A 112,930-nucleotide genomic window follows, 5' to 3' on the forward strand; every position below is an offset into this window, starting at 1 on the left:
CGGCGGCGGGCCAGCGCTCGGGGTCGGCACGGAGCTCGGCGAGCTGCCCGGGGTGCCGCAGCAGGGTGAGCGTGCCGAGCATGATCATGTTCGAGGTCGTCTCGTGCGCGGCGATCAGCAGCTGCAGGACCATGCCGACGGCCGCCGCATGGGTGATTTCGCCCGTCGCGACCCGTTGGGCGACCAGCCGGCCGATGAGGTTGTCCCCGGGCTCTTGCTCGGCACGGGTGATCGCGGCGTCGGTGTAGGCGCGCAGCTCCCGGACCGGGGCCAGCATGTCCTCGGACGCCTCGATCTTGCGGGTTCGCACCCGGGACTGGAAGAACTTGTGGTCCTCGTAGGGAACGCCGAGAAGTTGGCAGATGCCGAGCGAAGCGACCGGCAGCGCGAACGCCTCGGCCAGGTCGGCCGGGGGACCGCTCGCGAGCATGGCGTCCACCAGCTCGTCGATCATGTCCTGGATGCCCGCCCGCAGTGCCTTGATGCGCTTGAAGCTGAACTCGGGGATAAGCATTCGCCGGTAGAAGTCGTGCTCGGGGGAGTCCATATTGAAGAACTCGCCCTCGAACAGCTGATAGCGCTCCGCATCCGGGTCCGAGGTCAGCTCGGGAAACCCGGGGCGAGTGATATCGGTACTGATGTACGGATGAGCCAGCACCTGCTGCACTTCGGCGTATCGTGTCACCACCCACGCCGGCCGGCCATTGGGTAGCCGGACACGGGCGAGCGGTCCCGCGTCGCGCAGCTCGGCGTATTCCGCCGCCGGCGCGAATGGGCATTGACGTCGCATTGGAAAGCTGCGCACCGCAGCCGGATTTTCGTCGAAAGTCGTCACTGTGCTGTCTCTTGAAACTCTGCAACCGGTGTCGCCATGCTCGCAGTATTGCGCACGACGACAACGCATTTGAAGTGAACCTTCGTACATCAAACCTTCGTGCGATGCACGAAGGTTCACTTTACTTCGGGGCGTCGGCACATTTAGAAATAATTCGTTCATGCCCAGGAGCGACGGGAGAATCGGCGTGACCCAGACGAGTAACCAGACGCGATCGGACGCGGTTGACCAGCGCTATGTCACGCAGTTCAGGGAGGACGGCTTCACACACATCCCGAATGTGCTCACCGCGGAGGAAGTGGCGCATTACCGGGAGGCGGCGCTGGCGGAGATCGAGCGCACCGGTGTGGTGGCCGGCATGGGAATGAAGGTCGGGGTGACGGCGGTCCGGATTACCAAGGATGCCTTCCGCAACAACGAGGTGCTGCGAAGTCTCGCCCGCCATCCCCGGATCGGCGCGATCGCCGAGCAGTTGTCCGGTCTTTCGTTGCGCGTATGGGGTGGCGAGACGCTCGTCAAGTCGCCCGGCGATGCGATGCCGACCACGTGGCACGACGATCTGACGCTGGCGCCACTGGAGGGCCGTCTGCTGCTGAACGCGTGGATCGCGTTGGTCGATGTTCCGGTCGAACGTGGTTGTATGACTTTCATTCCCGGCTCGCACCGGCGCCCGGAACCGTTCCGCGCTCCGCTGACCGCCGCGCAGGAGAACCCCGAGTCCTACCTCTTCGATACCTACCCGGGGCTCACCTGGGATCGACGGGTCACTGTCCCGCTGCGCGCCGGAGACGCCACTTTCCATCAGTGGCGGACCGGACATACCGCGGGTGGCAACACTTCTCAGGCCGACCGCGTCGCCTTCATCACCACCTACACCGATGTGGAGGCGACCTACCGGCCGCATCCGGGCCACCAGTGGGCGGATCTGGAGGCCGGGCAGCTGCCCCCCGATGAGATCTATCCGCGGGTCGCCGATTTCGCGTGAGCACAACGATTTTCGAGGGAGCGCTGTGAAGCACGCGGTCGTGACAGGTGCGACCAATGGGATCGGCGAGGCGATCGCGAGTCGCCTCGCCGGACCTGACCGGACGGTAACGCTGGTGGGCCGCAGTGATTCTCGGCTACAGGCGGCTCGGGAACGGATTGCGGCGGCCGTGCCCGGCGCGGATCTGGTCCTGGTGCGAACCGATCTGGCGGAACTCGATCAGGTACGCGATCTCGCCGACCTGCTGTCGAGCGGGCCGCCGCCGGATGTTGTCGTCAGTAACGCCGCAGTGGTGGCGCCGGTGGATCGAATGACACCCGATGGCCTGCCACGGATGCTGACCATCAACTATCTGGCACCGTATTTGCTGCTGCGGATCCTGTCCGAGACCTTGGATCGAGCCAGGTTGATAGCCATCGGCTCCGACCCGGTCCTGCTCGCGCACGAGCCGGTCGACCTGGATGACATCACGTGGTCGGATCCCGAAAGCCTGGGCTCGCACGCCGGTCTGTGGCCGTACTACGGCTATGCGCGCAGCAAGAACATGACCACGATGTTTGTTCACACTCTCGCCCGGCGCTCGGCGGGGACCGGCTTAACCGTCAACGTCTGCCATCCCGGCACGATCGCGGGAACGGGGCTGGGCGGGGAGGCACCCGGTCTCGGCCCGATTATCGTGCAGGCCCATCGCGACGGGATTCTGCCTCAGCCCGGCCCGCAGCCTGGCGTCGGGCGGTGGGAGCACGGCCGGTCCGATCCGGCGAACCTGCCCGGCCCTGACGTCGGTGCGCAGACTCCAGTGTGGTTGGCCACTTCACCGGAGGTGGAGGGCGTTTCCGGCCGCTTCTATGTGGACCGCGCCCCCGTCGACTCCCCGTCCCACGTCACCGACCCCGAACGTTGCGAACGATTGTGGCGGGCGAGCGCTGATCTGGTCGGCCTTGCTCCGTGAAGCGAGCTCCTGTGCCAGGAGCATTGCGGCAGAGCGCCACTACGACGCTCGGCTCCGACCGCGATGAGCTCATCGCCACCCTTGGACGGGGCGGATGTGGATCGCGTCGAGCATTCGATCGGCTTCGAGACCCGGCGAAGTAGTGCGCACCCGAACGGGGCGGGCAGATGCAGGGTGAACTTGCCATAGCAGGCGGCGCGGGCCGTTATCGGCTGGAGGATGCGTCCTCCGAACTCCCGTCCGCCGCCCCGCTCGACAGACCGTAGGAATCCGCACTGCGGCAACGTATCCGAAGGATCGTCGCGCATGGGTCGGCGTCGTCATCGAACGCGGAACCGCCCCGATACTCGAACCTGTGCTCGCCGATACGCCTTCCGCGATGCATGGTCCCGCATTGCTGCACCTGCCGATCTGAAGGTCGCCGGTTCGAATCCGGCCACCGCCGCGATGGTCGGTCGACCCTGGCCGGGGTCGGTCCAGTGGCGTCGGTATCTCAGCGGGCACGCGTTCCCGCTGAGATACCGACTATCCGAGATGCCGTCCGGGTAGTTGCAGGACCAACCCGTGGGGCGACTGCGAGCCGATGCGAAGGGGGTGCTCGGCTCGCGCCGAGTCGGCCCCAGGGACCCCGCAGCAGTCCTGGGGTCGACTGGCGAACGCCGACAATACCGGCGGTGACGGTGGGTTCCTATGCGATGAAAATCGATTAGGGGGTGATGTGTGTTACTTCAAATAACACTCCTGATCGGGGGATCTCCCGGCGGCGCCGCTCTCGGCTCCGCTAGGGGATTCGGCGGACCACATGATCGTTCAAAGCGTTGAAAACAGACTGGGCAACTGTTCAGCATCCGGGCGCGGGCCGTCGGCGATGCGGCGACGCCCGATGTTGAGGCTGCAACCAGGGTGAATGCGAGGGCCTTTGTGACTACCGCATACAATCTCCGGCATGCGCATGTTCCTGGATATCCTCCTGATCATCACCAGCGTGCTGCTGGTGCTGCTGGTGCTGCTGCACCGCGCGAAGGGTGGAGGTCTGTCCAGCCTTTTCGGTGGCGGCGTGCAGTCCAGCCTGTCGGGTTCCACCGTCGTCGAGAAGAACCTCGACCGCATCACCATCTTCATCGGTGTGATCTGGTTGATCTCGATTCTCGGCATCGGGCTCGAGATCAAGTTCTCCTGACGCGCTGAGCACAGACTTTGCACCGGGCGCCGCATGATTGCGGCGCCCGGTTGACGTGTGCCGGGGCTACGTTCGCTGTCGAACAGGCGGGGGCGGGTTCGTAGCGCGGTGGTTGTGTGCCCGGTTTGTGTGGGTTCTGTGTGGATCCGCGCTGCGGGCGGATAACCGGGGGCGGATCGGCCCGCGGTGTGGGCATGATGATCGGCATGGACTTGGTGGATGCGGTTGCGCGGAGCCTCTCGGGGGTCTCGGGCCGCAACTTCTTCTGGTTGGCGTGGAACACGATGCTGGCGTGGATTCCGGTGGCGTTGGCGCTGCTGGTCTTCCGGCTGGGCACCGCGAGAGCCGGGCGGTTGCCGGTGTCGCCGGTGTGGTGGGCCGGGGTCGTGTTGATCGTGCTGTTCCTGCCGAATGCGCCGTACGTGGTGACCGATCTCGTGCATCTGCGCGATGACGTGCGGGCGGTGGGGGACGGGCCGGTGGTGAGCACGGTGCTGCCGGTGTACGGGGCGTTCATCGCCTCCGGATTCCTGGCCTACTACCTGGTGCTCAGAGAGATGGGCCGGTTCCTGGACCGCTCGGGGCTGTCGTCGTGGCGGACGCCGGTGACGATCGCGGTCCATTTCCTGTGCGCGATAGGCGTTTTCCTGGGCCGCTGGGTGCGGCTCAACAGCTGGGAGCCGGTGGTGGAGCCGCGCGGCACCTTCGAGCGCATGATGCTGGCGCTGACGTGGGAGTACGCGCCGATTCTCATCGCCGTCATGTTTATCGTGACGGCAGTGGGGCACTTCGTGACTCGTGCGGTGGTGGAGACCGGAGCAGCCAGTGCCCGCCGGGGCGTCGAACTGATACGCACCGTGCGGGCGGCTCCACCTCGCGCCGAGCAGGCGTGATCGAGCGTTGTTGGGGCGCTCGATCACGCCTTGCTGATCAGGCGATGCCCAGGCGTTCCTGAGCGATCACGCGGACGGCCTTCTTATCGGGCTTGCCCAGGCCGGTGAGCGGCAGCTCGTCGATGACGAGGACGTGCTTGGGCACCTGCACGGAACCCTTGCGCTGCTTGACGGCCTGTTGGATCTCGGCGGTCACCGTCGCCACCGCGTCCGGATCGGCGGCGGTGTCCGGATCGAGCACCAGCACGGCGGTGACGGCCTCACCCCAGTGCGCGTCGGGCACGCCGACGACGGCCACATTGTGCACCTTGGGATGTTCGGAGACAACGTCTTCCACCTCGCGGGGGAAGACGTTGAAGCCGCCGGTCACGACCATGTCCTTGCTGCGGCCGACAATGAAGAGGAAGCCGTCCTCATCCTGCCGGGCCAGGTCGCCGGTGCGCAGCCAGCCGTTCTTGAAGGTGTCCGCGGTGATCTCGGGCAGATTCAGGTAGCCCGCGGCGAGCAGCGGTCCGGACACGCAGATCTCACCGACCTCGCCGGGGGCGACGGGATTGTCCTTGTCGTCCAGTAGCGCCACCCGGATGGCGGTGGAGGGCCGGCCGCAGGAGGTCAGCCGTTCCTTGTCGTGCTCGTCCTTGGCCAGATAGCTGATGGCCATGGGCGCCTCGGACTGCCCGAAGTACTGCGCGAAGATCGGCCCGAAGCGATCGATGGCCTCCTGCAGGCGATTCGGATCGATGGCCGAAGCCCCGTAGTAGACCGTCTCCAGCGACGACAGGTCCCGGGTCTTCGAATCCGGGTGATCCAGCAGCGCGTACAGCATGGACGGCACCAGCATGGTGGCCGAGATCTTGTGTTCCTCGATGGCGCGCAATACTTCTCCGGCATCGAAGCGCGGCAGCACCACGCATTGGCCGCCGAGCAGCACGACCGGCAGGAAGAAGGCCGCGCCCGCATGCGAAAGCGGCGTGCAGATCAGGAATTTCGGATGCTTGGGCCATTCCCATTCCGACAGCTGGATCTGCGTCATGGCGGACATGCACTGCGATGTGCCGATGACGCCCTTCGGCTTGCCCGTGGTGCCGCCGGTGTAGCTGATGGAAATGACATCATCCGGCCGCAGTTCGGCGGCCTCGACCGGCTGCGGCGCGTAGCTGTCGGCCGCGGCCAGCAGATCGATGCCCACATCGGCGAGCGCCTCCGGCACCGGCCCCAGCACCAGCACCTTGTTGAGTCCGGGGACCAGGTCGACCAGTTCCCGGGCGCGCTGCACGAAGGCGGGCACCGGATCCAGGATGAGCGTCGAGATCCCGGCGTCGGCGAGCACATACGCGTGATCGTCCAGACCGCCGATGGGGTGCAGCGCGGTCCGCCGCGAACCCACGATCTGCCCCGCGCCAATGGTGAACAGGACTTCCGGGCGGTTCAGCGCGAGCACGCCCACCGGCGTCCCGGTCCCCACCCCGTGCTCGGCGAACGCGGCGATGTAGCGGCTGATGGCATCGAGCACCTCACCGCCGGTGAGGATGGCGTCGCCCAGGGTGAGCACCGGCCGATTGCGATGCCGCCGCAGTCCGGCGACCAGCGCGTGGCCATTGTGCACGGGCATCCGCAGCCGGGTCTCGGGATCGATTGTGGTCATTGCGTTTCCATTCCCTGCGAATAGTGCTGTCAGAGCGTGCCGGCGGCGTAGAGGGTGACGACCACCGCCCCGCCGAGTCCGAGATTGTGCGCGAGGGCGGTGCGCGCGCCCGCCACCTGCCGCTCGCCCGCGAGTCCGCGCAGCTGCCAGGACAATTCGGTGGCCTGCGCCAGCCCGGTGGCGCCGAGCGGATGCCCCTTGGAGATGAGCCCGCCGGACGGATTCACCACCCAGGCGCCGCCGTAGGTGGTGGCGCCGGATTCCACGAGCGCACCGGATTCGCCTTCCCCGCACAGGCCCAGCGCCTCGTAGGTGATGAGCTCGTTGATGCTGAAGCAGTCGTGCAACTCGATCACATCGACGTCATTGATGCCGATTCCCGCGGTGGCGAACACCTTTCCGGCCGCCGCGCGGGTCATGGGCGCGCCGACCACATCGATCATGGATCCGGTGGAGAAGGAGGTCGCGTCGTCGGTGGCGAGCTCCTGGGCCAGGATTTCGATGGCCTGTCCCTCCAGTCCGTGTGCGCGCACGAACTCCTCGCTGACCACCACGGCCGCCGCCGCACCGTCGGACATGGGGGAGCACTGCGAGCGCGTCAGCGGCCCGTGCACCGGCTTGTCGGTCAGCACCTGCTCGAGGGTGTACGCATCCTGGAACTGCGCCAGCGGGTTTCGCGTGGAGTGCTCGTGATTCTTCACCGCGACCGCCGCCAGCTGCTCGGGCGTGGTGCCGTAGCGCTTCATGTGCTCGATGGCGGCATTGCCGAAGAACTGCGTGGTGATCGGCGCCTGGCTGAAGTCGTACTGCTCGCGCATGACCTTCAGATGCGGGTCCACGGTGGTGGCCTTCGGCTTGGTCGCTGGCCCGGCCATGGACTCCTTGGTCATCTGCTCGAAGCCCACCGCCAGCGCCACATCCACGATTCCGCTGCCGACCCATTCCCGGGCGAGCATGAGCGCGGTCGACCCGGTGGCGCAGTTGTTGTTCACATTGACCACCGGAATCCCGGTCAGCCCAATGTCGTACAGGGCCCGCTGTCCCGCGGCCGAGGGCTGGAAGACGTAGCCGACGGCGGCGCGCTGCACCGTGTCGTAGCCGACGCCCGCATCGCCGAGCGCCCCGCGCACGGCCTCGCCGACCATCTCCGTATAGGTCCAGTCGCGGGAGGCGATCTTCACGAACGGCGTCATGTGCACGCCCACGACGAAAACGCGTCGCATCACTATCTTGTACTCCTGTTCTCCGGGAACGTCTTTGGTCGTCAGTCGGCGCGGGGGACGCGGCCGTCGATGTCGGTGAAGCCGTAGCTCTCGGCGAGATCGGCCACCTTCCAGGCCGCGCCGCTGCGTTTGCGCCGGTCCGGGTCGGCGGCCAGGGCCACCACCGCGCGCCCCGGGAACCGCGGGGATTCCGCGTCGGCCAGGTCATAGGTGCCCTCGCCGGGCAGGGTGACCAGGCGGCGGCCCTGTTCGTCGGCCGGAACCATTTGCAGCAGTTCGGTATCCACGATGCCGGGCCACAGCGACACCGCCGTGACGCCGGTATCGGCGAGATCGTGGGCGAAATCGGCGGTCAGGCGATCGACCGCGGTCTTGCCCACGCCGTAGACCGCATTGTGCATATACCGTTGCGCCCCGGGCGAAGACACGTTCACGATGAGCCCGCCGGAGCCGATCAGCAGCGGGGCGGCGAAAACGCTTGCCACATAATGCGATCGCACCCCGATGTCGAAGGTCTCGTCCCATGCCTTGGGCGGCACCTCCCAGAATTTGCGCCCGAGCCAGCGCGCCGCGGCGGGGGAGTTGTACACGTTGTTGACCAGCACATCGAGCTGTCCGCACTCGTACTTCACCCGATCGAACAACGTCTCCACCGCCGCGTCGTCGCGGTGATCGCACACCACCGCGACCCCGGTCCCGCCCAACTCGTCGATCTCGGCGGCCGTGGCGTGCACCGTGCCCGGCAGGTGCCCGGGCGTGGTCGTGCGCCCGGTGACGAAGACGGTCGCGCCCGCCGCGCCGAGCTCCAGGGCAATGCCCTTGCCGATGCCGCGGCTGGCCCCGGTCACCACCGCGACCCGCCCGGCGAGAATCTTGGGTATTTCGCTCACGACCTCTGGACACTACCTTGAAATAGGAACGTGTTCTAGAAAACGGAGGCAGCAGTGGAGCTGACGCACAGGATCCTCGACACCGGGGCTGTTCACATGCACGTCGCGGAGCAAGGCGAGGGCTTCCCGGTCGTCTTCTGCCACGGGTTCCCGCACACCTGGTTCATGTGGCACCGCCAGCTGTCCGCGGTCGCCGCCGCCGGTTTCCGCGGCCTCGCCCCCGATCTGCGCGGCTACGGCCGCACCGACGCCCCCGTCGCCGTGGCGGCCTACACCAACGAGGCCGTCATCGGCGACCTCCTCGCCCTCCTCGACGACATCGGCGCGGACCGAGCCGTCTTCGTGGGCCTGGATTTCGGCGCCCAGCTGGTCTGGGAGCTGTCCCTGCGCAATCCCGAGCGCGTAGCCGGCGTCGTAGTTCTGAACAACCCGTTCGCTCCCCGCCCCCCGCGTCCCCCGTCAGCGTTCTGGACCAAGGCCGCCGAACGCCACTTCCTCCATCTGTCCTACTTCCAGACCCCCGGCATCGCCGACGCCGAACTGGCCGCCGATCCCCGCGACTTCCTGGCCCGCGTCTACTACTCCCTCAGCGCCGACTACCACTACCTCGACACCTGGAAGAACCCCCCGGGCCTCGGCTACCTCGACGTCCTCCCGCAAGCCCCCGCCCTCCCCTGGCCGTGGCTCTCCGAGGCCGAATTCGACACCCTCGTCGAGGATTTCCAGCGCACCGGCTTCACCGGCGGCCTCAACTGGTACCGCAACCTCGACCGCAACTGGGACCTCACCGCCGCCTACGCCGACGCCAAGATCGAAGTCCCCACCTACTTCCTCTACGGCGAAAACGACCCCGACATGGAAGGTTTCAGCGGCCGCGACCCCCTCGCCACCCTCCGCGCCAATGTCACCGACCTCCGCCGAGTCCAGGAGGTCCCCGGCGCCGGCCACCTGGTCCAACTCGAACGCACCGACGCCGTCAACGATTTCCTGATGGCCGCGCTCACCGATGTCGTCAGCCGAGGAGGCACGCCAGTTCCGCGGTGACGAACTCGGGGCGGACGATCGAGACAACCCCAGCGGGCGGTATCGGCGGGGAACTGGGCGGCGCACTGGAAGGCAACGGCCGCGCCACCCCTCACCACCCCCGCCTCCGAATCGCCGGATCAAGCTTCCGTCGTGAATCTGCCTCACTCGCAGGCAATCCCGTCACGATCACGATCCAAGTCGTAAATATCGCTGCCGATCACGCTGATCGGACCATCCACATACGCCGGGCCATTGCCACTCCCACCGGCACAATCGACATCCGAGGCGATCGGGACGCATCCGCTGTAGTTCGGGTCGCACTCCGGCCGTGGCGCAGGAACTGCCGCCTGCGGCGCGGCAGGCTGTTCGACAGCCGATGGCAGAAGCGGAGCGGATCGTTCGATCGTCGGTGGTGGGGCGGGTTGTCCGATGGGAGGCAGCGTTGGGACGAACGTCGTCGTCACATGTGGCGAAGCCGTCGTCACCATCGCTGTGCTGCTGACCGGCCGATCGGCAACCCTCGTCGTGCTTCCCGGCACCGTCGGCGAGCGGCCGGGCTCCTCGTCCCGGTCCGCAATGCTGCCGAGAAAGAGTGCCGCCGCCACGGTCCCACCCGCGATCCACGCCTTCCGATGCTTGGTGAACCTCCCCGCCGGCACAGATCCGGACGCCGGCAATCCGGTGAACCCGACCCTGTTCGACGGGCCCCGCTCCTTCATGCCCTTTGCATCGGACGCGGCCAGGACCCGTTACGACGCTCGCTCGGCGGCGATTTCGTGCTCTCTGACCGTGCACCCGTCGAGCTGGGGCCCGCGAGCGTGTCGCCCTCAGCTCGATTGAAACGTCGCCGACCGGGAACTGGTGGTGGGGGCTTCTCGGGGTTTGCCGCCACCAGTTCCCGGTCGAGGTGGTTTCAGATTCTGTTGGGTTGCTTGGGGACTCGGGGGTGGGGGGTTTGGGTGGTGGGGGTGAGGGTGGACAGGAGGTGGAGGGCGTCTGCGGTGGGGCTGGCGGGGGGTGCGGAGAGGATGATGAGTTCCATGCCGGATTCGTCGGGGAGGGCGAAGTTTTCCTGGTGGAGTTCGAGGAGGCCGACCAGGGGGTGGTGGTAGGTCTTGGGGCCGTGGGTGCGGGCGCGGACGTCGGCGCGGGCCCAGAGGCGGCGGAAGCGGTCGCTGCCCATGGCCAGTTCGCCGATGAGGGAGGCGAGGCGGGGGTCGTCGGGGTATTTGCCGGCGGCCAGGCGGAGGTGGCCGACCACGTCCAGGGTGCATTTCTCCCACTCGCCGTAGAGGCCGCGTTCGGTTTCTTCCAGGAAGATGTGGCGGGCGGTGTTGAGGCCGGGGAGGGGGCGGCCGTAGAGAAGGGCGGCCAGGCGGTTTCCGGCGATCACGTCGAGGCGGTGATCCATGATGAGGGCGGGGGCGTGGGTGACCAGGTCCAGGACGCGGAGGAGTTCCGGGCGTGGCCGTCCGGCCGGTGTCTTGGCGGGGCGGCGGCGCTGGCGGGCCAGGCGGTAGAGGTGGCCGCGTTCGGTGTCGTCCAGGCCGAGGACGCGGGCGAGGGCGTCGAGGACCTGTTCGGAAGGTTGGGTGGCGCGGCCTTGTTCGAGGCGGACGTAGTAGTCGACGCTGACGCCGGACAGGTGTGCGACCTCTTCGCGGCGCAGGCCTTCGACTCGGCGGTGCCTGTCGGTGGGGATGCCGACGGCCGCCGGGTCGACGCGGGAACGCCGGGTGCGGAGGAAGCCCGCAAGATCGTCCATACCCCCAGTATCGCCGCGGTGGCGCCGGCGAAGGTGGTCCTGTCGTTACCAGGAAGCCCTGTCCGATGGAAGCAGCGCCCCTGAACGGCGGACGTCGCGGCGCCCAGGATCGAAAGCACCCGATCCCAAGGAGTTCTCATGAAGACGCTGATCGTCCACGCCCATCCGGAGCCGAAGTCGCTCAACAGCTCGCTGAAGGACCTCGCGGTGTCCACCCTGGAATCCGCCGGGCACGAGGTGCGGGTGAGCGATCTGTACGCCATGAATTGGAAGCCGGTCGTGGATGCCGCGGACTACGGCCCCGAGGCGTCGAGCCCGCTGAAGGTCGCGCTGGACTCGGGCCGGGCCTTCGAAACCGGGAATCTCACCCCGGATGTCCGCGCCGAACAGGAGAAGCTGCTGTGGGCCGACACGATCATCTTCCAGTTCCCGCTGTGGTGGTACACGATGCCCGCGATCCTCAAGGGCTGGGTGGACCGGGTGTTCACCTACCGTTTCGCTTACGGCGTCGGCGAACACAATGAAACCAAGTACGGCGAGCGCTACGGCGAAGGCACGCTCGCGGGTAGGAAGGCGCTGCTGTCGGTGACCATCGGCGGCCCGGAATCGCATTACGCCGCGCGCGGAATCAACGGCCCCATCGAGGATCTGCTGTTCCCGATCCACCACGGCATCCTCTACTACCCGGGCATCGAAGCGCTGCCGCCGTTCGTGCTGTACCGGGTCGACCGGATAACCGAGGCGGACTTCCCGGATATCGCCGAGGCCTGGGTCGAACGCCTGCTCACCCTGGAGTCGACCGAGCCGATTCCCTTCCGGCGCCAGAACTTCGGCGATTACGAGATCCCCGCGCTGCAACTGAAGGAGGGGCTGGAGCTCGCGGGCCGCACGGGCTTCGGACTGCACCTGCGCGCCTGAATCGAGGTCACCGAACCCGGCTACGCGGGGCCGATCGGCGTGCCATGCCGGGCGCGGGATCCGATGAGGGAGTCGCCGTGCAGAATCCACCGTCGGCAGCCGAACTACCGGAGGCGCTGGCCGAACTGCTTCGGACACATCGACCGTCACCACCGCCGGTACCGAATCGCCGAGGGCGCGGAGGAAATCCAGATGCGCCGGGTCGCCGGGTACCTGTTCGGCTTCATGGATCGCACCGCCGTCAAGGGCGTGTGAGACCGGGTTCACCGGCGCCGCACACGCGAAAATGCCTTGCCTCGCGCTGCTACCGTCAGTGACATGGCCGTCGTCATGCGTGTGCGTCGATTTACCGGCCCCCGAGCCCTCGAAGGGCGCCGCCGGGGTCGGATGTCGCCACGTTCACCGCGCTGAGCCGACAGATCTTGGTCAGCGGTCGAGCCCGGGGCTTCGGGGGTCTCCGAATTCACCCGTCGTTCTCGGCCAGGAGCCTGTCATGCCCGCGCATCTCTCCAGTGACCAACTCGCCCACGATCTGTCCATTCGCGATCTCACCGATCCCGAAGCCGGTCCGCACGCTCTGCAACTCGTCCTCCGCGCCGCGGTCGATTCCTTGGCGCGGCAATGGGAATGCGACGTCCGATGGTGGCGTGGCGAACGCATCGTCACCGTCACCGACAACTACGACAACCTCGGCTATCGCACCGACGATGTCACTCGCGACGCCCGCTATACCCGCTATGTCGACGACCACCGGATGCTGCGCAGCCATTCGACCGCGCTGATCCCCGGCGCACTGCGCGCCCTGGCCGAGGACCCGGCCGACGACGTGCTGCTGGTCTGTCCCGGGATCGTCTACCGCCGCGACAGCATCGACCGCCTGCACACCGGCACGCCCCACCAACTCGACCTCTGGCGCATCACTCGCCGTCCGGTCCCCATGGTCCCGGCGGACCTCGACGACATGGTCACCGCCCTCATGGACGCGGTGCTGCCCGGCGCGCAGCACCGGTACGAGGACCGCGTGCACCCCTACACGGTGCACGGCCGTCAGGTCGATGTGGCCCGCGCCGGCGAATGGGTCGAGATAGCCGAGTGCGGCCTGGCCGACCCGCGCGTACTGCGCCGCGCGGGCCTGGACCACGCCTACAGCGGACTCGCCCTCGGCATGGGCCTGGATCGAACCCTGATGCTGCGCAAGGGCATCACCGATATCCGCCTACTGCGCTCGACCAATCCCGCGGTGGCCGCCCAGCTGACCGACCTCGCCCCTTACCGCCCCGTATCCGCCATGCCCGCCATCCGCCGCGACCTTTCCGTCGCGGTCGACCACGATGACCGAGCCGAAGACCTCGGCGACCGCGTGCGCGACGCCCTCGGCCCCGACGCGGATTATGTCGAGTCCGTCGAGATCCTCACCCAGACAGCCTGTTCGCAACTCCCACCGCAGGCTCTCGAGCGACTCGGAGCCCGCCCGGACCAGAAGAACGTGCTCCTCGCCGTGGTTCTGCGCGACCTGACCAGAACCCTCACCGACCACGAGGCCAACGAGTTGCGCGACCGCATCTACGCCGCCGTCCATCGAGGCGCCACTCACCACTGGGCGACAACCAGTTGATCAGGCCCGGACCGGGTCGTGGGCGTCGGTGAAGCTCAGGAAGCGGGGAATGACCTGATCCGGATTCGCCCAGAGCAAGTCATGCCCGATCCCCGGATAGATCTCGACCTCGGCCGACGGCATGTGCGCGCGAGCGCGAGCCGCCGCGAGTCCGGGATCGCCGACGACCGTTTCCGCACCGAAGAGCACCAGACTCGGCGCGGCCATGGCCGCCAGCTGCTCATCGGTGAACGGTCGATCCCAGGGCATCGCCATCCGGAACTTCAAGGCCCCCATGGCCACAGCGAATTCCTCATCGGTGAGTTCGAAGCCGGGCATCAGCCACTTGTTGAACTTCCGCATCCGTTCCGGCGTGGGCCGAATGCCCGCCTTGAGGAATTTGAGCAGCATGCTCAAACGCGGTTTGGCGAACGTGGCCGCGCTGGGCTCGATCATGGTCAGGCTCGCCAGCCGCTCGGTGCGATACACCGCGACAGCTCCGGCCAGCCAGGCGCCCAGAGAGTTTCCGGCCAGATGGACGCGCTCGGCGCCGAGCCCATCGAACACCTCCGCCATCCAGGTCGCGACGTCCTCCGCATCGCGCACGGGCGCGGTCTGCACGCACCGTCCGGCCCATCCGATGACATCCGGCGTGTACACGACGTGGTCCCGGGCCAGTTCCTCGATGACCCGGTGCCAGATCTGGCCATTGCCCCCGATCCCCGGCAGCAGCACCAGCGGTGCACCGTCCCCGCTTCCGGACTTCCGCACTCGTGTTGTCCCAAAGGATGTTTCAACATCGAGGTTGGTCGATGGCACCGGCCACTTCGCGGCCGCAGCGTCGTAGTCGCGCAAGAACGCCGCCTTCGCCGCCTCGCTGGTGAATCGCCCGATCCTCGCCATGATCTCCCCTTCCGATTTGATGGTACGAGCGTACCATGCGAAATGGTATGGGCATACCAGCACGGTCGGAATCGAACTCCGGCAAGCTGTTTGAAGCGCTGACTGCGGGGAAGGATGGAGATGGCCGTTCGTATGCATGGGCGGCCGATTGGAGATCAGAGAGAAAGAAGTCGTGATGTCTCTGCCCGTTCCACGCTCCCACTATCCGCAATCCACCCCGGCGCGCTGGGATCCGTTCCGGGACTTCGACGATCTGTTCGGCCGCATGAGCCGCTTCATGGACGAGATGTTCGGCCCGCGCGCCGAAATGCCCGGCCGCTGGGCGCCCTTGGCCGATCTTTCCGAGACCGACAACGCCTACGTGGTCGAAGTGGACCTCCCCGGCATCGACAGAAGGGACATCAATATCGAGGTCTCCGGCCTCGAACTCCGCGTGCACGGTGAGCTGAAAGAGACCGAACGCGAGGGCGTCTTCCGCCATCGGACCCGCCGCACCGGCGCCTTCGACTATCGGGTGACCCTCCCGCAGAACGTCGACCCCGACCGCATCGAAGCAACCCTGCGCGAAGGCGTCCTCACCCTGCGCGCCCCGAAGTCCGACGCCGCCAAACCGCGCCGCATAGAAATCAACGGCGCGTAATCACCCGGGCTGCGGCGAGCCGCTCAGATCGGCAGCCCCTTCGCCGACACCGGCTCCCCGACAAGGAATTCCGACTCGGCGATGAGCACCGCGAAAACCGGCCCCGCCGCAGCCATCACCTCGCTGTCCCGGGGCATCCACCGCCGAACCCAGGCTACCGCCGCACCGGGATCGTGTCGGCGCGTCGGCTGTGGCGAACCGGTGGTAGCGACCGAGGGGTCTCCCGTATAGTGCGGCGCGGCGGGAGGAGAGATCGCGGTGGTTTTCGTTTGGGTTGGGCTGCTTTCGGTGGCGGCGCTCGGACTCATTGGGGCGCTGTATGCCGGAATACGTCTGAAGGGGCGGGGAGCCAGAGGGGTTTGGGCCTGCGTTGCCGGAGGGCTGGTGGCGCTGCTGGTGGGCGGGGTGGCCATTGCGGGGATGGTGAACTCGCTGGGGGACAAGGATGATCCGCGGCCCTATATCGAGAAGACGTACAAGCGGGCGGCCGAGCTGGACGACAAGCTCGGGGGGAAGGTGTACACCGCGACGCATGCGCCGGCCCGGGTCGAGAAGGATATCTCGAAGAAGGCGAATCCCACTGCGGTGTATCGGGACAAGGACCTGACGTTCCTGCGGTATCCCGCCTGGCTGGTGGTGCTGGGTGCGCACGCGGGGGGAACGAAGATCGACGTGGACGGCTACGACAACGGCTACAAGAGGTACCGGGATCGGCTGGCCGGGTCGAACTGGCCGTCGACGTCGAGTGCGGCCAGCGGTAACGGCGGAAACAACTCGGGCAAGTAGCCCAACACTTTCTAGGAGATGGACATGCTTGCCGATCTGGCTCGCGACGGGGGAGCGGCACTGGCCTACAGCGTCGTCGGGATCGTCTTGATGGCGTTGGGCTTCGTGCTGGTCGATATGATCACGCCCGGGAATCTGCGGCATCAGATCTGGATCGACCGGAACCCGAATGCCGCGCTGCTGACCGCGTCCAACATGCTGGGCGTGGGAATCATTGTGGCGACCGCCATCTGGACCTCCGAGGGCAGTATCGGGCGGGCGCTGGCCGCCAGCGCCGTGTACGCCGTCATCGGATTGATCGCCATGGGCGTGGCTTTCGTGCTGCTGGATCTGCTCACGCCCGGGGAACTGGGGGAGATGCTGGTCGATGCCAATGGGCGCAATCCCGCGGTGTGGGTGTCGGCGGCGGTGCACATCGCGGTGGCGCTGGTCGTCTCCGCGGGCCTGACGTAGTGCCGGAAGCGATTCCGCTACGGCGGCGGGCGGCTCGCCTCGGACTGCTGCTGACCGTCTTCGTGTGCGCGGCCTGCGGTCTGGTGTACGAGCTGGCGCTGGTCACCCTCGGCAGCTTCCTCATCGGCGATACCGCCGTGCAGGCGTCGATCGTGCTCAGCGTCATGATCTTCGCCATGGGCGTGGGCGCGCTGGCCGCGAAACCCTTGCAGCGCTGGGCGGCAGCGGCTTTCGCGGCCGTGGAGCTGCTGCTGGCCTGCCTCGGGGGATTCTCGGTCATCGTGCTCTACGCCGCGTTCGCCTGGTTGAAGATCTACACCGGCGCGCTGATCTTGGTCGCGCTCATTATCGGCGGCCTCGTGGGCGCGGAGATTCCGCTGCTCATGGTGCTGCTGCAGCGGATTCGGCAACAAGCCGCGAGCTCCGCGGTCGCCGACCTGTTCGCGGCCGACTACATCGGGGCGCTGCTGGGCGGCCTGGCCTTTCCCTTCCTGTTGCTCCCCGCGTTCGGTCAGATTCGCGGCGCGCTGGTCGTCGGAGCCGTGAACGCCCTTGCGGGACTTGTCCTGGTATTCACCGTATTCCGGCACGACCTGCGCCCCGTGGCCCGCGGCCTGCTGGGCGCGGCCGCCGTCACCGTCGCCGCCGCCCTGGGCGCGAGCTACCTCTACGCCGACAAGTTCGAGGCCACCGCCGAGCAGGCCCTGTTCGCGAATCCCATCGTGCACAGCGAGCAATCGCCGTATCAGCGCATTGTCCTCACCGAGGCGGCCTCCCCGTTCCGCACCAAGGACACCCGCCTCTACCTCAATGGCGACCTGCAGTTCTCCTCCGTCGACGAGTATCGCTACCACGAGGCCCTGGTGCACCCCGCGCTGGCGCGGCAACGTCGGAACGTGCTGGTGCTCGGCGGCGGTGACGGCTTGGCGGTGCGCGAGATCCTCACCTACCCGGATGTCGAAACCGTCACCCTGGTCGAACTCGACCCCGCCATGACCCGCCTGGCCCGCACCTTCGACACCCTCACCGAACTCAACCGCAATGCCTTCGCCGATCCCCGCGTCACCGTCGTCCACGCCGACGCCTTCAGCTGGCTGCGCGACTGCGCCTGCCGCTTCGACGCCGCCATCGTCGACTTCCCGGACCCGGACCAGACCTCCATCGCCAAGCTGTACTCCAAGGAGTTCTACGGCCTGCTCGCCCGCGCCCTGGAACCCGGCGGCGCGGCCGTCATCCAATCCGGGTCGCCGTTCTACGCCCCCAAATCCTTCTGGTGCATCGCGGCGACCGTGCGCGCCGCCGGGCTCGACACCACGCCCTACCATCTCAATGTCCCCAGCTTCGGTGACTGGGGTTTCATCCTCGCCACCCGCGACGCGCCCGCTCGCCTGGAGCTCGCCCCGACCGCGCGGCCGCGCTCGCTCGACAATGCCGTGCTGACCGCCGCTACCGTCTTCCCGCCCGATCGCCGCGCCGGCAGCGCCGATGTCTCGACCCTGCTGCACCCGGTCATCCTCGACCACCTCCGCCAGGAGTGGTCCACCCGCTGACCGGCCCGCCTCGATTCGATCTGAAAATCCCATGAGAAACGGACCGGCGTGGCACTTTCGAGTACGTCACGCACGTTGGTATGGGTAAGACCGACGGCGCAGCCACTGTGAAGGAGTCGCCATGAGTCTCATCGGAGACCTGCTCGGATTAATACTCGGTATCTTCCTTCTCCTGCTGATCGCGCGGCTGATCCTGGACTGGATCGTGACCCTGTCCACCGGCACCCCCGCCCCGTGGGCGCTCAAGGCCCGCGATTTCACCCACCGCTGCACCGAACCCGTCATCGCACCGGTGCGCGGCGTGCTCAAACCGATCCGGCTGGGCGATATCCAGATCGACCTGGCGTTCACGGTGGTGTTCATCGTGGTGCTGGTGCTGCGCGCCTTCGTCTCCAGCTGGTAGCGCGGGACCGGGATCCAGGGTCTCCCGCAAGGACTTTCGCCCCTGCTGTGCGTCCGTGAGCGGGCGCACAGTGAAGGGAAACGCTACGTCGGCCGTCCGGCCGCACGTATCGATCGCGAAAGTAGAAGGCCATGGGTTCGCGTGAATCCCATATGACGCAATCGGACCTGTTCACCTGGAGCATGGAACAGGATCCGGCCTTGCGCTCGACCATTGTCTCCGTCCTCGTACTGGATCGGTCACCGGACTGGAATCGCCTGGTGCGCATGATCGACCGGGGCACCCGCGCCGTGCCGCGATTCCGGCACCGGCTGACCGCCGTGCCGTTCGGGCTGGCGCCGCCGCGCTGGATCCCCGATCGCGAATTCGATGTGCGATGGCACCTGCGCCGCATCGCACTGCCGCCGCCGGGCGAGTTCGCCGCCGTGCTGGAATTCGCGCGCGTCGAGGCGATGACCGCCTTCGACCCGGCCCGGCCGCTGTGGCAGTTCACCCTGCTCGAGGGCCTGGCCCAGGGGCGGACCGCACTGGTCTTCAAGGTGCACCACAGCCTGACCGACGGCATCGGCGGCATCCGGATCGCCGGGGAGATGCTCGATCTCGTTCGCGCCGGCACCGAACGCGAACCGGTCCCGGAACCGGAAGCCGATGGCGCGGGAGTGCTCGGCGACATCGTGTCCTGGAACTCGGCGCTGGCGGTCGATCTCATGCGCGGCGGGGTCGCCGCGGCGCTGCCCGTTCTCGGCCGGGTCGCCACCGATCCCGCGCGAGCGGTGCGCGACGGCCTCGCCCTGGGCGGTTCGCTGCTGCGCCTGGTGCGGCCCATCACCCGCACGCTGTCCCCGCTGATGACCGGGCGCGGTCTCGGGCGGGCCATGGCGGTGCTCGAGGTGCCGCTCGACGACTTGCGAACGGGTGCGCACCGAGCCGGATGCACCACGAACGACGCCTTTCTCGCCGCGGTGTTGCTCGGCATCCGCGCCTACCATGATCGGCACGGGGCGCACCTGCCCGGGCTGCGCGTGGCCATGCCCATCAGCCTGCGCAAGGACGGGGATCCGCTCGGCGGCAACCGCATCACGCTGGCCCGCTTCGAAGTGCCGCTCGGCGACACCGGCCCGGTCGCGCTCGAACGCGAACTCGACGCCATAGTCCGCATGTGGCGGCAGGAACCTGCCATCCCGCTGTCGAATGCCGTCGCCGCCGCCTTCAACCGGCTGCCGATCGGCCTCCTCACCGACATGTTCAAACACGTCGATCTGGTCGCCTCCGATGTGCCCGGATCCCCGGTCCCGCTCTATGTGGCGGGCGCCGAGATCGAACGCATCTACGCTTTCGGCCCCACCACGGGCACATCGCTGAACGTGACGCTGGTATCGCACGCGGGCATGTGCTGCGTCGGAATCAATGCCGATACAGCGGCGGTGCCGGACCTCGGTGCGCTCGCCGACTGCATTGCCGCCGGATTCCGGACGATCGTGGGCCCCGGGGACGCCGTGCCCGAACGGCCCGGCGCGAGCGTCCGGCCGGGCGAGCCGGTCGCTACCCCCTGAGCGGCGTCGAGCCCCGCGGGCCGGTGCGCATCTCGCTCACGACGGCCATGGAGCCGACAGCCGGCCCGGCGGCGGAATCGTCTGCGAGCACGAGGAATACCCCCACGGCGAGCAGGATGGCGATCATCAGGCCGATGCACAGACCCACGATCACGCCGGTGCCGGATGGCCGGGGAGATCCGGGTGGGACGCGGTGGCCGGGCAATGGTCCGGCGGGTGGAAAGGGTCCGGGCCGGGGCGGCGGCGGGGAACCGGCGTGCCCGCTCGGGCTCTGCCGACTCGCGCCGTAGCCCGCCCGCGCATCCACCGCGGCGTCCGGAACCGACGTCGTCGGCGAGTCGTTCCCGGTTGCGGCTGTCAGCGCCCGCTTTGCGGCGCGGGCGAATTCGGTGCACGATCCGTAGCGTTCCGCGGGCCGTTTCGCCAGGGCTCGGTGCAGGACGGTATCGAGGGCGGAGGGCACTTCCGGCCGCCATCGGCGCACCGAGGGCGGCGTTTCCTGGAGATGCCCGCGAATCACCTCCGTGGGTTGCGGTGAGCTGTAAGGGGTTCGGCCGGTCAGCAACCAGAACAGTGTGCAGGCCAGGGCGTATTGATCGGACCGCCCGTCCAGCGGCTGGCCGGTGAGCTGCTCCGGGGATGCGAATTCCAGGGTGGCAGTGAATGTCCCGGTCCGGGTCAGTTGCGCGCTGTCCTCCCGCAGTCGCGCAATGCCGAAGTCGGTCAGGAAGACCCGCTCTTCGCCGCCCTTCGAGCGAGCCAGGAGAATATTGGCCGGCTTCACATCACGGTGCAGGACACCGGCTCCGCTCGCGTAGTCCAGCGCCGCGGCCGTTGCCGTCACGATCTGCATCGCCCGCTTCGGATGCAGGGTGAGCGGATCCACCGTCGCCGCGTCCACTCCGTCCACGTACTGCATGGAGATCCACGGCCGATCCCCCTCGACGCCCCGGTCGTATACCGCCACCACATTCGGGTGATCCAGCCGCGCAACCAGATCCGCTTCCCGCTCGAATCGCGCCCGCACCTCGGCATCGCCGAACATATCCGGGTTCAGCAGCTTCAACGCCGTCTTGCGCGGCAGTCGCGGATGCTGAGCCAGATACACCGACCCCATCCCGCCCCGGCCCAGTCTCCGTTCGATGGTGTATCCGGCGAAGACCTCACCCGTCTCGAGCACGCCCGATCTCTCCTATGCCCCACCCGCACCCGGCCCGCCGAGGTGCGATCCGCTCGGTTGCCGAACATTAGTCCATCCGAGTGGCCTGCTGTCCAACGACTTTCGTGCGCGGGGAAATCGGCCGTGATCGAGTGGGGCCGGACCGCCCTGGCGGACCGGCCCCGACCGGATCAGGAGATGTTCTTCAGGAACGACACCGCATTGGCGGCCCCCGCGACCACGATGTCGAGCTTGCCGTCGCGATCGAAATCGGCGATCACCGGCGTCTGCGGCTGCGAAGTCACCGCGTGATCACCGGTCTTGGCGACGGTGCCGTCACCATTGCCGGTGAAGATGACCATCTTCGAGTCGAGCACCGCGGACATGGCCGCATCGAGCGTGCCGTCACGGTTGAAGTCCCCGACCGCGATGCTGGTGGGGCCCAGGCCGGAGAGGGTGATGCGGTGGGTGTCGCGGAAGTCGCCCGCTCCGTCGGAGATCAGCACCGTGGTGCTGAAGGAGAACGAGTCGGCGGTGATCACATCGTCGATGCCGTCGCCGTCGAAATCGCCGGCGCGGACATCCTCGGTGATCAGCCCGCTGGTGCTGCCGCCGGTGCGCGTGAAACTGCCGTCGCCATTACCGGTGAACACCTCCACCTGCTGCAGCAGATCATTGTTGATCGCGATGTCGATGCTGTTGTCGGCATTGAACTTCCCGACCGTGAACGCCGCCGCCGGCCCGGCGATGATGGCCGTCGCGCCGCCGTTGAGCGTGCCGTCGCCCTTGCCGAGCCAGGTCTTCACCCCGGTCGGGACCAGGCTCAGCACATCGGCCTTACCGTCCCCATTGGCATCGGCCACGATCACCTCCTGCTGCGCGCCCTCCAGCGTCGTGTACTTCTGCCCGGCCTTGAACGTCCCGTCGCCATTGTTGAGGAACACCGCGATCGAGGTCCACGCCTGCGCCACCACATCGGTGCGCCCGTCGCCATTGAGATCCCCGACCCCCACCGCGCCGTACCCATTGCCGGCCGACCCCACCCGCGTCCCGGTCGCGAAGGTTCCGTCCCCCTTGCCCGCCATCATGATCGGCCCGTCCCCGCCGAAATCGGCCGCGACCACATCGGTGATCCCATCCCCGGTGAAGTCCGCCCCCACCGTCCCGATCGGCGAGGGCCCCGGTCCCCACGACGGAAACGAGCCCCCCGAAGGCGAATCCACCTTCGGCGCGAAATCGATGTTCCCCGCTGCCGAAGCCGTCCCCGGCAGTGCGAGCACGACCGCCGAGGCGGCAGCGGTGAGGGTGAAAAAGGTGCGGAAAACGCGACTTTGCATAGGTGTTCCTGAGTCCGAGTAACTCCACCATCCGGTGGTGGCCACGGACTCTAGGGCACCGGTATTCGGGATTGGATCGCGTTCAACGCAATTCGGCCGATTGCCGGACCAGACACCCTTCCGCTCGTGCACTGTGCACCGAGACGGCCTCAGAAGTTGGCATTGAGATAGTCGGCCGCATGGGTCGTCCACAGCACCCCGGTGCCCGGCATGTGGTGCCCGGAGTACCGCACGTGCTGCCCATCGGGCCACGGGGTGAGGTACCCGAGCAGCCCGCGTAATGCGGCGGCATAGCGATCGATATTGGCGATCGGGTCCTTGAGCAGGAATTCCAGCAGTTCGGCATGGAGCACCTGGGTGAGATCGCCGATCCGGGCGCCCTCCACCAGGGAGAACGGCGAGATGCCCGCATCCAGGATGCGCAGCGGCGAATTGGCGGGGGAGGAGGTGATGATGTCATCCGGATTCGCGTACTCGCGAACCTCCACCTCCAACGGCCACGCGCCGCGAATACCGTGCAGGCCGAACGTGTTCGTGGGACAGAGATCCCCCACGGATTCGCCCGGGCGCCGCATGGGATTGGCGATATTCACCACGAACGCGATCTCCAGCGGCGAGCCATCGATATTGGTGAATTCCCCCGTGACCACCCCTTCGAGAATCTTGCTCGCGACAATCCCGCCCAGCGAATAACTCAGCAGCCCACACACATTGGGTGAATCCTGAATGGCCTGCACCCCCGCCGCGACGCCCAGTCGCACCGAAGTCTCCAGCGACGGCCCCCACACATCCGGAGTCGGCCCGATCGAGGCGGGCCAATCCGGTTCGAAACAGCTGAACTTCTCGGTATCCAGCAGCTTGGTGATATCGGCGAGCATCCCCGCCGGCGTCCCGTTGGCATTGCGCGATTCCCCGGTTCCCCGCAGCGTAATGACATCGATCATGATCTTTCCCCTCCCGCGCCGGACTCTTCGGCACGCGAGGGCCAGCGTAGAACTCCGCCGGGCGCAATGCGTGAGTAGCGCACTACTCGGCCCGCCGGCCATGAGCCGGACCGGCAGCAAAAGATCCGCCCCGGTGCAGGGAGCACCGGGGCGGAGGATCGCGGCGAAATCAGCCGGGCACGGCCGGCGCCTAGCGGGGCAGGTCGGCGGCGGCGGCCTCGTCGAGCAGCCAGGTGGTGGACTCGCTGCCGATGGCGCCCGCGGCCGGGATGTCCAGCGGGGACGCCCCGTTGAGCGCCGCCGCGACCGCCGCGGCCTTGGCCTCGCCGGAGACGATGAGCAGCACGTGGCGGGACCGGCGGATGGCCGGGAGCGTCAGCGTGATGCGCACCGCCGGCGGCTTGGGCGAATGCGTCTCGGCCACCACGAGTTCGTGCGCCTCGCGAGTCGCATCGGTGTGCGGGAACAGCGAATTGACGTGTCCCTCACCGCCCATGCCGAGCAGGTGCAGGTCGAAGGCGCCGTACTCGTTGAGGTGGGCGTGCACGGCCGCCGAGTACTCGCCGGCGGCCTCCAGCGGGTCCGGGTAGTCGCCGCTGGAGGTTTCGGTGGGGTGCACGCGGGCCGGGTCGACCGGGACGTGGTCGAGCAGGGCCGCGCGGGCCTGGACCTCATTGCGTTCCGGGTCGCCGACCGGCAGGAAACGCTCGTCGCCCCAGAAGATGTCGAGCGTGGACCAGTCGATATCGCCGGGCGCCTCGCGGACCCACTCCAGCAGCTTGATGCCGGTGCCGCCGCCGGTGAGCACGACCGAGGCCGAGCCCCGCAGGCGCTGCGCCTCCACCACCTCGGCGACGAAGCGGGCCGCGGCGGCGCGCACCAGTTCGTCCGTGGTGGCGAAGGTTTCGACGGCGGGCTTACTCATAGGTCACCCTTTCGATTCCGGTGAGGGCCTCGGCGTAGATGTCGTCGGCGTCGAGGTGGCGCAGCTCCTCGGCAAGGCAGTCCCTGGTCTCGCGGCGGGCCAGCGCGAAACGCTGGTCGGGTTCGCCGGTGCGGGTCAGGGTCGCGGTGCGGCCGTGCTGCGGACGGGCGATGGAGATGCTGACCGACGGGCGGCGCAACTCCACCTTCAGCTCACCGGTGCGGCGGATCACGGGGCAGGACAGGCGGGCGGCCAGCCAGCCGGCCAGCATGTCCAGGGCCGGCTCCTCGCGCAGACCCGAGACCGTCACGGACTCGACGGCTTCGAAGGGCGCCTCGTCCAGCGCGGAGGCCAGCAGCGCCCGCCAGTAGGTGACGCGGCTCCACGCGAGATCGGTATCGCCGGGCGCGTACGAGGCGCGGCGCTTCTTGATGGTCTCCTGCGGATCCGGCGCGAAGGTGGCGTCGGTAATGCGGCGAGTCGCCAAGCGCCCCACCGAATCCTTGGACGGGAACTCCGGGGCGCCCCGCGGCCACCACGCCACCACGGGGGTGTCGGGCAGCAGGAACGGAATGACCACGCTGCTCTCGTGGCTCACCAGATCGCCTTGCAGCCGGAGCACTATCACCTCGGCCGCGCCCGCATCCCCGCCCACGCGGATCTGGGCGTCCAGGCGGGTGTCGGCCTTGCGATCGCCACGCGCCAGCACTATCACCCGGCAGGGATGCTCCCGGCTCGCGTCATTGGCGGCGTCGATGGCGTCCTCGGCCTCGGAGCTGTCCAGGGTGCACACCACCAGGGTCAGCACCCGGCCCATGGTGATCACGCCATTGGCCTCACGCAGCTGCACCAGCCGCTTCGATACCTCGCGGGTATCGGTATCGGGCATATCGATGATCACGGCCGCCGCCATTCCCGCCCGCTGCGCGCGAGCATCTTGTCGGCGGATTCCGGGCCCCAGGTGCCCGCCTCGTACGCCTCCGGCCGGCCGTTGGCCGCCCAGTGCTCGAGGACGGGATCGAGGATGCGCCAGGACAATTCGACCTCCTCGTTGACCGGGAACAGCGACGGCACGCCCAGCAGCACATCCAGGATGAGCCGCTCGTAGGCCTCGGGGGAGTCCTCGGTGAAGGCCTCGCCGTAGCTGAAATCCATATTGACGTCGCGCACTTCCATGCTGGACCCGGGCACCTTGGATCCGAATCGCATGGTGATGCCCTCATCCGGCTGCACCCGGATGACCAGGGCGTTCTGCCCGAGCTCCTCGGTCATGGTCTGGTCGAACGGCAGATGCGGGGCGCGCTTGAACACGACCGCGATCTCGGTGACCCGGCGGCCCAAGCGTTTTCCGGTGCGCAGATAGAACGGCACGCCCGCCCAGCGCCGCGTCTCCACCGCGAGGGTGATGGCGGCGTAGGTCTCGGTCTTGGAGTTCGGGTCGAACCCGTCCTCCTGCAACAGCCCGACCACCGGCTCGCTGCCCTGCCAGCCGGAGGTGTACTGCCCGCGCGCGGTCGTCTCATCAAGGGGCGCGACCAGTTTGGTGGCCGAGAGCACCTTGATCTTCTCGATCTGCAACTGCTTGGGCTGGAAGCTGACCGGCTCCTCCATGGCCGTCAGCGCCAGCAGCTGCAGCAGATGGTTCTGGATCACATCGCGGGCCGCGCCGATGCCGTCGTAATAGCCTGCGCGCCCGCCCAATCCGATGTCCTCGGCCATGGTGATCTGCACATGGTCGACATAGTTGGCATTCCAGATCGGATCGAACAACTGGTTCGCGAAGCGCAGCGCCAGGATGTTCTGCACCGTCTCCTTGCCCAGATAGTGGTCGATGCGGAACACCGACTGCTCCGGGAACACCCCGTTCACCAGAGCATTCAGCTGGATCGCACTCTCCAGGTCGTGACCGAACGGCTTCTCGATCACCACCCGCCGCCACGGCAGCGGATGCCCCGGCGCGGACGCCGCCGCCGAGGCCAGCCCGTTCTTGGACAGCTGCTCCAGCACCACCGGGAACTCGTCCGGCGGAATCGACAGGTAGAAGGCGTAATTCCCGCCCGTCCCGCGATCGCGATCCAGATCCTTGAGGGTCGTGGCCAGCCTGTGGAAGGCCGCGTCGTTCTCGAAAGTGCCCTGAACGAACCGCAATCCCTCCTTCAGCTGCTGCCACACCTCCTCCCGGAAGGGGGTGCGCGCCGAAGCGCTGATCGATTCGTGGACGAGTTGCGCGAACTCGTCCTCGCTCATATCGCGGCGCGCGAACCCGACCAGGGCGAAACCGGGCGGCAGCAGCCCCCGGTTCGCCAGGTCGTAGATGGCCGGCAGCAGTTTGCGCCGCGACAGGTCACCGGTCACCCCGAATATCACCATGCTGCACGGTCCAGCGATATGGGGAACCCGGCTGTCGCGCCCATCGCGGAGCGGATTCCCCATCGTGACCGTCGTCGCCGCGCCGGAAGCCACCGTCAGTTGCTCCCCGCCGCCTGCAGCTGCTCGGTAGTGGCGACGAGCAGTTCCTCCCAGGACTTCACGAACTTGTCGACGCCCTCGGTCTCCAGCACGCCGAACACATCGTCGAGATCGATGCCGACCGCGGTCAGCGCGTCGAAGACCTGCTGCGCCTCGGCGGCGGTGCCGGAAACGGTGTCACCGGTGATCTCGGCGTGGTCGGCGACGGCCTCGAGGGTCTTCTCCGGCAACGTGTTCACCGTATTGGGCGCCACCAGCTCGGTGACGTACATGACGTCGGAGTACTCCGGATTCTTCACACCGGTGGAAGCCCACAGCGGACGCTGTTTGTTCCCGCCCGCGGAGGACAGCCGCGCGTACACATTGGTGTGCTTGCCGCCGTCGAACACATCCTGGTAGGCGGCATAGGCCAAGCGCGCGTTGGCGATTCCGGCCTTGCCGCGCAGCGCCAGCGCCTCCGGGGTGCCGATGGCCTCCAGCCGCTTGTCGATCTCGGTGTCCACGCGGGAGACGAAGAACGAAGCGACGGAATGGATCTTGGCCAGATCGTGCCCGGCGGTCTTGGCGTTGGTGAGCCCGTCCAGGTACGCGCCCATGACCGCGATGTAGCGCTGCACCGAGAAGATCAGCGTCACGTTCACGCTGATGCCCTCGGAGATGACCCGCGTGATGGCCGGCAGACCGGCCTCGGTGGCGGGAATCTTGATGAACAGATTGGGCCGGTCCACGATCTTCCACAGCTCGACCGCCTGGGCGACCGTGCCGTCCTCGTCGAAGGCCAGGCGCGGATCCACCTCGATGGACACGCGGCCGTCCACCCCGCCGGTCTCGGTGAAGACCTCCGCGAGCACATCGCAGGCGGCGCGCACGTCGTCGGTGGTGATGGTGCGCACGGCCGAATCCACATCGGCGCCACGGGCGGCGAGCTCACGCACCTGCTCGTCGTAGTCGTGGCCATTGGCGAGCGCGCCCTGGAAAATGGTCGGGTTGGTGGTGACGCCGACGACATTGCGGGTGTCGATCAGGCCCTGCAGATTGCCGGACTTGATGCGACCGCGCGACAGATCGTCGAGCCACACCGAGACACCGGCGGCCGACAGCGCCGCGGTATTGGTGTTCTGAGTCATTGGTTTGCTTATCCCTTCACCTTGGCGAGAGAGCGGGTAGCAGCGTCCACAACGGCCTCGGCGGTAATGCCGAACTCGCGGAACAGGGTCTTGTAGTCCGCCGAGGCGCCGAAGTGCTCGATGGACACGTTCTCGCCGTTGTCACCGGTGAACCGGTGCCACGGCATGGCGATTCCGGCCTCGACCGTGACGCGCGCCTTGACCGACGGCGGCAGCACCTGGTCGCGGTAGGCCTGGTCCTGCGCGTCGAACCACTCCACACACGGCATGGACACCACGCGGGCTCCGATGCCCTGTGCCTCGAGGGTAGCGCGGGCCTCGACCGCGAGGTGCAGCTCCGAACCGGTGCCGATGAGGATCACCTGCGGTGTGGCGGTGGAGGATTCGGCCAGGATGTAGCCGCCCTTGCGGACGCCCTCGTAGGAGGTGCCCGCGAGGACCGGAATGTCCTGACGGGTCAGCGCCAGCGCGGACGGGCCGTCCTGATGCGGCGGCTCGGAGACCAGGAAGTGCGAATGCCGCTCGGCGGAATCGCGTTCCAGGATGGTGCGCCAGGCGTAGGTGACCTCGTTGGCGTCGCCCGGGCGGACCACGTTCAGGCCCGGGATGGCGCGCAGGGCGGCCAGGTGCTCGATCGGCTGGTGGGTCGGGCCGTCCTCGCCGAGGCCGATGGAGTCGTGGGTCCACACGTAGACGACCGGGGTGCGCATGAGCGCGCCCAGGCGCACGGCGGGCCGCATGTAGTCGGAGAACACCAGGAAGGTGCCGCCGTACGGACGGGTCGGTCCGTGCAGCGCGATACCGTTCAGGATGGAGCCCATGGCGTGCTCACGCACACCGAAGTGCAGGGTGCGGCCGTACGGGTTGGCCTTCCACATGCCGGTCGAGATCGACTCCGGGCCGAAGGACGGCACGTTCGGCATGGTGGTGTTGTTGGACTCCGCGAGGTCGGCCGAACCGCCCCACAGCTCCGGCAGCACCGGGGCCAGGGCGGCCAGGACCTTGCCGGACGCCTTGCGGGTGGAGGTGCCCTTGGCGTCGACCTCGTGAGTGGGCAGCGCGTCGGCCCAGCCCGCGGGCAGGGCGCGCTCCTGCAGGCGATCGAACAGCGCCTTGTTCTCCGGGTTGGCCGCGGCCCACGCGTCGAATTGGTCCTGCCAGGCGGCGCGCGCGGCCTTGCCGCGATCGGCGGCCAGATTGCGCGAGTGCGTGATGACCGCGTCCTCGACGGCGAAGCTCTGCTCCGGATCGAAGCCCAGGATCTTCTTGGTGGCGGCGACCTCGTCCCCGCCCAGGGCCGCGCCGTGCGCCGCGCCGGTGTTCATCTTGTTCGGGGCCGGGTAGCCGATGATGGTGCGCAGCACGATGATCGACGGCTTGTCGGTCACGGCCTGGGCCTCCGCGATGGCCTTCTCGATGCCGACGATGTTCTCGCCGCCCTCGACGACCTGCACGTGCCAGCCGTAGGCGCGGTAGCGCTCGGCGGTGTCCTCGGTGAGGGCGATGGTGGTGTCGTCCTCGATGGAGATCTTGTTGTCGTCGTAGAAGACGATCAGATTGCCCAGCTGCTGGGTGCCCGCCAGCGAGGACGCTTCGGAGGTGACGCCCTCTTCGATATCGCCGTCGGAGGCGATGACGTAGATGAAGTGGTCGAACGCGCTCTGCCCCTGCGCCGCTTCCGGATCGAACAGGCCGCGCTCCCGCCGCGACGCCATCGACATGCCGACCGCCGAGGCCAGGCCCTGGCCCAGCGGTCCGGTGGTGATCTCGACGCCCGCGGTGTGCCGGTACTCCGGGTGACCCGGGGTCAGCGAACCCCACTTGCGCAGATTGACCAGATCGTCGAGCTCGAGGCCCATGCCCGACAGGTACAGCTGCACGTACAGGGTCAGGCTGGAGTGACCGCAGGACAGCACGAACCGGTCGCGGCCCACCCACTCCGGATCGGCCGGATCGAAGCGCATGACGCGGTGAAACAGCGTGTACGCCAACGGCGCCAGGCTCATGGCGGTGCCAGGATGGCCGTTGCCCGCGTTCTGCACCGCGTCGGCGGCGAGGACACGGGCCGTGTCGACGGCTCTGGTGTCCAATTCGGTCCAGTCGGTGGGATGGTTCGGCTGAGTGAGCGCGCGGATGTCGTCTGTGACTGACACGACCGAGGTTCTCCTGACCTTCTCGTCAACGATGCGGTTGTGGGCGGCGGGTGTTCGCTGCGGGGTGATGGCCGGTACGACGCCGATCGAACTGAAACGACGACGACGCACCGATGTACCCACCACCCTAGAGGTGGGCGATTCTCGGCCGTACAAGAACCCGCTTTCACCGGCCGCCGTGTCGTATGTTCGTGTCCGCGCGCGGACCTGTCCGTGACCCGGAACGAGCGGATCGCGACGGTGTGTCCCGGCTCTCCCGAAGCCGATTCGCCGCTGCCGTGCAACGGACGCGCGGGCACGCAAGGGGTGGACCTGGACGAGAGCACGGTCAGCGGGGGTCTACCATTCTCTGTAGTAGTAGCCGCGCCGCATCGGGCCGAGTCCAGCGCGCTGCTAGTTCGGACCGGATCAAAGATGCACGGCGTGCGAGGAGAAACAGTGCGGATTGGGCAACAGCCGGGTGGCGCTCACGGCTCCTCCGGGACGGTGCTGGCCGACCGCGTCACGGGCAGCGGACCGCTGTCGGTGGCGACCCGCCGAGTCCTCGCCTACATCGCGCTCACCAAGCCGCGCGTCATCGAGCTGCTGCTGGTGGCGACGATTCCCACCATGCTGCTGGCCGACCGCGGCACTGTGGACATCCGCCTCATCCTCGCCACCTTGTTCGGCGGCTGGATGGGCGCGGCGAGCGCCAATACCTTGAACTGTGTCGCCGACGCGGACATCGACAAGGTCATGAAGCGCACCTCCAAGCGCCCGCTGGCCCGCGAGGCCGTCCCCACCCGCAATGCCGCCGTCTTCGGCATCACCCTCGGCCTGGCCTCCTTCGCCTGGCTGTGGTGGCAGGCCAACCTGCTCAGCGGCGTGCTGGTGGTGGCGACCATCCTGTTCTACGTCTTCGTCTACACCCTCGGCCTCAAGCGCCGCACCTCCCAGAACGTGGTCTGGGGCGGCGCCGCGGGCTGTATGCCCGCCCTGGTCGGCTGGTCCGCCGCCACCGGTTCCATCGGCTGGCCCGCCCTCGTGCTGTTCCTGGTCATCTTCTTCTGGACACCGCCGCACACCTGGGCGCTGGCCATGCGCTACAAGGAGGACTACAAGGCGGCGGGCGTGCCCATGCTGCCCGTGGTCGCCACCGAGCAGACGGTCACCAAGCAGATCGTCATCTACACCTGGCTGACCGTGCTGGCCACCTTCGCCCTGGTTCCCGCCTCCGGCGTCATCTACGCCGCAACGGCTCTGGTGGCCGGCGCCTGGTTCCTGCTGATGGCCCACCAGCTGTATTCCGGTGTGCGCCGCGGTGAATCGGTCAAGCCGCTGCGACTGTTCCTGCAGTCCAACAACTATCTCGCCGTCGTCTTCTGCGGGCTGGCCGTCGATTCGGTGCTGGGCTGGAACACCATCGGCAACACCCTCTTCGGCTGGGCCTGACCCCGAATCCGCTCACCCCGCTGCACCGGGAGCGGATTCCGGCTCGAGCAGCTGCTCGATCAATGTGGCGGCCGGCCGATGCGCCGCCTCGACATCCCCGCAGTTCGAGGACTCGACACTGGCAGCAGCCACCGAAATCGCCACCCTCGCCCGGGCAGCCCGCGCATTCCTCGGTCTCCCGCCCGATCAGCCCTCCGGATCGGACCCGGGCTCAGCAGCGGTTCGCTGTCAGCAGCCCGGCTGGAGAGGGAAGCAGGGTGGGGCGATGGTGGTGCTGGGGATGGTGGGATCGGTGGTGGTGGTTGGGGTTTGGCGGATCGAGGTGGTGGGACGGGGGTCGCGGTCGTCTTCGTTGCCGGAGCCGCGGCTGGCGCACATGGCGGTGATCAGGAGGATGAGGAAGAGGAGGATGAGGCCGCCGACTATGGGGAGGTCGCGGCGGCGGCGGGTGGTGGGGACCTGGGCGCTGTGGGGGCGGTCGGTCCAGACGGGGAAGCCGGGGGCGGCCGGCTGGTTGGTGGAATGGGTTGCGCGGGGGTCGGATTGGTGGAGGTTGGGTGGGAGGGGCTGTTCGGTGCGGCGGCCGCGGAGGCGGTCGACGAGGGAGCGGCGGGGTGGGCGAGTAGGGCGGGGGAAGGACGGCGGAGTGCCCGGGTAGGCGGGGGGTTGCTGTGGCGCGGGATCGGAACGGTGCGGTTCGGAGGTGCCGGAGACGGCGCGGTAGGCGGCGGCTGCCGCGCCGGCGGCGGCTACGCCCGCGGCGGCCGCGGCGGCCGGGTGGGGGCGGGAGGACTTGGACTTGGACTCGGGGGCGGGTGGGACCTGTTGGGCGGCGGCAGATTCGGGGCGGGGAGCCGCCTCGGGGCGAGAAGCCGCGGGTTGGTCGGGTTCGGCGCTTCGAGCAGCGGGCTCGGGGGTGTCCGGGCGTCGTGATTCAGCGGACCGGGTGGGAGGTGCGGGGGCGGCAGGCGTCGGCGGCGGGGTGCGGGATTCGACCGGGACCGAGGGGACTCGGACGGTGGGGGCGGCCGAAATCGGCAGGGGAGCGCCGGCGGCGGAGGCGGGTTGGGGGAAGCCTTCGGAGATGAGGTCGGAGTAGCCGGCGGCGGCGGCGAAGCCGAGGGCGCCGAGGGCCTGGCCCACTTGGGCGGAGTCCCAGGCGGGTTCGGCGCCTTCGGCGAGTTTGGTGAAGTAGGCGCGCAGGGAGGAGGGGCCGTCGCCGATGAGGACGTCGATGCCGGGTGGGAGGGCGCCCTTGTCGAGTTTGACGCGGCTGCCGAGTTGGGGGACCAGCAGGACCAGGCCGCTGACGGGGACGTGTTCGCGGCCGGGGGCGGAGCGGAGCTGGCCGGCGAGGGAGACGGTTTGGCGGCGGACGCGTTCGAGGGGGTCGGCATCGCCGTCGATGGGGGCGGGTTTGCCGTCGACTGTCCAGGGCTGGTCCCGGGCGCAGGACAGGGTGCCGGTGACGCGTTCGGTGAAACCGTGCACGCCGACCACCACGCAGGTCTGCGGGGTCCACACCACCACATCGGCGTCCTGGCACTGGACGATCGCGATACCGGGCACGGCGTGCGGCCCGCTCCACGACTTCAGCCAGTTCACGACGGTGCGCTCGGTGCTCGACAGCCGCGACGGGTCATCGTTTCGGACCTTCACCAACATCCAGACCACCCTCTGACCGATGCCATCATCTGCGGCCGCCCGACCTCCTCGCCGCGACCACCTTACGGCGTCGCCCTGCATGGTTGCAGCGAATCGTCTTGCGCGGCAGCAAGATCATTCTGCACGTTTCGGCCCGAAGTCGCCCCCGGGCGGTATTACCCACGGGTTGCTGAGCGAAACGGTCGCGATCATGCACTGGTGCAGGTGAATTCGGACAATGGCCTGCACCGGTGCAATGACGAGGTCAGGGACGGGTGAGCAGGGCCAGGTAGCCGTCGGGGCGGACCAGGGCGCGGGTGCCGGGGGTGGCGGAATACGCCCGGTGAGCGTGACCGCCCGTATCGACCAGGACGCCCTCGGCCGGTTCGGCATCGGGGCCGGCGATCGAGACGACCCGGATCTGCGTCGCGGGCAACTTCGCGGAACGGCCGGGATCGGACGAACCGGTCTGGTCCGGTGTATCGCCGAAAACGAGCAGGGTCGCGTGCGGACCGCGGAAAAGCTCGAACAGGCTGACCGTTTCACCCGTGGAGGTTGTCAGGGGCGCATCCGGAGCGCGGTCCCCGGCCTGGAGTATGCCGTCGTCGGCAGAACTGTGCGACACCAGATTCCGATAGCTGATATCGAGTTGATGGGTGCCCTCGCGCGACATGGCATCCGCATCGCCATTGACCGTCTTGTCCAGAATCTCCGAACTCAACCCGAGCACCTTCGCCGCCACCGCGCGCCGCTCGGTCGCATAGGTGTCGAGCAGCGCATCGGTCTCGTCACCGGGATTCCGCAGCGCCGCCGCGAGTTTCCAGCCCAGGTTGTAGGCATCCTGCACCCCGGTGTTCAACCCCTGCCCGCCGGTCGGCGGATGCGCGTGCGCGGCATCGCCGGCCAGGAACACCCGCCCGACCCGGAAACGTTCGGCCAGCCGGATATTCGGCCGCCACACCGTGGACCAGGTGAGATCGCTGAGCACGATGTCCGTGCGCCGCGACAACCGGTCGACATAGCCCTGCAGCACCGCCAAGCCGGTCCCGGAATCACCCGACAACGGCGCGGCGAACTGAAACTTCCGCCCGCCGGGCAACGGCGTCATGGCGATTCCCGCCATGGGCGCATCCGGTTCGGCGAACCAGTACCCGTAGGAGTGATCGAGCGCATCGGCCCGCACATCGCCGAGCAGCATGCGTATCGATTCGTCGGTGCTGCCCTCGAACGCGATCCCGAGCGCCTTGCGCACGGTGCTGCGCCCGCCGTCCGCGCCCACGAGGTACTCCACCCGCACCGTCTCGGTGCTGCTGTCCTCGTGCGTGAGCGTCGCGGTGACGCCGTGGTCGTCCGCGCTGAAATCACTCAGCGCCACACCCGATTCGACCTTCACCCCGAACTCGGCCAGCCGCCCCCGCAGCACGCCCTCGGTATCGGACTGCCCCAGCACCCACGGATTGGGAAACGGGACATCCGGTGTCGGCTCCCGCCATGCGGTCATCCGCCGCTCGGCCACGAACTCCCCGCCCAAATACGCCCGCAGCGGCGCCTGCGCAGACCCCGCGGCGAGCACCGCGTCCAGCACCCCGAGATCGTGGAACGCCTCGAGCGTGCGCGGCTGAATCCCGTCACCCCGCGACCCGTCGAAGAACGTCGCGGCCGCATCCACGATCCGCACCGCGACCCCGCGACGCGCCAGATCGATGCCGAGTGTGAGTCCGGTGGGCCCGGCGCCCGCAATGAGAACCTGCGCTGACATGCCAACTCCAAACGCTGAATTTAGATTCACTGAAGATAGATTCAGTATTATGGGTGGTAGTTTCCGCTGTCAAGGAGGTGATGCCGGAATGGCGGGACGACGCCGGGAGAAGTCGGCCGAGACCGAGCAGGCGCTCAAGGACGCCGCACGGCGATTGTTCGCCGAGCGCGGCTATCTGAATACGAAGATCACCGACATCACCGCGGCCGCCGGACGCGCCGCCGGATCGTTCTACAACCACTTCGCGAGCAAGGAAGAACTCCTGCAAGCCTTGCTGAAAGACCTTGCCGACGCGGGCGATTCACGCGCGGCCGATCCGGACCACAACCCGGACTTCACCGACCCGGAAGCGGTCCGCTACCACATCCACGGCTACTGGACCGCCGCCCGCGAGAACTGGCCGGTCTTCCGCGCCATGGAACAGGCCGCCCTCGTCAACGAGGACTTCGCCCGCATGATGGCCGGCTTCACCGCCGACCAACGCGCCGATGTCGCCGACCACCTCGACGCCTTCGACGCCGCGGGCCTGCGACTCCCCAGCACCCCCGACGCCAGCCTCGCCATGATGTTCCTGCTCACCACCGGCCTGTTGCAGGCCGTCGACGACGGCACGGTCGACCTCACCGACCAGCAGGCCATCGACGGCCTCACCAGATTCGTCTACCGCGGCCTCACCGGCCGAGACTACTGATCACCGCGCCGAAACCGGACCCGCCAGGGCCTCGTCGGCTGCCCGGAGACTTCGTTGCCCCTCGGGACGGCGCGCGGTGTCCCGCCACCTCGCCCGGCGATACCGCGACGGATGGTCGGCGGCGGCGGTGGATTATGCTGGCGCGCCGGGCAATTGCCGCTCGGACCAAGGTTGGGGGCTGAGCGGCAATCCGGGTGTTCACGGGAGCAGGACGACCGAACCGGTCGTCTTGCGTCCTTCCAGATCGCGGTGCGCCTGCTCGGCCTGGGACAGGGGGTAGGTCGCGCCGATTCGGATGGTCAGTGTCCCGTCGGCGAGGGCGTTGAGGATATCGCCTGCCCGCCACAGCAATTCGGCGCGATCGCGGGTGTAGTGGGCGAGGGTCGGCCGGGTCACGAACAGGGAGCCGGCGGCGGCGAGGCGCTGGAGGTCAAACGGGGGGACCGGGCCGCTGGCCCCGCCGAACAGCGCGAGGGTGCCGCGTACCCGCAGGGAGGCGAGGCTGGCTTCGAAGGTGTCCTTGCCGACGCCGTCGTAGGCCGCCGCGACGCCCACGCCGTCGGTGAGTTCCCGTACGCGGGTGGCGATCTCGTCGTCGTAGCGCAACACCTCGGCGGCGCCCGCCTCCCGGGAGAGCTTCTCCTTGTCATCGGTGGACACCGTCGTGATCACCCGGATGCCGCGCGCGGCGAGGAGCTGGGTGAGGATCAGGCCCACACCGCCCGCCCCGGCGTGCACCAGCACGGTCTCGCCCGGCTCCGGCTTGTAGATCGATTCGATCAGGTAGTGCGCCGTCATGCCCTGCAGCAGTATGGAAGCCGCGACCGGCGCCTCCACCCCGGCCGGCACCGGAATCGCCACGGCCGCGTTCACGGCCACCTTCTCGGCGTAACTGCCCGGAGCCGCCGCCCAGCACACCCGATCGCCGACCTTGAATTCGGTGACATCGGGCGCGATCGCCACCACGACGCCGGTGCCCTCGCCGCCCGGAATGTAGGGCACGGCCTGCGGATACCGCCCGGTGCGAATGTAGGTGTCGATGAAGTTGATCCCGATGGCCTCGGTCTCCACGAGCAACTGCCCGGGACCGATCTCCGGATCCGGAACCTCGACCGACCGCAGGACTTCGGGACCACCGTGCTCGGAAACCTGAATGGCGCGCATCATCCGTTTGTACACCCCGCCACGGTGTGAGGTTCGCGGTGGCTCATGGACTCTGCTTTACCGATGGGTAAACTCCCTCACATGAGCGCTACCACCGCACCGGCACCAGTGAAGTTGTCGCCGTCCATCGTCGATTCCATCAAGGGGTTCATCGCCGAGCACGGCGGTTCCGCGACCGCGGTGCTGCAGCCCATCGGGCGCATCGGCGTGCGGGTCACGCTGGTCGGCAAGGACGGCATCCTCGGTGATCGCGTGGTCGCCGATCTCGCCACCGCCAAGGCGCTGGTCGAGGCCATCGACGGGCTCACCGAGGCCGACGAGTGGGACCGCGAGCTGACCTCCATCGTCACCCCCGAGAAGAGCCACTGGGCCAGGATGGCCGGCTGGGTCGCCCGCCAGAAGCGATTCCCCAAGGCGCGCAACGAGAAGTAGGCCTCGATGAGCCCGCGGCGAGCGGGGGAAACGGAAAACCTGAGGATGACGTGGCGGGACGCGTAACCAAGCAGGCGCAGCTGCGATCGGCGCTGACGACCCTGTGCGCGAAGCTGCGTCCGGGCGAGATGCTGCCCAGCGAACGTCAGCTCTGCGACGACTACCGGGTCAGCCGCATGACGGTGCGCGAGGTGCTGGGGCAGCTGGAGTCCGAGGGCGTCATCACCCGCATTCCGGGCAAGGGCACCTTCGTGGCCGAGCGGGTGGCGCGCTCCCGGCTGCACATGGCGTCCTTCAGCGAGGATATGCGCCGGCTCGGACGGACGCCGAGTACCGTTGTGCTGCATACCGATTACGCCGTGCCGCCGCCGGCGTCGACCACCGCGCTGAGCCTCAACGCCAATGAGAAGGCATTCCACCTGGTGCGGTTGCGGCTGGCCGACGGGCTGCCGATCTCCATCGACGACGGCTGGTACCGGGCCGATCTGCTGCCCGGACTGCTCGATCGCGATCTCACCCAATCGCTGTACTCGCTGATGGCCAACGAATACGACTGCCCCGTCGATCGCGCCGATCAGACGGTGCGCGCGGTGGCCGCCGACGAGCGGCACGCGGGCTGGCTGGGCACCGATACCGGATCCCCGCTGCTGGCCTTCGATCGCATGTCCTACTCGCGGGACCGCTGCGTGGAACACGCGCATTCCTGGTACCGGGCCGACCGGTACCAGGTCTACATGACGGTGTCGGCCGGGGACAACGCCCAGCCGCAGCATGATCTCAGCTCCAAACCCATTGAACTGCACAATGGTTGAGGCCACGCACGACCGATAGTCGGCGTGACTCGGCGCGGCCGAGCATCGGCGCGACCAACCCCCGATATGACTGAGCCGCAGCCCGATTCGGCTGCGGCTGACGTCGTCTGCTGGTGGGCGCCTAGATCGAGAACAGCACCGCGCCGGTGCTGACCGGTCCGGTGACCGCGTCCTGCGCGGAACCGGGGGCGGTATCCATCACCACCACCGGCACCGCGGCGCTCAGACCGAGCCGGCGAATGGCATTGGGGGAGAAGATGACCAGCGGGTCGCCGGCCTGCACGCGATCGCCCTCGGCGGCCTTCACCTCGAAGATGTCGGGCTTGCCGACGGTATCGATGCCGACGTGCAGCAGCACACCCCGCCCGGCATCGTCCACGATGACCGCGGCGTGCGGGTGCAGCTTCACGATCGCACCCGCGATCGGGGCGACCACGGTGATGTACTCATCGGTGTCCGGCGGTTCGATGGCCACGCCGGATCCGACCATCTCCGCGGAGAACACCGGATCGGGAACTTCGGACAACGGCATGGCGCGCCCGTCCAGGGGCGCGAGGATCTGAGTGTTCACGACGGGTCAGAGGAGATCGTTGATGTCGTCGGCGAGGGCGTCCGCGGTCGGGCCGACCACGACCTGCACGGCGTTACCGGCCTTGACGACACCGTGGGCGCCGGCGGCCTTGAGGTCAGCGTCCTTGACGAGACCGGAGTCCTTCACCTCGACGCGAAGGCGCGTGATGCAGCCTTCGACCTCGACGATGTTATCTACGCCACCAAGGCCGGCGACGATCTGATCGACTTTGGACATCATTCCTCCGAGCGTGTCGAGTGGACAAAACTGGTTATAACCAGTATATCTCTGGTTATAACCAGTCACCATACATGTGCGTGACCCTATTCACAGATCCTGAGGACCCGCCATGGCCGATACCGCTGCTGCACCTAGCACGCGCAAGAAAATCGACCTGTCCGGACTGCAGAAGCTCGGCCGCAGCCTCATGCTGCCCATCGCCACGCTACCTGCTGCCGGTTTGCTGCTACGACTAGGACAGGACGACATGCTCGGCCGCTGGTCGGCCCTGAAGACCGTCGCCGACGTCTTGGCGGGCGCGGGCGGCGCGCTGCTCGACAATTTGCCACTGCTGTTCGCGGTCGGCATCGCCATCGGCTGGGCCAAGAAGGCCGACGGCTCCACCGCCCTGGCCGCGGTCGTGGGCTACCTGGCCTTCAACGGCGTCACCAAGGCCATGGCGCCGATCGTGCTGGAGGGCAAGACCGATTCCAAGGGTGCGCAAGCCCTGGTCAACTTTGGTGTCCTCGGCGGCATCGTGATGGGTCTGACCGCCGCCATCCTCTGGCAGCGCTATCACCGCACGCAGTTGCCCGACTATCTCGGGTTCTTCTCGGGACGTCGCCTGGTGCCGATCCTGACCGCCTGCGCGGCCGTGGTGATCGGTGTCGTGGCCTCGTTCATCTACCCCGCCTTCAACTCCGGCCTGACCTGGCTCGGCGAATCCGTCGCCGACAACTCCGTCGTGGGCGGCGGCGTCTTCGGATTTGCCAACCGAATGCTGATTCCGCTCGGGCTGCACCACATCATCAACTCCGTGGTGTGGTTCACCCTCGGCGACTACAACGGCGTGCACGGTGACATCCCGCGCTTCCTGAGCGGCGACCCGACCGCCGGAACCTTCATGACCGGCTTCTTCCCGATCATGATGTTCGGCCTGCCCGCCGCGGCCCTGGCCATCTACCGCACCGCCAAGCCGGAAAACCGCAAGATGATCGGCGGCATCATGCTGTCGACCGGTCTGACCGCCTTCGTCACCGGCATTACCGAGCCACTGGAATTCGCCTTCATCTTCGTGGCGTGGCCGCTGCTGTTCATCCACGCCATCTTCACCGGTTCGGCGCTGGCGCTGACCAATGCGCTGGGTATCCACGACGGCTTCACCTTCTCGGCGGGCGGCATCGACTACCTGCTGAACTTCGGCATCGCCACCAAACCGCTGTGGCTCATCCCGATCGGTCTCGGCTACGCGGCGCTGTACTACTTCACCTTCAGCTTCATTATTCGACGCTGGAACTTGCAGACCCCCGGCCGCGAAGCGGACGAGGCGGAAATCGAGAAGGAGAACGTCAAAGAATGATCACTCGCACCGCTGTTGTTGCGTCGAAGACCGGTCTGCACGCCCGTCCGGCAGCGCTTTTCGCCAAGGCCGCTGCCGCTTCCCCTGTCCCCGTGACGATTTCGATCGACGGCAAGGACCCGGTCGCCGCCGGAAGCCTGCTGCAGGTGATGACCCTCGGCGTGAAGCAGGGCGACAAGGTCACCCTGCACGCCGAGGACGGGGCCGACGCGGCCCTGGACGAGCTCGTGACGCTGCTGGAGACCGATCTTGACGCGTGAGGTGCGCGGTGTCGCGGCCGCTCCCGGAGTGGCGCTCGGACCGGTGAAGTGGCTGGCGTCCGCGCCCGTCACCTCGCCGGACGACGCTCCCGGGAGCGACGTGGACGCCGAGATCTCCCGGGCCGAAACCGCTTTCGAGACCGTCGCCGCGCGCTACAGCGCGCAGGCGCTGGACGCGCAGGGGCCGGCCGCGGACATTCTGTTCATGACCTCGGCGCTGGCCGCCGATCCGGCGTTGCTGGATCAGGTGCGCGCGGGCATCCGGGCCGGTCGGCCCACCGCGCACTCGGTCACCGAGGCCGTGGCGCACTTCGCCGAACAGCTCGCCGCGCTCGGCGGCATGATGGCCGAGCGCGCCTCCGATCTGCGGGACGTGGGCCAGCGGGTGGTGGCCGAGCTGCTGGGCGTGGATCCGCCCGGAATCCCGGACAGCACCGTGCCTTTCGTGCTCGCCGCCCAGGATCTCGCGCCCGCCGATACCGCGACGCTGAATCCCGAGATCGTGGTCGGGCTGCTGACCGTCGCCGGCGGGCCGACCTCGCACACCGCGATTCTGGCCAAGGCGCTGGGCATTCCGGCTGTCGTGGCCTGTCCGGGCGCCGTTGCTATCGCCGAGGACACCGAAGTGGTTCTCGACGGCACCGGTGGCACCGTGGACATCGCGCCGAGTGCCGAGCGGCGCGCGGAAGTCGAGGCGGTTCGGGCGCGGCAGGCGGATGCCCCGACCGGACCGGGCCGCACCGCCGACGGGCACGCGGTGCCGCTGCTCGCGAACGTGGGCAGCGCGGTCGACGCGCGGCTCGCCGTCGAGCTCGGTGCGGAGGGCGTCGGCCTGTTCCGCACGGAATTCCTTTTCCTGGACCGCAAGTCCTCGCCCACCGTGGACGAGCAGACGGCCCAATACACCGAGATCTTCCGGATCATGGGGGAGCGGCCGGTCACCGTCCGCACCCTCGATGCCGGATCCGACAAGCCGCTGCCGTTCCTGAACCTGCCGGAGGAGGAGAATCCGGCGCTGGGTGTGCGCGGCCTGCGGTTGAGCAGCGTCGATGAGGGGGCGCTGCTCGACCAGCTCACCGCGATCGAGACCGCCGCCAAGGCCACCGGCACCCCGGTCAAGGTCATGGCGCCGATGGTCGCCACCGTCGAGGAGGCGAACTATTTCGCCACCCGCGCCCGCGCGACCGGGATCGACACGCGCGGCATCATGGTCGAGATTCCGGCGGCGGCCATCCGCGCCGGGCAGCTCGGCGCGGAGGTGGATTTCTTCTCCATCGGTACGAACGACCTGTCGCAGTACCTGTTCGGCGCGGATCGCATGTCGTCTGCGCTGGCGGCGCTGCACACTCCGTGGCAGCCGGCGCTGGCCGCGACCATCGCGCTGGTGGTCGACGGGGCGAGCGCGCACGGGGTCACGGTGGGTGTGTGCGGCGAATCCGCGTCCAATCCGGAATTCGCCTGTGTGCTGGTGGGTCTCGGCGTCGAGACGCTGTCCATGGCCCCGCGCTCACTGGCGGGTGTGCGGGCGGCGCTGGCCGAGGTCACCCTCGAACAGTGCAAGGCCGCCGCCGCGGGCGTGCTCGCGGCCCGGACCGCCGACGACGCCCTGGCGGCGGCGCGGAGAGCGCTGGGGCGAGCCAGCTGATGCCGATCCTGCGCGGGCGGGTCGTCACCCTCACCGAGGTGGGCGAACTCGCCGACGGAGTCGTGTCCTTCGACGGCCCGATGATCGACTATGTCGGCCCGGCAACGGAATTCGATGGCGAACTGCCGGATCTTCCGGAGGAACCGCCGATCATTCTGCCCGGGCTCATCGACGTGCACTGCCACGGCGGCGGTGGATACGGCTTCCCCGAAACCGATGCCGAGGGCATCGCCGCGGCCGCGAACTTCCATCGCGACCGCGGCACCACCACCCTGGTGGCCTCCCTGGTCTCGGCGACCGAAGACGAACTGCGCGAACGCATCGGCCTGCTCGGTGCGGCGGTGGACACCGGGCTGCTGGCGGGCATCCACCTGGAGGGCCCGTTCATCAGCGAACACCGCCGGGGCGCCCACGATCCCGAGCGGATCGTGCCCGGCGATCCCGACATGCTGGCCCGGCTGGTGGAATTCGCGGGCGGGCGCATCGTGGCGGTGACCATCGCCCCGGAGACCGAGAACTTCGACAAGCTCGCCGATGTGCTCGCCGACGCGAATATCGTGCTGTCGCTGGGGCATACCGTCGCCGACTACGAGCATTCGGTGCACGCCATGAAACGCGGGTGGCGGGTGTCCATCACCCACCTGTTCAATGCCATGCCCGAACTCGCCCATCGCGACGCCAATTTCCTCACCGCCGCCATGGCGGCGGCCGGGCGCGGCGATGTGGTGGCCGAGGTCATCGCCGACGGCGTGCACCTGGCCGACGGCACCGTGCGCATGGTGTTCGACACCATCGGCGCGGACAATCTCGCCCTCATCACCGATGCCATGGCGGCCGCGGGCATGCCCGACGGGCGCTATCACCTCGGTGTGCTCGACGTCGTCGTGCAGGACGGGGTATCGCGGCTGTACGACCCGGACGGGGAGGGCGCGATCGCGGGCGGCACCGCCACCGCGGCGGATGTGCTGCGGCGCACGGTCTTCCACGCCGGAGTCGAGCTGACCTCGGCCGCGACCGCGGCGGCGGCCACTCCGGCCCGGCTGCTCGGGCTCGCCGACCGCGTAGGTTCGCTGCGCGCGGGTATGAACGCCGATGTGCTCCTCGCCGACCACCACCTGACCCCACTGACCGTGTACAAGGACGGACTCGCATGGAACTCGTGATCACCGACAACGCGGCCGAAGCCGGTGTGCTGGCCGGCCGCATCATGGCCGACCATGTGCGCCGCGGCGCCCGCGCCATCGGCCTGGCCACCGGCTCCTCGCCCCTGGGCGCCTACCGGGAGATGATCCGGCAGTACGAGGCCGGGGAACTGAGTTTCCAAGGCGTGCAGGCCTTCCTGCTCGACGAATACATCGGCCTGCCGCCCGGGCACCCGCAGTCCTACGCCCAGTTCATTCGCGACGAGTTCACCTCGCACGTGGACTTCGACGACGCCGACGTGCACAGCCCCGACGGGCAGGCCGCCGACATTCCGGCCGCCGCCGCCGCTTACGAGCGCGCCATCGCCGGCACCGGGCGGATCTCGGTGCAGATCCTGGGCATCGGCGCCAACGGGCACATCGGTTTCAACGAACCCGGCTCGTCGCTGCGCTCGCGCACCCGCGTGAAGACGCTGACCCCGAAGACGCGGGAGGACAATGCCCGCTTCTTCGACGACGACCTGAGCCAGGTGCCGACCCACGTCCTCACCCAGGGTCTCGGAACCATCAGCGACGCCGACCATCTCGTCATGATCGCCACCGGTCCGGGCAAGGCCGAAGCCGTGGCCGCCGCCGTCGAAGGTCCGGTCTCGGCCTTCTGCCCGGCCTCCATCCTCCAGATGCACCCGCACGTCACCGTGATCGTGGATCCGGATGCGGCGGCCAACCTGAAGGCGATCGACTACTACCGCTTCGCGGTGGCGAACAAGCCGGAGTGGCAGAACTTCTGATCACGCGGCTGCGGGTAACCAGGCGTTCCGTCCCCCTTCGGTACTCTCGAACGAGAACCGAAGGGGGACGAGCCATTTACCGCAGCAATCGATTGATCAGAGTTGCTCGAATCGGTGTGGTCGGTGTGCTGCTCGCCGCCTTCCTGGCGGGCTGCGGGAACAGCGCCGACACCCCGGCCTTCCCCGCCGATGCGGCGGCCACCATCGACCGCATCGTCGAATCGGGAATGACGGCGGCGCTCATCCCGGGCGCGATGGTGGCGGTGGTCGATCCGGACCGGGGCGCCTACGTGAGGGCATACGGCACCTCCGACCTCACGACCGGCCGCCCCGCCGGCGTCCACGATTCGGTACGAATCGCCAGCGTCACAAAGACTTTCACCGCCACCGCCATCCTGCGCCTGGCCGACGAAGGCACGCTGTCCCTCGACGACCGCCTGAACCGCTACGTCGACGGCATCCCCTACGGCGACGCCATCACCCTGCGGGATCTGCTCGGCATGCGCGGCGGCGTCTACGATCTCGACCACGAGGCCGCGTATCAGGAACAGCTGGACGCGAAATCGCCGACCCTCGGCTGGCAGGAGGGCGACCGGCTGCGCGCGATCACCGGCAATCCGCAGTACGCGACACCGCCGAACACCCGCACCGCGTACTCCAATTCCGAGTACTACCTGCTGGGCCTCGTCCTCGAAAAGGTCACCGGCAAACCGGTGCACGAGGTCATCAACGATCTGGTCGCCGACTACGGCCTCACCGAAACCGCTTACCCCGTCGACGCGGCCATGCCGGCCCCGGAAAGCCGCGGCTACGCCTACTTCGACGAGACACCGTCCGACGTCACCGGCCGTGCCGCCCCGGTCCTGTACGGTGCGGGCGGCAGCATGGTGTCCACCATCTCCGACCTGGCCGAATACACCGGCATGCTGGGCCGCGGCACCCTCCTGAAGCCCGAAACCCAGCACGCCCGAACCCAATCCACCCAGGCTCGCGGCGGCCTGTCCTACGGCCTCGGCGTCATGGTCTCCGGCCGGTGGTTCGGCCACAGCGGCACCACAGCCGGCTACACCACCTACATCGCCTACCTCCCCGACCGCGACGTCTCCATCGCCGTCGTCGTCAACCAGTTCACCCGCCTGCTCTGGCTGCGCGCCGACGACATCTGGAAGGAAATCGTCACCGAGCTCTACCCCGGCACTCTCGGCGAGGCGGCGGCCCCGGAAGATCCACCGCCCCCAGTACCGACGGCAAGCGAACTCGACGCCCAACTCCGCCAGGCCTTCGACCCCGCCATCCCCGCCTCCGAAAAGTCCCTCCGCGTCGCCGACGACGACAAGGACCCGGACCTGATCACCCGCCTGGCCACCGTCCTCGCCCAGTACGACACCAACTTCGAGGTATCCCGAGCCACGGCGGTGAACCGATCCCTCATGGCCCTCGGCCTCGCAGCCACCCCACAGGGCAAGTCCCCCATGGTCGTCCCCTTCGTCGCGATCGACGGCGCCTGGCGCATCAGTTCGGCCTGGGCCTGCAATATCCTCACCGCCGGCGCCGTCCCGTCACCCGCCTGCACCTGACCGGCTACTGCGGCGGGCAGGTGCGCACCCGCACGCCGGTGGCGATCAGCCGCGTCGCGGAGAGCCCGAATGTGGTCCGGAACCGATCCGCGAGATGCGAAGGGCTGGCGAACCCGGCCTCGGCCGCCACCGTCGTGAGGTTGTGGCCTGCGGCCGACAGCGTCGCCGCATGCATGAGCCGAACCCACAGCCGGTAGCGGCGCAAGCTCGTGCCGAGTTCCTGCCGGAACAGATGCAGGAACCGCGATTCCGACAATCCCGCACGGGTTGCCAGCTCGCGCGCGGGAATGGCCCCCGCCGGATCGTCCCGGAGCGCCCGCGCGGCCGCGGCGATGCGTTCGTCGACGACATGGGGAGTGATGGGCGCCGCCAGCTCGAGCAACTCGGCCGCGCGCTCATCGGCGGGCTGTGTGGAGTCGTGGCCGAGCGCCGCACCGAGAACCGCCAAACGATGCTCCTCCGCGTGCCGCGCACCGATCATGTCCTGCCAGTGCGCCATTCGCTCGCGACAGGAACGCGCGCGGTCCGATGCGGGATCCAGATAGCAGAACACCATCCGCCCGCCCTCGGCGATGAGCTGATGGGTGGTGCGCGGCGGAATCAGGGCACTGCGCACCGCCAGCGGGCGACTGTCCCCGACCCGCACGGTGAACGGCCGATCGATACCGATCGCGAGGCACCACACCGATCCGGAATGCGGCGAAAGATCCAGCGCCGCACCGACATAGAGCGCTTGCCCGGCCCACAGCCACACCCTGGGCCCGGCACGCGGCTCACCCTCGCTCCTCGCCGCAGCGGCCACCGCCAACCTCCTGATCGAACCGAGCAGAAGGCTACCGCCCGCCGTCCGTGCCCTCCGCCGTTGCCGCAACGATTTCTGCTCCGGCCTTCGCCCGTCGAGACCCGCCGCCCGAACCTTCGGCCTGCGTCCATTGTTCGCCGTCCACGGCCCGTCCCCGCGCGCGATGCGGCGGCCGTGGCCGTCCGTCGCTCTGTCGCGAACTCGTCCCCGGGATCGGCGACCCGAGGTGGGCGGGCGCGCCGCCGATACCGGGCAGGTCGCGGTGCCGATTCGGTCGCCTGCGCGGGAGGAGTCGTCGATAGCAGGTTTGTGGAAGCGGCCGATGCGGTCCGGCTTGCATGCTGACTCGGAATCGTATTCGGAGTGGAGGTTGTCGTGGCTGTCGTCATCGCTGTGATTGTGGCCGTGTTGTTCTTGGCCATGGGTGGGTATGCGCTGGTGGCCCCGGGGGCGACGGTGCGGCCGTTCGGGCTGCGGACCGACGATGTCCGGGCGCGCTACGAGGTGCGGGCCGTGTACGGCGGGTTCGGGGTGGCGATGGCGGCGATTCTGATTGTGGCGGCGGTGAATCCGGGATCGCTGCGGGAAGGGATCATGGTGGCGGTCGCGGCGGCGCTGGGCGGGATGGCGCTGGGGCGGGTGGTGTCGGCGGTGCTCGATGCGCGGACGGCGTTCTATCCGATTTGGTTCTTCGCCATTGTGGAGGCGGTCGCGGCGGGGGCCTTGCTGGCGGGGGCCGGGCAATGATGTGCCGGTCCGGCATCGTGATCTGCCAGGCTCGTGCGGTCGCGGATGGCCGGACGGCGGTCGGCCGGTTCACCGATCCGGTTTCCATACGGATGTTGCGGGCTCCGGAACGGGCCGCCGTGGAACGGATCCGGAGCGCCGCCGAACCACAGCGGACCATGGCGTGGCTGCGCTACCGGATGCTCGCCGAACTGGCGGACATCCTGGCCGCGCGCACGGTCGTGATCGATGACGCGGTGCGGGCGGCCGCCAATCCGCAGCTCGTGGTGCTCGGGGCCGGGCTCGACGCGCGGGCCTGGCGCATGGCCGAACTCGCCTGGACCGTCGTCTTCGAGGTCGACCATCCCGCGGCACAGGCCGACAAACGCGACCGTATCGGGGATGCGGATCCGGCCGCGGCGTCGGTGCGCTTCGTGCCGGTGGAATCCGGCAGTGCCGCACTGGCATCCGCGCTCGAGGCGGCCGGGCAGCTGGCGGCGGAGCCGACGACGTGGATCTGGGAGGGCGGACTGCGGTATCTGCGGAAGCCGCACGTGGAACGCGCACTCCGAGCCATCGTCGCCCGCTCCGCACCGGGCAGTCGCGTGATCGCCGGCTATACGACGCCCACTCTGCATACGGTGCTGTTGCAGCCGTGGGGAGTCCGGCTCTGGATGGCCGTGGCCGGCACCGCCGGGGCGAAACGGGAGGAACGTATTCGGTCGCTGTGGACGCCTGCGCAGATGGCCGCCCTGTGCACGGCTCACGGCCTGGAAATCGACACCGACGAGGATTTGCTGAGCATTGCTCGCGCGCTGGAGATCCCGTATGAGGCGCCCGAGTGGCTCGCCAACAGTCGGGTGGTCGTGGCCGACCTGCCCTGACGGCGACGGAATGTCGCATCCGCCGCGATACCGGGCGGGTGCGGCAGCATAATTGCTCGTTATGGCAGGTAACGAAGCGAGCCGGACCGCTGTGCTGGTCTGTCAGGCGCGGGCGATCGGCGACGGGCGGATCGCGGTGGGGAGATTCGCCGATCCGGTGGCGGCGCGATTGTTGCGCGAGGGGGAGCTGACGGAGGTGGAACAGGCTCGCGGGGAGGTCGAGCCGCGCCGGATGGGGGAGCGGATCAGGTACGAAACGCTCAGGGCGACAATGGAGATCCTCGTCCCCCGCACGGTGGCGATCGACGAGGCGGTCGTGGAGGCGGGCAACCCGCAGCTCGTGGTGCTGGGGGCGGGATTGGACGCACGGGCGTGGCGGATGCCCGGGTTGGCTGCGACCGCGGTGTTCGAGGTCGATCAACCCGCCTCGCAGGCGGACAAGCAGGCGCGGCTCGGCGGTCTGGAGCCGATCGCGAAATCGGTTGCCTTCGTACCGGTGGACTTCGGGCGCGACGCGCTGGGGGATGCGCTCGAAGCCTCCGGGCATCAGCCGGATCTGTCGACCACCTGGATCTGGGAGGGCGTCATGCCCTATCTCACCCAATCGGAGGTCGAGCGCACGCTCGACATCATCGACCGGCGTTCCGCGCCCGGCAGCCGCCTCATCGCCACCTACCCGACCCCGGCGTCGGGGTCGGCGCTGCTGAAGCGCTGGGGGCTGCGGATGTTCCTCGCCGCGGGCGGTCGATCGGGATCGAAAGCGCAGGAACGCCTGCGGTCGGCGTGGACGCCGGAACAGATCCACGCCCTGTTCGCCGTCCACGGCTTGGACATCGTCACCGATCAGGACCTGCTGGTCGTGGCCCGCGCCCTCGAGGTTCCGGTACGCCGGTCGCGGGTGCTCGCGACCGGCCGTGTCGCCGTAGCCGATCGGCGGTAGCCGCTGACGCCCGACAGCCGAACGTCAACGAGCGGCGGGCCGTCCAGCGGTGCAGCAACGAGCGGCGGGCCGTCAGGCGGTGACCGGTTCGCGCTTCTCGGCGGGCACCGATTCGCGGGTACGCATGGACGCCCACAGCGCCGCGGTGGCCGCCGTGCAGGCCGCCGCACCGCCGACGTGAATCGCGACCAGGGCGGCCGGGACGTCGGTGAAGTACTGCACCACGCCCACCAGCGCCTGGCTGCACACCAGCGCCAGCAGCACGAACAACCGGACCCGGATCGCGCGATTCATGCCGACGGCGGCGAGGCCGAAGGCCAGGCCGACCAGCAGGGCGAGGTAGGCGACGAGCAGTTCGGCGTGCAGGTGGACCAGGGTGACGATCTCGACCTGCAGGCGCTCGACCTGGCGTTCGATGCTCTTGTCACCGGCGTGCGGGCCGGCGCCGGTCACCAGGGTGCCGGCGATCAAGGTCGCGGCGAGCAGGACGCCGCTCAGCACGGTCAGCAGCCGCAAAGGCTTCGGCACCTGCACGGTCTGCACGCCGTCGTCGGGCTCGCAGATCTTGGCGTAGAGCAGTACGGCCAGCCACACCATGACCATGGAGGCCAGCAGGTGCACCGCGACCGTCCACCACAGCAGTCCGGTGCGCACGGTGATACCGCCGATGATCGCCTGCACCACGGTGCCGCCGGGCATGAGCCACGCGTAGATCCGCACCTCGCGCCGCCGCTTGGCGCGCGTCACCGCGATCACCACCGCGGCCGCGAACAGCGTCACCACGAAAGTCAGCATGCGATTGCCGAATTCGACGGCTTGATGCAGCACCGGCACCTCGGCCACCGCCATCGGCGTGAAGCTGCCGGGGAAGCACTGCGGCCAGGTCGGGCAGCCGAGACCCGAGGCGGTGACGCGGACGATGGCTCCGGTCACCGAGATTCCGGCCTGGGTGAGGATCACCGCGAAGGCGATCAAGCGCTGCGCCCGAAGCGAGGGCATCGGGAACAGATCGGCGAATCGCTGGAATGCGCGAGCAAGCACGCACCGATGGTAGCGGGACGCGATCAGCCCCCCGCACCCGGCCTACTACAACGCGTAAGAGTCAGTACAACTCTCGAAACTCTCAGGGGCTTCGCCCCCGAACCCCCAGGAGCCTCTCGGGGGCTTCGCCCCCCAACCCGCACTGGTGTCGTGGCCGTTGCCCCGAACCCCCACTGGTGTCGTGGCCGTTGCCCCGAGCCCCCAACTGGTATCGCGGCCGCTGCCCCGAACCCCGACTAGTGTCGTGGTCGCTGCCGTGTGACCCGACCAGTGCGAATGGCGCTCAGTCGAATCGGAAGAAGCGGGTCGCGAGCCAGCCGCTCATGCCGCCCCAAGCGGCCAGAACCGCGACGCCGTACCAATCGATGCTGTTGCGCAGCGCCTGTTCGAGGCAGTGCGACAGGGCGCCCGAGGGGACCGCGCGGGCGAGCAGGCTCACAGCGCTGGGGAGGTCGTCCGACATGAGGACGAGGCTGGCGATGCCGAGCATGACGAACCAGAGGATATTCGCCAGGGCGAGAACGATTTCGGCCTTGAGCGTCCCGCCCAGGAGCAGGCCGAGGGCGGCGAAGGTGGCGGTGCCGAGGGCGATGACGACCGCGCCGAGGAGCAGGCCGGAGATCGACGGCCGCCAGCCCAGCGCGAAACCGATGGCGCCCAGCAGAATTGATTGCAGGACCACCACGATCAGCACGGCCGCGCACTTGCCCGCCACGATGCCCCAGCGGGGGAGGGGAGTGGCGCCCAGGCGTTTCAGGGCCCCGTAGCGGCGGTCGAAGCCGACGGCGATGGCCTGGCCGGTGAAGGCGGTGGACATGACGGCCACCATCATCACCGCGGGCACCACGCGTTCGACCCGGTGGTCGCCGAGGCCGTTGAGCGGCAGCAGCGTCAGGCCGATCAGCAGGGTGATCGGGATGAACATGGTGAGCAGCAGCTGTTCGCCGTTGCGCAGCAACAGGATCAGTTCCAGGCGCGTCTGGGCGGCCAGCATCTTCGCCCGCGTGGTGGGTCGCGGGTCGGGGGCGAAGGTGCCGGGTGCGAACCGGTTGGCGGTGTCGATCACCCGCGTAGCTCCCGTCCGGTGAGTTCGAGGAACACATCTTCCAGGCGGTGCTGGTCGATGCGAATATCGGTGGGCAGCACATTGATTCGCGCGCACCATGCCGTGAGCGTGGCCAGCACCTGCGGGGTGATGTCGCCCTGCAGCAGGTAGTAGCCCGCGCTGATCTCCTTGGGCGCGAACCCTTCCGGCAGCGCCGCTTCGAGCAGGCTCAGATCGAGTTTCGGCGGCGCGTGGAACGCGAGCCGGCCCTCGGCCCCTTGCGAGGTGACCTCACTGGGCGTGCCCTGCGCCACGATCTGCCCGTGATCGATGATGACCAGCTGGTCGGCCAGCTGCTCGGCCTCGTCCATCATGTGCGTGGTCATGAGCACGCTCACCCCGTCGCGCCGCAGCGCGTCGATGAGCTCCCACACCAGATGCCGTGCCTGCGCGTCCAATCCCGCCGTCGGCTCGTCGAGGAACACGATCTCGGGCCGCCCGACCAGCGCGCACGCCAGGGCGAGCCGCTGCTGCTGCCCGCCCGAGAGCCGCCGATACGGCGTCCGCCGCGCATCCTTCAGCCCGAGCGTGTCCAGCAGCCAGTCCGGATCCAGCGGATCGGCCGAATACGAGGCCACCAGGTCGAGCATCTCCCCGGCCCGCGATCCCGGATACGCCCCGCCGCCCTGCAGCATCACCCCGATGCGCGGCCGCAGCGTGTCCGAATCGGCGATCGGATCCAGCCCGAGCACCCGCACGGTTCCCGCATCCGGGCGGACGAACCCCTCGCACATTTCGGTGGTGGTGGTCTTGCCCGCCCCATTGGGCCCGAGCAGCGCGAGCACCTGCGCCCGTTCGAGTTCGAAGCTGATCCCGTCCACCGCGGTGGTCTCGCCGTAGCGTTTCACGACGCCGTCGATGCGCACGGCGGGTCCGGAGGCTGCGGTCACGAGGAGACACCGTAGGCCGTGGGCTCCTGTGACGGAGCCGACACCCCCGGCTGATTGCGCCACGGCAGCGCATTTCGCGTGATGAAGATGAACAGCAGCCCCACGATCACGGTCGCGATGGCCGACTGCACGATCTGGAAGACATAGAAGTCCGCGCCGCGCGGCATGACGAGCACGCTCACGATGACCGACAGCGCGACCGCGGGAACCCGGAAGGCGGGCCGGTTCGCCCACGCCGCCAGCGGCACGATCGCCCACAGCAGATACCACGGCTGCACCACCGGGAACAGCAGCACGAGCACGCCGAGCGACACCCCGAGCGCACCCACCGGATGCAACCGCCCGGTCCAGGTCGCCACCAGCATGCGCACGATCACGAACGCGGCCACCGCACTCGCGATCGGCCGGGTGATGCTCAGCAGCGCGGTGGTGTGATCGCCCAATCCCAGCAGTACCCCGCCGAATCCGGTCGCTATCCCGATGGCGGTGGGCAGCGACAGATAGCTGCGCACGGCATTGGCGGTGTTCAGCGTGAAGATCCAGCCGAACCCGAGACCGCTTGCGGTGACGACGAACAACGTGACCCCGACCGCGATCACGCCGAGCCCGGCCCCCACCGTGATCACCCGTTTGAATCCGCCGCCGAGCCGCCGGGCCAGCGCCATCCCCACGAATCCCAGCGCGATCAATGACGTGATCTTGATGGTCGACGACAGCGTGATGACGACCGCCCCGAACAACACCAGCAGCCACGCCCGCCGATCCGACAATCGCAGATCGTCGATCCCTCGCAGGCAGAACTCCAGCCCGGCCAGCATGAGCCCGAGCATGAGCGCGTCATTGTGCACGCCGCCGACCAGGTGGAAGAGCACCAGCGGGTTCGCCGCCCCTAGCCACAGGGCGCTCACCGGCGCGACCCCGCACCGCCGCGACAGCCGCGGCAGCGCCCACACCATGAGCGCCACCGCCGCCAGCACCAGCAGCCGGTGCAGCCACACGCCGGCGATGATGTTGTCCCCGGTCACCAGTGCGATGCCCTTGCCCATCCACAGGAACAGCGGCCCGTACGGCGCCGGCGTCTCCCGCCAGATGTTGGGCACATTGTTGGTCAGCACGTTGTAGAGCCCGAGTCCATCGGCAGGCCCCACCTTGTACGGATCCAGCCCCCGCGCCGCGATCTCGCTCTGCGCCAGGTAGGAGTACACGTCATTGCTGAACAGCGGCGGCGCCACGCTGAGCGGAATGATCCACAGCAGCAAGGTCCGATCCATCTGCGACCGGCTCAGCCGATGCCGCGGATTCCCGCCCCACCCGCCCACGGCGAACCGCCCCAGCAGCAGCCAGGCCATGATCACCGCGACCGTGCCGATCATGCACATGGCCAGCGTCGAGGTGTGCGCTCGCGCGAAGAACCCCAGCACCCGCAGCCCCGAGGTCGGATTCTGGTGCACCGGCTGCGCGCCCACCCCCAGGGCGGAAATGGCCATGATCACCGCGCCGGTGGCCCCCAGCAGGCGGATCCGCATCAACTGCAGCGTTTCTCGCCGGTCCAGGCCGGGGACCTCGGTTTCGACGCTGTGCAGTACGGCGACGGTGTGATCGTCAGCGGGGACGTCCAGGCCCAGGGCCCGGCGTCCTACGTCGATGACTTTGCGCCGCGCGCCCTCCACTACCGCCACGTCCGCAAAGCCTAGTAGGAGCTTTTCGATCCGCGGTCGGTCGGTGCTCCTGTGTCGCCGCGTCACGGGAGACCTCGCTCCCGGCGCGCGCAGCGCAAACCAGGAAGCGGCGGCAACCCGAGCTTGTGCTCTTCGGATCTCGGGCCCTGAACGTAACCACGGCCATCCAGCCGGGCCGGTACGACCGGCTTCTCGCGGCCCACGCTCACCGATGTACCGGCCGCCCGTGGATCGAAACCCGCCTGGCATGCGAATGTGCAGCCGGTGCAAGCAGATTGAGTCTCGCAACTCAACCGACTGGCCGATTCGCCCGATCTATGTCGGTCCGCCCTCCTACCCTGGATAAATGGTTTCCGAGTCGAAACGCCGAATCGAGGTGGCCGCGGCCGGGCTGCTAGCCCGCCACGGCTATCACGGCTTCGGTCTGAAGAAGCTGAGCGAGGCGGCCTCGCTGCCGTATGGCTCGATCTACCACCATTTTCCGGGCGGCAAGGAGGAGATCGCGGTCTCCGCCATCACCGGAACCGGGGTGCTGGTGGGCCGGATGATCCAGCAGGCTCCCGCGGATGTGTTCGGCACGGCGGCAACATTGTTCGACTTCATGGCCGCGAGACTCGAAGCGTCGGACTGGACCGCGGGCTGCCCGGTGGGCACCCCCGCTCTCGACGGCGGCAGCGATGTCGAATCCGTGCGCACCGCATGCGTTTCCGCATTCGATGCCATGGCGCACGGGTTCGCGGAATTGCTCGCCGATCTGGGGCTGCCGGCGGGGGAGGCGCGCGAACTGGCCACCACCGTGGTGGCCGCCTACGAGGGGGCGACGATTCTCGCGCGGGTGCGCCGCTCGGATGAACCGCTGCACACCGTTTCGGCGGCCATGGCCCGGCTGATCCGGTTGAGTCTCGCCGAAGCCGCGGCCAACGGTGCGGGGTTCGCGCCCGCGGGTCCGGAAGTCGCTGCCGCCGAGTGATTCTCACCCCTAGGGTGGGTTGTCTAGAAAGAACGTTCTAGCGATGATCGGTCGATGAAGCGATTAATGCTGGACGGTCCCGGAGCACTGCACTGGGAGGACTGCCCCGAACCCGTCCTCGCCGCCCCCGATCAGGCGCTGGTCCGCCCCATCGCCGTGGCGACCTGCGATATCGACCCCGCCGTCCTGCGCGGAAGTTTCCCCCTCGAGGGTCCCTACCCCTTCGGCCACGAGTGCGTCGCCGAAGTCGTCGCCGTCGGCGACGAGGTGCGCACCGTCGCACCCGGCGACCGCGTGGTGGTCCCCTTCCAAATCTCCTGCGGCGCATGCCCGTCCTGCCTGCGCGGCAACACCGGCAACTGCACCGCCCACCCGTTCATGTCCACCTTCGGCCTCGGCCCGCTGGGCGGCGTGAACTGGGGCGGCCTCTGGGCCGACCGCACCCTCGTCCCGCACGCCGACAGCATGCTCGTTCCGCTCCCCGCCGGTGTCGACCCCGTCGCGGTCGCCAGCGCCAGCGACAACATCCCCGACGCCTACCGCGCCGTGGCGCCGCAGCTGGCGGCCGACCCGCACGCAGAGGTGCTCGTCCTCGGTGGTCGCGCGGCCCCGTCGATCGGCCTTTACGCCGCCGGTCTGGCCGTAGCCCTCGGCGCACCGCGCACCGTCTACCTGGATACCGACCCGGAAAGACTGTCCATCGCAGCCGAATTGGGCGCCGAGCCCATCGAAGGCAGACCCGACGAACGAGTAGGCCGCTTCTCCGTCACCGTCGAAGCCGCCGGCGGCGCCACCGCCCTCCGGGCCGCCGTCAACGCCACCGCCAACGACGGCTGGTGCACCAGCGTCAGCGTGCAACTCGAGGACGTCCCCATGCCGGTCTTCGAAATGTATTCGCGCTGCTGCACCTTCCACACCGGCCGCGCCCACGCCCGCCCCGCCATCCCGCCCATCCTCGACCTCGTCGCCGCCGGCCGCTTCGACCCGTCCGCGGTCACCACCCGCACCGTGGCCTGGAACGACTCCCTCGACGCCCTCCTGGAAACCCCCTTGAAACTGATCGCCGTGCGCTAGTCGCCCACGCCGCTCCACGGTCCAGCGCATGATCATTCCCGGCGTTGGCGGTGGCGCCCACGGTGGTGGCCACCGATCTGCGCGGAAAAGCCGTGCGCGGCGTTCACTTTCTGCCCGAGGAGAATCCCGACGTCGTCGCGCGGGAACTGCTGGACTTCTTGGCCGCCCGACCCTTATTATGACTGAATAGTCAGTCATAATAAGGGGTGTGGATGTCACCGAAGAAGGTCGACAAGACGGCGAGACGGCAGGAGATCCTGGCGGCGGCGGTCCGGGTTTTCGCGCGAAAAGGCTTCGCCGCCTCGCGAATCGACGATGTGGCCGCCGAGGCCGGGATCGCCAAGGGCAGTGTGTACCTGTACTTCGACAGCCGGGATGCGTTGCTGGATGCGGCATTCGATCAGTACAGCGGCGATTCGCAAGAGATGGTCCGGCACATCCTCGAGGGTGGCGCACCGCCGCTGGCCCGGTTCGAGGAGTTGGTGCGCGGGATTCTCGAACTGATCTCGAGCCGGCCCGAGCACGCCCGGATCCTGCTGGACCTGTGGGCCACCGACTACATGAAGACCGTCTACCGCGAGCACCGGCAGGCGATCGGCTTGCTGCTGAAGGAGATTCGTCCCGACCTGGGGGAGGCGCACGCGACGGTGATCGTCGGCGTCATCGAAGGCGTGCTGCTGCAATGGCTCGTCGACCCCGAGGTCCCCATCGACCGGCTGGCCCAGCCGATTCTGGATATCTGCCTCGACGGACTGCGGGAGCGCGCATGAACACCCGGACCCTCGGCGACCATCTCATCGCCCCCGACGCCACCCGCGGCGAACAACTGCTCTGCTACGGCACCGCCCTGCTGGGCTCGGCCGGCGCCGTCGCGCTCGCGCTGCGCGCGGAACTGTCCGTCCTGGCCGTCGCCGTGATCGCCGTCGTCGCCTTCGACCTGTGCGGCGGCGCGGTCGTCAATGCCACCGCCTCGGCCACGCGGCATTTCCACCGCCCCGGCCGCGCCGGGCGGCACCACCTGACCTTCGTTGCCATCCATGTGCAGCCGTTCTTGCTCGCGCTCGTCGTCCCCGATTTCGGCTGGCTCAGCGCGGCCGCGCTCTACGCTCTCGCCCTGCTCGGCGCGGTATTCGTTCTTGTGGTCCCGGCGCAACTGCGGCTCCCGGCGGGGTTCGCCTTCGTGACGCTGGCGCTCTTGATTCCCCTCGGCCTCCCCGCCGTGCTCGCCTGGGTGGCTCCGGTTCTGCTCATCAAGCTCCTGCTGGCCCATCTGCAACCTGCCGGATCGCCCGCCTGACCGGCGCGAACCCGGTGTGGAATGTTTCACACCGGGAATACGCGTCAAGTAAGGTGACCCTTCCTGGAACCGGGGAAGGAATTCCGTCACACTGATGTTGTGAAAACCGTGGGTTTGCGGAACGCGGAGACAGGCACCGGGCGCCGAAAGGGCGCCCGGACTGTTGTCGTGCCCGCGCCGGCGGGCGAGGGACACACCCGCGAGGCCGTCATCAAGCTGCTGCTGGAGGAAGGCCCGATCACCGCGACCGCCATCGGCGAGCGGCTGGCACTGACTCCGGCGGGGGTGCGCAGGCATCTGGACGCGCTCATCGAATCGGGCGAGGCCCGCGCCACCCGGTCGGCGGCGTGGCAGCAGAAGGGCCGCGGTCGTCCCGCCAAGCAGTACCAGTTGACGGCCACCGGCAGGGGCCGGTTGGGTCACGCCTACGATGACCTCGCCGGTGCCGCCATGCGTCAGCTCCGCGAGATCGGCGGCGACAAGGCCATCGTCGAGTTCGCGCGCAAGCGCGTCGGCGTCATCGTCGCCGGTATCGACCGTCTCGGAAGGCATACGCCGGAGGAGACGGCGGCCAAGGCCGACGAGATCGCGGAGGCCTTCACCGACGCCGGTTTCGCCGCGTCCACCCGGAAAGTCGGTGCGGGAGTGCAGATCTGCCAGCACCACTGCCCGGTGTCGCACGTCGCCGAGGAATTCCCGGAGCTGTGCGCCGCCGAGCTGGAGGCCTTCCGGGAGCTGCTCGGCACGCACGTGCAGCGCCTGGCCACCATCGCCAACGGCGATTGCGCCTGCACCACGCATGTGCCGCTGACGCTCATGCCCACACATACCTCGAATACCGCAGAAACCCCCGTTGCACAGCCCGCAACGACTTCTACACACGACTCCGGAAGGAGTGCCGAATGACGACGACCACCGACCAGGTGCAGCCGCTGACCCAGGAAGAGACCATTGCGTCCCTGGGCAACTACGGGTACGGCTGGGCCGACAAGGATGTCGCCGGTGCCAGTGCCAAGCGCGGCCTGTCCGAGGAGGTCGTGCGCGACATCTCGGCGAAGAAGAGCGAGCCGGAATGGATGCTCGACTTCCGTCTGAAGGCGCTGCGCATCTTCGACAAGAAGCCCATGCCGAACTGGGGCTCCAACCTCGAGGGCATCGACTTCGACAACATCAAGTACTTCGTGCGCTCCTCGGAGAAGCAGGCCGCCACCTGGGAGGACCTGCCCGAGGACATCAAGAACACCTACGACAAGCTGGGCATCCCGGAGGCGGAGAAGCAGCGCCTCGTGGCCGGTGTCGCCGCACAGTACGAGTCCGAGGTCGTCTACCACTCCATCCGCGAGGACCTGGAGAAGCAGGGCGTCATCTTCCTCGACACCGACACCGGTCTCAAGGAGCACCCGGAGCTGTTCCAGAAGTACTTCGGCTCGGTCATTCCCTCGGGCGACAACAAGTTCTCCGCGCTGAACTCGGCCGTGTGGTCGGGCGGCTCGTTCATCTACGTGCCGCCGGGCGTGCACGTGGACATCCCGCTGCAGGCCTACTTCCGGATCAACACCGAGAACATGGGCCAGTTCGAGCGCACGCTGATCATCGTCGACGAGGACGCCTACGTGCACTACGTCGAGGGCTGCACCGCGCCGATCTACTCCTCGGACTCGCTGCACTCGGCGGTCGTGGAGATCATCGTGAAGAAGGGCGGCCGCTGCCGCTACACCACCATCCAGAACTGGTCGAACAACGTCTACAACCTGGTCACCAAGCGGGCCAAGGCCGAGGCGGGCGCGACCATGGAATGGGTCGACGGCAATATCGGCTCCAAGGTCACCATGAAGTACCCGGCCGTGTGGATGACCGGTGAGCACGCCAAGGGCGAGGTGCTCTCCATCGCCTTCGCCGGCGCGGGCCAGCACCAGGACACCGGCGCGAAGATGCTGCACCTGGCGCCGCACACCTCCTCGAACATCATCTCCAAGTCGGTGGCGCGCGGCGGCGGCCGCGCCTCCTACCGCGGGCTGGTGCAGGTGAACAAGGGCGCGCACGGGTCCAAGTCGACCGTGAAGTGCGATGCGCTGCTGGTGGACAACGTGTCCCGCTCCGACACCTACCCCTACGTCGACATCCGCGAGGACGACGTGACCATGGGCCACGAGGCGACCGTCTCGAAGGTGTCCGAGGATCAGCTGTTCTACCTCATGTCGCGCGGTCTCACCGAGGACGAGGCCATGGCCATGGTGGTGCGCGGCTTCGTGGAGCCCATCGCCAAGGAGCTCCCGATGGAATACGCGCTGGAGCTGAACCGCCTGATCGAACTGCAGATGGAAGGAGCCGTCGGCTGATGGCCGTCGAGAACGTTGCCGAGGCCGCTGAGGCTCGCACCCCCGCCGTGAACAAGGGCGAGGTGTTCGCCTCGTTCGATGTGAACGCCTTCGAGGTGCCCTCGGGCCGTGACGAGGCGTGGCGCTTCACGCCGATGCGCCGCCTCAACGGCCTGCACGACGGCACCGCCGTGCGCGACGGCCGGGCCGCCGTCGAGGTGACCGAGGTCGCCGGCGTCGCCGTGGAGACCGTAGAGCGCGGCGACGCTCGCCTCGGCCAGGGCGGCGTGCCCACCGATCGTATTGCCGCGCAGGCGTACTCGGGCTTCGAACAGGCCACCATCGTGTCGGTCGGCGCGGAAACCGAAGTGGCCGAGCCGGTCACCGTGACCATCACCGGTCCGGGTGCAGGCAAGGTCGCCTACGGGCACCTGCAGATCCGGCTGGGCAATTTCGCCCGCGCCACCGTGGTCGTCGACCAGCGCGGCAGCGGAACCTACGCGGAGAACGTGGAATTCGTGCTCGGCGACAGCGCCGCGCTGAATGTCGTCATCGTGCAGGACTGGGCCGACGACGCCGTGCACGTCACCGCGCACCACGCCCGGCTGGGCCGCGACGCCACGCTGCGGCACACCAATGTCACCCTCGGCGGCGATGTGGTGCGCCTGACCGGCAATGTGCGCTACGACGGTCCGGGCGGCGACGCCGAACTGCTCGGCCTGTACTTCGCCGATGACGGCCAGTTCTTCGAGCAGCGCCTGCTGGTCGATCACTCGCAGCCCAACTGCAAGTCGAATGTGCAGTACAAGGGTGCGCTGCAGGGCGATCCGTCCTCGTCGAAGCCGGACGCGCACACCGTGTGGGTGGGCGATGTGCTCATTCGCGCCGCCGCCGAGGGCACCGACACCTACGAGGTGAACCGCAACCTGGTGCTCACCGACGGCGCGCGCGCCGACTCGGTGCCGAACCTGGAGATCGAGACCGGCGAGATCGTCGGCGCCGGACATGCCGCGGCCACCGGGCGTTTCGACGACGAGCAGCTGTTCTACCTGCGCTCGCGCGGTATTCCGGAGGAGGCGGCGCGACGGCTGGTCGTGCGCGGCTTCTTCCACGAGATCATCCTGAAGATCGCCGTCCCCGAGGTCCGGGAGCGGCTCGAGGCGGCCATCGAGGCCGAGCTCGCCGCTGTCGGAGTTTGAGCGGCTCGCCGCTGTCGGCGTCTGACACCAACTTTCCCTCCCCGCAAAGGAATTCGAATTCGATGACCACCCTGGAAATCAAGGACCTGCACGTCGAGGTCGCCAACCCCGACGAAAACGGCGAGCCCATCAAGATCCTCAAGGGCGTCAACCTGACCGTGCGCTCGGGCGAGACGCACGCGATCATGGGCCCCAACGGTTCCGGTAAGTCGACCCTGTCCTACGCCATCGCCGGGCATCCGAAGTACACCGTGACCTCGGGCTCCATCACCCTCGACGGTGAGGACGTGCTGGAGATGTCGGTCGACGAGCGCGCGCGTGCCGGTCTGTTCCTGGCCATGCAGTACCCGGTCGAGGTTCCCGGCGTCTCGGTTTCCAACTTCCTGCGCACCGCCGCCACCGCCGTCCGCGGCGAGGCGCCCAAGCTGCGCACCTGGGTGAAGGAAGTCAAGGAGAACATGGCCGAGCTGGAGATCGATCCGGCCTTCGGCGAGCGCTCGGTGAACGAGGGCTTCTCGGGCGGTGAGAAGAAGCGCCAGGAGATCCTGCAGCTGGGCCTGCTCAAGCCGAGGATCGCCATCCTCGACGAGACCGACTCCGGTCTGGACGTCGACGCGCTGCGCATCGTGTCGCAGGGCGTGAACAACTACAAGGAGCGGGAGAACGGCGGCGTGCTGCTGATCACCCACTACACCCGCATCCTGCGCTACATCCAGCCCGACTTCGTGCACGTGTTCGTCAACGGCCGCATCGTGGCCGAGGGCGGGCCGGAGCTGGCCGAAGAACTCGATGCGAATGGCTACGTGCGTTTCACCTCTGCTGCTGTAGGAGCGTAGATATGACCACTACGGTGCCCGCCTTGGATGTCGCCCGGATCCGGGCCGACTTCCCGATCCTGAGCCGCACTGTGCGCGACGGCAAACCCCTGGTCTATCTCGACTCGGGCGCCACCGCGCAGCGGCCCATGGAGGTGCTGGATGCTGAACGCAATTTCCTGATCCAGCGCAATGCGGCGGTGCACCGTGGTGCTCACCAGCTGGCCGAAGAGGCCACCGACGCCTACGAGGGCGCACGCGCCGATATCGCCCGCTTCGTGGGCGTGCACGCGAACGAGATCGTCTTCACCAAGAACGCGACCGAATCGCTGAACCTGGTGACCTACGCCTTCGCCGACGACCGGTTCCCGTACCACGTGGGCCCGGGCGACGAGATCATCATCACCGAGCTCGAGCATCACGCGAATCTGGTGCCGTGGCAGGAGCTCGCGCGCCGCACGGGTGCGACGCTGAAGTGGTACGGGGTCACCGAGGACGGGCGCATCGATCTGGATTCGCTGGAACTGTCGCCCGCCACCAAGGTCGTCGCGTTCACCCACCAGTCCAATGTGACCGGCGCGGTCGCGCCGGTGGCCGAATTGGTGCGCCGCGCACAGGAAGTCGGCGCGCTCACGGTGCTCGACGCCTGCCAGTCGGTGCCGCACATGCCGGTGGACTTCCGGGAGCTGGGCGTGGACTTCGCCGCCTTCTCCGGCCACAAGATGCTCGGCCCGTCCGGTGTCGGCGTGCTCTTCGGCCGCTACTCGCTGCTGGAGCAGACCCCGCCGTTCATCACCGGCGGTTCCATGATCGAGACCGTCTTCATGGACCACAGCACCTACGCCGCCCCGCCGCAGCGCTTCGAGGCCGGCGTGCCGATGACCTCGCAGGTGGTCGGATTGGGCGCGGCCGTGCGGTATCTGGAAGAGATCGGCATGGATGCCGTTGCGGCGCACGAGCATTCGCTGGTCAGCGCGGCCCTGGACGGGCTGGGCAAGATCGACGGCGTGCGCATCATCGGACCGACGGACACTGTGAACCGCGGCGGCGCGGTCGCTTTCGTGGTCGACGGCATCCACGCCCACGATGTGGGCCAGATCCTCGACGACGAGGGCGTCGCCATCCGGGTGGGCCACCACTGCGCCTGGCCGCTGCACCGCCGCTTCGGCGTCGCCGCCACGGCCCGCGCCTCCTTCGCCGTCTACAACACCCTCGACGAGGTGGACGCGCTGATCGCGGCGGTGCGGAAGGCTCAGAGCTTCTTCGGAGTTGCATAAACCATGCGCATGGAGCAGATGTATCAGGAAGTGATCCTGGACCACTACAAGCACCCGCACCACCGCGGCTTGCGAGAGCCGTTCGGCGCCGAGGTGCACCACGTCAACCCGACGTGCGGCGACGAGGTGACCCTGCGCGTCCAGCTCGACGACAACGGTGACGTCGCCGACGTCTCCTACGACGGCCAGGGCTGTTCGATCAGCCAGGCCTCCACCTCGATCCTCACCGATCAGGTCATCGGCCTGCCGTTGCAGCAGGCGCTGAAGGTGGTCGAGGCCTTCGACGAGATGGTCACCAGCCGCGGCACCATCGAGGGCGACGAGGACGTGATCGGCGACGGCATCGCCCTCGCCGGCGTCGCCAAGTACCCGGCGCGCGTCAAATGCGCATTGCTGGGCTGGATGGCGTTCAAGGACGCCGTCGTGCGGATAACCTCCGCAGCGGAGACCACACTGCCGATGGCCAATGGGGAGAAGAAGTCCGATGAGTGACACCGAGCCGACCACCGAAACCACCACCGAGGTCGAGCTGTCCGCCGAGGAGATCCAGTTCCTCGAGGACCTGGAGGAGGCGATGCGCGACGTCGTCGATCCGGAACTCGGCATCAATGTCGTCGACCTCGGCCTCGTCTACGGCCTCAAGGTCGAGGACGGCATCGCCAAACTGGACATGACCCTCACGTCCCCGGCCTGCCCCCTGACCGACGTCATCGAAGACCAGTCCCGCAACGCCCTGGTCCGCAGCGGCCTGGTCGAAGACCTCCAGATCAACTGGGTCTGGATGCCCCCGTGGGGCCCCGACAAGATCACCGACGACGGCCGCGAACAACTCCGCGCCTTGGGATTCACCGTCTAGCCCGAATCCGAACTCGGGCATATCGCAATAGCGTGGGCCGGCGCCGAAAGGTGTCGGCCCACGCTGTTTTCACGCTGTAGCGAGCGGCGTGGTGTCGAGCGGGTAGCGGTCGTCGAGGGCGGAGCGGTCGTTGTAGCAGAAGTTGAGGACGAGATCGTCCGCTACGCGGAACAACTCGTCGCGGCCCTCGAGTGGGGCGATCCACTCCATCGGGAGGGCGGCGACGCCGTGGACCGCGCCGATGAGGTTTCCTGCTACGGCACCGGTGGAGTCGGAGTCGCCGGAATGGTTGACGGCCAGCAGGAGGCCACCGCGCACGTCACCGGTGCGGTAGGCGTACAGCGCGGAATAGACGGCGATGGCGAGGCATTCCTCGGCCACCCAGCCCGCGCCGACCTGTTCGACCCGCTCCGGCGTGGGCGGACCGAGTTGCGTGACCGTCAGCGCGGCGGTGAGGGCGGTAATGGTTTCCGCCGCGGCGGGCATGGTAGTGAGGCGAGCGATGGTGTCCTGCAGGGCGATCGGTAGTTCGGCGCCGGAGAGAACACTGTCGATCAGGATGGCGAACGCGCCCGCTGCGAGGTAGGCGGTGGGGTGGCCGTGGGTGAGCTGGGCGCAGCGCATGGCGGCGTGGAAGGCACGGTCCGGGCCGAGGCCGGCCAGGCCGAACGGGGCGGAGCGCATCACCGTGCCACAGCCCTTGGACGACGGGTTCACGGGGCCGGGTTCGCCGAATTCCAGAGCGGGAAGGTAGCCCTCGGCTTGTCGGCGCAGACCGTTCATGCAGGCTCGGCCCGGAGCCCGCATCGCATAGAGGAATTGCTGTCGCGCGAGCCATCCGTCGGCATCCGGCGCGGGCTTGTCCTGCTGCTGGGTGTCCCGCCAGCGCAGGTAGGCGTTGCGCAGCACAGGTGCGGGGTCCGCGCCCGCGGGACAGCGCAGCAGTCCTTCCGCGGTGAACAGCGTCATCTGTGTGTCATCGGTGATCGCCTGCGGTGCACCCGGCACCGGACCGGGCGAATAACCCGTCACCCCGGAGGCCCCATACCGATCCCGGATCTGCGCCAGGGACAGGAATTCGATGGGCCACCCCAGCGCGTCGCCGATCGCCCCGCCCAGCAGTGCTCCGCGCACCCGGTCGAACAACTTCTCGTGATCCTGCACGACGGCCAGCCTATTCAAGGTGGCGATACCGCTGTATTCGCGTGTGCGCCATTAGGATGCCCCGGTGACCGGATACGACGACTTCGATGGGTTCGAGCATCTCGATACCTCCACGCTGCCGGAGCGGCAGCAGCGGATTCTCTGCACGATTCGCGATTGGGTACAGCGGCACGGGTATTCGCCGAGTAGCCGGGAGATCGGGGATGCGGTGGGGTTGAAGTCGACGTCTTCGGTGTCGAAGCATTTGAAGGAGTTGGAGGAGCGGGGGTTCCTCAAGCGCAGTGAGTCGGTGACGCGGCCCATGGACGTGCGGTTGTTTCTGAAGGCGGCGCCGCAGCAGGCGGCCTCGGCGGGGGATTCGGTGCCGGTGCCGGTGGTCGGCGATATCGCGGCGGGCACTCCGATCCTGGCCGAGGAGCACACCGACGATGTGCTGTCGCTGCCGCGGGAGTTGGTGGGGCGGGGGACGGTGTTCGGGCTGCGGGTGCGCGGGGACTCGATGGTCGACGCGGCCATTTGCGATGGCGACATCGTGGTGGTGCGCCAGGAGCGGGAAGCGCATTCCGGGGAGATCGTGGCGGCCATGATCGATGGGGAGGCGACGGTGAAGGTGTACCGTCGCCGGAACGGGCACGTGTATCTGGAACCGCGCAATCCGGCTTATCCGATCATCGATGGTGATGAGGCGGTTGTGCTGGGGAAAGTCGTATCCGTTATGCGCCGGGTCTAAACCTCGAAGTTGGATTGGACAATCAGGGTGGGCTCGGACATGATTCGTCCCGTTATTACAAACCAGCACGGGGAGTATCGAATGTCGTTGCTGCGCAAGGCCGGTATGGGCCTCGCTGTCACGTCGATGGCCGCCATGGGTGCGGTGGCCGCCGGACCCGCCCATGCGGCGGCCGAAGGCGAGCCGGGCTTCACCGCAACCGCCGGCGATCTGTACGGCGCTCTGGCGCTCTCGCGGAGCACCGGAAATGTCGCTTATGCGGTGAATTACACGAGCTGGGGGAGTGCGGACAGCGCTGCCATCAGCAAGTGCGGCGGCGGCGACTGTGAGGTCGTCGTGCACTTCGCCAATGCCTGCGGTGCGGTCGCCCAGGGCGCCGACACCCGCTTCGGCTGGGCGTGGGCGCCGAACAAGTCCGAGGCCGAGACCAAGGCGATCGAGGTGCTCGGCACCAGTGCCCCGGCGTTCCCGGACACCGGTTCCGCCTCGCCGCGTCAGGGCAAGGTCATCCTGTCGGCTTGCACCGAAAACGCGAGCTGATCGCATCAAACCCGTGCGCCGCGCCGAATCCTTCGGCGCGGCGCACTTTTCTATGACCGGACGCGATTTCACGACAACACGCCCGGCGTCCCGGCGATGATTTTCCTGTGGACGACATCACCTACGAAGACACCCGGTTCGCGTTGCACGCGGCGGCGGAACTGCTGATCGCGGGCCCGCAGTACCGGCGGTTCGGCAGCATCCGCATGCGAATCGTCCTGGGTGGATTTACCGGCGTCAAATGGCCGGTGTCGGTGACCGGCACCGATCTGGTCTGGCCCGAGGGCCGGCTGCGCCTGCACGGCACCTACCGCGATCTGGCGACGGCCGCCGGCTTCGAGGCCGACGGACCACCGAACGGACTCTATTCCGACGGCACCAATATGGATGCCGACGAGCCCTTCACCATCGATACCGACGCGGCGGCGACGGTGCACGACTGGTTCGCGGTGGGGGATACCGCGCTGCGAAGATTCGCGGCCGAGGCGCCGGTGCTGTGGCCGGAGCACTTCGATCTGTCGGTGGCGGTCGACGAGGTGAACTACGGTGTCTCCCCGGGCGATTGGGAGCACCCGCAGCCCTATGCGTATGTGGGTCCGTGGACCCGCCGCACGGGCGAGTTCTGGAATGCGCCCTTCGGCGCCATGCGCCCGCGTTCGGAGGCGGGCACCGTCCAGAGCCTGATCGATTTCTTCCGGGAGGGAAAGGAGCGCGCGTTGGCCGAGGCCCGGCGGGCCTAACGGCCGCCGATCAGGAGGACCGACCGGGCTCCCCGGCCGGTTTGGTGGCCGCCAGTCCGTACAGCAACGGCAGGATGGGGTCCGCGGGCGGCAGCCGGAACCAGTCGTTGTCCGTGCGGACCATGCGCGACCAGCGTGGCCACGGCAGGGTGTCGGTCTCGGTGAGGTCGGTGATGCGCAGTCCCGCGCGGACCAGCGCGGTCACTACCTCGCCGAGTCCGTGGCGCCATTCGTAGGCGGTGGTGTCGGCGGTCAGCGGCGGGCCGTCGGTGTAGGTGTGCGAACTGTCGCGGCGTTGCGCGCCCCGCCCTTCGAGATAGTCCTCGTGCAGGACGAGCGCGTCCGGATCGACTCCGGCCGGCGGTGTGGGCGCCAGCGCATGCAGCAAGGGGTGGAACTCGACGATGTAGACCAATCCGCCGGGTCGCAGCAGTTCGGCGAGAATGCCCGCCCACCGCGGCAGATCGGGCAGGTAGCACAGTGCGCCCTTGCCGGTGTAGACGATGTCGAATTGCCTGTGCCCCAGCGCATTCAGCGCGTCGTACACATCCGCGCACACGTACTCGACCGCGTCACCGGAGAGCTCGCGGGCGCACCGGACCGTCTCCGGGGAGAAGTCGAGGCCGACCGCTCTGGCCCCCCGCTCGGCGAATTCGATTGTCTCGGTTCCGAGATGGCATTGCAGGTGCAGCACGTCGCGGTCGCGCACATCCCCGAGCACATCCCACTCGAAGGGCGCGAACCAGTAGGACGAGTCATGATCGCGATAGAACCGGCTGGCCGCGTGAATCGGTGCGCGGGCGTCCCAGTTCTCCCGGTTGACCCGCAGCGGGTCGAGCCCCTCGCCGATGTCGCCCTCGTCGGTGTCCACCGCCCCATCGTATTTCGTCTCGGCCGCCACCGCGGTTCAGTGCGTGGGCAGCCGCTCGGTGGATCCTTCCGCCAGTGCCGCTTCGACATTCCCGATCCCGGCCAGCACGCCCCGGCCGTAACCGTCGTCGTCGAGGGCGTCCACCCGGCTGCGGGCGGCGTCGAGATGCCTGCGGGCGGTGTCGAACGCGCCCAGCCGGCGGTAGCAGTCGGCCAGGTTGAGGTGCAGGGACGGGTAGAAGCCCCGCACGCTCAGCGAGGCGTGATGCTGCCGGGCGCGCTCATCGGTGAGCGAGTCCACGGCGTCGAGCGCGCGGAGGTCCCAGGTGAGGGCGTCGGCGGCGTGATCCTGGAGATCGGCCATGAAGTGCGCGAGCGTGACGCGGTGCAGCGGATCGCCATCGGGGCCCATCGTCTCCCACAGCTCGCTGAGCTGTTCCCGGGCTTGTGCGGTATTGCCTTGGCGGCCAAGGGTTACCGCATCGTTGATGGCGATCATCACGTCGTCGATGACAGTCATGCGCCCACCGTAGCGGCGGGGTCCGACAAGTTCGCCCGCGCGCCGCGGTCAGTTCTTCGGCCGCCCGTGTCGTCCGTCGCCGGTAATGCGGCCGCGCCGAATGAGATCGCGCTTGGTGCCCGGGCCCAGGGTGATCTGCTCGTCGTTCTCCGACAGGGCCTCGTCGGGATTGTTGCGCACGAACAGCGTGACGGTCGTGCCCTCGGTGAAGCCGTTCTTGCGCATCATGCCCGCCGACGCGGAGTTGTGCAGCTCCACATCGGTGACGATGCGCCGCGCGCCGTGCTTGAACAGGGTGTCGCAGCAGGCGGTCATGAGCTTGCCGGCCACGCCGCGCCCCTGCATATCGGGCGAGACCGCGATCCACTCCAGATAGGCCCAGTCGTCGCGCAGCTCGAACTCCATGGACGCCAGCACGAACCCGACCACCCGATCCGAGTCCACCGCCACCCAGCAGGAGCGGCCCGCACTGTCCAGGTGCTCGGCGACCGAGGTCAGCGACCACGAGGTGTAGGGCTTGGCGGAGGTATCGAACACCTCGTACCCCAGGTCGATGACCTGACGCAGATGTCCGAGACCCATCGGAACGATGGCTATGTCGGATTCCATGCCCGGCATTTTGCCAGTTGTGTGCCGGAACGTCGCGAACCGCTCCGGCCCGCGACCGGCGGCGGGCATGTGCTATCAGGCGCCCTTGCGGGTCTGTTTGGCCGGGGCCTTCTTCGCCGCGGCCTTCTTGGCGGGCTTCTTCTCCGCGGTGGCCTTGGTCGCCTGCTTCGCCGGTGCGGCCGTCTTCTTCGCCGGGGCCCGCTTGCCGGAGGCCTCCAGGCTGCGCTGCAGGGCCGCGACCAGGTCCACGACCTCGGCGTCCATTTCCGGGGCGGCGGCCTCGGGGGCGCGGGTGACCTTGCTGCTGCCGCTGGCAATGGCCTCGTCGAGCAGTTTCTTCAATTCGATCTGGTATTCGTCGACGTAGAGGCCGGGATCGAAGTCGTCGGAGAGGGTGTCGACGAGGGTTTCGGCCATCTGCAATTCCTGTTTGCGCGGCTCGGGTACGTCGTCCAATTTGTCGAAGGCGACCGAGCGCACCTCATCGGGCCACAGCAGCGTTTGGAGCACCAGCACGCCGTCACGCACGCGTAAAGCGCCCAGCCGGGTCTTCTGCCGCAGCGTGAAATGCACCAGGGCCACCCGGTCCACCGCTTCGAGCGTCTTGGCGAGCAGCACATATGCCTTCGGTGTACTGGAATCGGGCTCCAGGTAATAGCTCTTCTCGTACAGCATCGGATCGATCTGGTCCGACGGCACGAACTGCAGCACCGGAATCTCGTGCTTCTCGGCGGCGGGCAGTTTGGAGAAATCCTCGTCGGTCAGAATCACCCGATCGCCGTCGGGTGATTCGTAGGCCTTGTCGATATCGGAATACTGCACCGGCTGCCCGTCGATGGTGCAGATCCGCTCGTAGCGAATCCGCCCGCCGTCGGCGGCGTGCACCTGGTGGAACTTGATGTCATGGTCCTCCGTGGCGGTGTAAACCTTCACGGGGACATTCACCAGTCCGAACGCGATGGAGCCCTTCCAAATGGACCGCATAGCCCCACTCTACGAGAGGCGACTCAGACATTCAGCCCGAATCGCCACCGACCTGCGGATTCCGCTGACGCCTCAATCGGCCGAGACACCCAGCGCGGGCGCGAGAGTCTGCCAGGCCGGGCCCAGCTGGGCGGCGAAATCCGGCCAGGCGTGCAGGCCCGTCGGCGCGTAGTGCAGGGTGGCCGGAATCCCCAGCTCGGCGAGCCGGTGGGCGAAGCGTTCGGTGCATTCGCGGGCCCCGGCCTCCAGCGCGATGCCGCCGCCCGCCTCGGCCAGCGCCTCACCGATATTCGGGGCCTGCGCGAGGGCGAGGAGATTCGGGGCGCCGGGCATTCCGCTGGCCACGGACAGGTGGATGGTCGTATCGCGCAGCGCTTCGGCCCCGAGCAGGCTGTCGTGGGCGATCCAGTCCGGCGAGCTCGGCGGACCCCAGAGATTGAACACGTTGCCACCGCGCGAGGCGACGATGATCTGGGTGATGGCGCGGCCGAGATCGTCTGCGGTGGAATAGCATCCGCTCATCCCGGCCACGGCGGCATACTGCCCCGGATGGCGCTGCGCCAGCATCATGGCGCCCTGCGCACCCATGGAAACCCCCGCGATCGCCCGCCGCCCGGCCGAGTCCAGATACTTCTCCACGATCGGCGGCAATTCCTCGGTCAGAAAGGTCTCCCACCGATTGAGCCCGAGTTTCGCGTCGTAATGCTGCCAATCGGCGTACATGCTGCCTACGCCGCCACTGGTGAGAACCACATCCACCGGCTTCCCCGCGAAGAACTCCCGCACCCCGCCCTCGGTGATCCAATCGGAGGTGGGCTCCGCTTCGACCCCGTCGAGCAGATACACCGTCGGCCGCGGCCCCGCACCCCCGCCGTGCAACACATCCACCGGCACCACCCGCCGCATGGATTCCGACACGATATGCAACCGCTCCCACCCCGCCCCGCGAATCTCGGTGCGCACCAATTCGGTTCGCAGCACCGTCGGATCGGCGACCGGCCCCGGCGGCGCCCACATCCCCGGAGCCGTCCCCAGCGCGGCAGTGGCCAGAGCGCCGGCGAACGCCAAATGCATTGCAGCGGAACCGATACGGCGATAGAAGATCATATGTAGCTTCTCGTCGGCAGCAATTCGTGCCACCATACGCCCGGTCACAGAGGCCCCGCAAACACTTCCGGCGTTGCGCCGCCTGATTCGCGTGGTCAATTCCCGAATGTCACCTATGTGACATCCCGCGCGATAGTGCCGTGCCGCTTCCTCATTTCGGTGCGAAAAGCTGTGCGCCTACGGCGGGGGAATTACCGTCGAGTCGGTTCGACGGTGCGAGGAGGCGGTCATGACGGGTCGGTCGTGGTGGGGGTGGGGGAATACCGCCGAGGCGGGCCGGTGGGCACTACGCGACGGTGTACACCCATATCGATGACATGGTCGAGTCCATGTGGGTGGTGACGCCGGCCGGGGTCAGTGCGTCGCGGCGGTTGCCCGCCTCGGGGGCGGGGCCCTCGCCGGATCGGATGTTTCTCGGTTCGGAGGGCATTCTGGGGGTGATCACCGAGGCATGGATGCGGGTGCGGCGGCGGCCGCGCTGGCGGGCCGGAGCGTCGGTGGTGTTCGGCGATTACGGCCGGGCGGTCGCGGCCACTCGCGAGATCGCGCAGGCGGGCCTGTATCCGGCCAACTGCCGGCTGCTCGACCCTGTCGAGGCGTTCATCAATGCTGGAACCGCTTCTGCCGGTGGGGTTCTGGTCTTGGGTTTCGAATCCAGTGATCATCCGGTGGACACGTCGATGGAGTTCGCCCTGACGATCTGCCGCGAGTACGGGGGAGAGGCTCCCGACGGGGTTCGCCTGACCGACAGCGCCGCCGATTCCGATTCGGCGCGCACGGGTGCGGCCGAAAGCTGGCGGTCGTCGTTCCTGCGCATGCCGTATCAGCGTGATGCGCTGGCCGCACAGTCGATGATCGTCGAGACCTTCGAAACCGCGTGCACCTGGGACCGTTTCGACGCCCTGCGGGCCGCGGTACCGGCCGCTGCGGAGTCGGCCTTCCGATCCGCCGGGGTCACCGGAGTGGTGACCTGCCGATTCACCCATGTGTATCCGGACGGCCCGGCCCCGTACTTCGGGATCTATGCCGCGGGTATCTGGGGACGCACCGTCGAACAGTGGGATGAGATCAAAGCCGCTGTGTCGGAAGCGATCGAGACCTGCGGCGCCACCATCACCCATCATCACGCCGTCGGCCGCGATCATCGCCCGTGGTACGACCGGCAGCGCCCCGAACCCTTCGCCGTCGCCCTGCGGGCGGCGAAGTCCGCCCTCGATCCCGCCGGAATTCTCAACCCGGGCGTGCTGATCGACCCGCACCCCGGTGCGTGATCCCGCTCACAAGGTGTCAGGAATTCCTGTCCCGCGGTGTCAAGTTCGCGAACACCTCGAGCGAAGGAGACACCATGAGCGGCAACATCGACGTCGTCGTGATCGGCGGCGGATACGCGGGCGTCATGGCGGCCAACCGCCTGATGCGGCGCGACGACGTCACGGTGACCCTGATCAATCCGCGCCCGCAGTTCGTCGAGCGGCTGCGGCTGCACCAGATGGCGGCCGGAAACTATGACGCCGCGGTCGATTACCGCGAGGTGCTGGCCGACCGCGTGCGGGTCGTGGTCGACAGCGTGACCCGCATCGACGCGGGCGATCGCAGCGTGCGCCTGGCCGGCGGCGGCACCATCGGCTACGACTACCTCATCTATGCGGTGGGCAGCGAGAGCGCGCACCCGCACGTGCCGGGAGCGGCCGAATTCGCCTACCCGATAGCGAGTCTGGAGCAGGCGCAGCAGCTGCGGCCGGTGCTCGACGCCACACCCGCCACCGCCGATGTGACGGTGATCGGCGGCGGTCCCAGCGGTATCGAGGTCGCCGCCGAGCTGGCCGAACAGGACCGCAGGGTCACCCTGGTCTGCGGCGGGGTGCTCGGCCCGTACCTGCACGCCCGCAGCCGCCGGTCGGCGGTCAAGCGACTGACCAAGCTCGGGGTGACCGTGCTGGACGGCCCCGATTCGAAGGTGACCGCGGTGACCCGGACCGTGGTGCGGCTCAGCGGCGGTCGCCTGGTGCCGAGCGCGGTGACCATCTGGACCGCCGGATTCGGCGTACCCGATCTGGCGGCCCGCAGCGGATTGCGCACCGATGCCGCGGGACGCCTGCTCACCGACGAGACATTGACCAGCGTGGCCGATGACCGCATTCTCGCGGCGGGGGATTCGGCGGCCCCGTCGGACCTGCCGTTCCGGATGAGCGCCTACGCCGCGGGCTGCCTCGGTGCGCAGGCCGCCGACACGGTCCTCAGCCGCCTCGCCGGCGAGCGCCCGGCAGACGTGCACCTGCGCTTCAATGCCATGTGCATCAGCCTGGGCCGCGGCGCGGGCATCTTCCAGTTCGCCGGCAAGGACGACACCGCCAACCGGTTCGCCATTCGCGGCGGTCTGGGCGCGAAGGTCAAGGAATTCGCGTGCAAGAGCTCGATCAAGCACCTGATCGAGGAAGCGCACAAGCCCGGCTCGCACTCCTGGGTCACCGATGACCAGCACCGGCAGCGGCTGCTGGCCGCGCGCTCGGGCGCATCGGCCACGGCCTGACCGCGCGCATTCTTTTCACCCACCGCCGGATCCGTTGACGGTCAACGGATCCGGCAACGATCCAGGAGAAGTCATGGCCACACAGGCCCCACCGGCATCCGGCACCGCACCGTCTCCCTGGCCGAGGGTCGCCGCCGCGGTCGCCGCGCTCACCGCGATCATCAGCGTGCTGCTCATCGCCTTCGCCTGGCCGTCGGTGCGATCGTCGGTCCACGATGTCCCGATCGCCCTCGCCGGTCCGTCCGCCGCGGTCGAGCGGATCGCCGCCGCATTCGACCAGCGCCAGCCGAACGCGTTCGACATCACGGTCGTCGCCGACACCGCCGCCGCCGAGCGCTTGATCCGCGACCGCGAGGTATACGGCGCGATCGACGTCAGTTCCGGTGCGCCACAGGTCATTATCGCTTCGGCGGCCAGCACCGCGGTGGCCCAGACCCTGACCGGCGTGGCAGCCGGTCTCGGGCAGGCGCAGTCGCAGGGCGGCGCACCGGCGGTCGCCGTCCGCGACCTCGTCGCGCTGCCCGCCGACGATCCCCGCGGCGCGGGCCTGTCCGCCGCCGCCCTGCCGCTGGTCATGGGCGGCCTGCTCACCGCCGTGCTGTTGAGCAGGCTGGTGCGCGGCACCGTCCGCCGGGTGGCGGGATCGCTCGCCTTCGCGGCGACCGGCGGCCCGGCCGTGGCGGCGATCCTGCAGTTCTGGTTCGGCTCGCTCAGCGGCTCCTATCCGGCCAATGCCGCCGCCATCGCCCTGACCATCGCCGCCACCGCGATGACCATCCTGGGACTGGAGGCGGTGCTGGGTGTCACGGGCCTGGGCCTCGGCGCGGTCACGATGATGCTGATCGGGAATCCGCTCTCCGGCACCGCGACCGCGCCCGAGATGCTGCCCGGCTGGTCCGGCGCACTCGGCCAGTTGCTGCCGCCGGGAGCCGGCGGCCGAGTGCTGCGGTCCACCGCCTTCTTCGACGGCCACGGTGCCGCGCAATCCGTGACGGTTCTGCTGGCCTGGCTCGCGCTCGGTGTGATCCTGTGTGCGGCAAGCGGTCTGCGCGCGCACAGGTCCACAGCCGCGGTGGTGCCCGCGACGGCGTGAGGCGGCCTAACGCAGGGCGAGGGCGAGGAAGAAGTCGACGCGGTCCTCGAGCCGGGACAGATCGCGTTCGGTGAGTTCCTCGATGCGCTGCACGCGGTAGCGCAGGGTGTTGACGTGGACGTGGAGCAGGTCGGCGCATTTGGACCAGGACCCGGAGACCTGGAGGAAGGTCTCCAGGGTGTGCACCAGGTCGGCTCGATTGTCGCGGTCATAGGTGGTGAGCGGGTCCAGCAGCCGCAGGCGGAACATGCGGCGGACCTCGTCGGGGACGCTGGCCAGCAGCAGCATGTGGGTGGCCAGCTCGTCGTGGCGGACGATCGAGGTGGGCTGGCGGCGCTCGGCGGCCATGCGGCGCGCGTAGCGGGCTTCCTCGACGGCGCCGCGCAGGCCCTCGCCGTCCACCGCGCCGGAGATGCCCACCGATAGTCGGCTGCCCTGCAGGCCGGGTTCGAGGGCTTCGACCGCGCGATGGATGCGGTCGTCGAGATTGTCATCGCCGCCCAGGGGTACCAGGGCGATGGCTTCGCCGTCGACGACGCCGGCGGCAGGCGTTCTGCCGGAAAGGATTTCGCGCAGAATGGCGCGCAGCTCGCCGGGCCGGACGGCGCCGTTGTCGGCGGTGGCGGCGACGGCCAGATACCGGTCGGACAGCGCCAGGCCGGTGAGCTCGAGGCGGGAGATGATGTCGGCCGGTTTGGCGTCGGACACGATCAGCTCGATCAGCTCCTGCGCCAGGCGGCCCTCGGCGCTCTGCCGGTCGTCCTGACGGGCCCGCTCGAGCGACACCACGGCGGCGAGTTCACCGGTCAGCGCGCGCCGCTCCTCGGGCCAATCCTTGTAGTCGCTCTGGAAGATCAGGAACCAGTCCGCGATGCGGGACGTGCTGTCGGGATCCACCCCGAACAGCGAGAAACGGGTCCCCTCGCTGGTGATGACGTGGGGTAATCGGGGCGCGCTCAGCGTGGCGGCCCGCACCTCGTCGGGCGGCGAGTCGGTCGGCCCGGCGACCACGCGACCGGTGGAGGACACCACCCAGCAGGGTGTGCCGAGATTGCGATGCAGCAGGTCGAGCACCGAATCCAGGCCGCCGCCGGAGACCAGCTGCCGGTGCCGGTCCAGGATCGCGGCCAGATCCGCCGCGCGACCGGTCGAAAGATTGCGATTGATTTGCTCGGTGACCGTCGCGAAGGCGATGTGCTCGGGCACCCGGAACAGCGGCATGCGATGGCGGCGACAGGCCTCGACCAGGTCCTCCGGGGGTTCGCCGTAGAGCGCGTCACCGGCCGCGAGCCCGGCGACCTTGGCGCGGGCCAGGGTGGCGACGAAGGTGTCGCTGTCGGAAGGGTCACGCCGCCAGGCCATTCCGGTCAGCACGAGCTCACCGCCGGACAGGTACCGGCTCGGGTCCAGCATGTCGGTGGTGACGACCCAGCGGACGAACCGCTCCAGCTCGTCCTCACCGGTGACAAGCTGCAGGTCAACCTCTGTCATGGCAAGCAGGGAACGCAACCGCATGATTGCCGAGGCTAACAGCCGATGACCTGAGGGTTACCGATTTGGATGTATATACGAAACCCCTGCTGTGAACTAGGCCACTTGTTCGGACATATCGTCGTGGCCGCCGACCATCCCCGAGGGCTGTACTGATCGGGCAACAAGCCAAACGGATGGAGGTCGGATGTCGAGTCGCCTGGAATGGCTCGGGTCACTGTCCCTGGAAGAGGCCGAGGCGCAGCTGCTGACCTGCTGTGCGTCGCGGCGCTGGGCAGTCAAGCTGGTGGCGAATCGGCCGTATGCCGACGAGTCGAGCCTGATCGAGGCCGCGGTCGCGGGCATCGGCGAGCTGGAGTGGGCCGATATCGAGGAGGCCCTGGCGGCCCACCCGCGAATCGGTGAGCGGGCGCAGGCGCACGCGCGGGGTGTGGATTCCTCCAAGGGGGTGGCGCCCGATGCCGAGGCCGCCGCCCGCGAGGCGCAGTGGTCGCGCGACGAGCAGTCCGGCGCCGATCACGCCGATGCCGCCGTCAAGGCGGAGATCGCCGAGCGGAATGTGGCCTACGAGAACCGTTTCGGTCACGTCTTCCTGATCCGCGCCACCGGCCGGTCCGCCGAGGAGATGCTGCACGCGCTGCACACCCGGCTGCACAACTCGGTCGACGACGAAAGGGCCGTGGTGCGCAGCGAACTCGCCGACATCACCCGGCTGCGAATCCGGAAACTGCTGGGGCTGATATGAGTTTGTCGACACACGTCCTCAATGCGGCCACCGGCCGCCCGGCCGCCGGTCTCGCGGTGCGCCTGGAACGCGCCGACGGCACCGTGCTGGCCCAGGGCCACACCGATGACGACGGCCGCATCAAGGATCTGCCCGCCCCCGCGGCGGGAACCCACCGGCTGATCTTCGACACCGGATACATCAGCCCGTTCTATCCCGAGGTGACCATCGCTTTCACGGTCACCGATCCGGCGGAGCACTATCACGTGCCCCTGCTGCTGAGTCCCTATTCCTTCTCCACCTACCGAGGTAGCTGAACCATGACGATCAAGCTGGGCCCCAACCGTTACGGAAAGGCGGAGACCCGCGTCGTCCGCGTGACCAAGAACGGCTCGAAGCATGAGATCCGGGACCTGAACGTCAGTTCGGCGCTGTCGGGCGATATGGAATCGGTCCACTACACCGGTGACAACTCCGCGTGCCTGCCGACCGACACCCAGAAGAACACGGTCTACGCTTTCGCCAAGCAGTACGGCATCTCCTCCCCGGAGGACTTCGGCCTGAAGCTGGCGCGCCACTTCGTGGATTCGCAGCCCACCATCCACCACTCCCGGGTGGAGCTCGAGGAGTACACCTGGGAGCGCAATGTGGTGGGGCTCAACGCCCACCCGCATTCGTTCGTGCGCTCGGGCCGCGAAACCCGCACGGCGCTGGTGCATTACGACGGCAACAAGGCGTGGGTGGTCAGCGGACTGAAGGATCTGGTGGTGCTGAACTCCACCAACTCGGAGTTCCACGGCTTCATCAAGGACCGCTACACCACGCTGCGCGAGACCAAGGACCGCGTGCTGGCCACCGAGGTCACCGCCCAGTGGCGGCATTCCACCGACGATGTGGAGTGGGACAAGTCCTACGAGACCGTGAAGCGTTGCCTGCTGGGCGCTTTCGCCGACACCTACAGCCTGTCGCTGCAACAGACCCTCTACGAGATGGGTGAGCGCGTCCTCGAGACCTGCCCGCACATCGTGGAGGTCAAGCTGGCGCTGCCGAACAAGCACCACTTCGAGGTGGACCTGTCGCCGTTCGGCATGGTCAACGACAACGAGGTGTTCTTCGCCGCCGATCGGCCCTACGGTCTCATCGAGGGCACCGTGATCCGCGATGTCCCGGCCGCCGGACCGGCCTGGGACTGAATGCTCGTGGACAGGGTGACCATGTTCATCGCGTTCATCGCACTGTATCTCTCGATGGTCGCCCTGTTCGTTCCCGTCTGGTGGCGGCCGTCGCGCAAGCGCGACCTGATCCAAGGAAAGGCGGCCGCCCCATGACGACCGACAACACCAAGCTCGTCATCGAGAACGCCTACATCGCACCGGTGGCAGGCGCGGAGATCGAGCACGGCTACCTCGTGGTCGAGGATGGCCGCATCACCGACCTCGGCGCCGGACCGGCGCCGGCGGTGGTGGGAGCCGACCGTCTCTCCGGCGCCGGCTGCCTGGTGACCCCGGGCCTGGTGAACACCCACCACCATCTCTACCAATGGGCCACCCAGGGCCTGTTCCAGGACGCCACCCTGTTCGAATGGCTGACCGGGCTGTACCGCCTGTGGGCCACCATGGACGCCGAGATCGTCTACGGCGCCGCCTCGGCCGGTCTCGGCTGGCTGGCGCTGACCGGCACCACCACCTCCACCGATCACCACTACATCTTCCCCAGCGGCCGTGGTGATCTGTTCGAGGCCGAGGTGCGCGCGGCCAGCGAGATCGGCCTGCGCTTCCACCCGTGCCGCGGCTCCATGGACCGCGGGCAGTCGCAGGGCGGCCTGCCGCCGGACGAGGTGGTCGAACAGCGCGAGGCGATCCTCCTCGACACCGAGGAGACCATCCGCAAGTATCACGACCCGGCCTTCGATTCCATGCTGCGCGTGGCCGTCGCGCCCTGCTCGCCGTTCTCGGTGAGCGAGGGCCTGATGGTCGATTCCGCCGCGCTGGCAAGGCAATACGGCGTGCGCCTGCACACCCACCTCGCCGAGACCCTCGACGAGGAAGAGCACTGCCTCGCGCAGATGGGCTGCACCCCGGTCGAATACATGGAGCGGCTGGGCTGGCTCGGCGACGACGTGTGGTTCGCGCACGCGGTGCACCTGCACGACAAGGACATTCGCCGCTTCGCCGACACCGGCACCGGGTCGGCGCACTGCCCGACCTCCAATGCGCGCCTGGGCGCGGGCATCGCCCGCGTCCAGGACCTGCTCGCCGCCGGCGCCCCCGTCGGCCTGGGCGTGGACGGCGCGGCCTCCGCTGAGCTCACCTCCATGGCCGGGGAGATGCGCCAGGCGCTGCTGTTGCAGCGCGCGGTGCACGGCCCGACCGCCATGACCGCCCGCCAGGCCCTCGAGGTCGCCACCCTCGGCGGTGCGCGAAACCTGGGCCGCCAGCACGAGATCGGCTCCCTGGAGCCGGGCAAGCTGGCCGATATCGCCATCTGGCGGGTGGACGGCTTCCGGGCCGCGCTCACCGATCCGGTGTGCGCGCTGGTGTTCGGCCCGCAGCCGCCGCTGGCGCGCCTGCTGGTCGGCGGGCGGACCGTGGTGGAGAACGACGAGTTGAAGACCATCGCCCACGACCAGGTCGGCCGCAACGGCGTCGCCGCCCGCGAGCGCATCATGCGGCAGGGCGCGCGATGACCGCCGCCGTCGTGGCCGTCCGCCCCGCCCGCTTCCCGCACGCGCTGGTGGCCATCGCCTACTCCGGGGGCCCCGACGACTTCGCCACCGCCCAGGTGCGGTTGGCGGTCGTCGACGGTGAACCCGTCGCGGTGCACGAGGTCTCGGCCGCCCGGTGCCCGGTCACCGTCGCCGCGCAGATCGCGCGCACGGAATTGGGCATCGAGCAGGTGGTGGTGCGGCCCGCCGACAGCGGTGTGCGCGACCTCGCCGCGAGCGTGGACGGGCGGCAGACGTTCATGACCGGCGGCGCCGTCACCGGAGCCTGCGAGGCGGTGCGCCGGCGCGTGCTGGCCATGACCGCGAGCAGGCACGGCCCGTACCGCGGGATGAAACTTGTTGGCGGCAGGGTCGTCTCGGCCACCGGCATGGTGCTCGACACCATCGTCGACATTCTCGGCGACGAGGTGGTCGAGGAGACCCGGACATACATCTGGCAGCAACGGAGGAAATACAGGTAGCAGACATCAGGTGCGGAGGCCCGTCAGCGGCCGTATCGACCGCACCGACCGGACCATCATCCGGAGCAGTTGATCAACAGGGGCAAGTCCGGCGCCGCCGGTAAAGACCCCACAACAGCAAACCGAGTCCGCGGCATGGGACAGGGAGCCATTACCCTGCCCTGTCCCAGCCGTAGGTCGGCTACGCCCCGAGGAGGGCAGCCATGACCCAGATTCAGACACCGAATACCACCGCCACCGAACGCTCGGCGCTGGACCGGTTCTTCAAAATTACGCAACGCGGCAGCACGGTGTCTCGTGAAATCCGCGGCGGAATCACCACATTCGTGGCTATGGCCTACGTTATCCTGCTCGTCCCGCTGATTCTCGGCGGTGTGACGGATATCAATGGCGACAAGCTCAGCATCGCCCAGCTGACCACCGCCACCGCATTCTCCGCCGGACTTTCTACCATCCTCATGGGACTGGTCGGAAATGTGCCCCTCGCCCTGGCCGCCGGCCTCGGCGTGGTCCCGGTGGTCGCCTTCCAGGCCGCGCCGCACATGACCTGGCCGCAGGCGCTGGGCCTGGTGGTCATCATGGGCGTCATCATCGTGATCATGGCCGCCACCGGCCTGCGCACCTTGATCATCAATGCCATACCGACCTCGCTGAAGAACGCCATCGGCGTCGGCATCGGCATGTTCATCGCCATGATCGGCCTGGTCTCCTCCGGCGTGGTGGGCAATGCCGCCGCCGGCGGCCCGCCGGTCACCCTCGGCGTGGACGGGCATCTGACCGGTTGGCCCGTGGTGGTTTTCGCCATCGGCCTGCTGCTCATGCTGGCGCTGTTCGTGCGGAAGACGCCGGGCGCCATCCTGATCAGCATCGCGGTCGCCACCGTGATCGCCATCATCATCAATGCCGTGGCCACCATCGATCCCAAGTCCTGGGGCACCGTGGTTCCCGAGGCTCCCGATTCCCTGTTCGCCACACCGGATTTCGGGCTGATGCTCGATATCGATCTGTTCGGCGGCTTCGCGCAGGCCGGCGCCATGACGGCGGGCGTGGTGCTGTTCACGCTGGTGCTGACCGGCTTCTTCGATGCCATGGGAACGGTTTTCGGCGTCTGCGACGAGGCCGGGCTGACCGATGAGAAGGGCACCGTCCCCGGGATGGGCAAGATCCTGACCGTCGACGGCGTCGCGCAGATCATCGGCGGGGCCAGCGGCGGCGCGGGCAGCACGGTGTACGTGGAATCCGCGACGGGTGTCGGTGAGGGCGCCCGTACCGGACTCACCAGCGTCGTGACCGGCACCCTGTTCGCGCTGGCGGTGTTCTTCACCCCGCTGGCGGCCGTGGTGCCGATCCAGGCCGCCGCACCGGCCCTGGTGCTGGTGGGCGCGCTCATGATGACCCAGGCCCGCAAGATCGACTGGACCGATCTGGAGATCGCGGTCCCGGCCTTCGTGACCATCGTGCTCATGCCGTTCACCTACTCCATCACCAATGGCGTCGGCGCGGGCCTGATCGCCTACGTGGTGATCAAGGCGGCGCGCGGCAAGTTCAGCGAGATCCATTGGCTGGTCGCGGTGGTGAGCGTGGTGTTCCTGGCCTACTTCGGCATCAACGGCCTCGAAGTGGCCCTGGGGTAACCATGCGCGATATCGCGGCACAGCTGCTGGATTGGCATGTGGCGGAGCGGGACTACGCCATCGCCTCCATCATCGGAATCGGTGGGAGTGCACCGCGTCCGGTGGGATCGGCCCTCGCGGTGGACGTCGACGGGGCAGTCGTCGGCTCCCTGACGGGCGGTTTCATGGAGGGTGCGGTCTACCGGCTGTGCCGCGAGTCGTTGCGCACCGGTGCGGCGAACCGGGAAACGTTCGGCTACAGCGATTCCGACGCCGCGGCGGCCGGACTCGCCCGGGGCGGGACGATCGAGGTGTTCGTGCAACCGGTGACCGCGGCCAATCGGGTGACCTTCGAGTCGGTTCTGCGCTCGACCGAACCCGTGGCCCTGGTCCGGGACCTGCAGAACGGCGCGGCCATGGCGCTGGGCTCGTGGTGGACCGTCGGCGACAGCCTGGGCCGGGCCGTGGTCACCGAGGCGCGGGCCCTGCTCGCCGCCGCGGCGACCGCGGTGCGGACCGTGCGCTGCGCGGACGGCGCCCGGGAAATCTTCGTGGAAACCTGCCGGGCCCACGAGGATCGGCGCTCGTGCCCCATGATCGGCCGCGTTCTCGGCGGTCGTACACCCGCGGAGACATCCGTCTCCGGCCCCGCCGAGAACACGGTGGTCCACCGCGGCGGCTCGGCTGTGCCGCTGGCCGCGGTGGGCGGTCCCGTCGGCCGGGATCCGTTCCCGGCGTAGATGAGGGGAGGCAGGGCGTGTCGTCACCGCAGATCCGCGGCGAGGGCACGCCCTACCTCGGTGAGCAGCGGCACCGCCCGCTCCACCAGATCCTCGGTCATCCGGCCGGCCGGGCCGGAGATCGAAATCGCCAGCCGGGCGGGAGCTTCCGGCAGCGCGACCGCGACGCACCGGACCCCCAACTCCTGTTCGCCGTCGTCCATCGCGTAGCCGGTGGCCGCGGCGATCTCCAGCTGCCGGGCGAATTCGGCCGGATCGGTGATGGTGTGATCGGTGTAGCGGGGCATTCCGGTGCGCTGCAACAACTCCCGCACCCGCTCCGGCGGCATGCCGGCCAGCATGACCTTGCCCACCGCGGTGCAGTGCGGCAGCACGCGCCGGCCCACCTCGGTGAACATGCGCATGGAATGCCGCGAGGGCGCCTGCGCCACATAGACGATGCCGTCACCGTCGAGCCGGGCCATATTCGCCGACTCGCCGAGTTCGTCCACCAGTCGTGTCAGATGCGGCAGCGCGCGCGAGCTCAGCATGCGCGCCGAACTCTCGCCGAGGCGGATCAGCTTGGGCCCCAGCGCGTACTGGCGTGAGGGCTCCTGATGCAGATAGCCCAGTTCGACCAGCGTGCGCACCAGACGGTGAATGGTGGGCAGCGGCAGGCCCGAGGCGGCCGCCAGCTGGGACACGCCCATCATGCCGCCCTCGTCGGCCATGGTCTCCAACAATGCGAAGGCACGCTCGATGGATTGCACGCCCCCCGATCGCCCGTTGGTCCCGTTCGCTGCACTCACTGGCCCGCCTTGTCGAAGTTTCCGGATGGCGGAAGTTTACCGGCACGTCGCGGAAGGCGAGCGCGGTAGCCTATGGCCCATGCGGCTGCGCGCGGAATTCACGACCGAACCCTTCCACGGCGAGGGTGATCCGCCGCCGCATGCCGTGGAACCGCTGCAGGCCATTGAAAAGGCCGGTCTCACCTGTGAATTCGGCCCGCTCGGCACCGCGGTCTCCGGACCGGACTCGGTGCTTCTGCCGGCGCTGGGGGAGGTCCTGGCCATCGCCCTCGCGCACGGGGCGTCGCGGGTGACCCTGCAGGTCGAGCGCGATGTGGACGAGGCCGAGAACGCCGATGGCTGAGCAGCCGAGAAGGCCGATGGCTGAGCAGCCGAGAACGCCGAACGCTGGGCACCCGGCCATCGACGCCACCCATCCGGTGCTGGTGACGGTGGCCCCGCTACTGGATAAGATCGGCGCCCGGCTGGTGCCGTCGGATATGTGTTCGCCCGAGGATGTCCCGCTCGTCTGGGAGGGCGCCACCCTGGCCTGCGTCCGGCTGGCCGGAACCGACGCCGAATCCGAGAGCGGCATCGCCCGCCTGCTCAACGAGGTCGCGACCGAATTCGGCGTGCCCCTCGCCGAGTTGCCGCGCGCGGAGAAACAGCGCGCGGTGCGTTTGCTGGAGGAACGCGGGGCATTCAGCTATCGCAAGTCCGCCGAAACCGTCGCCGAAGCGCTCGGCGTCACCCGCTTCACGGTCTACAACTACCTCAACCGCACGCGCGCCTGAGCGCGACCGGCGTGGCGGCCGTGCCGTACCGCCCGCGATCGGAGGTGAGAAGTGGCAGCTCGCAAGAACACGGGTGTCCGGGTGACAACCGGCGAGGTCATCGGGTTCCGGCTGCACGCACACCATCTCACCGGCCGCCGCCCCGCCGCCGCCCTGCTCGATATCGCGGGCGCGTGCGGCATTCAGAACAGTCCGCCCGGTTCGGCGCTGCTCGCGCTGCACGCCCGCGTGCGGGACGTGAACCAGGACCGCGTCGACCACCTCGTCGGCGAGGACAAGAGTCTGCTGCAGACCTGGTGCATGCGCGGCTCGCCGTTCTACTTTCCGACCGCCGACGCAGGGGTTTTCACCGCCGGCGTCCTGCCGCCCACCGAAGCGGCTCGGCTGCATCTGGTCGGCGGCGTCGATCAGGCGCTGCAAGAGCTCGGCATGGGGCTGGACGAGGCGGTCGATCGCACCGCCGAGGAGATCGAGGCCGTCCTGTCGGGCAGGCAGCTGGCCATCGACGAACTCGGTGCGGAGCTGGCCGAGCGCATCGCGCCGAAACTGTCTCCCGCCCAACGCAAGAGCTGGCAGGCGACCGGCCCCTATGCCGCGAACCAGCCGCTGGGCGAGGGTGTGGTGCACTTCTGCCTCCGGATCCTGACGCTGCGCGGCGTGCTCTGCTTCGCGCCGCGCAGCGGAAACAAGGCCCCGTTCGTCCTGGTATCGGAGTGGCTGGGCCGAGCCCTGCCGAAGACCGACGCCGACCGTGCCCGCGCCACCCTGCTGCGGCGCTATCTGCACTGCTACGGCCCGTCCACCCGCAAGGATTTCGCCGCCTGGGTCGGCGTTCGCGCCGGTGACGCGGACCCGTGGTGGGACGCGGTCGCGGACGAACTCACCCCGGTCGACTTCGACGGCACCCGGACGTGGATCCTCACCGAGGATTCGAAGGCCCTGCAATCGCCGCCCGAAGCGCGCGGTGTACGGCTGCTGCCGCCGCGTGACCCGTTCACCCAAATGCGCGACCGGGGAACGATTGTCGACAAGAAACACCATCGCGCCGTGTGGAAGCCGGTGGGCGATCCCGGTGCGGTCCTGGCCGACGGCCGGATCGCTGGAATCTGGCGACCCCGCAAGAGCGGTCGCACCCTGACGCTGACGGTCGAGACGTTCGGGTCGCTGAGCGCCGATCTGTGCGATCAGGTGCGCGCGGAGGCCGAACACGTGGCCGCCCTGCGCGGCGCGGCGACGGTGCGGGTCGAGTTCTGAATCCCGCTGTGTAGCAGCGATTTTTACCGTTCACCTGCGGCGATGCCGCCTTCCGTGTGTACTTCTCACACAAATTTCAACAAACTGTTGACGTAGCTGCGTGACCCGTGCCACTATTTCGTTATTCGGAAGTTGACTTCCGTAATACGAGAAAGTGCTGGTCATTGGTCACTATCGAAGAGTTCAACGCGATGGCGAGCGACCGGCTGCGGCCCACCCTGGCCGACTGCTGCGACGCACCCGAATGGATCGACGGCCTGCTCGCGGCCCGGCCCTTCGCGGACTTCGGCAGTCTGATCGCGACCGCGGACCGGCTCGCCGGCGCCATCACCCCCACCGGTGTGGACCAGGCGCTGTCGGCGCACCCCCGCATCGGGGAGAAGCGCGCGGGCGCGGATCGCGGTGCGGCCTGGTCCCGGGAGGAGCAGTCCGGCGTCGCGGCCGACGTGGAAACCGCCGCCGCGCTGCATTCGGCGAATCGCTTGTACGAGAAGCGATTCGGCCGCGTCTTCCTGATCTGCGCCACCGGGTTGTCGTCGGAGGAGATCCTCGCCGCCGTGCGGGCGCGCCTGGACAACGACCCCGACACCGAGGACAAGGTCGTCGCCGAGGAACTGCGCAAGATCGCGGTCCTGCGCCTGCGAAAGGTGATTCATCCATGAGCGCCGTCACCACCCACGTGCTCGACACCGCGCTCGGGCAGCCCGCGGCGGGAGTCCCGGTGCGCCTGGAATGGCTCGCCGCGGACGCGACGCAGCCGGTCGTGCTCGCCGAAGCCGTGACCGACGCCGACGGCCGCATTCGCGATCTGGGTCCCGACCGGCTCGAACCCGGCACCTACCGCCTGGTGTTCGAGGTCGCCGCCTACGCCGCCGCCACCGGACAGCGCAATTTCCTGTCCGCCGTGGACATCAGCTTCACACCCACCGGCAACGCGCACCACCACGTGCCGCTGTTGCTCAGCCCATTCGGCTGTTCCGCCTACCGAGGGAGTTAGACAGTATGGCCATCCAGCTAGGACACAATCAGTACGGCAAGGCCGAGAACCGGGTCGTGCGGGTATACCGCGATACCGATCGGCACACCATCCGCGATCTCAATGTCTCCTCGGCGCTGCGCGGCCGCTTCGAGGACGCGCACATCACCGGTGATCAGAAGGACATCCTGCCCACCGACACCCAGAAGAACACCGCCTTCGCCTTCGCCAAGGAGAAGGGCGTCGGCGCCATCGAGGACTACGCGCTGACCCTGGCCGACCACTTCATCTCGCGCTGCCCCGGCGCGGACGGCGCCCGGGTCGCGGTGGAGGAGTACGCCTGGGACCGGATCCCGGTCGACGGCCAGGGCCACGATCACTCGTTCGTCCAGGCCGGCGGCGGCGTGCGCACCACGGTGGTGAACATGGACGGCTACGGCTCCGATCGCCGCACCCACGTGGTGTCCGGCATCAAGGACCTGGTGCTGTTCAAGTCCACCGGCTCGGAGTTCCACGGCTACTTCGAGGACAAGTACACCACCCTGCAGCCCACCAAGGACCGCATCATGGCGACCTCGCTGGTGGCGCGCTGGCGCTACGACCGCACCGATGTGGACTGGGACAAGTCCTATGCCGCCATCCGCTCGACGCTGCTGCGGCAGTTCGCGGTGGTGCACTCGCTGGCGCTGCAGCAGACCCTCTACAGCATGGGCCGCGCGGTGCTCGAGCAGTACCGCGAGGTCGCCGAGATCAAGTTCTCCGCGCCCAACAAGCACCACTTCCTGGTCGACCTGAGCCCGTTCCATGTGGAGAACCCGGGCGAGGTGTTCATCGCCGCCGACCGTCCCTACGGCCTGATCGAGGCCAGTCTGCACCGTGACGACGCGACCCCCGCCGGCAATGCCTGGCTCGGTGTCCCCGGGTTTTGCTGAGGAGAATTCCGTGTTCGGCGTGAAACTGCAAGGCAACCAACGACATCCGGGGCCCGAGGACGAGCGGTACTCCTTCGGCAGAACCCTCGCCTTCGGGGCCCAGCACATCCTGACCAGTTACGGCGGGGTCATCGCGCCGCCGCTGGTGGTGGGCAGCGCGGCCGGGCTCTCGGCCGCGGACGTGGCCTTGCTGGTGACGGCCGGACTGTTCGTCTCCGGTGCGGCGACGCTGCTGCAGACCCTCGGCCTCGGCCGGGTCGGCAGCAGATTGCCCATCGTGCAGGGCATTTCGTTCGCCACCGTCTCGACCATGGTGACCATCGCCAACTCCGATGGTCTGCGCGCGGTCTACGGCGCGATCATCGTGGCCGGGCTCATCGGCCTGGTGCTGTCGTCGTTCTTCGCCAAACTGGTGCGGCTGTTCCCGGCCGTGGTCACCGGCAGCATCATCACGGTGATCGGCCTGTCGCTCATGCCGGTGGCCTTCAACTGGGCTTTGGGCAGCAATCCGGCCGCGCCCGGATACGGGTCGATGGGCAATGTCGGGCTCGCGGGGCTCACGCTCTTGGTGATTCTGGTGATCAGCCGGGTGTTCCAGGGTGCGATCTCGCGCTTGTCGATCCTCATCGGATTGGCGCTGGGCACCGGTGTCGCCGCCCTCGTGGGCAAGGCGGACTTCTCCGCGGTCGGCGAGAGCAAGGTGTTCGCGTTGCCGTCGATCCTGCCCTTCGGGTCGCCGACCTTCGAGATCGGCGCGATCGTGTCCATGACCATCGTGATGGTGGTGATCATGACCGAGACGGTCGCCGACATCATCACCATCGGCGAGGTCATCGGCGCGGATATCGATACCCGCCGGGTGGCGGACGGCCTGCGCGCGGATATGGCCGCCTCGGCCGCGGCGCCGTTGGTCGGCTCCTTCCCGTGCAGCGCCTTCGCGCAGAACATCGGCCTGGTGGCGCTGACCGGCATCAAGAGCCGGTTCGTGGTCGCCGCCGGCGGCGGCATGCTGCTCCTGCTGGGCCTGCTCCCGGTCATGGGCGCGGTGGTGGCCGGGATTCCCTATCCGGTGCTCGGCGGCGCGGGCGTGGTGTTGTTCGGAACCGTTGCGGCCAGCGGCATCCGGACCCTGGCGCGGGTGGAGTTCCACGACAACCTGAACATGGTCATCGTCGCGGTGGCCCTGGCGGCCGGGCTCATTCCGATTGCGGCGCCGAAGTTCTGGGACGCCTTCCCGGACTGGCTGGGCACCATCATGCACTCGGGCATCAGCGCCACCGCCGTTGTCGCCATCGTGCTGAATCTGCTCTTCAACGAAATCAAGATCGGCAACCGCACGGGCGCCTCGGTCTTCGCGGCCGCCGCGGACGAGCGCGACGGTCTGGGCGAGCGCATCGACGACGACATTCGAGATTGATCATTCGGAATCGCTATCGCCGGGCCGCTGTTTTCGGGCCCGGCTGGAGGAACCTACGAAAACGGATACGGATCGAATCACACGATTGAGCCGATCTGTCGTGTCGGAGCCGACACCGTAGTCAGCATAATTCGTACGCACGGGGAGGAAGGAATATTTCGATGCCCCTTATCTTTTTGAACGGCGGCGCCATGCGCGGCGGCCCCCTGAACCACCTGCTGGCGGGAGCGCCTTTCGCCGGCGAGGTCACCACCACGCCGAATTACCGGTTCTATTCGGTCGGCGACCGTTTCCCGGGCCTGGCCCCGGTGTCCGACGGCGGCGCGCCCATCAAGGGCGAACTGTTCGACGTACCCATGGAGGTGCTGCGGACCAGCCTGCTTCCGGCCGAACCGCCGGAGCTGGAGCTGGGCGTCATCGAGCTCGACGACCACCGCTCGGTGCTGTCCATGGTGCTGCGCCGTCCGCCCGTCTCGTATCCGCAGCTGTTCGACATCACCGAATTCGGCAGCTGGACCACCTATCGCGAAGGAAAGCAGTGAAATACACGGCCGGGGGCGCGCCCCGGAAATTCGACGTCAATTGTTCGATTCTGTTCACCGATCTGCCTTTGCTGGAACGCCCGGCGGCGGCCAAGGCGGCCGGATTCGACGCGGTCGAATTCTGGTGGCCCTTCGGCGAGGATCCCACGCCCGCCGATCGTGATATCGACGCATTCGTCTCGGCGCTCTCCGACGCCGGAGTGCAGCTGGTCGGACTGAACTTCATCGACCTCATTCCGGCCGGTCGCGGCCTCGTCTCCGTGCCGGGGGAGGAGACGCGCTTCCGCGACAATATCGAGGTGGCCGTCGGCATTGCCGAGCGCACCGGCTGCAAGGCCCTGAACGCGCTGTACGGCAACCGGATCGCCGGTGAGGATCCGGCCAAGCAGGACGAGCTGGCGCTGGAGAATCTGCGCCTGGCCGCTGCCGCCGCCGACCGCATCGGCGCGACGGTGCTGCTCGAGGCCCTCAATGCCTATGAGTCGCAGGACTATCCGATCGTCTCCGCCGCCCATGCGGCGCGGATCATCGACGAGGTCGGCGCGCCGAACGTGAAGTTCCTGTGCGACCTCTACCACCTGGCGCGCATGGGCGAGAACCTGACCCAGGTCATCGACACCTACGCCGGATACCTCGGCCACGTGCAGATCGCCGACTCGCCGAACCGCGGCCGGCCCGGCAGCGGGGTGCTCGATTTCGACGAGCTCTTCGCCGCCCTCGACGCCGCCGGCTACGACGGCTACATCGGCCTGGAATACAAAGACCCTGAACTGGATTGGGAGTGGATCAAGTGAGCAAGATCGGTTTCATCGGCCTCGGCATCATGGGCGGCCCCATGGCGGGTCACCTGGTCAAGGCCGGACACGACGTCACCGGATTCGATCTCAATCCGGCGGGCCTGGAGAAGCTGAAGGCCGCCGGCGGCGCGACCGCGGGCAGTGCGGCGGAAGCGGTGCGCGACAAGGACATCGTCATCACCATGCTGCCGCAGGACGAGCATGTGGAGGCGGTCTTCGTCGAGATCCTCTCGCACGCCGCCGAGGGCGCCCTCTACATCGACTTCTCCACCATCACCCCCAAGACCGCCCGGTGGACCGCCGCCGAGGGCGCCAAGAAGGGCCTGCGGGTGCTGGACGCCCCGGTCTCCGGCGGTGAGCCTGGCGCGATCGAGGGCGTGCTGTCCATCATGGTCGGCGGCGCCGAGGCCGACTTCGCTGCCGCCACCCCGATTTTCGAGGCCGTGGGCAAGTCCTTCACCCTGGTCGGCCCCAATGGCGCGGGCCAGGTCGTCAAGGCCGCCAACCAGCTCGTGGTCGGCGGCACCTACGCGCTGGTGGCCGAGGCCATCCTGCTCATGGAGAACCTGGGCGCCGATGCCACCAAGGGCCTGGACGCCCTCGCCGGCGGCCTGGCGGGCAGCACCATCCTCGAGCGCAAGCGCAAGTCCATGGTGGAGCGCAGCTTCGCGCCGGGTTTCCGGATCGATCTGCACCACAAGGACATGGGCATCATCCTCGCCGCCGCCCGCGACGCCGAGGTGTCCATCCCCATGGGCGCGCTCACCGCGCAGCTCATCGCCGCCGGCCGGGCCATGGGTCACGGCTCGCTGGACCACTCCGCGCTGCTGCTGGTGGCGGAGGCGCTGTCCGGTAAGGGCAAGGCGTGATCACCGCCACCGACCTGCGGGCGCCGGAGAAGTCGCACACGCTGTGCGGCACCCGGCTGCCCGCGGGGTGGGTGCACACTTCCGCTCCGGCCGAACCGCCTCGGTGGTCGGAGCGTCCATTGGCACACGGGAACCGGGAGAACTGAAATGGCACGTATGAGAGCCGTGGACGCGGCGGTGCTGATCCTCGAGAAAGAGGGTGCGACACAGGCATTCGGGCTGCCCGGCGCCGCGATCAATCCCTTCTACAGCGCGATGCGCGCGCACGGCGGGATCAAGCACGTGCTGGCCCGGCATGTGGAAGCGGCCTCGCACATGGCGGAGGGCTACACCCGCGCCGCCGCCGGGAATATCGGCGTCTGCATCGGCACCTCCGGGCCGGCGGGCACCGATATGATCACCGGATTGTATTCCGCCAGTGCGGATTCCATTCCGATCCTGTGCATCACCGGGCAGGCGCCGGTGTCCAAGCTGCACAAGGAGGACTTCCAGGCTGTCGATATCGCCTCGATCGCGGCGCCGGTCAGCAAGTGGGCGGTGACCGTGCTCGAGCCCGCGCAGGTGCCGGGCGCCTTCCAGAAGGCGTTCCAGCTCATGCGGTCCGGGCGTCCGGGGCCGGTGCTGATCGACCTGCCGATCGATGTGCAGCTGGCCGAGATCGAATTCGACATCGACACCTACGAGCCTCTCGAGGTGCACCGACCGGCCGCCACTCGCGCGCAGGCCGAGAAGGCGATCGCGATGCTGATGGCGGCCGAGCGGCCGTTGATCGTGGCCGGTGGCGGCATCGTGAACGCCGACGCGGCGGATCTGCTCGTGGAATTCGCCGAGCTGACCGGTGTTCCGGTGGTTCCCACCCTGATGGGCTGGGGCACCATCCCGGATGATCATCCGCTGCATGCGGGCATGGTCGGTTTGCAGACCTCGCACCGGTACGGCAATGCCACCATGCTCGAGGCCGACTTCGTGCTCGGCATCGGCAACCGGTGGGCCAACCGCCACACCGGCGGTATCGAAACCTACACCAAGGGCCGCACTTTCGTGCACGTCGACATCGAGCCGACGCAGATCGGCCGGGTCTTCGCCCCCGATTTCGGCATCGTCTCCGACGCGGGCGCCGCACTGGCCGCCTTCCTCGAGGTCGCCCGCGACCTGGTGGAGGAGCGCCCGCTGCCCGATCGCAGCGCCTGGGCCGCCACGGTGCAGGAGCGCAAGCGAACCCTGTTGCGCAAGACCCACTTCGACGCGGTGCCGATCAAGCCGCAGCGGGTCTACCAGGAGATGAACGCGGCCTTCGGCAACGATGCCCGCTACGTCACCACCATCGGCCTGTCGCAGATCCAGGCGGCGCAGCTGCTGCACGTGTTCAAGCCGCGGCACTGGATCAATGCCGGACAGGCCGGTCCGCTGGGCTGGACGCTGCCCGCCGCCCTGGGCGTCGCCACCGCGGCCCCGGACTCCACCGTGGTCGCGCTCTCGGGTGACTACGACTTCCAGTTCCTGATCGAGGAATTGGCCGTCGGCGCCCAGTTCAACATCCCCTACATCCACGTGGTGGTGAACAACTCCTACCTGGGCCTGATCCGTCAGGCGCAGCGGCAGTTCGACATGGACTACTACGTGCAGCTGTCCTTCGAGAACATCAACAGCCCGGAGCTCGGCGTCTACGGCGTCGATCACCTGAAGGTCGCCGAAGGACTGGGCTGCAAGGCGATTCGCGTCACCGAACCCGGCAAGCTGGGCGCGGCGTTCGAGGAGGCCAAGCGGCTGCGCGACGAGCACCGGGTGCCGGTGCTGGTCGAGGTGATCCTCGAGCGCGTCACCAATGTGTCGATGGGCCTGGAGATCGACAGCATCAACGAATTCGAGGAGCTCGCGGATTCGGTCGTGGACGCACCCACCGCCATCGCGGCGCTGTCCCCGGCCGCGGCCGGTGCGGCGGAGTACGAATCGGCTGGGAGCGCACGGTGATCGGGGTGCGCGGCGGTGCTCGCAAGGGGTGGCAGGAAGGGCATGTGATCATCGCCCCGGACAAGTTCAAGGGCTCGCTCACCGCCCCGCAGGTCGCCGCGCACCTCGCCGCCGGACTCCGCCGGGTGCGCCCGGAGCTGCCGGTGCTCACCGTTCCCGTCGCTGATGGGGGCGACGGGACCGTGGACGCACTGGTGGCCTCCGGGTACTCCCGGCTGCAGACCACCGTCACCGGACCGGTCGGCAATCCGGTCGTCGCCTCCTACGCGGTGCGCGACGAGACGGCCGTCGTGGAACTCGCCGAAGCCTCCGGGCTGCGGCGACTGCCCGGCGGTCCGACCCCCGCCTCCGCGCTGGCCGCCACCAGCGCGGGCACCGGTGAGCTCGTCCGCACCGCGGTGCAGGGCGGGGCGCGCCGGATTCTGCTGGGCCTGGGCGGGAGCGCGTGCACCGACGGCGGCGCGGGCCTGCTCACCGCCCTCGGGGCGCGGCTGCTCGATGCCGACGGGCAGCCGCTGCCGCCCGGCGGCGCGGCGCTGGCGCGACTGGAGACCATCGACCTGAGCGAGCTGATCCGGGTTCCGGTCACCATCGCCTCCGATGTCGACAACCCGCTGCTCGGACCGAACGGCGCCACGCAGACCTACGGCCCGCAAAAGGGCGCGGGCCCAGCCGAACTCGCCGAGCTCGAACGCGGCCTGGCCCGGTTCGCCGAGGTCGCCCGCCGCGATCTCGGCGTCGATCTGGCCGACCGGCCCGGCGCCGGGGCCGCGGGTGGCGTGGGCTTCGGAGCCATGGCGTTCCTCGGGGCGACCCTGCGTCCCGGCGTCGAAATCATCCTCGAGCACGTCGATTTCGATGCCCTGCTCAGCGGCGCCCGCCTGGTCATCACCGGTGAGGGCTCCCTCGACGAGCAGACCCTGCACGGCAAAGCGCCCATCGGCGTCGCCCGCGCGGCGGCGCGCGCCGAGGTGCCCGTGCTGGCGGTCTCCGGTCGGCTCATGGTGGCCCGGACCATGCTGCGCCGCTTCGGATTCGAGGACGCCTTCGCGCTCACCGACATCGAATCCGATCCGGAGGTCTGCATGTCCGAGGCCGGTCGCCTGCTCGAAGAGCTCGCGCTGCGCATCGCCGAGTCCGGAGCGATCGAACCACTGACCCGAAACACCTTGTAAGACCCCGAACTCGATTCCCTGGCGAGGCCCGGCGGCTCGGCATCGACCACTCCGATGCCGAGCCGCCGCCCGCCCCCGGTGGGGTGGCCCGCCTGCGCATCCCCGGCTCTCTCACATCCGCCGGGGAGCGGTCGCCGGCTGGGGGCCGGGGCGAGAGGCGCGCGATCATTCATCCACTCGATGCTGCCCCGAAAACTGGGGCTGTGCTCAGGAAATTGCTCGTGCTTTGGTTGGTTGCAGCGTGAACCGGCGCCGGTCGAAATCCCAGAAAAGGTAGATCGGCCATTGCGCGGTGTGCGCCAGCCATGCTCCCGTTATCACGGCGCGATGATAGGGGAGCACCTCGTAGCCGTGTTCCTCGATGGTCCGCAAGCCGGAGAGCTGGAATCGCCACCAATCGCCGGGATTTGTCCGGCGGCGGCGTGCCGATGTGGTGGCGCGCATTTTCTTCAATTGATCGATGCGCAGGCCGCGAATGGTCAGGCACAGTGCGAGATCCAGGTCTTCCACGACATTCGGAGCGGTATTCGTGCGGTCGCGGATCTGCTCCCAGGCCGTCTTCCGGATGGCCATGTTCGGGCCGTGCATATTTCCGACGCGGCCGCCGAGCTTGCCGCGGCGGTCCTGGATCCAGAAGCCGAGCCGAAGGAAGAAGCCGACGGGGGAGTCGTGGTAGGTGGTGATGCCGGTGACCGCGGCGGTCTCGGCGTTGTCGGTGAGATGGCGGCGGATGGTGGCCGCCCAGGCGGGGTCCGCGAGGGTGTCGCCGTCGGTGCGGGCAATGAATTCGCCGCGGGCGGCGTCGAATCCGGTATTGCGTGCCCGGGCAAGGCCGCGGCGCGATTCGGTGACGATCTGAATTCTGGGATCGGACTCCTGGTAGCGGAGCGCGATTTTCAGTGTGTCGTCGGTGGATCCATTGTCCACGACGACTATTTCATCCACCGCCTCCTGGCCGATCAATCGGTCGAGGGTTGCGGCGATACCGGTTTCTTCGTTCAGCACCGGTATGACGACGGACAGAACGACGGAATCGGTGCTGTGGCTTGACATAGGCGCATTACTCCCGGCGTGAGCGGAAATTCAACGGCCTAATCTTGAGCCCGGCTCCGCACCCGTACCAGCCCCAGAATATGGGGTGAGCGTCCAACTCATCGTTCGGCCGCGCGACCGAGCCCGACGGAGGCGGCGGCGACGGTGCGGCGCATCCGCCACGGCAGCGCGGCGAAGACCGAGATCATGGCGCTCATCATGCCGTCGAGATCGTCGCGGCCGGAGAGGTAGGCGCGTTGCCGGTCGGGGGGCAGGGTGAAGAAGGCATCGAAGAACAGTGGAACCTCCTGCGGGGCAAGCGATAGCAGTGCGCGCAGGCCTGCGCTGCGGAGGTGGTGCACGGCGCGAGCCGGGGCGGGCCAGAGGGTGTCGCCGGTGATGGCGGCATCGGCCAGGCGCAGGGCGGTGGCCACGCTGTAGCCCGTGGCCGGATGCACCAGGGCGCCTGCCGCGCCGAAGGCGTGCGGACCGGGCCGCCCGCCGTGCACCGGGAATCGCACGCGCTCGATTCGTTCGGCGCCGGTGAGAGGGATTCCGCGGCAACGCAATCGGTATTCGAGGCGGGTGCGCAAATCGGTGAGGTCGAGGGCGGGGCGACCGGCCAGGCAGGTCTCTTCCAGGAGCACGGTGTCCGCGTCGAGCGGCACCGCGTACAGAAATGACGGGGGCGCAGCGGGATCCGCGCCATTGTCGGGGCGCCAGTCCATGAACAGCGTCTCGTCCGCGGTCCAGCGCTCCCGCTCGACCACCACACCGAAGGCGGTCTGCTCGGCGAGCGCGGGGGAGCGCGGCACGCCCCGCGCGTCGATCACGCGTCCGCCCGGCAGCACCGTGCCGGAGGCCAGCCGCACCGAGGGCAGATCCAGTGCGTGCCCGCTGCGCGACGGGCCCGCGATCTCGACCACCCGATCCGCGATGATCCGCGCTCCTCCGAGATCGAGTGAATCCTGGAGCCCCGCGGTATCGAATACGACGTAGCGACGATCCAATTCGGCCCGCCGGGTGCCCCAGGCCACCGGCTGGTCGACGGCGGCGGCCACCACCTGCGGCGACAGCCAGCCGGGCAGCTCATCGGCCCAGGCCGCATAGGTGGCGGTCCAGCGCCGGTGTGGTTGCGGATCGATCACCGTGACCGATAGTCCCCGTGACAGCGCCCGATGCGCGAGCGCCCGGCCCGCCGGGCCCGATCCGCAGACGACGAGATCACTGGTGGTCACCCTGCGATTGGATCATGCCGGGCGCGCGTCATACGCTTCGGTAACCATTGCCGCGCCGGGGAGGTCGCGGTAACTGCGAAAGGTTGAGAGATGACGTATCCCCCCGGACCGCCGACCGGTCCCGGATTCGGTGGCGATCCGAATGCCCACGGTCAGCAGCCGGAACCGGGCGCGGCGTGGTGGGAGGGGCCCACGACACCGCCGCCGGCGCAGTACCCGGCGCAACCGGCCTGGCCCGGCGCCGCGCCGGAGCAGGGAGCGTGGCAGGGTCAGCCCGCTCAGCCGGACTGGAATGCGCAGCAGGGCTATCCGCAGCAGCCCGGCTACCCGCCGCCACCGCCGAAATCCAATACGGGGCTGATCGTCGGCATCGCGCTCGGCGTGGTCGCGGTGCTCGCGGTCGCGGTCGGCGCGATCGTGGTGTTCGCCCGCGGCGGCGATTCCGAACAGGCCGCCGTGACCTCCTCGACGACCACGGCATCGACCACCTCCGCCGCTCCCACCACGCGCCGCACCACCACGACCACCACCAAGGCCGCCCCCGCGGGCAACCACTTCAGCTACACCGAATACAGCGGCGCCTGGAACTTCAAGCTCGGTGACGTTGCCCTGCAAGCGGATTGGGTCACCGGGCAGGACTACACCGACTGCGCCCCCGTCGAGGAGACCGGCAAACTCACCAGCCTCGGCTGCCAGTACAGCGCGGAACTGGTCTGGCAGGCCGAAGGCGGCGCCCTCATGCTCACCCAGTACGTCCTGGGCATGGGCGACGCCTCGAAGGCCTCCGGCGCCGAAGGCCAGTTCGACGACAAGGACATCCGCCTGAACCCCGGCAGCTACATCGCCGACTGGGAAACCGGCAAGTGGCGCGACGGCAGCGAGAAGGAATTCCTGGTCATCACCTTCGCCACCGCCACCGCCGCCGTCGATGCCGATACCGTCGAGAAATACCTGCGCTACCGCCATCAGGACACCATCGGAGCGCTCATCTTCCGCTGAGCCTTTCCGGCTGCTGAGGAATTGCTGTTTCCCCGTCGCGTGGCGGCTCTCACGCGGCGGGACCATCATGCGCCACGGCTGAATCTCGTGTCGGTCGCTACAGGCCGTGCGTGTCAGTGGAGTTCGCCCGAGACGGGCACGTACGCTGCCGAGTTATGGCTCGTCATGTGATTCGCTCAATGATTGCTATTCTGACGATCGCGGCCGGAGTCGCCGGTGCGTCGCCGGCGTTCGCCGCCCCCGGCGCGCCACCGCTGCCCGGACAGGACCCGTTCTACGATCAGCCGGCCGACCTATCCGGCGCGAGCATGGGCAGCATCGTCGACAGCCGCCCGGTCGCCGTGCTCGACATCCCGACTCGCGCGCAGATCAGCGCCTGGCAGGTCAAATACGTCAGCCAGGACACCAAGGGCAAGCCCTGGACCACCATGGCGACCATTATCAAACCCGTCACCGCCGGACCCACCCGCCTGCTCGCCTTCCAGCCCTGGATCGATGCGCTCGACACCCGGTGCAACCCCTCCTACCAATTGCGCGCCGGCTTCGGCTACATGGCCTCGACCGGCATGGTGGGGGAGACCCTGAACCTCGGCACTGCCCTCGACCGCGGCTGGACCGTCGTCGTCCCCGACTACCTCGGCCCCGAAAACCAGTTCGCCGCAGGCTATGTCGAGGGCCGAAACACCCTCGACGGCATCCGCGCCGCGGTGAACTTCGACCCGGCGGGCGTCACCGCCGCCGACCCCATCGCCCTGTTCGGTTACTCCGGTGGCGCCCGCGGCACCGAATTCGCCGCCGAACTGGCCGCCGACTACGCCCCCGAACTGAATATCGTCGGCTCCGCCGCGGGCGGCCTCCCCACCGATATGGCCGCCTCCGCCGCCCTCATGAACGGCGGCGCCTTCTCCGGCATCGACTTCTCCTCCGCCTACGGCCTGGCCCGTGCCTACCCGGAACTGGACATTCCCGCCTATTTCACCGATCCCCAACTGGAACAGTCGCTTTCGGGCATGTGCCAAACCCAGATCCTGTCCGCCTACCCGTTCACCTTCGTCCAGGACAAAACCGTCGATCGCATCTGGCCCCTGGGCGAACCCGAGGTCGCCGCGGTCCTCGACACGCTGAAGGCGGGCCGCTACGGCACGCCGAACGCCCCGCTCTACCTCTTCACCGCCGAAACCGACCAGATCGCCGTGACCCCGAAAACCGATGAGCTCGTGGCCGACTACTGCACCCGCGGAGTGCAGGTCACCTACGTGAAATACCCCGGCACCGAACACGTCACCGCCGAAACGGCGGGCTCCGGCGCCGCCCTCGACTGGATCGCCGACCGCTTCGCCGGCGCTCCCGCCGGTACCAGCTGCACTCGGGCCTGATCCGGACAGGCCGGCGAGTCGACACAAGGTGGTACCCGAAGTCACTGTGATATCTCCAAAGGGCCCGGGAGGTAACACAGTTCGCGCGAGCATCGCTTTACCGTCGGATGAGGACGGAGTGCGAAGGAGCGTGCGGGTATGCAAGGCTTCGACAATCGTGTGTTCGGGGGACTCCAGGCGGTGCTGGATCGCCGGGTCGTGGTCGACTTCGGCTGGGCGGGAATGATTCTCGAATACGCCGCGACATACGCCGAGGCGTGGGAATTCGCCACCGCCGCGGCGCAAATCGGACTCAGCGTCAGGGTGGACGGCAAGATCCGGCCCGGGCTGCGGCCGCTGCCGTGCCGTCGCCTGTGGGGTTGAGCGCCGATCAGGCGGCGGGCTGATCGGGTGGCGCGCCGGTGAGCAGGCGCTTGAGGACCTTGCCGGTCTCGCCGCGGGGGAGGGCGCTCAGGAACACGATGTCGCGGGGCACGCTGAAGCGGCTGAGGCGATTGCGGATGTAGGCGCGAATCATGTCCGAGTCCAGGCCCGCGCCTTCGCGTTTGACGATGTAGGCGGCCAGGCGCTGACCGAAGACGTGGTCGGGGACGCCGACCACCGCCACCTCGCTGATCTGCGGGAGGTGGGCGAGAGCCTCCTCGACGGGGCGCGGGAAGACGTTCTCGCCGCCGGAGATGATCATCTCGTCGCCGCGCCCGGCGATGAACAGCCGGCCGGCGACGTCGAGGTAGCCGAGGTCGCCGGTGTCGAGCAGGCCGTCGGCCTCGTCCGGCGGCGGGCAGTTGACGTAACCGTCGAAGAGCATGTGATTGCCGACGTAGATGCGACCGGTCGCGCCCACCGGCACCGGGCGCCGGTCCTTGTCCAGGACGGCGACTTTCGTGCCGAGCGGCGGGCGGCCGGCGGTGGTGGGGGAGACGCGCAGATCGTCGGGGGTGGCGATGGTGGCCCAGGAGACCTCGGTGGAACCGTAGACGTTGTAGAGGATATCGCCGAAGCCGTCCATGAAGGTCAGCACCGCCGCCGCGGCCAGGGGCGCGCCGCAGCTGGCGACAATGCGCAGGCTGGCGGTGTCGTAGCGGGCGCGGACGGGAACCGGCAGGTCGAGGATGCGCTGCAGCATGGTGGGGACGACGATGAGGGTGGTCGCGCGGTGTTCGGCGACCAGCCGCAGGCAGTCCTCGGCGTCGAAGTGATCGGGCAGCACGACGGTGGCGCGCAGGGCGGTGCTCAATTGCAGCGCCGCCAGTCCCCAGGTGTGGAACAGCGGGGCGGGAATGAGGATGGTCTCGTTCATCCGGAACGGGATGCGCGACAGCAGGGCGGCGATGGTGGCGAATCCCTTGGCGTGCGGCCGCCGCGCGCCCTTGGGCAGCCCGCTGGTGCCGGAGGTGAGCACCACCAGCTGGCCGGGCCGGACCGGCTTGCGGAACCTGGTGCGCCCCACGGCGATCAGATCGTCGACGGTGGTGTGCCCGGGCGCCGTGGCGTCGGTGCGGTAGCGGCGGATATCGGCGTGCAGATAGTGCACGAGGTGGTCCAGCTCGCCGTCCACGAACAGGGTGGTCAGCCGGTGATGCTGCACGATCTCCTCGAGGGCGCGCGCCGAGAGTCCCGCATTGAGCAGGATGACGTCGACGCCGAGTTTGCCCGCGGCGACCATGGTTTCGACCATCCGGGCATGATTGTGCGCCAGCAGCCCGATGGCGTCACCGGAGCCGAGCCCGAGCCCGGCCATGGCGCCCGCCAGCAGATGACTGCGCTGGTGGATCTCCCGGAAGGTCCGCGTTCCGCGATCGTCCACCACCGCGGTCCGGGCGGGCGTGTACGCCGCCGCGGCGGCATAGCCGCCCGCCAGATTGAATCCCCACCTGTACAGTCCGCCGAGCTGTTTGGCGCTGCGCACGGGCCGCACGGAACGCACGACACCGGTCGAGACGACCTGCCCGGCCACCTGGAGACGACTGCGCAGCCCGGTGGACTCGGCATTGGTCACCACCGAGGTCTGTGAGCCCGTGACCAATTCGACCAACCGGCCCAGCCCGGCGTGCACCCACGCGGTGACCTCGGAATTGGGCATGTCGGTCAGCATGGGGTGCACGCGGCCGATCAGGTAGAAGGTGAGGGCGACCCGGGTCCGCTCCTCGTGCTCGCGCAGCCGCACCGAGACCAGACCGCCGGTGTCCACACACCGCAGTGCGAAACCGCCCTGGCGATCCACCAGCAGGGTCGCCCGGCGGATGTGGATGTCCCCGCCCGCGGCGCCCATGCGGATCAGCCACAGGGGTTTCCCGTCGACCGTATCGGCCTGCTCGCACGCGCCGACGCCACGCAGAATCCGCGGATACAGTTGCGGATCCAGCAGCAGCTCCCGGACGGCTCCCGGCGCGATCGGCAAATCCGCGGTCATATCGAAGATGGTGGTAACCAATGCTCTGCCGTCCCTGACGAGCCGATTCGTACCTCTGAATCGGCGGGCATCCATTGATAACCGGTGAGCGGCCGCCGGGTCGGTGAGTTGACCGAAATCTGTGATCGCGCCCTGCCGGCGTGGTCCGGCATTGTGACACAGCGGCGTTCGGCGGTGTCCACCGCCGATGAGCCCGGACTGCGACGGGCGGAGGACCCGATCCTGCGACTCACCGGCGGCGGAATATGCTCGCCGGGAGGGGAATTGGGCAGGCAGCCCGGCGTGCGCGGGAACAACGGTGTTCACCTCCCCGCCGCGGGAACGGCGAGTACATCGACCCTAGGGCCGCGCCGCGACCGGGTGCGACTCCGGCCGCGGAGTCTGAGCGCTGTCACAGTGGCGGCGGTCTTTTCCTGGGGGCCATCACGATTGCCGCCGATAAGGCTGTCGGCGGCCGAATTCCCCGCATAGCTTCGCCCGCACCAGTTCCCGCGTGTTCAGGGGTGAGGCATCCGTGATTATCCGTATGGACCGACGATTCCGCACCACTATTCAGCCGATCCTCGCGTGCCTGATCGCTCTCCTGGTCGGCGCCACCGGTTCGGCGCCGGCCGAACCGGTGCTCGAGGTCGACGCACCGGCGCCGGAGCGGGCGATGGCCGCCGCCCGGCCCGCCCCCGGCGGCGCCCGGTTGATCGCCGCGGCGCGCGGCCCGGGCCGGGTCCTCGAGCTGACGGTGTACTCGGCGGCCATGGGCCGCCACATTCCGGTGGCGGTGCTTCCGGCGCCGGATGATTCGCGGCCGGCTCCCGTGCTGTACCTGCTCAATGGCGTCGACGGCGGCGCCGATACCGGGGTGTGGAGCGAGGGCAGCAATTGGCTCACCGAGACCGATGCCGAGCGGTTCTTCGCCGACAAGCAGGTGACGGTGGTGGTCCCCATCGGCGGCGCCGGCAGCTTCTTCGCCGATTGGCGCGCCGACGATCCGGTCCTGGGCAGGCAGCTGTGGACGACATTCCTGACCGAGGAGCTGCCGCCGATCATGGACACCGCGTTCGGCGGCAGCGGCGCCAATGCCGTTGCGGGACTGTCCATGGCCGGCTCCGCGGTTTTCCGGCTGGCGCTGGCCGCACCCGGCCGCTATCGCGCCATCGGCTCCTACAGCGGCTGCGTGCGCACCAGCGATTTCGCCGGTCAGGCCATGGTGAACGCCATCGTGGCCTCGCGGCGCGGTGATCCGCTCAACCTGTGGGGCCCACCCGGGGATCCGGCCTGGGCCGCCAATGATCCCTACCTGCGCGCCGCCGAACTGCGCGATATCGCGATCTTCGTGGCCACCGGCACCGGCCGGCCCGGCCAGTTCGACACCTTGAGCGCGCCCGGCGTGAACGGCAATCCCATGCAGCTTTTCGATCAGCTCTTCGTCGGCGGCCTGCTCGACGCCGCCACCCACCTGTGCACCCGGCAGCTGCGGGATCGCTTCCGGGAGCTGGACATTCCGGCCGTGTTCGACCTGCGGGAGACCGGCACCCACTCCTGGAAGTACTGGCAGCAGGATCTGCACAATTCCTGGCCGATGTTCGCCGCCGCCCTCGGGGTGTGAGCACCGCGAAAAGTGAGCGGATCTCTCGAACCGTGACGGCGAGGCCGCTGCGCAACCATGCGATCGATGGCTCATCCGCTGGCCACCACCATGATTCGCGGTCCTCGGCCCGCCCGCCAAAGAGGAGTAGAAGATGAGCGGTTGATCACTTTAGAGTTCGATCACCGTCAATACCGCAGCAATCGGGCGGAAGGGAGTCGACGATGACAACCAATGGGGCAACTCGGGCGGGGCTCACCGTCTCCGGAAAGCCGATGTCCACACCTCTGCAGGATGTCCGGACGGTGTCGCGTCGCATGGTCGGCCACTTCGTCGACAATGTGATCCCGTGCGGCACCCTGCCCGGTGACATCATCTCCGGCGACGTCACCGCCGTGACCCGGCTGTGCCTGGAATTGTCGGTCGGCATGCTCGACGGGCACGATATTCCGGCCACGACCGACCGGCTCGCCGCGGCCGCCGCCGGCTGGGCCCGCGAGGGCGTGCCGATCGACACGATCCTGCATTCCATTCACGAGGGCTTCAAGGTCGGCATGGATCTCATCGTCGCGGACGCGACAGCGCAGGATCACAAGAACTTGATCGACGGCGCGAAACTGGTGATCGAACTGCTCGACACCATGAGCGCGACGGTCGCCCGCGCCTACGTCCGCGAGCACAAGGCGGTGGTGAGCGAGCATCACACGGCCGTGCACACGCTGACCTCCGCGCTGCTGGGCGGCTATCCCACCTCGACCATGGCCCGCGAATGCGGAATCGCCCTCGCCGAGCAGTATTTCGTACTGGCGCTGGATATCCCGAAGCATCCGGACGAGCGGCATCCGATGCTCGACGGCAAGGTCGTCGCCCGCCGCAAACTGCGCCGCCTGCAGGCCGAACTCGCCACCCAATGCGAGGAGAGCGCGCTCGCCCTGCTCAGCGTTGACGGCGGGACGATCCTCATCCCGGCGTCGGCGGAGGGCGACGCGCATCTGGACGAGCTCGTCGCCGGGCTGTCGGCGGCCGCGCGCGTGCCCGTGACCGCGACGGTGGTGACCGCGACGGTGGCCGAGGTGCCCGGCGCCGCCGATCGCGCCCACGAACTGCTCGATATGGTGCAGCGCCTGCGGTGCGTGCCCGGCGTGTACCGCTTCGCCGATCTGGCCCTCGAATACCAGCTGACCCGGCCGGGACCGGGCCGCGAAACCCTCGGCTCACTGCTGGATCCGCTCGATGCGCACCCGGAGCTGCTGCAAACCCTGCGCAGCCATATCAGCAACAACCTCAATCGCCAGCGCACCGCCCGGACCCTGCACATCCACACCAATACCGTCGACTATCGGCTGCGGCGCATCGGCCGGCTCACCGGCCTCGACCCCACCGCGACATCCGGTCTGTGGCAACTGCGTTCGGCGCTCATCGCCCGCTCGTTCAACGAGGCGCACACGGCCGGCGAGGACGAGCGGCCCGACTCCGCGTGATCGTATTCGGCAGCGTCACAGCGGGATGCGCCGGATTCTGTGAGTTGTACGAAGATCGCCGCGACGCTCCCGGCACGGCCGGTCCGGCTCCTAGCGTGAGGCCACCGCGCACCTGCTGACAGGAGCATGACCGATGAGCCAGCCCAGCGTGCCTGCCGTCGCGGCGACCGCGCCATCCGCCGCCGATCGGCCGCGCCCGCGATCCGGTGATGACGCCTTCGCCGCGAAACTCGTCGAGCATCTCGCGGGATTCGGCGCCGACCGGCCGATGTTCGGCGAATTGGACGCCCGCATCCGGGAATGCCTGGCGCCGGCGGCCCGCGCGGTGTGCGCGCCGGATCCGCGCGATACCGAATGGCTCATGGAACTCGCCGAGGCGGCGGCCACATGGGCGCGCGAGGGGGTGGAGCTCGACCGCGTGCTGCTGGAATACCACGAGGCCATCCGCGGTGGCCTGGAACTGGCGGCCGGGCAGCATCCGGGCGAGGGCGGTGTGCCGGTGAGCCAGGCGGAGACGCTGCTGCGGCTGCTGCAGACGGTGACCGTGGCGACGACCGCCGCCTTCGTCGACGAATACCGATTCGTGGCGCGCGAACACCAAACGGCCGCACAGACTCTGGTGGCCGCGCTGCTGAGCGGGCACAGCCGCTCGGCGCTGGCCAGGCAGGCGGGCATCGCCATTGCCGCGACGTATCAGGTGGTGGCGCTGAGCATTCCGGCGCCGCCGATCACCGACGATCCGCGGGCGAATGTGGAAACCGAAGCGCTGCGCCGGTTGCGGCGACTGCAATCGGCGTTCGCTCCGGTGCTGGGCTCCCGCGCGCTGTCCCTGCTGACGACGGCGGGCGGAACCATCCTGGTACCGTGCGACGCCGCCGCGGGACGGGAACTCGGCGATGTGTTCGCCATGGACGCGGACGCGCTGCGCTCGCTGTCCGAGGCGGCGGCCGCGCCGCTCACCGCCGTGGTCCTCTCCGGTCCGGCCGACCACATCCCGGAGCTGGCGACGCGCGCGCACGAATTGCTCGACCTCGTGCGCGCCCTGGACCGCCCACCCGGGGTCTACCGCATGGCGGATCTGGCGGTCGAGTATCAGCTGACCACGCCCGGACCCGCCCGTGATCACCTGGCCGGGCTGCTCACCCCGATCCAGGCGGCTCCGCGCCTGTTCAGCACGCTGCGCGCCTTCCTGGCCAGCGGCCTGGACCGCATGGAGACCGCGCGCCGGCTCGGCGTGCACCCCAATAGCGTCACGCACCGCCTGCGCCGCATCCACCGGCTCACCGGACTGGATCTCGGCTGCCCCGAGGGAATCTCCCTGGCCCGCGCGGCCCTGCTGATGCGCACGCTCGACCTGCCCGGCGCCGAGCACGCCTGATCCGGCGCCACCCTGTGCGGGCAAGCAATGACCGACTCACTGACCGACGAAACCATTCCGCGCGAATTGAATCCGGTCGCCGGAACGCAACTCGACGACCACCTGCGCACGGTACGACCTGCGCCAGCGCGTGGACATCGTGCTGCGGCCGGTGCTGCGGTCCTGGAACGTCTTCGAGCGCTCCGACCTGACCGGCGACGGGGGCGCGGGCTCGGGAGGAATTGCACGCGTACCTCGAGCGACCGGAGGTGCGGGCCCGCAGATTCGAGGACGGCGCGACCGCGCACTCGCCCGCGACGAGGCGCGCGACGGCCGCGGGCCGAGGGTTCCGCCGCTCAGCCCCGCCGGGTGGTCGCCGCGAAACTCACTTCGGCGCTCGCGTAGCCGAAAAGATTGCGCCCCTGCGATTTCGCGGTGACCGCGATGGTCGCGGTGTGGCGGCGGCGATCACAGGCGATGACCCGGCCGCTGAACTCGAGCTCGGCCCCGTCGACCGGCGGCACCGCCAGATAGTGCACCTGGTTGGCGAATTCGGCGCGATACTTCGTCACCGCGGCCGGATCGCTGGTCCACGAGGTGAGATAGCCGGTGGTGAGCGCCAGCACCAGCAGACCGGGCGCGATGAGCGCGGGCCGACCGGCGGTGCGCGGGTCCGCGACCGCATCCTCGATCGGATCACCCACCACGCGTGCGTAATTCACCAGATCCCGGGCGGTCAGCGTGGCGCTCGCGGCGGGTAGCACGGCATTCACGGCGAGCCGGTCGAACTCGACGCGGGTGTGCGGGTGGCGGCGTTGCCGGACCGGTGTGGCCGCGGCGTCGGCCATCGTGACGAAACCCGGTGGGGCGAGCGGAATCCGCTCGGCGGCGTCCCGGTGCGAGCCGGTGTGCGCGAGCAGGGCGGTGGACCCCGTCTGCACCGGCGCTCCGTGCTGATCGCTGAGCACCCCGGTGACGGTGATGACATCGAAGGAATGGAAGTGCCGGAACGACTCTACGTACACATCGCAGGTCAGCACGTCCCCGGCGAGCAGCGGCCGCCCGATGTCGAGGGTCTGGTCGACGTGCACGATCCGATCCAGGAGATACCCGGTGGTCAGCGTCTCCAGGATATCCCGGCGTGCCTGCTGCCAGATCAGCGCCGCGAACGTGGGCGGCGCCACCACCGCGTCGAATCCCAGTCGCGCCGCGGCGCCTTCGTCCCAGTGCGCCGGATGGTAGGCCTGTACGGCGCGGGCGAATTCCCGAATGCGCTCGCGCTCCACCCGGAACGGCGCCGCACACCGGTAACGCCGGCCGATCAATGCGCGCGCCCGATCGGCCGCGGTCGGCAGGATACTGGTCATTGTCGCGTCCTTTCGGCGTAGTCGGTCAATGATCGATCGGATTGCCGACGGTCCGGGTTGTTCATTCTCTGCTCTGTATTTCTCACCGTATGCCCGAGGCGAATTGGTGAGGTCTGCCAGAGTCCGTGCGAGCGCCTTATGCGATATCCCGGGCAGTTCTAGCGTGAGCGCAGTTTCGGATGCCGAAATTGCTTGCCGGGCAGCCGAAATCGAATCCACAACAGGCTGCGTGAAAGGCATGAAATGCGACGGAGAACCCGCTGCGGGACAGTGAAAGCGGCGGTGCTGACCGGGGTTTCGGTACTGGCCGTCGGCCTCGGCAGCCAGGTCGCCGGGGCCGCCCCCGAATCCGCGCCCACCGAACAGCAATTGGCCGACTACATCGCGGCCGGCCGGAAAGCCGGACCGGTCGCCGGCTCCGGCAGCGCGGGTTCCGGATCGGCGTGCACCTCGGGCAGCGGCGCGGGATCGGGCAATGGATCCGGCGACTGCTACGGCGGTTCCGGCTCGAGCTCGGGCTCCTCGGGCGGCTACGCCTCCGACACCGTGGGCCGGGGACCGGTCATGACCTCCTGGCTCGCGGCCTTCGGCTACGGCCTGCTCAACCCGGACGCCACGCCGCCGGGGGCGAACGACTGGAACTGCAAGCCGACGCCGGAGCATCCCCGGCCCGTCGTGCTGGTGCACGGCACCTGGATGAACGCCTTCAACGGATTCGCGTACATGGGTCAGCCCATCAAGGACGCGGGCTTCTGCACGTTCACGCTGAACTACGGCCGCGCCAACCTGATCGAGGGCGGCGGTGTGGGCTCGGTGCTACCGGGCACCATGGGCACCGGCTATATCCAGGACTCGGCGAAACAGCTGGCCGACTTCGTCGATCGGGTGCTGGCGGCGACGGGCGCCGCGGAGGTCGACATCGTCGCCCACTCCCAGGGCGGCTCGATGTCGAACTGGTACACCAAGTTCGAAGGCGGCGCGGCCAAGGTCGGGCAGCTGATCACCTACGGCGCCACCCATCACGGCACCTCGCTGGTGGGCATCGGGGCGCTGGGCCGGGCGATCAACAATCTCGGCATCGACATCCTCGGCTTCATCGAGATCTTCGTGGGCCATGCGGGAATCCAGCAGACCGTCGGCTCGGATTTCGTGAACCGGCTGAACGCCGCGGGCGATACCGTCGCCGGGGTCGACTACACCTCCGTCGCCACCCGCTACGACGAGGTCACCAATCCCTACGACCTGACCTTCCTGAAGGCGGGCCCGGGCGCCACGGTGCAGAACATCCTGCTGCAGGACGGCTGCGAAACCGATGTCTCCGATCACCTGACGATGATGTACTCCCCACGCGCGCTGTCGATCGCGCTGCGGGCGCTGGATCCGGTCCGGTTCCCGAACCTGGAGTGCACCTTCAATCCCTGGCTGGTGGGTGGAGGGGGGTCGCTGTGAGATGAGAAGCCCGGACCTCGGCCTCGAGCCACGCACCCATCATCTGTGCGGTCATGGCGATGGCCTCCCGGCGTTCCGGATCGTCGACCTCCGGCACCGAAGCCCGCAGCACGGCGGCGAAGCCGGTATTGACCAGCACGAAGGTCATCATGTCGTAGCGATGATCGTCCCCGGGGCCGAGGATCTGGATGAGCAGGACCTTGACCAGCAGCCGCAGCCGCGGCTCGAATTCGGGAATGCCGCTGCTGTAGAACTGCACCCCCGCGATCAGCGCGCGCACCAGCTTCGCATTGGCGACCAGTTCCTCGGTGAACACCTCCAGGATCTCGGTGACCAGCTCCGGCACCCGGTCGAGCAGTTCCGGGATCGATTGCTGCGGGCGGGTCGACATCCAGTGGGTGAAGCGCTGTTCGGCGCTGACCAGCATGCGTTCGAGCAGTTCGTCGACAATGACCGCGCGGTCCGGGAAGTACCGGTAGACCGTGCCGATGCTCACGCCCGCCTCGGCCGCGATCCGGTTGGTGGAGGTCTCGGCGATGCCGCGCTCGCCGAACACCCGGGCCGCGGTGGCGAGGACGTGGTCGCGGGTCGCCTGGGCGCGCTGCTGGGTCGGGTGACGGCGGCGAGTCCTCGGCGGCATCACGGCCTCCTGCGGTGAAACGAGCGGTGCGAATCTGAGGTGCCGACGATCGTCGCACTGCCGCGTGTGGCCGCGCCACGGAATGCGGGGGAGCCGCGTGTGGTCGTCGGCCGGGCCGCCCGCCATCGGCCATGCGGCCGCGCCGCCGGTCCGCGCATCGACCCCGGCGAGCGGCCGCATTCGCCGTGACCGCGGCGACGGGCGCCGCGGCTACGACTGTCCGTGCCGCCCGCCTGATTCGAGCAGCCTCGACGACGATCGATCGTAGTTGTACCGCAAGGGATTTCGATCAACGGGAGCCAAGACTCGCACCTTCCACAAACGCGGGCCCACGCGCCTGTGAAGCTCCCCAAAACGTGCTATCCGGCCAGCAGCACCGCGGCGAGTGTGAGCGCACCGGGCAGGGCCTGCGCCACCAGAATCCGGCGGCTCGCGGTCGCCGCGCCGTACAACCCGGCGACCACCACGCACGCGGAGAAGAAGATCTGCGCGGCGCGGCCGACCGGATCGGCGGCGATCAACCCCCAGATCAGGCCCGCCGCGAGGAATCCGTTGTAGAGGCCCTGATTGGCCGCCATGACCTTGGACTCCTCGGCGAATTCCACCGTGGTGCCGAAGGTGGCCCGGACCCGCGGCGTGGTCCACAGGAACATCTCCATCACCAGGATGTAGAGGTGAAGCGCGGCAAGCAGCCCGACCAGTATTTCGGCAACGACTCGCATGATCGCGCACCTTTCGTCTCGGCCCGGCTCGCAGGGCCGCTGGTTGATCTCGACAGCTTCGCCGATTGGTCCGCGGATCGCCGTCAGGCGCGCGGGGGGTAGGTGCCGGGCAGGCTGGTCAGAAATTCAATCAATGATTGAATCATTGATTGAGACGTGGTTCACTGAACGGCATGCCGGACCGGATCTCCCTCGATACCCGTGAGCGGCTGCTGGCCGCCGCCGAGCGGCTGCTGCTGACGCGCTCCTACGACGAGGTGTCGGTGCGCGGCGTGTGCACCGAGGCCGGGGCGAATCCCGCCGCGGTGCACTATCACTTCGGGTCGAAGGACGCGCTGGTCGGGGCTTTGCTGGAGGACCGGCTCGGGCCGCTGTGGGCCGAGCGGCTGGCGGCGGTGACGGCCGAGCGGGCGCGGGTGCCCGCGATCGTCGACGCGGTGATCGAACCGTTCGTGGAACTGGCCGGCGATCCGATCGGGCGGCTGCATCTGCGGCTGCTGGCCGGGTTCGTGCTCGGCCGGCACGCGACCAGCTGGCAGCAGCCGTGGTTCCGCCTGGATTCCTGGGTGCCGCTGCTGCCGGAGCTGAGCAAACAGGAGAGCCGGCGGCGCTGGCAGCTGGCCTTCGACCTGATCATCACGCGGTTCGGCAGCGCGGAGCGGGAGGTGTCGGAGCCGGCGGTCGAATCGCTGAAGGCCTTCGTGATCGCCGGGCTCTCCGCGCCCGAACGAGAGTAGGGAACGCATGAACGACGACGTCTTCGCCCCGGCACGGCTGGGCCCGATCACCGTGCGCAACAGGGTGATCAAGGCGGCGACCTTCGAAGGCCGCACCCCCGACGCGCTGGTCACCGACGAACTCATCCACTTCCACCGCGAGGTGGCGGCAGGCGGCGTCGGTATGACCACGGTCGCCTACTGCGCGGTCGCCCCCGACGGCCGCACCGACCGCCATCAAATCTGGATGCGCCCGGAAGCCGTACCGGGACTTCGTCGACTGACCGACGCCGTGCACGCCGAGGGCGCGGCGGCCAGCGCGCAGATCGGCCACGCCGGACCGGTCGCCAATGCGGCCTCCAATCGTCTTCCCGCCCTTGCCCCGAGCCGCATGTTCAGCCCACTCGGCATGCGCCCCATGCGAGTTCCCACCGAACCCGAGATCGCCGACCTCGTCGAAGCCCACGCCGCAGCCGCCCGCCTGGCCGCCGACAGCGGCTTCGACGCCATCGAAATCCATTTCGGCCACAACTATCTGGCCAGCTCATTCCTGAGCCCCCTGCTCAACCGCCGCACCGACGGCTACGGCGGCTCACCCGCCGCCCGCGCCCGCTTCCCCCGCGAGATCGCCCGCGCCGTCCGCGCCGCGGTAGGGAACCGCCTGGCCGTCATCGCGAAACTCAATATGGAAGACGGCATTCGGGGCGGCCTGACCGTCCCCGAATCCCTGCGCGTGGCCGCCTGGCTGGAGTCCGACGGCGCGCTCGACGCCCTCGAACTCACCGCCGGCAGCTCCCTGCTCAACCCGATGCTGCTCTTCCACGGCGAGGCCCCCCGCCGTGAATTCGCGAAAGTCCTTCCCCCCGCGGCCCGCTGGGGCTTCCGCGCCGCCGGCCGCGCCTTCCTGAAGGAGTACCCCTACCGCGACGCCTACCTCCTCGAACGCGCCCGCCACTTCCGCCGCGAACTGTCCATGCCACTGATCCTCCTCGGCGGCATCACCGACCTGGACAGCATGCGCCTGGCCCGCATCGAAGGCTTCGACTTCGTGGCCATGGCCCGCGCCCTCCTCCGCGAACCGAACCTCCTGCACCGCATCCGATCCGACGCGACCACCCGCTCCGCCTGCGTCCACTGCAACCAGTGCATGCCCACCATCTACACCGGCACCCGCTGTATCTTCCGCCTGGATCAAATGCCCCCCGTAGCCAGCAACCCCCCATCCACCCGCACCGTCTCCCCGGTGATCCACCCCGCCGCATCCGAAGCCAGGAACCCCACCAACGCCGCCACATCCTCCGGCGACCCCAACCGCTTCATCGGATAAGCATTCGCCGCCGCCTCCTCATCCGCCGAATACAGCGCATCCGCGAACTTGGTCTTGACAACCCCGGGCGCGACGGCATTGACCCGAATCCTCGGTCCCAACTGCCACGCAAGCTCCTCGGTCAGCCGAATAAGCGCAGCCTTCGACGCCCCATAGGCGGCAATCACCCCCGTAGACCGGATCCCGGCAACGCTCGCCAGATTAATGACGGACCCGCCGTTATCCCGCATCCAAGCCTTGTACGCCTCCTGGATATACCCGAGCGCCGCAACAACATTCACATCGAAGATCTTCCGCACCGCCTCCAGATCCGCATCCATCAACGACCCGTAAACCGGATTGATCCCCGTGTTGTTGATCAAAATATCCAACGACCCGAACTCCGCCACCGCAGCAGCCACCTGCTCGGCCCGAGCCCCCGCATCCCCGGAATTCCCCGCCACCGCGACAACCTTCCCCGGATGCCCCAGCCCCCGCAGCCGCTCAGCCGCCTCCGCCAACGGCTCCGGCTTCCGGGCCGTGATCAACACACTGGCCCCCCGTCCCAGCAGCTCCGCCGCCACCGCAAACCCGATACCCCGGCTCGCGCCACTGACCAGCGCGCCCTTGCCCTTCAGATCATCGCTCATGTGACGGCACGCTACTTCAGTCACAGAAAAGGGTCGAATCTGCCCCAAATCGGGGTCCGTGCCTCTCCGCCGCCATGACAATCCGGACACACGACCAGCCGCGCCGTCGGGCGGCCGGATACTCCGCTGCGGAACATATTGTTGCTCAGCATATTTCGCACAACGCATCAGCGGTTGGTGACCTACGCCCGACGCAACCGATCATGTGATGGGCATCTCAATACCCTGGCGTCGAGAACCGGGAGCGTGTCAGCCTAACCGCGATTTGCTGAAAAGTTGCTGAATGTGGGGTTGGTTGCGTGAGGATGATTCCACCGGCGGTCACAGACCGGCTGCGCCGTCTACGCCTCCAACGGCGTAACCCCGGGCCCGGGGCTGTCGATCGGCCCGAACGCCTCGGTCACCATCTCCCACGCTTTTGCTGTCCGCTGTAGTGCGCTTGTTCAGGAAGGTCCGACGCCGATGACCGATACCACTCCCGCCGCCGAAACCGTCGCCCCACCGCGTGCCGACGCCGCGCCGCAACCGTTGAACCCGACCGTCGTCGCGGTCGGCGGGCTCGTCCTCGGATTGGTGTTGCTGATCGTGGCGTTCGCCAACCTGAACCGGATGCCCGGCTGGGCCGACGACTACGGCGCGATCCTGGTCTACCTGGCGCTCTTCCTCTACATGTCCCTCGCCGGACGACTCACCTGGTGGGCCGTCGACACCCTGCGCGACCAGACCGCCAACCGCCGGAACCGCCGATGAGAGTCCGCCTCGCCCGCGGCGCGCCTCCTGGAAGCCGC

Annotated in this window: 111 protein-coding genes and 2 pseudogenes (1 of these 113 running past the window's edge); 73 read left to right on the plus strand and 40 right to left on the minus strand. The window is 68.5% G+C overall.

The genetic code is table 11. From position 1 onward, the window contains the following. Positions 1-997, minus strand: the 5' portion of a protein-coding gene (locus ACYQ5L_RS16080) for a cytochrome P450 (RefSeq protein WP_459958304.1). 383 nt of this gene lie to the left of the window's left edge; only the first 997 of its 1,380 coding nucleotides appear in the window; it begins with the start codon at positions 995-997; the stop codon falls past the left edge of the window. 25 nt (positions 998-1,022) lie between these two features. On the opposite strand from ACYQ5L_RS16080, the gene ACYQ5L_RS16085 reads away from it, so the two are divergent. The 4 genes from ACYQ5L_RS16085 (at position 1,023) to ACYQ5L_RS16100 (ending at position 4,845) form a co-directional block, all read left to right on the plus strand. After that, complete coding sequence (locus ACYQ5L_RS16085; protein WP_459958306.1) at positions 1,023-1,820, plus strand: phytanoyl-CoA dioxygenase family protein; 798 nt, start codon at positions 1,023-1,025, stop codon at positions 1,818-1,820. Continuing rightward, positions 1,786-2,772 (plus strand): SDR family NAD(P)-dependent oxidoreductase, encoded by a 987-nt coding sequence (locus tag ACYQ5L_RS16090; RefSeq protein WP_459958310.1) that lies wholly within the window; start codon positions 1,786-1,788, stop codon positions 2,770-2,772. The genes ACYQ5L_RS16085 and ACYQ5L_RS16090 overlap by 35 nt, the downstream gene beginning before the upstream one ends. 946 nt (positions 2,773-3,718) lie before the next feature. Further along, positions 3,719-3,952 (plus strand): preprotein translocase subunit SecG, encoded by a 234-nt coding sequence (secG, locus tag ACYQ5L_RS16095; RefSeq protein ID WP_067545013.1) that lies wholly within the window; start codon positions 3,719-3,721, stop codon positions 3,950-3,952. A gap of 206 nt (positions 3,953-4,158) precedes the next feature. Beyond that, complete coding sequence (locus ACYQ5L_RS16100; RefSeq protein ID WP_459958314.1) at positions 4,159-4,845, plus strand: DUF1361 domain-containing protein; 687 nt, start codon at positions 4,159-4,161, stop codon at positions 4,843-4,845. A 37-nt stretch (positions 4,846-4,882) separates the two neighbouring features. Here the strand turns inward: ACYQ5L_RS16100 and fadD8 are convergent, their stop codons facing one another. From fadD8 to ACYQ5L_RS16115, 3 genes are read right to left on the minus strand one after another with little or no spacing between them, the layout of a single operon-like run. Beyond that, entirely contained in the window at positions 4,883-6,490 is a 1,608-nt protein-coding gene (fadD8, locus tag ACYQ5L_RS16105) for a fatty-acid--CoA ligase FadD8 (RefSeq protein WP_459958317.1), read from the minus strand. Positions 6,491-6,519: 29 nt separating this feature from the next. Beyond that, complete coding sequence (locus ACYQ5L_RS16110) at positions 6,520-7,713, minus strand: thiolase C-terminal domain-containing protein (RefSeq protein ID WP_459958318.1); 1,194 nt, start codon at positions 7,711-7,713, stop codon at positions 6,520-6,522. Positions 7,714-7,754: 41 nt separating this feature from the next. After that, a complete protein-coding gene (locus ACYQ5L_RS16115; RefSeq protein WP_459958319.1) occupies positions 7,755-8,603 on the minus strand; it encodes an SDR family NAD(P)-dependent oxidoreductase in 849 nt (282 codons plus the stop codon). A 54-nt stretch (positions 8,604-8,657) separates the two neighbouring features. Between ACYQ5L_RS16115 and ACYQ5L_RS16120 the strand changes: the two genes are divergently transcribed. Continuing rightward, a complete protein-coding gene (locus ACYQ5L_RS16120; RefSeq protein ID WP_459958321.1) occupies positions 8,658-9,647 on the plus strand; it encodes an alpha/beta fold hydrolase in 990 nt (329 codons plus the stop codon). Between the two features lie 143 nt (positions 9,648-9,790). Here the strand turns inward: ACYQ5L_RS16120 and ACYQ5L_RS16125 are convergent, their stop codons facing one another. Both ACYQ5L_RS16125 and ACYQ5L_RS16130 read right to left on the minus strand, forming a co-directional pair. Next, positions 9,791-10,234, minus strand: a complete 444-nt coding sequence (locus ACYQ5L_RS16125; protein ID WP_459958322.1) for a hypothetical protein — start codon at positions 10,232-10,234, stop codon at positions 9,791-9,793. A gap of 308 nt (positions 10,235-10,542) precedes the next feature. Next, a complete protein-coding gene (locus ACYQ5L_RS16130) occupies positions 10,543-11,394 on the minus strand; it encodes a helix-turn-helix transcriptional regulator (RefSeq protein WP_459958324.1) in 852 nt (283 codons plus the stop codon). 138 nt (positions 11,395-11,532) lie between these two features. Between ACYQ5L_RS16130 and ACYQ5L_RS16135 the strand changes: the two genes are divergently transcribed. After that, positions 11,533-12,312: an NAD(P)H-dependent oxidoreductase gene (locus tag ACYQ5L_RS16135; RefSeq protein ID WP_459958326.1), complete on the plus strand. Its 780-nt coding sequence runs from the start codon at positions 11,533-11,535 to the stop codon at positions 12,310-12,312. Between the two features lie 493 nt (positions 12,313-12,805). Continuing rightward, positions 12,806-13,927, plus strand: coding sequence for a PheS-related mystery ligase SrmL (srmL, locus tag ACYQ5L_RS16140; protein ID WP_459958329.1), 1,122 nt, complete (start codon positions 12,806-12,808; stop codon positions 13,925-13,927). Here srmL and ACYQ5L_RS16145 read toward each other — a convergent pair whose 3' ends face one another. Further along, positions 13,928-14,947: an alpha/beta fold hydrolase gene (locus tag ACYQ5L_RS16145; RefSeq protein ID WP_459958331.1), complete on the minus strand. Its 1,020-nt coding sequence runs from the start codon at positions 14,945-14,947 to the stop codon at positions 13,928-13,930. Positions 14,948-14,984: 37 nt separating this feature from the next. On the opposite strand from ACYQ5L_RS16145, the gene ACYQ5L_RS16150 reads away from it, so the two are divergent. The 6 genes from ACYQ5L_RS16150 (at position 14,985) to ACYQ5L_RS16175 (ending at position 20,194) form a co-directional block, all read left to right on the plus strand. Further along, a complete protein-coding gene (locus ACYQ5L_RS16150; protein WP_459958332.1) occupies positions 14,985-15,449 on the plus strand; it encodes an Hsp20/alpha crystallin family protein in 465 nt (154 codons plus the stop codon). Positions 15,450-15,833: 384 nt separating this feature from the next. Then, positions 15,834-16,235, plus strand: coding sequence for a DUF4247 domain-containing protein (locus ACYQ5L_RS16155; protein ID WP_459958333.1), 402 nt, complete (start codon positions 15,834-15,836; stop codon positions 16,233-16,235). Between the two features lie 24 nt (positions 16,236-16,259). After that, the gene (locus tag ACYQ5L_RS16160) at positions 16,260-16,688 is read left to right on the plus strand and encodes a DUF350 domain-containing protein (protein WP_459958335.1); all 429 of its coding nucleotides are present in this window, start codon (positions 16,260-16,262) and stop codon (positions 16,686-16,688) included. Then, a complete protein-coding gene (locus ACYQ5L_RS16165) occupies positions 16,688-18,238 on the plus strand; it encodes a polyamine aminopropyltransferase (RefSeq protein ID WP_459958338.1) in 1,551 nt (516 codons plus the stop codon). The genes ACYQ5L_RS16160 and ACYQ5L_RS16165 overlap by 1 nt, the downstream gene beginning before the upstream one ends. 121 nt (positions 18,239-18,359) lie before the next feature. Continuing rightward, positions 18,360-18,641 (plus strand): YggT family protein, encoded by a 282-nt coding sequence (locus tag ACYQ5L_RS16170; protein ID WP_379193580.1) that lies wholly within the window; start codon positions 18,360-18,362, stop codon positions 18,639-18,641. Between the two features lie 131 nt (positions 18,642-18,772). Continuing rightward, on the plus strand, positions 18,773-20,194 hold the full coding sequence (locus ACYQ5L_RS16175; protein ID WP_459958343.1) for a wax ester/triacylglycerol synthase domain-containing protein: 1,422 nt from the start codon (positions 18,773-18,775) through the stop codon (positions 20,192-20,194). On the opposite strand, the gene ACYQ5L_RS16180 is transcribed toward ACYQ5L_RS16175, so the two are convergent. The 8 genes from ACYQ5L_RS16180 to tkt form a co-directional block, all read right to left on the minus strand. Next, positions 20,184-21,374, minus strand: a complete 1,191-nt coding sequence (locus tag ACYQ5L_RS16180; protein ID WP_459958345.1) for a serine/threonine-protein kinase — start codon at positions 21,372-21,374, stop codon at positions 20,184-20,186. The two genes, ACYQ5L_RS16175 and ACYQ5L_RS16180, sit on opposite strands and share 11 nt — an antisense overlap. Positions 21,375-21,544: 170 nt before the next feature. Next, complete coding sequence (locus ACYQ5L_RS16185) at positions 21,545-22,690, minus strand: FG-GAP repeat domain-containing protein (RefSeq protein WP_459958348.1); 1,146 nt, start codon at positions 22,688-22,690, stop codon at positions 21,545-21,547. Positions 22,691-22,839: 149 nt separating this feature from the next. Next, positions 22,840-23,634, minus strand: coding sequence for a hypothetical protein (locus ACYQ5L_RS16190; RefSeq protein ID WP_459958352.1), 795 nt, complete (start codon positions 23,632-23,634; stop codon positions 22,840-22,842). Between the two features lie 190 nt (positions 23,635-23,824). After that, on the minus strand, positions 23,825-24,559 hold the full coding sequence (gene pgl / locus ACYQ5L_RS16195) for a 6-phosphogluconolactonase (RefSeq protein WP_459958356.1): 735 nt from the start codon (positions 24,557-24,559) through the stop codon (positions 23,825-23,827). After that, on the minus strand, positions 24,552-25,460 hold the full coding sequence (opcA, locus tag ACYQ5L_RS16200) for a glucose-6-phosphate dehydrogenase assembly protein OpcA (protein WP_459958359.1): 909 nt from the start codon (positions 25,458-25,460) through the stop codon (positions 24,552-24,554). Before opcA ends, pgl begins: the two co-directional genes overlap by 8 nt. Beyond that, positions 25,457-26,992 carry a glucose-6-phosphate dehydrogenase gene (gene zwf, locus ACYQ5L_RS16205; protein WP_459958362.1) on the minus strand — a complete coding sequence of 512 codons (1,536 nt, stop codon included), beginning with the start codon at positions 26,990-26,992 and terminating at the stop codon, positions 25,457-25,459. Before zwf ends, opcA begins: the two co-directional genes overlap by 4 nt. A gap of 32 nt (positions 26,993-27,024) precedes the next feature. Then, entirely contained in the window at positions 27,025-28,155 is a 1,131-nt protein-coding gene (gene tal, locus ACYQ5L_RS16210) for a transaldolase (RefSeq protein WP_459958365.1), read from the minus strand. Positions 28,156-28,163: 8 nt separating this feature from the next. Beyond that, positions 28,164-30,308: a transketolase gene (gene tkt, locus ACYQ5L_RS16215; protein ID WP_459958368.1), complete on the minus strand. Its 2,145-nt coding sequence runs from the start codon at positions 30,306-30,308 to the stop codon at positions 28,164-28,166. Positions 30,309-30,746: 438 nt separating this feature from the next. Between tkt and ACYQ5L_RS16220 the strand changes: the two genes are divergently transcribed. Further along, positions 30,747-31,739 carry a heme o synthase gene (locus ACYQ5L_RS16220; protein ID WP_459958371.1) on the plus strand — a complete coding sequence of 331 codons (993 nt, stop codon included), beginning with the start codon at positions 30,747-30,749 and terminating at the stop codon, positions 31,737-31,739. Positions 31,740-31,967: 228 nt separating this feature from the next. Here ACYQ5L_RS16220 and ACYQ5L_RS16225 read toward each other — a convergent pair whose 3' ends face one another. Both ACYQ5L_RS16225 and ACYQ5L_RS16230 read right to left on the minus strand, forming a co-directional pair. Beyond that, complete coding sequence (locus ACYQ5L_RS16225; RefSeq protein WP_459958374.1) at positions 31,968-33,404, minus strand: hypothetical protein; 1,437 nt, start codon at positions 33,402-33,404, stop codon at positions 31,968-31,970. A 244-nt stretch (positions 33,405-33,648) separates the two neighbouring features. Continuing rightward, complete coding sequence (locus tag ACYQ5L_RS16230; protein ID WP_459958378.1) at positions 33,649-35,142, minus strand: FAD-dependent monooxygenase; 1,494 nt, start codon at positions 35,140-35,142, stop codon at positions 33,649-33,651. A gap of 88 nt (positions 35,143-35,230) precedes the next feature. Between ACYQ5L_RS16230 and ACYQ5L_RS16235 the strand changes: the two genes are divergently transcribed. After that, positions 35,231-35,833, plus strand: a complete 603-nt coding sequence (locus tag ACYQ5L_RS16235; RefSeq protein ID WP_459958381.1) for a TetR/AcrR family transcriptional regulator — start codon at positions 35,231-35,233, stop codon at positions 35,831-35,833. 198 nt (positions 35,834-36,031) lie between these two features. On the opposite strand, the gene ACYQ5L_RS16240 is transcribed toward ACYQ5L_RS16235, so the two are convergent. Next, a complete protein-coding gene (locus ACYQ5L_RS16240; RefSeq protein WP_459963441.1) occupies positions 36,032-36,997 on the minus strand; it encodes a quinone oxidoreductase family protein in 966 nt (321 codons plus the stop codon). Between the two features lie 81 nt (positions 36,998-37,078). On the opposite strand from ACYQ5L_RS16240, the gene ACYQ5L_RS16245 reads away from it, so the two are divergent. Both ACYQ5L_RS16245 and ACYQ5L_RS16250 read left to right on the plus strand, forming a co-directional pair. Beyond that, complete coding sequence (locus ACYQ5L_RS16245; protein WP_459958383.1) at positions 37,079-37,429, plus strand: hypothetical protein; 351 nt, start codon at positions 37,079-37,081, stop codon at positions 37,427-37,429. 50 nt (positions 37,430-37,479) lie between these two features. Then, positions 37,480-38,241 (plus strand): GntR family transcriptional regulator, encoded by a 762-nt coding sequence (locus ACYQ5L_RS16250; RefSeq protein ID WP_459958386.1) that lies wholly within the window; start codon positions 37,480-37,482, stop codon positions 38,239-38,241. 121 nt (positions 38,242-38,362) lie between these two features. On the opposite strand, the gene ACYQ5L_RS16255 is transcribed toward ACYQ5L_RS16250, so the two are convergent. Further along, entirely contained in the window at positions 38,363-38,812 is a 450-nt protein-coding gene (locus ACYQ5L_RS16255) for a PTS sugar transporter subunit IIA (protein ID WP_459958388.1), read from the minus strand. 6 nt (positions 38,813-38,818) lie between these two features. Then, entirely contained in the window at positions 38,819-39,049 is a 231-nt protein-coding gene (locus tag ACYQ5L_RS16260) for a PTS sugar transporter subunit IIB (RefSeq protein WP_459963442.1), read from the minus strand. Positions 39,050-39,161: 112 nt separating this feature from the next. Here ACYQ5L_RS16260 and ACYQ5L_RS16265 point away from each other — a divergent pair, with 112 nt between their 5' ends. The 6 genes from ACYQ5L_RS16265 (at position 39,162) to ACYQ5L_RS16290 (ending at position 45,806) form a co-directional block, all read left to right on the plus strand. After that, positions 39,162-40,391, plus strand: a complete 1,230-nt coding sequence (locus ACYQ5L_RS16265) for a PTS transporter subunit EIIC (protein ID WP_459958393.1) — start codon at positions 39,162-39,164, stop codon at positions 40,389-40,391. Beyond that, entirely contained in the window at positions 40,388-40,651 is a 264-nt protein-coding gene (locus ACYQ5L_RS16270) for an HPr family phosphocarrier protein (protein WP_379193560.1), read from the plus strand. The genes ACYQ5L_RS16265 and ACYQ5L_RS16270 overlap by 4 nt, the downstream gene beginning before the upstream one ends. Further along, on the plus strand, positions 40,641-42,296 hold the full coding sequence (gene ptsP / locus ACYQ5L_RS16275) for a phosphoenolpyruvate--protein phosphotransferase (protein WP_459958398.1): 1,656 nt from the start codon (positions 40,641-40,643) through the stop codon (positions 42,294-42,296). The genes ACYQ5L_RS16270 and ptsP overlap by 11 nt, the downstream gene beginning before the upstream one ends. Next, entirely contained in the window at positions 42,296-43,459 is a 1,164-nt protein-coding gene (nagA, locus tag ACYQ5L_RS16280; protein ID WP_459958400.1) for an N-acetylglucosamine-6-phosphate deacetylase, read from the plus strand. Before ptsP ends, nagA begins: the two co-directional genes overlap by 1 nt. After that, the gene (nagB, locus tag ACYQ5L_RS16285) at positions 43,447-44,229 is read left to right on the plus strand and encodes a glucosamine-6-phosphate deaminase (protein ID WP_459958403.1); all 783 of its coding nucleotides are present in this window, start codon (positions 43,447-43,449) and stop codon (positions 44,227-44,229) included. The genes nagA and nagB overlap by 13 nt, the downstream gene beginning before the upstream one ends. 92 nt (positions 44,230-44,321) lie before the next feature. Further along, on the plus strand, positions 44,322-45,806 hold the full coding sequence (locus tag ACYQ5L_RS16290) for a serine hydrolase domain-containing protein (RefSeq protein WP_459958406.1): 1,485 nt from the start codon (positions 44,322-44,324) through the stop codon (positions 45,804-45,806). Between the two features lie 4 nt (positions 45,807-45,810). On the opposite strand, the gene ACYQ5L_RS16295 is transcribed toward ACYQ5L_RS16290, so the two are convergent. Further along, a complete protein-coding gene (locus ACYQ5L_RS16295; RefSeq protein WP_459958409.1) occupies positions 45,811-46,608 on the minus strand; it encodes an AraC family transcriptional regulator in 798 nt (265 codons plus the stop codon). A gap of 375 nt (positions 46,609-46,983) precedes the next feature. Here ACYQ5L_RS16295 and ACYQ5L_RS16300 point away from each other — a divergent pair, with 375 nt between their 5' ends. The 3 genes from ACYQ5L_RS16300 to ACYQ5L_RS16310 all read left to right on the plus strand — a co-directional run bounded on the left by ACYQ5L_RS16300 (position 46,984) and on the right by ACYQ5L_RS16310 (position 49,158). Continuing rightward, entirely contained in the window at positions 46,984-47,355 is a 372-nt protein-coding gene (locus tag ACYQ5L_RS16300; protein WP_459958411.1) for a DUF4345 family protein, read from the plus strand. After that, positions 47,355-48,218 carry a class I SAM-dependent methyltransferase gene (locus ACYQ5L_RS16305; RefSeq protein WP_459963443.1) on the plus strand — a complete coding sequence of 288 codons (864 nt, stop codon included), beginning with the start codon at positions 47,355-47,357 and terminating at the stop codon, positions 48,216-48,218. The genes ACYQ5L_RS16300 and ACYQ5L_RS16305 overlap by 1 nt, the downstream gene beginning before the upstream one ends. A gap of 61 nt (positions 48,219-48,279) precedes the next feature. Then, the gene (locus ACYQ5L_RS16310) at positions 48,280-49,158 is read left to right on the plus strand and encodes a class I SAM-dependent methyltransferase (protein ID WP_459958414.1); all 879 of its coding nucleotides are present in this window, start codon (positions 48,280-48,282) and stop codon (positions 49,156-49,158) included. A 72-nt stretch (positions 49,159-49,230) separates the two neighbouring features. Here the strand turns inward: ACYQ5L_RS16310 and ACYQ5L_RS16315 are convergent, their stop codons facing one another. The 4 genes from ACYQ5L_RS16315 to mptB form a co-directional block, all read right to left on the minus strand. Then, positions 49,231-50,199, minus strand: coding sequence for a COX15/CtaA family protein (locus ACYQ5L_RS16315; RefSeq protein WP_459958416.1), 969 nt, complete (start codon positions 50,197-50,199; stop codon positions 49,231-49,233). A gap of 283 nt (positions 50,200-50,482) precedes the next feature. Next, positions 50,483-51,265, minus strand: coding sequence for an ABC transporter permease (locus tag ACYQ5L_RS16320; RefSeq protein ID WP_459958417.1), 783 nt, complete (start codon positions 51,263-51,265; stop codon positions 50,483-50,485). Further along, positions 51,262-52,194 carry an ABC transporter ATP-binding protein gene (locus tag ACYQ5L_RS16325; RefSeq protein ID WP_459958419.1) on the minus strand — a complete coding sequence of 311 codons (933 nt, stop codon included), beginning with the start codon at positions 52,192-52,194 and terminating at the stop codon, positions 51,262-51,264. Before ACYQ5L_RS16325 ends, ACYQ5L_RS16320 begins: the two co-directional genes overlap by 4 nt. Further along, positions 52,191-53,873, minus strand: a complete 1,683-nt coding sequence (gene mptB / locus ACYQ5L_RS16330; RefSeq protein ID WP_459958420.1) for a polyprenol phosphomannose-dependent alpha 1,6 mannosyltransferase MptB — start codon at positions 53,871-53,873, stop codon at positions 52,191-52,193. Before mptB ends, ACYQ5L_RS16325 begins: the two co-directional genes overlap by 4 nt. 346 nt (positions 53,874-54,219) lie before the next feature. Between mptB and ACYQ5L_RS16335 the strand changes: the two genes are divergently transcribed. The 12 genes from ACYQ5L_RS16335 to ACYQ5L_RS16390 all read left to right on the plus strand — a co-directional run bounded on the left by ACYQ5L_RS16335 (position 54,220) and on the right by ACYQ5L_RS16390 (position 63,679). Continuing rightward, entirely contained in the window at positions 54,220-54,843 is a 624-nt protein-coding gene (locus tag ACYQ5L_RS16335; protein ID WP_459958422.1) for a TetR/AcrR family transcriptional regulator, read from the plus strand. A 54-nt stretch (positions 54,844-54,897) separates the two neighbouring features. Further along, positions 54,898-55,917: a zinc-dependent alcohol dehydrogenase gene (locus ACYQ5L_RS16340; RefSeq protein WP_459958424.1), complete on the plus strand. Its 1,020-nt coding sequence runs from the start codon at positions 54,898-54,900 to the stop codon at positions 55,915-55,917. Positions 55,918-55,961: 44 nt separating this feature from the next. Next, positions 55,962-56,099, plus strand: a complete 138-nt coding sequence (locus tag ACYQ5L_RS16345; protein ID WP_459958426.1) for a hypothetical protein — start codon at positions 55,962-55,964, stop codon at positions 56,097-56,099. Between the two features lie 30 nt (positions 56,100-56,129). Continuing rightward, positions 56,130-56,687 (plus strand): TetR/AcrR family transcriptional regulator, encoded by a 558-nt coding sequence (locus tag ACYQ5L_RS16350; protein WP_459958428.1) that lies wholly within the window; start codon positions 56,130-56,132, stop codon positions 56,685-56,687. Further along, positions 56,684-57,214, plus strand: a complete 531-nt coding sequence (locus ACYQ5L_RS16355) for a hypothetical protein (RefSeq protein WP_459958430.1) — start codon at positions 56,684-56,686, stop codon at positions 57,212-57,214. Before ACYQ5L_RS16350 ends, ACYQ5L_RS16355 begins: the two co-directional genes overlap by 4 nt. 168 nt (positions 57,215-57,382) lie before the next feature. After that, positions 57,383-58,120: a helix-turn-helix transcriptional regulator gene (locus ACYQ5L_RS16360; RefSeq protein WP_459958432.1), complete on the plus strand. Its 738-nt coding sequence runs from the start codon at positions 57,383-57,385 to the stop codon at positions 58,118-58,120. After that, complete coding sequence (sufB, locus tag ACYQ5L_RS16365; RefSeq protein ID WP_459958437.1) at positions 58,117-59,553, plus strand: Fe-S cluster assembly protein SufB; 1,437 nt, start codon at positions 58,117-58,119, stop codon at positions 59,551-59,553. The genes ACYQ5L_RS16360 and sufB overlap by 4 nt, the downstream gene beginning before the upstream one ends. Continuing rightward, entirely contained in the window at positions 59,553-60,731 is a 1,179-nt protein-coding gene (sufD, locus tag ACYQ5L_RS16370) for a Fe-S cluster assembly protein SufD (RefSeq protein WP_459958439.1), read from the plus strand. The genes sufB and sufD overlap by 1 nt, the downstream gene beginning before the upstream one ends. Before the next feature lie 62 nt (positions 60,732-60,793). Then, the gene (gene sufC / locus ACYQ5L_RS16375) at positions 60,794-61,567 is read left to right on the plus strand and encodes a Fe-S cluster assembly ATPase SufC (protein WP_459958441.1); all 774 of its coding nucleotides are present in this window, start codon (positions 60,794-60,796) and stop codon (positions 61,565-61,567) included. Positions 61,568-61,569: 2 nt separating this feature from the next. Beyond that, a complete protein-coding gene (locus tag ACYQ5L_RS16380; RefSeq protein ID WP_459958443.1) occupies positions 61,570-62,823 on the plus strand; it encodes a cysteine desulfurase in 1,254 nt (417 codons plus the stop codon). A gap of 3 nt (positions 62,824-62,826) precedes the next feature. Continuing rightward, a complete protein-coding gene (sufU, locus tag ACYQ5L_RS16385) occupies positions 62,827-63,315 on the plus strand; it encodes a Fe-S cluster assembly sulfur transfer protein SufU (protein ID WP_459958444.1) in 489 nt (162 codons plus the stop codon). Beyond that, on the plus strand, positions 63,308-63,679 hold the full coding sequence (locus ACYQ5L_RS16390) for a metal-sulfur cluster assembly factor (protein ID WP_459958446.1): 372 nt from the start codon (positions 63,308-63,310) through the stop codon (positions 63,677-63,679). Before sufU ends, ACYQ5L_RS16390 begins: the two co-directional genes overlap by 8 nt. A gap of 69 nt (positions 63,680-63,748) precedes the next feature. Here ACYQ5L_RS16390 and ACYQ5L_RS16395 read toward each other — a convergent pair whose 3' ends face one another. Continuing rightward, a complete protein-coding gene (locus tag ACYQ5L_RS16395; protein WP_459958448.1) occupies positions 63,749-64,843 on the minus strand; it encodes an ADP-ribosylglycohydrolase family protein in 1,095 nt (364 codons plus the stop codon). Between the two features lie 64 nt (positions 64,844-64,907). On the opposite strand from ACYQ5L_RS16395, the gene lexA reads away from it, so the two are divergent. From lexA to ACYQ5L_RS16410, 3 genes are all read left to right on the plus strand, one after another. Beyond that, on the plus strand, positions 64,908-65,573 hold the full coding sequence (gene lexA, locus ACYQ5L_RS16400) for a transcriptional repressor LexA (RefSeq protein ID WP_459958451.1): 666 nt from the start codon (positions 64,908-64,910) through the stop codon (positions 65,571-65,573). Positions 65,574-65,654: 81 nt separating this feature from the next. Next, positions 65,655-66,113: a DUF4189 domain-containing protein gene (locus tag ACYQ5L_RS16405; RefSeq protein WP_459958454.1), complete on the plus strand. Its 459-nt coding sequence runs from the start codon at positions 65,655-65,657 to the stop codon at positions 66,111-66,113. A 107-nt stretch (positions 66,114-66,220) separates the two neighbouring features. Next, positions 66,221-66,853, plus strand: a complete 633-nt coding sequence (locus ACYQ5L_RS16410) for a hypothetical protein (RefSeq protein ID WP_459958457.1) — start codon at positions 66,221-66,223, stop codon at positions 66,851-66,853. A 10-nt stretch (positions 66,854-66,863) separates the two neighbouring features. Here ACYQ5L_RS16410 and ACYQ5L_RS16415 read toward each other — a convergent pair whose 3' ends face one another. The 5 genes from ACYQ5L_RS16415 to ACYQ5L_RS16435 form a co-directional block, all read right to left on the minus strand. Next, positions 66,864-67,724 carry a class I SAM-dependent methyltransferase gene (locus tag ACYQ5L_RS16415; protein ID WP_459958460.1) on the minus strand — a complete coding sequence of 287 codons (861 nt, stop codon included), beginning with the start codon at positions 67,722-67,724 and terminating at the stop codon, positions 66,864-66,866. A gap of 36 nt (positions 67,725-67,760) precedes the next feature. Continuing rightward, positions 67,761-68,243, minus strand: a complete 483-nt coding sequence (locus ACYQ5L_RS16420; protein WP_459958464.1) for a hypothetical protein — start codon at positions 68,241-68,243, stop codon at positions 67,761-67,763. A 48-nt stretch (positions 68,244-68,291) separates the two neighbouring features. Continuing rightward, positions 68,292-68,852, minus strand: a complete 561-nt coding sequence (locus ACYQ5L_RS16425) for a GNAT family N-acetyltransferase (protein WP_459958468.1) — start codon at positions 68,850-68,852, stop codon at positions 68,292-68,294. A gap of 75 nt (positions 68,853-68,927) precedes the next feature. Continuing rightward, on the minus strand, positions 68,928-69,836 hold the full coding sequence (gene ku / locus ACYQ5L_RS16430; protein WP_459958471.1) for a non-homologous end joining protein Ku: 909 nt from the start codon (positions 69,834-69,836) through the stop codon (positions 68,928-68,930). Positions 69,837-69,908: 72 nt separating this feature from the next. Next, on the minus strand, positions 69,909-70,910 hold the full coding sequence (locus ACYQ5L_RS16435) for an alpha/beta hydrolase (RefSeq protein ID WP_459958473.1): 1,002 nt from the start codon (positions 70,908-70,910) through the stop codon (positions 69,909-69,911). 287 nt (positions 70,911-71,197) lie between these two features. Here ACYQ5L_RS16435 and ACYQ5L_RS16440 point away from each other — a divergent pair. The 3 genes and pseudogenes from ACYQ5L_RS16440 to ACYQ5L_RS16450 form a co-directional block, all read left to right on the plus strand. Then, positions 71,198-72,214, plus strand: a pseudogene (locus tag ACYQ5L_RS16440) (FAD-binding oxidoreductase); the annotation flags it as partial. 74 nt (positions 72,215-72,288) lie between these two features. Further along, the gene (locus ACYQ5L_RS16445; RefSeq protein ID WP_459958476.1) at positions 72,289-73,473 is read left to right on the plus strand and encodes an NAD(P)/FAD-dependent oxidoreductase; all 1,185 of its coding nucleotides are present in this window, start codon (positions 72,289-72,291) and stop codon (positions 73,471-73,473) included. Positions 73,474-73,546: 73 nt separating this feature from the next. Continuing rightward, on the plus strand, positions 73,547-74,566 hold the full coding sequence (locus ACYQ5L_RS16450) for a hypothetical protein (RefSeq protein WP_459958478.1): 1,020 nt from the start codon (positions 73,547-73,549) through the stop codon (positions 74,564-74,566). 6 nt (positions 74,567-74,572) lie between these two features. Here the strand turns inward: ACYQ5L_RS16450 and ACYQ5L_RS16455 are convergent, their stop codons facing one another. Then, positions 74,573-76,057, minus strand: coding sequence for a PucR family transcriptional regulator (locus ACYQ5L_RS16455; protein WP_459958481.1), 1,485 nt, complete (start codon positions 76,055-76,057; stop codon positions 74,573-74,575). A gap of 187 nt (positions 76,058-76,244) precedes the next feature. Between ACYQ5L_RS16455 and uraD (ACYQ5L_RS16460) the strand changes: the two genes are divergently transcribed. From uraD (ACYQ5L_RS16460) to ACYQ5L_RS16490, 7 genes are all read left to right on the plus strand, one after another. Continuing rightward, entirely contained in the window at positions 76,245-76,802 is a 558-nt protein-coding gene (gene uraD, locus ACYQ5L_RS16460) for a 2-oxo-4-hydroxy-4-carboxy-5-ureidoimidazoline decarboxylase (protein ID WP_459958483.1), read from the plus strand. After that, positions 76,799-77,098, plus strand: a complete 300-nt coding sequence (gene uraH, locus ACYQ5L_RS16465) for a hydroxyisourate hydrolase (protein ID WP_067549525.1) — start codon at positions 76,799-76,801, stop codon at positions 77,096-77,098. Before uraD (ACYQ5L_RS16460) ends, uraH (ACYQ5L_RS16465) begins: the two co-directional genes overlap by 4 nt. Before the next feature lie 3 nt (positions 77,099-77,101). Next, positions 77,102-77,974 (plus strand): factor-independent urate hydroxylase, encoded by an 873-nt coding sequence (gene pucL, locus ACYQ5L_RS16470; protein WP_459958490.1) that lies wholly within the window; start codon positions 77,102-77,104, stop codon positions 77,972-77,974. Positions 77,975-78,105: 131 nt separating this feature from the next. Next, on the plus strand, positions 78,106-79,467 hold the full coding sequence (locus ACYQ5L_RS16475; protein ID WP_459958492.1) for an 8-oxoguanine deaminase: 1,362 nt from the start codon (positions 78,106-78,108) through the stop codon (positions 79,465-79,467). Further along, on the plus strand, positions 79,464-79,967 hold the full coding sequence (locus ACYQ5L_RS16480; RefSeq protein WP_459958497.1) for a molybdopterin cofactor-binding domain-containing protein: 504 nt from the start codon (positions 79,464-79,466) through the stop codon (positions 79,965-79,967). Before ACYQ5L_RS16475 ends, ACYQ5L_RS16480 begins: the two co-directional genes overlap by 4 nt. Before the next feature lie 203 nt (positions 79,968-80,170). Continuing rightward, entirely contained in the window at positions 80,171-81,601 is a 1,431-nt protein-coding gene (locus ACYQ5L_RS16485) for an NCS2 family permease (RefSeq protein WP_459958500.1), read from the plus strand. A gap of 2 nt (positions 81,602-81,603) precedes the next feature. Further along, positions 81,604-82,320 (plus strand): XdhC family protein, encoded by a 717-nt coding sequence (locus ACYQ5L_RS16490; protein WP_459958503.1) that lies wholly within the window; start codon positions 81,604-81,606, stop codon positions 82,318-82,320. A 23-nt stretch (positions 82,321-82,343) separates the two neighbouring features. Here ACYQ5L_RS16490 and ACYQ5L_RS16495 read toward each other — a convergent pair whose 3' ends face one another. Next, positions 82,344-83,108: an IclR family transcriptional regulator gene (locus ACYQ5L_RS16495; RefSeq protein WP_459958505.1), complete on the minus strand. Its 765-nt coding sequence runs from the start codon at positions 83,106-83,108 to the stop codon at positions 82,344-82,346. 79 nt (positions 83,109-83,187) lie between these two features. Here ACYQ5L_RS16495 and ACYQ5L_RS16500 point away from each other — a divergent pair, with 79 nt between their 5' ends. The 12 genes from ACYQ5L_RS16500 to ACYQ5L_RS16555 all read left to right on the plus strand — a co-directional run bounded on the left by ACYQ5L_RS16500 (position 83,188) and on the right by ACYQ5L_RS16555 (position 93,814). Beyond that, positions 83,188-83,451, plus strand: a complete 264-nt coding sequence (locus ACYQ5L_RS16500) for a hypothetical protein (RefSeq protein ID WP_379193513.1) — start codon at positions 83,188-83,190, stop codon at positions 83,449-83,451. A 16-nt stretch (positions 83,452-83,467) separates the two neighbouring features. Then, positions 83,468-83,881 (plus strand): helix-turn-helix domain-containing protein, encoded by a 414-nt coding sequence (locus ACYQ5L_RS16505; RefSeq protein WP_459958508.1) that lies wholly within the window; start codon positions 83,468-83,470, stop codon positions 83,879-83,881. A 51-nt stretch (positions 83,882-83,932) separates the two neighbouring features. Beyond that, on the plus strand, positions 83,933-85,135 hold the full coding sequence (locus ACYQ5L_RS16510; protein WP_459958510.1) for a winged helix DNA-binding domain-containing protein: 1,203 nt from the start codon (positions 83,933-83,935) through the stop codon (positions 85,133-85,135). A 164-nt stretch (positions 85,136-85,299) separates the two neighbouring features. After that, the gene (gene uraD / locus ACYQ5L_RS16515; RefSeq protein WP_459958515.1) at positions 85,300-85,797 is read left to right on the plus strand and encodes a 2-oxo-4-hydroxy-4-carboxy-5-ureidoimidazoline decarboxylase; all 498 of its coding nucleotides are present in this window, start codon (positions 85,300-85,302) and stop codon (positions 85,795-85,797) included. Continuing rightward, complete coding sequence (uraH, locus tag ACYQ5L_RS16520) at positions 85,794-86,132, plus strand: hydroxyisourate hydrolase (RefSeq protein WP_459958518.1); 339 nt, start codon at positions 85,794-85,796, stop codon at positions 86,130-86,132. Before uraD (ACYQ5L_RS16515) ends, uraH (ACYQ5L_RS16520) begins: the two co-directional genes overlap by 4 nt. Before the next feature lie 5 nt (positions 86,133-86,137). Further along, positions 86,138-87,043: a factor-independent urate hydroxylase gene (gene pucL / locus ACYQ5L_RS16525; RefSeq protein WP_459958521.1), complete on the plus strand. Its 906-nt coding sequence runs from the start codon at positions 86,138-86,140 to the stop codon at positions 87,041-87,043. 10 nt (positions 87,044-87,053) lie between these two features. After that, positions 87,054-88,460: a nucleobase:cation symporter-2 family protein gene (locus tag ACYQ5L_RS16530; protein WP_459958522.1), complete on the plus strand. Its 1,407-nt coding sequence runs from the start codon at positions 87,054-87,056 to the stop codon at positions 88,458-88,460. A gap of 161 nt (positions 88,461-88,621) precedes the next feature. After that, positions 88,622-89,002, plus strand: coding sequence for an allophanate hydrolase-related protein (locus ACYQ5L_RS16535; protein WP_379193506.1), 381 nt, complete (start codon positions 88,622-88,624; stop codon positions 89,000-89,002). Further along, complete coding sequence (locus ACYQ5L_RS16540) at positions 88,999-89,796, plus strand: hydroxypyruvate isomerase family protein (protein ID WP_459958528.1); 798 nt, start codon at positions 88,999-89,001, stop codon at positions 89,794-89,796. Before ACYQ5L_RS16535 ends, ACYQ5L_RS16540 begins: the two co-directional genes overlap by 4 nt. Continuing rightward, positions 89,793-90,668: an NAD(P)-dependent oxidoreductase gene (locus ACYQ5L_RS16545; protein ID WP_459958530.1), complete on the plus strand. Its 876-nt coding sequence runs from the start codon at positions 89,793-89,795 to the stop codon at positions 90,666-90,668. Before ACYQ5L_RS16540 ends, ACYQ5L_RS16545 begins: the two co-directional genes overlap by 4 nt. 147 nt (positions 90,669-90,815) lie before the next feature. Then, entirely contained in the window at positions 90,816-92,639 is a 1,824-nt protein-coding gene (gcl, locus tag ACYQ5L_RS16550; protein ID WP_459958534.1) for a glyoxylate carboligase, read from the plus strand. Further along, positions 92,636-93,814, plus strand: coding sequence for a glycerate kinase (locus ACYQ5L_RS16555; RefSeq protein WP_459958536.1), 1,179 nt, complete (start codon positions 92,636-92,638; stop codon positions 93,812-93,814). The genes gcl and ACYQ5L_RS16555 overlap by 4 nt, the downstream gene beginning before the upstream one ends. Positions 93,815-94,021: 207 nt before the next feature. Here the strand turns inward: ACYQ5L_RS16555 and ACYQ5L_RS16560 are convergent, their stop codons facing one another. Together ACYQ5L_RS16560 and ACYQ5L_RS16565 are read right to left on the minus strand one after the other, a co-directional pair. Then, positions 94,022-94,867 (minus strand): glycosyltransferase family 2 protein, encoded by an 846-nt coding sequence (locus tag ACYQ5L_RS16560; protein ID WP_459958540.1) that lies wholly within the window; start codon positions 94,865-94,867, stop codon positions 94,022-94,024. A gap of 98 nt (positions 94,868-94,965) precedes the next feature. Then, positions 94,966-96,084: a lycopene cyclase family protein gene (locus tag ACYQ5L_RS16565; RefSeq protein ID WP_459958543.1), complete on the minus strand. Its 1,119-nt coding sequence runs from the start codon at positions 96,082-96,084 to the stop codon at positions 94,966-94,968. 90 nt (positions 96,085-96,174) lie between these two features. Between ACYQ5L_RS16565 and ACYQ5L_RS16570 the strand changes: the two genes are divergently transcribed. The 3 genes from ACYQ5L_RS16570 (at position 96,175) to ACYQ5L_RS16580 (ending at position 98,822) form a co-directional block, all read left to right on the plus strand. Beyond that, positions 96,175-97,083 (plus strand): hypothetical protein, encoded by a 909-nt coding sequence (locus ACYQ5L_RS16570; RefSeq protein WP_459958547.1) that lies wholly within the window; start codon positions 96,175-96,177, stop codon positions 97,081-97,083. A 179-nt stretch (positions 97,084-97,262) separates the two neighbouring features. After that, a complete protein-coding gene (locus ACYQ5L_RS16575; RefSeq protein WP_459958549.1) occupies positions 97,263-98,459 on the plus strand; it encodes a lipase family protein in 1,197 nt (398 codons plus the stop codon). Between the two features lie 138 nt (positions 98,460-98,597). Then, the gene (locus ACYQ5L_RS16580; protein ID WP_459958551.1) at positions 98,598-98,822 is read left to right on the plus strand and encodes a hypothetical protein; all 225 of its coding nucleotides are present in this window, start codon (positions 98,598-98,600) and stop codon (positions 98,820-98,822) included. 7 nt (positions 98,823-98,829) lie between these two features. Here ACYQ5L_RS16580 and ACYQ5L_RS16585 read toward each other — a convergent pair whose 3' ends face one another. Continuing rightward, positions 98,830-100,872, minus strand: a complete 2,043-nt coding sequence (locus ACYQ5L_RS16585) for an AMP-binding protein (protein ID WP_459958553.1) — start codon at positions 100,870-100,872, stop codon at positions 98,830-98,832. Positions 100,873-101,398: 526 nt separating this feature from the next. Here ACYQ5L_RS16585 and ACYQ5L_RS16590 point away from each other — a divergent pair. The 3 genes from ACYQ5L_RS16590 (at position 101,399) to ACYQ5L_RS16600 (ending at position 105,313) form a co-directional block, all read left to right on the plus strand. Then, positions 101,399-102,475: an alpha/beta hydrolase gene (locus ACYQ5L_RS16590; RefSeq protein ID WP_459958555.1), complete on the plus strand. Its 1,077-nt coding sequence runs from the start codon at positions 101,399-101,401 to the stop codon at positions 102,473-102,475. 203 nt (positions 102,476-102,678) lie between these two features. Then, positions 102,679-103,935: a PucR family transcriptional regulator gene (locus ACYQ5L_RS16595; RefSeq protein ID WP_459958557.1), complete on the plus strand. Its 1,257-nt coding sequence runs from the start codon at positions 102,679-102,681 to the stop codon at positions 103,933-103,935. A 133-nt stretch (positions 103,936-104,068) separates the two neighbouring features. Then, on the plus strand, positions 104,069-105,313 hold the full coding sequence (locus ACYQ5L_RS16600) for a PucR family transcriptional regulator (RefSeq protein ID WP_459958558.1): 1,245 nt from the start codon (positions 104,069-104,071) through the stop codon (positions 105,311-105,313). Positions 105,314-105,648: 335 nt separating this feature from the next. Here ACYQ5L_RS16600 and ACYQ5L_RS16605 read toward each other — a convergent pair whose 3' ends face one another. Further along, positions 105,649-106,659 (minus strand): FAS1-like dehydratase domain-containing protein, encoded by a 1,011-nt coding sequence (locus ACYQ5L_RS16605; RefSeq protein ID WP_459958561.1) that lies wholly within the window; start codon positions 106,657-106,659, stop codon positions 105,649-105,651. Positions 106,660-106,902: 243 nt separating this feature from the next. On the opposite strand from ACYQ5L_RS16605, the gene ACYQ5L_RS16610 reads away from it, so the two are divergent. Beyond that, positions 106,903-108,108 (plus strand): esterase/lipase family protein, encoded by a 1,206-nt coding sequence (locus ACYQ5L_RS16610; RefSeq protein ID WP_459958564.1) that lies wholly within the window; start codon positions 106,903-106,905, stop codon positions 108,106-108,108. Here ACYQ5L_RS16610 and ACYQ5L_RS16615 read toward each other — a convergent pair. Next, positions 108,071-108,748: a TetR/AcrR family transcriptional regulator gene (locus ACYQ5L_RS16615; RefSeq protein ID WP_459958567.1), complete on the minus strand. Its 678-nt coding sequence runs from the start codon at positions 108,746-108,748 to the stop codon at positions 108,071-108,073. The two genes, ACYQ5L_RS16610 and ACYQ5L_RS16615, sit on opposite strands and share 38 nt — an antisense overlap. A gap of 359 nt (positions 108,749-109,107) precedes the next feature. After that, entirely contained in the window at positions 109,108-109,470 is a 363-nt protein-coding gene (locus ACYQ5L_RS16620) for a DUF1304 domain-containing protein (protein ID WP_459958569.1), read from the minus strand. 173 nt (positions 109,471-109,643) lie between these two features. Here ACYQ5L_RS16620 and ACYQ5L_RS16625 point away from each other — a divergent pair, with 173 nt between their 5' ends. Both ACYQ5L_RS16625 and ACYQ5L_RS16630 read left to right on the plus strand, forming a co-directional pair. After that, positions 109,644-110,207 (plus strand): TetR family transcriptional regulator, encoded by a 564-nt coding sequence (locus ACYQ5L_RS16625; RefSeq protein ID WP_459958572.1) that lies wholly within the window; start codon positions 109,644-109,646, stop codon positions 110,205-110,207. Between the two features lie 7 nt (positions 110,208-110,214). After that, positions 110,215-111,366 (plus strand): annotated as a pseudogene (locus ACYQ5L_RS16630) (NADH:flavin oxidoreductase); the annotation flags it as partial. Between the two features lie 11 nt (positions 111,367-111,377). Here the strand turns inward: ACYQ5L_RS16630 and ACYQ5L_RS16635 are convergent. Continuing rightward, positions 111,378-112,142, minus strand: coding sequence for an SDR family oxidoreductase (locus ACYQ5L_RS16635; RefSeq protein ID WP_459958575.1), 765 nt, complete (start codon positions 112,140-112,142; stop codon positions 111,378-111,380). Positions 112,143-112,604: 462 nt separating this feature from the next. On the opposite strand from ACYQ5L_RS16635, the gene ACYQ5L_RS16640 reads away from it, so the two are divergent. Continuing rightward, positions 112,605-112,892, plus strand: coding sequence for a hypothetical protein (locus ACYQ5L_RS16640; protein WP_459958579.1), 288 nt, complete (start codon positions 112,605-112,607; stop codon positions 112,890-112,892). The last annotated feature ends 38 nt before the right edge of the window (positions 112,893-112,930 follow it).

This window comes from Nocardia sp. IFM 10818 (genome assembly GCF_054655275.1).

What these genes read in the sequence shown, in the direction of transcription:
- ACYQ5L_RS16090 (WP_459958310.1), top strand. Translation starts at nt 1,786, where the DNA reads ATGAGATCTATCCGCGGGTCGCCGATTTCGCGTGAGCACAACGATTTT.
- secG (WP_067545013.1), top strand. Translation starts at nt 3,719, where the DNA reads ATGCGCATGTTCCTGGATATCCTCCTGATCATCACCAGCGTGCTGCTG.
- ACYQ5L_RS16100 (WP_459958314.1), top strand. Translation starts at nt 4,159, where the DNA reads ATGGACTTGGTGGATGCGGTTGCGCGGAGCCTCTCGGGGGTCTCGGGC.
- fadD8 (WP_459958317.1), bottom strand. Translation starts at nt 6,490, where the DNA reads ATGACCACAATCGATCCCGAGACCCGGCTGCGGATGCCCGTGCACAAT.
- ACYQ5L_RS16110 (WP_459958318.1), bottom strand. Translation starts at nt 7,713, where the DNA reads ATGCGACGCGTTTTCGTCGTGGGCGTGCACATGACGCCGTTCGTGAAG.
- ACYQ5L_RS16130 (WP_459958324.1), bottom strand. Translation starts at nt 11,394, where the DNA reads ATGGACGATCTTGCGGGCTTCCTCCGCACCCGGCGTTCCCGCGTCGAC.
- ACYQ5L_RS16135 (WP_459958326.1), top strand. Translation starts at nt 11,533, where the DNA reads ATGAAGACGCTGATCGTCCACGCCCATCCGGAGCCGAAGTCGCTCAAC.
- srmL (WP_459958329.1), top strand. Translation starts at nt 12,806, where the DNA reads ATGCCCGCGCATCTCTCCAGTGACCAACTCGCCCACGATCTGTCCATT.
- ACYQ5L_RS16145 (WP_459958331.1), bottom strand. Translation starts at nt 14,947, where the DNA reads ATGCATACGAACGGCCATCTCCATCCTTCCCCGCAGTCAGCGCTTCAA.
- ACYQ5L_RS16150 (WP_459958332.1), top strand. Translation starts at nt 14,985, where the DNA reads ATGTCTCTGCCCGTTCCACGCTCCCACTATCCGCAATCCACCCCGGCG.
- ACYQ5L_RS16160 (WP_459958335.1), top strand. Translation starts at nt 16,260, where the DNA reads ATGCTTGCCGATCTGGCTCGCGACGGGGGAGCGGCACTGGCCTACAGC.
- ACYQ5L_RS16170 (WP_379193580.1), top strand. Translation starts at nt 18,360, where the DNA reads ATGAGTCTCATCGGAGACCTGCTCGGATTAATACTCGGTATCTTCCTT.
- ACYQ5L_RS16175 (WP_459958343.1), top strand. Translation starts at nt 18,773, where the DNA reads ATGGGTTCGCGTGAATCCCATATGACGCAATCGGACCTGTTCACCTGG.
- ACYQ5L_RS16185 (WP_459958348.1), bottom strand. Translation starts at nt 22,690, where the DNA reads ATGCAAAGTCGCGTTTTCCGCACCTTTTTCACCCTCACCGCTGCCGCC.
- ACYQ5L_RS16190 (WP_459958352.1), bottom strand. Translation starts at nt 23,634, where the DNA reads ATGATCGATGTCATTACGCTGCGGGGAACCGGGGAATCGCGCAATGCC.
- pgl (WP_459958356.1), bottom strand. Translation starts at nt 24,559, where the DNA reads ATGAGTAAGCCCGCCGTCGAAACCTTCGCCACCACGGACGAACTGGTG.
- zwf (WP_459958362.1), bottom strand. Translation starts at nt 26,992, where the DNA reads ATGGGGAATCCGCTCCGCGATGGGCGCGACAGCCGGGTTCCCCATATC.
- tal (WP_459958365.1), bottom strand. Translation starts at nt 28,155, where the DNA reads ATGACTCAGAACACCAATACCGCGGCGCTGTCGGCCGCCGGTGTCTCG.
- ACYQ5L_RS16225 (WP_459958374.1), bottom strand. Translation starts at nt 33,404, where the DNA reads ATGTTGGTGAAGGTCCGAAACGATGACCCGTCGCGGCTGTCGAGCACC.
- ACYQ5L_RS16230 (WP_459958378.1), bottom strand. Translation starts at nt 35,142, where the DNA reads ATGTCAGCGCAGGTTCTCATTGCGGGCGCCGGGCCCACCGGACTCACA.
- ACYQ5L_RS16235 (WP_459958381.1), top strand. Translation starts at nt 35,231, where the DNA reads ATGGCGGGACGACGCCGGGAGAAGTCGGCCGAGACCGAGCAGGCGCTC.
- ACYQ5L_RS16240 (WP_459963441.1), bottom strand. Translation starts at nt 36,997, where the DNA reads ATGCGCGCCATTCAGGTTTCCGAGCACGGTGGTCCCGAAGTCCTGCGG.
- ACYQ5L_RS16245 (WP_459958383.1), top strand. Translation starts at nt 37,079, where the DNA reads ATGAGCGCTACCACCGCACCGGCACCAGTGAAGTTGTCGCCGTCCATC.
- ACYQ5L_RS16260 (WP_459963442.1), bottom strand. Translation starts at nt 39,049, where the DNA reads ATGTCCAAAGTCGATCAGATCGTCGCCGGCCTTGGTGGCGTAGATAAC.
- ACYQ5L_RS16265 (WP_459958393.1), top strand. Translation starts at nt 39,162, where the DNA reads ATGGCCGATACCGCTGCTGCACCTAGCACGCGCAAGAAAATCGACCTG.
- ACYQ5L_RS16270 (WP_379193560.1), top strand. Translation starts at nt 40,388, where the DNA reads ATGATCACTCGCACCGCTGTTGTTGCGTCGAAGACCGGTCTGCACGCC.
- nagA (WP_459958400.1), top strand. Translation starts at nt 42,296, where the DNA reads ATGCCGATCCTGCGCGGGCGGGTCGTCACCCTCACCGAGGTGGGCGAA.
- nagB (WP_459958403.1), top strand. Translation starts at nt 43,447, where the DNA reads ATGGAACTCGTGATCACCGACAACGCGGCCGAAGCCGGTGTGCTGGCC.
- ACYQ5L_RS16305 (WP_459963443.1), top strand. Translation starts at nt 47,355, where the DNA reads ATGTGCCGGTCCGGCATCGTGATCTGCCAGGCTCGTGCGGTCGCGGAT.
- ACYQ5L_RS16310 (WP_459958414.1), top strand. Translation starts at nt 48,280, where the DNA reads ATGGCAGGTAACGAAGCGAGCCGGACCGCTGTGCTGGTCTGTCAGGCG.
- ACYQ5L_RS16335 (WP_459958422.1), top strand. Translation starts at nt 54,220, where the DNA reads ATGGTTTCCGAGTCGAAACGCCGAATCGAGGTGGCCGCGGCCGGGCTG.
- ACYQ5L_RS16340 (WP_459958424.1), top strand. Translation starts at nt 54,898, where the DNA reads ATGAAGCGATTAATGCTGGACGGTCCCGGAGCACTGCACTGGGAGGAC.
- ACYQ5L_RS16350 (WP_459958428.1), top strand. Translation starts at nt 56,130, where the DNA reads ATGTCACCGAAGAAGGTCGACAAGACGGCGAGACGGCAGGAGATCCTG.
- ACYQ5L_RS16355 (WP_459958430.1), top strand. Translation starts at nt 56,684, where the DNA reads ATGAACACCCGGACCCTCGGCGACCATCTCATCGCCCCCGACGCCACC.
- sufB (WP_459958437.1), top strand. Translation starts at nt 58,117, where the DNA reads ATGACGACGACCACCGACCAGGTGCAGCCGCTGACCCAGGAAGAGACC.
- sufD (WP_459958439.1), top strand. Translation starts at nt 59,553, where the DNA reads ATGGCCGTCGAGAACGTTGCCGAGGCCGCTGAGGCTCGCACCCCCGCC.
- sufC (WP_459958441.1), top strand. Translation starts at nt 60,794, where the DNA reads ATGACCACCCTGGAAATCAAGGACCTGCACGTCGAGGTCGCCAACCCC.
- ACYQ5L_RS16380 (WP_459958443.1), top strand. Translation starts at nt 61,570, where the DNA reads ATGACCACTACGGTGCCCGCCTTGGATGTCGCCCGGATCCGGGCCGAC.
- sufU (WP_459958444.1), top strand. Translation starts at nt 62,827, where the DNA reads ATGCGCATGGAGCAGATGTATCAGGAAGTGATCCTGGACCACTACAAG.
- ACYQ5L_RS16390 (WP_459958446.1), top strand. Translation starts at nt 63,308, where the DNA reads ATGAGTGACACCGAGCCGACCACCGAAACCACCACCGAGGTCGAGCTG.
- ACYQ5L_RS16405 (WP_459958454.1), top strand. Translation starts at nt 65,655, where the DNA reads ATGTCGTTGCTGCGCAAGGCCGGTATGGGCCTCGCTGTCACGTCGATG.
- ACYQ5L_RS16420 (WP_459958464.1), bottom strand. Translation starts at nt 68,243, where the DNA reads ATGACTGTCATCGACGACGTGATGATCGCCATCAACGATGCGGTAACC.
- ACYQ5L_RS16425 (WP_459958468.1), bottom strand. Translation starts at nt 68,852, where the DNA reads ATGGAATCCGACATAGCCATCGTTCCGATGGGTCTCGGACATCTGCGT.
- ku (WP_459958471.1), bottom strand. Translation starts at nt 69,836, where the DNA reads ATGCGGTCCATTTGGAAGGGCTCCATCGCGTTCGGACTGGTGAATGTC.
- ACYQ5L_RS16435 (WP_459958473.1), bottom strand. Translation starts at nt 70,910, where the DNA reads ATGCATTTGGCGTTCGCCGGCGCTCTGGCCACTGCCGCGCTGGGGACG.
- ACYQ5L_RS16445 (WP_459958476.1), top strand. Translation starts at nt 72,289, where the DNA reads ATGAGCGGCAACATCGACGTCGTCGTGATCGGCGGCGGATACGCGGGC.
- ACYQ5L_RS16450 (WP_459958478.1), top strand. Translation starts at nt 73,547, where the DNA reads ATGGCCACACAGGCCCCACCGGCATCCGGCACCGCACCGTCTCCCTGG.
- ACYQ5L_RS16455 (WP_459958481.1), bottom strand. Translation starts at nt 76,057, where the DNA reads ATGACAGAGGTTGACCTGCAGCTTGTCACCGGTGAGGACGAGCTGGAG.
- uraD (WP_459958483.1), top strand. Translation starts at nt 76,245, where the DNA reads ATGTCGAGTCGCCTGGAATGGCTCGGGTCACTGTCCCTGGAAGAGGCC.
- uraH (WP_067549525.1), top strand. Translation starts at nt 76,799, where the DNA reads ATGAGTTTGTCGACACACGTCCTCAATGCGGCCACCGGCCGCCCGGCC.
- pucL (WP_459958490.1), top strand. Translation starts at nt 77,102, where the DNA reads ATGACGATCAAGCTGGGCCCCAACCGTTACGGAAAGGCGGAGACCCGC.
- ACYQ5L_RS16475 (WP_459958492.1), top strand. Translation starts at nt 78,106, where the DNA reads ATGACGACCGACAACACCAAGCTCGTCATCGAGAACGCCTACATCGCA.
- ACYQ5L_RS16480 (WP_459958497.1), top strand. Translation starts at nt 79,464, where the DNA reads ATGACCGCCGCCGTCGTGGCCGTCCGCCCCGCCCGCTTCCCGCACGCG.
- ACYQ5L_RS16485 (WP_459958500.1), top strand. Translation starts at nt 80,171, where the DNA reads ATGACCCAGATTCAGACACCGAATACCACCGCCACCGAACGCTCGGCG.
- ACYQ5L_RS16490 (WP_459958503.1), top strand. Translation starts at nt 81,604, where the DNA reads ATGCGCGATATCGCGGCACAGCTGCTGGATTGGCATGTGGCGGAGCGG.
- ACYQ5L_RS16500 (WP_379193513.1), top strand. Translation starts at nt 83,188, where the DNA reads ATGCGGCTGCGCGCGGAATTCACGACCGAACCCTTCCACGGCGAGGGT.
- ACYQ5L_RS16505 (WP_459958508.1), top strand. Translation starts at nt 83,468, where the DNA reads ATGGCTGAGCAGCCGAGAACGCCGAACGCTGGGCACCCGGCCATCGAC.
- uraH (WP_459958518.1), top strand. Translation starts at nt 85,794, where the DNA reads ATGAGCGCCGTCACCACCCACGTGCTCGACACCGCGCTCGGGCAGCCC.
- pucL (WP_459958521.1), top strand. Translation starts at nt 86,138, where the DNA reads ATGGCCATCCAGCTAGGACACAATCAGTACGGCAAGGCCGAGAACCGG.
- ACYQ5L_RS16535 (WP_379193506.1), top strand. Translation starts at nt 88,622, where the DNA reads ATGCCCCTTATCTTTTTGAACGGCGGCGCCATGCGCGGCGGCCCCCTG.
- gcl (WP_459958534.1), top strand. Translation starts at nt 90,816, where the DNA reads ATGGCACGTATGAGAGCCGTGGACGCGGCGGTGCTGATCCTCGAGAAA.
- ACYQ5L_RS16560 (WP_459958540.1), bottom strand. Translation starts at nt 94,867, where the DNA reads ATGTCAAGCCACAGCACCGATTCCGTCGTTCTGTCCGTCGTCATACCG.
- ACYQ5L_RS16570 (WP_459958547.1), top strand. Translation starts at nt 96,175, where the DNA reads ATGACGTATCCCCCCGGACCGCCGACCGGTCCCGGATTCGGTGGCGAT.
- ACYQ5L_RS16575 (WP_459958549.1), top strand. Translation starts at nt 97,263, where the DNA reads ATGATTGCTATTCTGACGATCGCGGCCGGAGTCGCCGGTGCGTCGCCG.
- ACYQ5L_RS16580 (WP_459958551.1), top strand. Translation starts at nt 98,598, where the DNA reads ATGCAAGGCTTCGACAATCGTGTGTTCGGGGGACTCCAGGCGGTGCTG.
- ACYQ5L_RS16585 (WP_459958553.1), bottom strand. Translation starts at nt 100,872, where the DNA reads ATGACCGCGGATTTGCCGATCGCGCCGGGAGCCGTCCGGGAGCTGCTG.
- ACYQ5L_RS16590 (WP_459958555.1), top strand. Translation starts at nt 101,399, where the DNA reads ATGGACCGACGATTCCGCACCACTATTCAGCCGATCCTCGCGTGCCTG.
- ACYQ5L_RS16595 (WP_459958557.1), top strand. Translation starts at nt 102,679, where the DNA reads ATGACAACCAATGGGGCAACTCGGGCGGGGCTCACCGTCTCCGGAAAG.
- ACYQ5L_RS16600 (WP_459958558.1), top strand. Translation starts at nt 104,069, where the DNA reads ATGAGCCAGCCCAGCGTGCCTGCCGTCGCGGCGACCGCGCCATCCGCC.
- ACYQ5L_RS16605 (WP_459958561.1), bottom strand. Translation starts at nt 106,659, where the DNA reads ATGACCAGTATCCTGCCGACCGCGGCCGATCGGGCGCGCGCATTGATC.
- ACYQ5L_RS16610 (WP_459958564.1), top strand. Translation starts at nt 106,903, where the DNA reads ATGCGACGGAGAACCCGCTGCGGGACAGTGAAAGCGGCGGTGCTGACC.
- ACYQ5L_RS16615 (WP_459958567.1), bottom strand. Translation starts at nt 108,748, where the DNA reads ATGCCGCCGAGGACTCGCCGCCGTCACCCGACCCAGCAGCGCGCCCAG.
- ACYQ5L_RS16620 (WP_459958569.1), bottom strand. Translation starts at nt 109,470, where the DNA reads ATGCGAGTCGTTGCCGAAATACTGGTCGGGCTGCTTGCCGCGCTTCAC.
- ACYQ5L_RS16625 (WP_459958572.1), top strand. Translation starts at nt 109,644, where the DNA reads ATGCCGGACCGGATCTCCCTCGATACCCGTGAGCGGCTGCTGGCCGCC.
- ACYQ5L_RS16635 (WP_459958575.1), bottom strand. Translation starts at nt 112,142, where the DNA reads ATGAGCGATGATCTGAAGGGCAAGGGCGCGCTGGTCAGTGGCGCGAGC.
- ACYQ5L_RS16640 (WP_459958579.1), top strand. Translation starts at nt 112,605, where the DNA reads ATGACCGATACCACTCCCGCCGCCGAAACCGTCGCCCCACCGCGTGCC.